The sequence below is a fragment of the Pelagibacterium halotolerans genome, from assembly GCF_044811015.1.
Lineage (GTDB): Bacteria > Pseudomonadota > Alphaproteobacteria > Rhizobiales > Devosiaceae > Pelagibacterium > Pelagibacterium halotolerans_A.
The window spans coordinates 56,253-166,945 of sequence record NZ_CP085243.1; the positions used below are offsets into that span (position 1 = coordinate 56,253).

The 110,693-nt window shown below is 60.9% G+C and carries 116 protein-coding genes, 4 tRNA genes, 3 pseudogenes and 1 CRISPR repeat array (2 of these 124 cut by a window edge); of the genes and pseudogenes, 58 read left to right on the forward strand and 65 right to left on the reverse strand.

Annotation, left to right across the window (positions count from 1 at the left end):
• Positions 1-290 carry the start of a peptide transporter gene (locus tag LG281_RS00275; protein ID WP_404403261.1) on the reverse strand. It extends 1,054 nt beyond the left edge of the window, so the window shows 290 of its 1,344 coding nt (coding positions 1-290); it begins with the start codon at positions 288-290; its stop codon lies off the left edge, out of view.
• A 433-nt stretch (positions 291-723) separates the two neighbouring features.
• Here LG281_RS00275 and ttcA point away from each other — a divergent pair, with 433 nt between their 5' ends.
• Both ttcA and LG281_RS00285 read left to right on the forward strand, forming a co-directional pair.
• Positions 724-1,581 (forward strand): tRNA 2-thiocytidine(32) synthetase TtcA, encoded by an 858-nt coding sequence (gene ttcA / locus LG281_RS00280; RefSeq protein ID WP_404403262.1) that lies wholly within the window; start codon positions 724-726, stop codon positions 1,579-1,581.
• Positions 1,578-2,396: an inositol monophosphatase family protein gene (locus tag LG281_RS00285; protein ID WP_404403263.1), complete on the forward strand. Its 819-nt coding sequence runs from the start codon at positions 1,578-1,580 to the stop codon at positions 2,394-2,396. The genes ttcA and LG281_RS00285 overlap by 4 nt, the downstream gene beginning before the upstream one ends.
• A gap of 8 nt (positions 2,397-2,404) precedes the next feature.
• On the opposite strand, the gene LG281_RS00290 is transcribed toward LG281_RS00285, so the two are convergent.
• Positions 2,405-2,731 (reverse strand): rhodanese-like domain-containing protein, encoded by a 327-nt coding sequence (locus tag LG281_RS00290; protein WP_404403264.1) that lies wholly within the window; start codon positions 2,729-2,731, stop codon positions 2,405-2,407.
• Positions 2,732-2,832: 101 nt separating this feature from the next.
• On the opposite strand from LG281_RS00290, the gene LG281_RS00295 reads away from it, so the two are divergent.
• Positions 2,833-3,276: a MarR family winged helix-turn-helix transcriptional regulator gene (locus tag LG281_RS00295; RefSeq protein WP_404403265.1), complete on the forward strand. Its 444-nt coding sequence runs from the start codon at positions 2,833-2,835 to the stop codon at positions 3,274-3,276.
• Positions 3,277-3,289: 13 nt separating this feature from the next.
• On the opposite strand, the gene LG281_RS00300 is transcribed toward LG281_RS00295, so the two are convergent.
• The 13 genes from LG281_RS00300 to purC form a co-directional block, all read right to left on the reverse strand.
• Positions 3,290-4,528: a multidrug effflux MFS transporter gene (locus tag LG281_RS00300; protein WP_404403266.1), complete on the reverse strand. Its 1,239-nt coding sequence runs from the start codon at positions 4,526-4,528 to the stop codon at positions 3,290-3,292.
• A gap of 109 nt (positions 4,529-4,637) precedes the next feature.
• Positions 4,638-5,876, reverse strand: coding sequence for an MFS transporter (locus LG281_RS00305; RefSeq protein ID WP_404403267.1), 1,239 nt, complete (start codon positions 5,874-5,876; stop codon positions 4,638-4,640).
• An 82-nt stretch (positions 5,877-5,958) separates the two neighbouring features.
• Positions 5,959-6,993, reverse strand: coding sequence for an alpha/beta hydrolase (locus LG281_RS00310; protein ID WP_404403268.1), 1,035 nt, complete (start codon positions 6,991-6,993; stop codon positions 5,959-5,961).
• 110 nt (positions 6,994-7,103) lie between these two features.
• A complete protein-coding gene (gene grxD / locus LG281_RS00315) occupies positions 7,104-7,439 on the reverse strand; it encodes a Grx4 family monothiol glutaredoxin (protein WP_404403269.1) in 336 nt (111 codons plus the stop codon).
• 91 nt (positions 7,440-7,530) lie between these two features.
• Complete coding sequence (locus tag LG281_RS00320; protein ID WP_404403270.1) at positions 7,531-8,160, reverse strand: HAD-IA family hydrolase; 630 nt, start codon at positions 8,158-8,160, stop codon at positions 7,531-7,533.
• Complete coding sequence (locus LG281_RS00325; protein WP_404403271.1) at positions 8,160-8,471, reverse strand: DUF6665 family protein; 312 nt, start codon at positions 8,469-8,471, stop codon at positions 8,160-8,162. Before LG281_RS00325 ends, LG281_RS00320 begins: the two co-directional genes overlap by 1 nt.
• A 22-nt stretch (positions 8,472-8,493) precedes the next feature.
• A complete protein-coding gene (locus tag LG281_RS00330) occupies positions 8,494-8,727 on the reverse strand; it encodes a BolA family protein (RefSeq protein WP_404403272.1) in 234 nt (77 codons plus the stop codon).
• Positions 8,728-8,944: 217 nt separating this feature from the next.
• Positions 8,945-11,155 (reverse strand): phosphoribosylformylglycinamidine synthase subunit PurL, encoded by a 2,211-nt coding sequence (purL, locus tag LG281_RS00335; RefSeq protein ID WP_404403273.1) that lies wholly within the window; start codon positions 11,153-11,155, stop codon positions 8,945-8,947.
• Between the two features lie 15 nt (positions 11,156-11,170).
• On the reverse strand, positions 11,171-11,869 hold the full coding sequence (locus tag LG281_RS00340) for a DUF3800 domain-containing protein (RefSeq protein ID WP_404403274.1): 699 nt from the start codon (positions 11,867-11,869) through the stop codon (positions 11,171-11,173).
• 106 nt (positions 11,870-11,975) lie between these two features.
• Positions 11,976-12,635, reverse strand: coding sequence for a phosphoribosylformylglycinamidine synthase subunit PurQ (purQ, locus tag LG281_RS00345; RefSeq protein ID WP_404403275.1), 660 nt, complete (start codon positions 12,633-12,635; stop codon positions 11,976-11,978).
• Positions 12,636-12,759: 124 nt separating this feature from the next.
• Positions 12,760-13,845 (reverse strand): acyltransferase family protein, encoded by a 1,086-nt coding sequence (locus LG281_RS00350; RefSeq protein WP_404403276.1) that lies wholly within the window; start codon positions 13,843-13,845, stop codon positions 12,760-12,762.
• A gap of 345 nt (positions 13,846-14,190) precedes the next feature.
• A complete protein-coding gene (purS, locus tag LG281_RS00355; RefSeq protein WP_404403277.1) occupies positions 14,191-14,433 on the reverse strand; it encodes a phosphoribosylformylglycinamidine synthase subunit PurS in 243 nt (80 codons plus the stop codon).
• Positions 14,434-14,464: 31 nt separating this feature from the next.
• Complete coding sequence (purC, locus tag LG281_RS00360; RefSeq protein WP_404403278.1) at positions 14,465-15,229, reverse strand: phosphoribosylaminoimidazolesuccinocarboxamide synthase; 765 nt, start codon at positions 15,227-15,229, stop codon at positions 14,465-14,467.
• A 287-nt stretch (positions 15,230-15,516) separates the two neighbouring features.
• Between purC and LG281_RS00365 the strand changes: the two genes are divergently transcribed.
• A complete protein-coding gene (locus tag LG281_RS00365; RefSeq protein WP_404403279.1) occupies positions 15,517-15,843 on the forward strand; it encodes a DUF1476 domain-containing protein in 327 nt (108 codons plus the stop codon).
• Between the two features lie 258 nt (positions 15,844-16,101).
• Here the strand turns inward: LG281_RS00365 and LG281_RS00370 are convergent, their stop codons facing one another.
• Positions 16,102-16,653, reverse strand: a complete 552-nt coding sequence (locus tag LG281_RS00370) for an RBBP9/YdeN family alpha/beta hydrolase (RefSeq protein WP_404403280.1) — start codon at positions 16,651-16,653, stop codon at positions 16,102-16,104.
• Positions 16,654-16,667: 14 nt separating this feature from the next.
• Between LG281_RS00370 and LG281_RS00375 the strand changes: the two genes are divergently transcribed.
• On the forward strand, positions 16,668-16,961 hold the full coding sequence (locus LG281_RS00375; protein ID WP_404403281.1) for an excalibur calcium-binding domain-containing protein: 294 nt from the start codon (positions 16,668-16,670) through the stop codon (positions 16,959-16,961).
• A gap of 15 nt (positions 16,962-16,976) precedes the next feature.
• Here LG281_RS00375 and LG281_RS00380 read toward each other — a convergent pair whose 3' ends face one another.
• The 3 genes from LG281_RS00380 to rpe all read right to left on the reverse strand — a co-directional run bounded on the left by LG281_RS00380 (position 16,977) and on the right by rpe (position 19,469).
• Positions 16,977-17,195 carry a helix-hairpin-helix domain-containing protein gene (locus tag LG281_RS00380; RefSeq protein ID WP_404403282.1) on the reverse strand — a complete coding sequence of 73 codons (219 nt, stop codon included), beginning with the start codon at positions 17,193-17,195 and terminating at the stop codon, positions 16,977-16,979.
• A 106-nt stretch (positions 17,196-17,301) separates the two neighbouring features.
• Entirely contained in the window at positions 17,302-18,606 is a 1,305-nt protein-coding gene (gene purB, locus LG281_RS00385; RefSeq protein WP_404403283.1) for an adenylosuccinate lyase, read from the reverse strand.
• Between the two features lie 182 nt (positions 18,607-18,788).
• Positions 18,789-19,469, reverse strand: a complete 681-nt coding sequence (gene rpe / locus LG281_RS00390) for a ribulose-phosphate 3-epimerase (RefSeq protein WP_404403284.1) — start codon at positions 19,467-19,469, stop codon at positions 18,789-18,791.
• A gap of 188 nt (positions 19,470-19,657) precedes the next feature.
• Here rpe and LG281_RS00395 point away from each other — a divergent pair, with 188 nt between their 5' ends.
• Positions 19,658-20,395 carry a cytochrome c biogenesis CcdA family protein gene (locus LG281_RS00395; RefSeq protein ID WP_404403285.1) on the forward strand — a complete coding sequence of 246 codons (738 nt, stop codon included), beginning with the start codon at positions 19,658-19,660 and terminating at the stop codon, positions 20,393-20,395.
• Between the two features lie 72 nt (positions 20,396-20,467).
• Here the strand turns inward: LG281_RS00395 and soxR are convergent.
• Positions 20,468-20,923: pseudogene (gene soxR / locus LG281_RS00400) on the reverse strand (redox-sensitive transcriptional activator SoxR); the annotation flags it as partial.
• A 256-nt stretch (positions 20,924-21,179) separates the two neighbouring features.
• On the opposite strand from soxR, the gene LG281_RS00405 reads away from it, so the two are divergent.
• A complete protein-coding gene (locus tag LG281_RS00405) occupies positions 21,180-21,644 on the forward strand; it encodes a hypothetical protein (RefSeq protein WP_404403286.1) in 465 nt (154 codons plus the stop codon).
• A 143-nt stretch (positions 21,645-21,787) separates the two neighbouring features.
• Here LG281_RS00405 and LG281_RS00410 read toward each other — a convergent pair whose 3' ends face one another.
• From LG281_RS00410 to sfsA, 5 genes are all read right to left on the reverse strand, one after another.
• Positions 21,788-22,231: a GFA family protein gene (locus LG281_RS00410; RefSeq protein WP_404403287.1), complete on the reverse strand. Its 444-nt coding sequence runs from the start codon at positions 22,229-22,231 to the stop codon at positions 21,788-21,790.
• 37 nt (positions 22,232-22,268) lie between these two features.
• Positions 22,269-22,877 (reverse strand): MerR family transcriptional regulator, encoded by a 609-nt coding sequence (locus LG281_RS00415; protein ID WP_404403288.1) that lies wholly within the window; start codon positions 22,875-22,877, stop codon positions 22,269-22,271.
• Positions 22,878-22,894: 17 nt separating this feature from the next.
• Positions 22,895-23,605, reverse strand: coding sequence for a DNA repair protein RadC (gene radC, locus LG281_RS00420; protein WP_404403289.1), 711 nt, complete (start codon positions 23,603-23,605; stop codon positions 22,895-22,897).
• Positions 23,602-24,435 carry a type I methionyl aminopeptidase gene (gene map, locus LG281_RS00425; RefSeq protein WP_404403290.1) on the reverse strand — a complete coding sequence of 278 codons (834 nt, stop codon included), beginning with the start codon at positions 24,433-24,435 and terminating at the stop codon, positions 23,602-23,604. The genes radC and map overlap by 4 nt, the downstream gene beginning before the upstream one ends.
• Before the next feature lie 292 nt (positions 24,436-24,727).
• Positions 24,728-25,438, reverse strand: coding sequence for a DNA/RNA nuclease SfsA (gene sfsA, locus LG281_RS00430; protein ID WP_404403291.1), 711 nt, complete (start codon positions 25,436-25,438; stop codon positions 24,728-24,730).
• 172 nt (positions 25,439-25,610) lie between these two features.
• On the opposite strand from sfsA, the gene LG281_RS00435 reads away from it, so the two are divergent.
• Positions 25,611-26,384 (forward strand): competence/damage-inducible protein A, encoded by a 774-nt coding sequence (locus tag LG281_RS00435; protein WP_404403292.1) that lies wholly within the window; start codon positions 25,611-25,613, stop codon positions 26,382-26,384.
• Positions 26,381-26,878 carry a xanthine phosphoribosyltransferase gene (gene gpt, locus LG281_RS00440; RefSeq protein ID WP_404403293.1) on the forward strand — a complete coding sequence of 166 codons (498 nt, stop codon included), beginning with the start codon at positions 26,381-26,383 and terminating at the stop codon, positions 26,876-26,878. The genes LG281_RS00435 and gpt overlap by 4 nt, the downstream gene beginning before the upstream one ends.
• A gap of 6 nt (positions 26,879-26,884) precedes the next feature.
• On the opposite strand, the gene LG281_RS00445 is transcribed toward gpt, so the two are convergent.
• The 3 genes from LG281_RS00445 to LG281_RS00455 form a co-directional block, all read right to left on the reverse strand.
• Positions 26,885-27,679, reverse strand: a complete 795-nt coding sequence (locus tag LG281_RS00445; protein WP_404403295.1) for an AAA family ATPase — start codon at positions 27,677-27,679, stop codon at positions 26,885-26,887.
• Positions 27,679-28,092 (reverse strand): hemin receptor, encoded by a 414-nt coding sequence (locus tag LG281_RS00450; RefSeq protein WP_404403297.1) that lies wholly within the window; start codon positions 28,090-28,092, stop codon positions 27,679-27,681. Before LG281_RS00450 ends, LG281_RS00445 begins: the two co-directional genes overlap by 1 nt.
• 808 nt (positions 28,093-28,900) lie before the next feature.
• Positions 28,901-28,987: transfer RNA gene (locus LG281_RS00455), tRNA-Leu, on the reverse strand.
• Positions 28,988-29,081: 94 nt separating this feature from the next.
• Between LG281_RS00455 and LG281_RS00460 the strand changes: the two genes are divergently transcribed.
• A complete protein-coding gene (locus LG281_RS00460) occupies positions 29,082-30,062 on the forward strand; it encodes an NAD(P)-dependent alcohol dehydrogenase (protein ID WP_404403299.1) in 981 nt (326 codons plus the stop codon).
• Between the two features lie 5 nt (positions 30,063-30,067).
• Positions 30,068-31,039, forward strand: a complete 972-nt coding sequence (locus LG281_RS00465) for an NAD(P)-dependent alcohol dehydrogenase (RefSeq protein ID WP_404403301.1) — start codon at positions 30,068-30,070, stop codon at positions 31,037-31,039.
• Between the two features lie 40 nt (positions 31,040-31,079).
• On the opposite strand, the gene LG281_RS00470 is transcribed toward LG281_RS00465, so the two are convergent.
• Both LG281_RS00470 and LG281_RS00475 read right to left on the reverse strand, forming a co-directional pair.
• Positions 31,080-31,352 (reverse strand): EF-hand domain-containing protein, encoded by a 273-nt coding sequence (locus LG281_RS00470; RefSeq protein WP_404403303.1) that lies wholly within the window; start codon positions 31,350-31,352, stop codon positions 31,080-31,082.
• Between the two features lie 238 nt (positions 31,353-31,590).
• Entirely contained in the window at positions 31,591-31,908 is a 318-nt protein-coding gene (locus LG281_RS00475; protein ID WP_404403305.1) for a hypothetical protein, read from the reverse strand.
• Between the two features lie 210 nt (positions 31,909-32,118).
• Here LG281_RS00475 and LG281_RS00480 point away from each other — a divergent pair, with 210 nt between their 5' ends.
• The 5 genes from LG281_RS00480 to LG281_RS00500 all read left to right on the forward strand — a co-directional run bounded on the left by LG281_RS00480 (position 32,119) and on the right by LG281_RS00500 (position 35,183).
• Positions 32,119-32,889, forward strand: a complete 771-nt coding sequence (locus tag LG281_RS00480) for a MerR family transcriptional regulator (RefSeq protein ID WP_404403307.1) — start codon at positions 32,119-32,121, stop codon at positions 32,887-32,889.
• A 75-nt stretch (positions 32,890-32,964) separates the two neighbouring features.
• Entirely contained in the window at positions 32,965-33,267 is a 303-nt protein-coding gene (locus LG281_RS00485) for a hypothetical protein (protein ID WP_404403309.1), read from the forward strand.
• Between the two features lie 2 nt (positions 33,268-33,269).
• Positions 33,270-33,956, forward strand: a complete 687-nt coding sequence (locus LG281_RS00490; protein ID WP_404403311.1) for a helix-turn-helix transcriptional regulator — start codon at positions 33,270-33,272, stop codon at positions 33,954-33,956.
• Positions 33,937-34,191, forward strand: a complete 255-nt coding sequence (locus LG281_RS00495) for a TfoX/Sxy family protein (protein WP_404403313.1) — start codon at positions 33,937-33,939, stop codon at positions 34,189-34,191. The genes LG281_RS00490 and LG281_RS00495 overlap by 20 nt, the downstream gene beginning before the upstream one ends.
• 119 nt (positions 34,192-34,310) lie before the next feature.
• Complete coding sequence (locus LG281_RS00500) at positions 34,311-35,183, forward strand: TraB/GumN family protein (RefSeq protein ID WP_404403315.1); 873 nt, start codon at positions 34,311-34,313, stop codon at positions 35,181-35,183.
• On the opposite strand, the gene LG281_RS00505 is transcribed toward LG281_RS00500, so the two are convergent.
• Entirely contained in the window at positions 35,180-35,707 is a 528-nt protein-coding gene (locus LG281_RS00505) for a gluconokinase (protein WP_404403316.1), read from the reverse strand. The two genes, LG281_RS00500 and LG281_RS00505, sit on opposite strands and share 4 nt — an antisense overlap.
• A 230-nt stretch (positions 35,708-35,937) precedes the next feature.
• Here LG281_RS00505 and gndA point away from each other — a divergent pair, with 230 nt between their 5' ends.
• Together gndA and LG281_RS00515 are read left to right on the forward strand one after the other, a co-directional pair.
• Positions 35,938-37,350: an NADP-dependent phosphogluconate dehydrogenase gene (gndA, locus tag LG281_RS00510; RefSeq protein ID WP_404403318.1), complete on the forward strand. Its 1,413-nt coding sequence runs from the start codon at positions 35,938-35,940 to the stop codon at positions 37,348-37,350.
• A 102-nt stretch (positions 37,351-37,452) separates the two neighbouring features.
• A protein-coding gene (locus LG281_RS00515) for an IS5 family transposase (protein ID WP_404403320.1) occupies positions 37,453-38,213 on the forward strand; the annotation gives its coding sequence in 2 pieces (ribosomal slippage) (positions 37,453-37,779 and positions 37,782-38,213; 759 coding nt in all).
• Positions 38,214-38,346: 133 nt separating this feature from the next.
• Here the strand turns inward: LG281_RS00515 and LG281_RS00520 are convergent.
• The 3 genes from LG281_RS00520 to LG281_RS00530 form a co-directional block, all read right to left on the reverse strand.
• Positions 38,347-39,735: a TCR/Tet family MFS transporter gene (locus LG281_RS00520; RefSeq protein ID WP_404403322.1), complete on the reverse strand. Its 1,389-nt coding sequence runs from the start codon at positions 39,733-39,735 to the stop codon at positions 38,347-38,349.
• A gap of 126 nt (positions 39,736-39,861) precedes the next feature.
• The gene (locus LG281_RS00525) at positions 39,862-41,055 is read right to left on the reverse strand and encodes an FAD-dependent monooxygenase (protein WP_404403324.1); all 1,194 of its coding nucleotides are present in this window, start codon (positions 41,053-41,055) and stop codon (positions 39,862-39,864) included.
• A gap of 14 nt (positions 41,056-41,069) precedes the next feature.
• The gene (locus LG281_RS00530; protein ID WP_404403326.1) at positions 41,070-41,315 is read right to left on the reverse strand and encodes a zinc-finger domain-containing protein; all 246 of its coding nucleotides are present in this window, start codon (positions 41,313-41,315) and stop codon (positions 41,070-41,072) included.
• 141 nt (positions 41,316-41,456) lie between these two features.
• On the opposite strand from LG281_RS00530, the gene LG281_RS00535 reads away from it, so the two are divergent.
• From LG281_RS00535 to LG281_RS00545, 3 genes are all read left to right on the forward strand, one after another.
• Positions 41,457-42,218: an alpha/beta fold hydrolase gene (locus LG281_RS00535; protein WP_404403328.1), complete on the forward strand. Its 762-nt coding sequence runs from the start codon at positions 41,457-41,459 to the stop codon at positions 42,216-42,218.
• A 97-nt stretch (positions 42,219-42,315) separates the two neighbouring features.
• Positions 42,316-43,140, forward strand: coding sequence for a serine O-acetyltransferase (gene cysE, locus LG281_RS00540; protein WP_404403330.1), 825 nt, complete (start codon positions 42,316-42,318; stop codon positions 43,138-43,140).
• Positions 43,141-43,296: 156 nt separating this feature from the next.
• The gene (locus LG281_RS00545; protein ID WP_404403332.1) at positions 43,297-43,515 is read left to right on the forward strand and encodes a DUF3126 family protein; all 219 of its coding nucleotides are present in this window, start codon (positions 43,297-43,299) and stop codon (positions 43,513-43,515) included.
• Positions 43,516-43,628: 113 nt separating this feature from the next.
• On the opposite strand, the gene LG281_RS00550 is transcribed toward LG281_RS00545, so the two are convergent.
• Positions 43,629-44,237 carry a helix-turn-helix domain-containing protein gene (locus LG281_RS00550; RefSeq protein WP_404403334.1) on the reverse strand — a complete coding sequence of 203 codons (609 nt, stop codon included), beginning with the start codon at positions 44,235-44,237 and terminating at the stop codon, positions 43,629-43,631.
• A 203-nt stretch (positions 44,238-44,440) separates the two neighbouring features.
• Between LG281_RS00550 and LG281_RS00555 the strand changes: the two genes are divergently transcribed.
• The 3 genes from LG281_RS00555 to LG281_RS00565 all read left to right on the forward strand — a co-directional run bounded on the left by LG281_RS00555 (position 44,441) and on the right by LG281_RS00565 (position 45,839).
• The gene (locus LG281_RS00555; RefSeq protein ID WP_404403336.1) at positions 44,441-44,938 is read left to right on the forward strand and encodes a fasciclin domain-containing protein; all 498 of its coding nucleotides are present in this window, start codon (positions 44,441-44,443) and stop codon (positions 44,936-44,938) included.
• A gap of 41 nt (positions 44,939-44,979) precedes the next feature.
• Positions 44,980-45,207: a DUF378 domain-containing protein gene (locus tag LG281_RS00560; protein WP_404403338.1), complete on the forward strand. Its 228-nt coding sequence runs from the start codon at positions 44,980-44,982 to the stop codon at positions 45,205-45,207.
• Between the two features lie 158 nt (positions 45,208-45,365).
• Positions 45,366-45,839, forward strand: coding sequence for a TspO/MBR family protein (locus tag LG281_RS00565; RefSeq protein WP_404403340.1), 474 nt, complete (start codon positions 45,366-45,368; stop codon positions 45,837-45,839).
• Between the two features lie 105 nt (positions 45,840-45,944).
• Here LG281_RS00565 and LG281_RS00570 read toward each other — a convergent pair whose 3' ends face one another.
• Positions 45,945-46,613 (reverse strand): hypothetical protein, encoded by a 669-nt coding sequence (locus LG281_RS00570; RefSeq protein WP_404403342.1) that lies wholly within the window; start codon positions 46,611-46,613, stop codon positions 45,945-45,947.
• A gap of 131 nt (positions 46,614-46,744) precedes the next feature.
• Between LG281_RS00570 and LG281_RS00575 the strand changes: the two genes are divergently transcribed.
• Positions 46,745-47,068, forward strand: coding sequence for a DUF6949 family protein (locus tag LG281_RS00575; protein WP_404403344.1), 324 nt, complete (start codon positions 46,745-46,747; stop codon positions 47,066-47,068).
• Between the two features lie 90 nt (positions 47,069-47,158).
• On the opposite strand, the gene LG281_RS00580 is transcribed toward LG281_RS00575, so the two are convergent.
• The gene (locus LG281_RS00580) at positions 47,159-47,791 is read right to left on the reverse strand and encodes a transglutaminase-like cysteine peptidase (protein ID WP_404403346.1); all 633 of its coding nucleotides are present in this window, start codon (positions 47,789-47,791) and stop codon (positions 47,159-47,161) included.
• Between the two features lie 221 nt (positions 47,792-48,012).
• Between LG281_RS00580 and LG281_RS00585 the strand changes: the two genes are divergently transcribed.
• The gene (locus LG281_RS00585; protein WP_404403348.1) at positions 48,013-49,038 is read left to right on the forward strand and encodes an endonuclease/exonuclease/phosphatase family protein; all 1,026 of its coding nucleotides are present in this window, start codon (positions 48,013-48,015) and stop codon (positions 49,036-49,038) included.
• Here LG281_RS00585 and LG281_RS00590 read toward each other — a convergent pair.
• The 9 genes and pseudogenes from LG281_RS00590 to LG281_RS00630 form a co-directional block, all read right to left on the reverse strand.
• Complete coding sequence (locus LG281_RS00590; RefSeq protein ID WP_404403350.1) at positions 49,035-49,760, reverse strand: amino acid ABC transporter ATP-binding protein; 726 nt, start codon at positions 49,758-49,760, stop codon at positions 49,035-49,037. The genes LG281_RS00585 and LG281_RS00590 overlap by 4 nt on opposite strands.
• Positions 49,738-50,397 carry an amino acid ABC transporter permease gene (locus LG281_RS00595; RefSeq protein WP_404403352.1) on the reverse strand — a complete coding sequence of 220 codons (660 nt, stop codon included), beginning with the start codon at positions 50,395-50,397 and terminating at the stop codon, positions 49,738-49,740. Before LG281_RS00595 ends, LG281_RS00590 begins: the two co-directional genes overlap by 23 nt.
• Positions 50,394-51,068: an amino acid ABC transporter permease gene (locus tag LG281_RS00600; RefSeq protein ID WP_404403354.1), complete on the reverse strand. Its 675-nt coding sequence runs from the start codon at positions 51,066-51,068 to the stop codon at positions 50,394-50,396. Before LG281_RS00600 ends, LG281_RS00595 begins: the two co-directional genes overlap by 4 nt.
• Before the next feature lie 66 nt (positions 51,069-51,134).
• The gene (locus tag LG281_RS00605) at positions 51,135-51,920 is read right to left on the reverse strand and encodes a transporter substrate-binding domain-containing protein (protein WP_404403356.1); all 786 of its coding nucleotides are present in this window, start codon (positions 51,918-51,920) and stop codon (positions 51,135-51,137) included.
• Between the two features lie 479 nt (positions 51,921-52,399).
• Positions 52,400-52,747: pseudogene (locus LG281_RS00610) on the reverse strand (cell wall hydrolase); the annotation flags it as partial.
• Between the two features lie 247 nt (positions 52,748-52,994).
• Complete coding sequence (locus LG281_RS00615; RefSeq protein ID WP_404403358.1) at positions 52,995-53,423, reverse strand: DUF1801 domain-containing protein; 429 nt, start codon at positions 53,421-53,423, stop codon at positions 52,995-52,997.
• The gene (locus LG281_RS00620) at positions 53,420-54,280 is read right to left on the reverse strand and encodes a GyrI-like domain-containing protein (RefSeq protein ID WP_404403360.1); all 861 of its coding nucleotides are present in this window, start codon (positions 54,278-54,280) and stop codon (positions 53,420-53,422) included. Before LG281_RS00620 ends, LG281_RS00615 begins: the two co-directional genes overlap by 4 nt.
• Positions 54,281-54,395: 115 nt before the next feature.
• Positions 54,396-55,028, reverse strand: coding sequence for a PilZ domain-containing protein (locus LG281_RS00625; protein ID WP_404403362.1), 633 nt, complete (start codon positions 55,026-55,028; stop codon positions 54,396-54,398).
• 224 nt (positions 55,029-55,252) lie between these two features.
• Positions 55,253-55,924 (reverse strand): PAS domain-containing protein, encoded by a 672-nt coding sequence (locus LG281_RS00630; RefSeq protein WP_404403364.1) that lies wholly within the window; start codon positions 55,922-55,924, stop codon positions 55,253-55,255.
• 188 nt (positions 55,925-56,112) lie between these two features.
• Here LG281_RS00630 and LG281_RS00635 point away from each other — a divergent pair, with 188 nt between their 5' ends.
• A complete protein-coding gene (locus tag LG281_RS00635; RefSeq protein WP_404403366.1) occupies positions 56,113-56,868 on the forward strand; it encodes a rhomboid family intramembrane serine protease in 756 nt (251 codons plus the stop codon).
• On the opposite strand, the gene hisI is transcribed toward LG281_RS00635, so the two are convergent.
• Together hisI and folE are read right to left on the reverse strand one after the other, a co-directional pair.
• On the reverse strand, positions 56,865-57,311 hold the full coding sequence (gene hisI, locus LG281_RS00640) for a phosphoribosyl-AMP cyclohydrolase (protein ID WP_404403368.1): 447 nt from the start codon (positions 57,309-57,311) through the stop codon (positions 56,865-56,867). The two genes, LG281_RS00635 and hisI, sit on opposite strands and share 4 nt — an antisense overlap.
• Before the next feature lie 13 nt (positions 57,312-57,324).
• A complete protein-coding gene (folE, locus tag LG281_RS00645) occupies positions 57,325-57,951 on the reverse strand; it encodes a GTP cyclohydrolase I FolE (protein ID WP_404403370.1) in 627 nt (208 codons plus the stop codon).
• A gap of 207 nt (positions 57,952-58,158) precedes the next feature.
• On the opposite strand from folE, the gene LG281_RS00650 reads away from it, so the two are divergent.
• The 3 genes from LG281_RS00650 (at position 58,159) to thrS (ending at position 60,961) form a co-directional block, all read left to right on the forward strand.
• Positions 58,159-58,587, forward strand: a complete 429-nt coding sequence (locus LG281_RS00650) for an iron-sulfur cluster assembly scaffold protein (protein ID WP_404403372.1) — start codon at positions 58,159-58,161, stop codon at positions 58,585-58,587.
• Complete coding sequence (yidD, locus tag LG281_RS00655; protein WP_404403374.1) at positions 58,584-58,886, forward strand: membrane protein insertion efficiency factor YidD; 303 nt, start codon at positions 58,584-58,586, stop codon at positions 58,884-58,886. Before LG281_RS00650 ends, yidD begins: the two co-directional genes overlap by 4 nt.
• Positions 58,887-58,981: 95 nt before the next feature.
• Positions 58,982-60,961, forward strand: a complete 1,980-nt coding sequence (gene thrS / locus LG281_RS00660) for a threonine--tRNA ligase (protein WP_404403376.1) — start codon at positions 58,982-58,984, stop codon at positions 60,959-60,961.
• 68 nt (positions 60,962-61,029) lie between these two features.
• On the opposite strand, the gene LG281_RS00665 is transcribed toward thrS, so the two are convergent.
• The 3 genes from LG281_RS00665 to LG281_RS00675 all read right to left on the reverse strand — a co-directional run bounded on the left by LG281_RS00665 (position 61,030) and on the right by LG281_RS00675 (position 63,101).
• Entirely contained in the window at positions 61,030-61,446 is a 417-nt protein-coding gene (locus LG281_RS00665) for a type II toxin-antitoxin system VapC family toxin (protein ID WP_404403378.1), read from the reverse strand.
• A complete protein-coding gene (locus LG281_RS00670; RefSeq protein WP_404403380.1) occupies positions 61,443-61,676 on the reverse strand; it encodes a FitA-like ribbon-helix-helix domain-containing protein in 234 nt (77 codons plus the stop codon). Before LG281_RS00670 ends, LG281_RS00665 begins: the two co-directional genes overlap by 4 nt.
• Positions 61,677-62,114: 438 nt before the next feature.
• Positions 62,115-63,101, reverse strand: a complete 987-nt coding sequence (locus tag LG281_RS00675) for a hypothetical protein (protein ID WP_404403382.1) — start codon at positions 63,099-63,101, stop codon at positions 62,115-62,117.
• A 118-nt stretch (positions 63,102-63,219) separates the two neighbouring features.
• Between LG281_RS00675 and LG281_RS00680 the strand changes: the two genes are divergently transcribed.
• From LG281_RS00680 to LG281_RS00690, 3 genes are all read left to right on the forward strand, one after another.
• Positions 63,220-63,798: a nitroreductase gene (locus tag LG281_RS00680; RefSeq protein WP_404403384.1), complete on the forward strand. Its 579-nt coding sequence runs from the start codon at positions 63,220-63,222 to the stop codon at positions 63,796-63,798.
• A gap of 61 nt (positions 63,799-63,859) precedes the next feature.
• The gene (locus LG281_RS00685; protein WP_404403386.1) at positions 63,860-64,681 is read left to right on the forward strand and encodes a transglycosylase SLT domain-containing protein; all 822 of its coding nucleotides are present in this window, start codon (positions 63,860-63,862) and stop codon (positions 64,679-64,681) included.
• 85 nt (positions 64,682-64,766) lie between these two features.
• Positions 64,767-65,969, forward strand: a complete 1,203-nt coding sequence (locus LG281_RS00690) for a DUF2336 domain-containing protein (protein WP_404403388.1) — start codon at positions 64,767-64,769, stop codon at positions 65,967-65,969.
• A gap of 58 nt (positions 65,970-66,027) precedes the next feature.
• On the opposite strand, the gene LG281_RS00695 is transcribed toward LG281_RS00690, so the two are convergent.
• Entirely contained in the window at positions 66,028-66,804 is a 777-nt protein-coding gene (locus LG281_RS00695; protein ID WP_404403390.1) for an NAD kinase, read from the reverse strand.
• 164 nt (positions 66,805-66,968) lie between these two features.
• On the opposite strand from LG281_RS00695, the gene LG281_RS00700 reads away from it, so the two are divergent.
• From LG281_RS00700 to LG281_RS00710, 3 genes are all read left to right on the forward strand, one after another.
• The gene (locus tag LG281_RS00700; RefSeq protein WP_404403392.1) at positions 66,969-67,115 is read left to right on the forward strand and encodes a hypothetical protein; all 147 of its coding nucleotides are present in this window, start codon (positions 66,969-66,971) and stop codon (positions 67,113-67,115) included.
• Between the two features lie 13 nt (positions 67,116-67,128).
• Entirely contained in the window at positions 67,129-67,530 is a 402-nt protein-coding gene (locus LG281_RS00705; RefSeq protein ID WP_404403394.1) for a TetR/AcrR family transcriptional regulator, read from the forward strand.
• Positions 67,521-67,596: transfer RNA gene (locus LG281_RS00710), tRNA-Thr, on the forward strand. The genes LG281_RS00705 and LG281_RS00710 overlap by 10 nt, the downstream gene beginning before the upstream one ends.
• A 27-nt stretch (positions 67,597-67,623) precedes the next feature.
• Here LG281_RS00710 and LG281_RS00715 read toward each other — a convergent pair.
• The gene (locus tag LG281_RS00715; protein ID WP_404403396.1) at positions 67,624-68,874 is read right to left on the reverse strand and encodes an ROK family protein; all 1,251 of its coding nucleotides are present in this window, start codon (positions 68,872-68,874) and stop codon (positions 67,624-67,626) included.
• Positions 68,875-69,105: 231 nt separating this feature from the next.
• Here LG281_RS00715 and xylF point away from each other — a divergent pair, with 231 nt between their 5' ends.
• The 6 genes from xylF to LG281_RS00745 all read left to right on the forward strand — a co-directional run bounded on the left by xylF (position 69,106) and on the right by LG281_RS00745 (position 74,583).
• Positions 69,106-70,149, forward strand: coding sequence for a D-xylose ABC transporter substrate-binding protein (xylF, locus tag LG281_RS00720; protein ID WP_404403398.1), 1,044 nt, complete (start codon positions 69,106-69,108; stop codon positions 70,147-70,149).
• A 107-nt stretch (positions 70,150-70,256) separates the two neighbouring features.
• Complete coding sequence (locus LG281_RS00725; protein WP_404403400.1) at positions 70,257-71,573, forward strand: sugar ABC transporter permease; 1,317 nt, start codon at positions 70,257-70,259, stop codon at positions 71,571-71,573.
• Positions 71,574-71,586: 13 nt separating this feature from the next.
• A complete protein-coding gene (locus LG281_RS00730; protein ID WP_404403402.1) occupies positions 71,587-72,393 on the forward strand; it encodes an ATP-binding cassette domain-containing protein in 807 nt (268 codons plus the stop codon).
• Between the two features lie 125 nt (positions 72,394-72,518).
• Entirely contained in the window at positions 72,519-73,118 is a 600-nt protein-coding gene (locus LG281_RS00735; RefSeq protein ID WP_404403404.1) for an AAA family ATPase, read from the forward strand.
• Complete coding sequence (locus LG281_RS00740) at positions 73,108-73,602, forward strand: YaiI/YqxD family protein (protein WP_404403406.1); 495 nt, start codon at positions 73,108-73,110, stop codon at positions 73,600-73,602. Before LG281_RS00735 ends, LG281_RS00740 begins: the two co-directional genes overlap by 11 nt.
• Positions 73,603-73,701: 99 nt before the next feature.
• A complete protein-coding gene (locus LG281_RS00745) occupies positions 73,702-74,583 on the forward strand; it encodes a polysaccharide deacetylase family protein (RefSeq protein ID WP_404403408.1) in 882 nt (293 codons plus the stop codon).
• Here the strand turns inward: LG281_RS00745 and rlmB are convergent.
• Entirely contained in the window at positions 74,578-75,336 is a 759-nt protein-coding gene (rlmB, locus tag LG281_RS00750; RefSeq protein ID WP_404403410.1) for a 23S rRNA (guanosine(2251)-2'-O)-methyltransferase RlmB, read from the reverse strand. The genes LG281_RS00745 and rlmB overlap by 6 nt on opposite strands.
• A 237-nt stretch (positions 75,337-75,573) precedes the next feature.
• On the opposite strand from rlmB, the gene LG281_RS00755 reads away from it, so the two are divergent.
• From LG281_RS00755 to LG281_RS00765, 3 genes are all read left to right on the forward strand, one after another.
• Positions 75,574-75,658 (forward strand) — tRNA-Tyr (locus tag LG281_RS00755).
• A gap of 66 nt (positions 75,659-75,724) precedes the next feature.
• Positions 75,725-75,798, forward strand: a tRNA-Gly gene (locus tag LG281_RS00760).
• Between the two features lie 136 nt (positions 75,799-75,934).
• Positions 75,935-77,293, forward strand: coding sequence for a tyrosine-type recombinase/integrase (locus tag LG281_RS00765; protein ID WP_404403412.1), 1,359 nt, complete (start codon positions 75,935-75,937; stop codon positions 77,291-77,293).
• On the opposite strand, the gene LG281_RS00770 is transcribed toward LG281_RS00765, so the two are convergent.
• Positions 77,286-77,705: a hypothetical protein gene (locus LG281_RS00770; RefSeq protein ID WP_404403414.1), complete on the reverse strand. Its 420-nt coding sequence runs from the start codon at positions 77,703-77,705 to the stop codon at positions 77,286-77,288. The genes LG281_RS00765 and LG281_RS00770 overlap by 8 nt on opposite strands.
• Before the next feature lie 201 nt (positions 77,706-77,906).
• Positions 77,907-78,857: a MobV family relaxase gene (mobV, locus tag LG281_RS00775; RefSeq protein WP_404403415.1), complete on the reverse strand. Its 951-nt coding sequence runs from the start codon at positions 78,855-78,857 to the stop codon at positions 77,907-77,909.
• A gap of 418 nt (positions 78,858-79,275) precedes the next feature.
• Here mobV and cas9 point away from each other — a divergent pair, with 418 nt between their 5' ends.
• Genes cas9 through cas2 form a run of 3 tightly spaced genes read left to right on the forward strand, consistent with a single transcriptional unit; the run spans position 79,276 to position 83,868 of the window.
• Positions 79,276-82,533 (forward strand): type II CRISPR RNA-guided endonuclease Cas9, encoded by a 3,258-nt coding sequence (gene cas9 / locus LG281_RS00780; RefSeq protein WP_404403417.1) that lies wholly within the window; start codon positions 79,276-79,278, stop codon positions 82,531-82,533.
• Positions 82,534-82,588: 55 nt separating this feature from the next.
• Positions 82,589-83,509 (forward strand): type II CRISPR-associated endonuclease Cas1, encoded by a 921-nt coding sequence (gene cas1, locus LG281_RS00785; protein ID WP_404403419.1) that lies wholly within the window; start codon positions 82,589-82,591, stop codon positions 83,507-83,509.
• Entirely contained in the window at positions 83,509-83,868 is a 360-nt protein-coding gene (gene cas2, locus LG281_RS00790; protein ID WP_404403421.1) for a CRISPR-associated endonuclease Cas2, read from the forward strand. Before cas1 ends, cas2 begins: the two co-directional genes overlap by 1 nt.
• A gap of 72 nt (positions 83,869-83,940) precedes the next feature.
• A CRISPR array of direct repeats spans positions 83,941-85,098; the repeat unit is 36 nt; unit sequence AGCTTAGCAGTTCAGAAAACGCGGTCCAGCGGCAAC.
• Between the two features lie 32 nt (positions 85,099-85,130).
• On the opposite strand, the gene LG281_RS00795 is transcribed toward cas2, so the two are convergent.
• The 4 genes from LG281_RS00795 to LG281_RS00810 all read right to left on the reverse strand — a co-directional run bounded on the left by LG281_RS00795 (position 85,131) and on the right by LG281_RS00810 (position 89,322).
• Entirely contained in the window at positions 85,131-85,982 is an 852-nt protein-coding gene (locus tag LG281_RS00795) for a hypothetical protein (protein WP_404403423.1), read from the reverse strand.
• 121 nt (positions 85,983-86,103) lie between these two features.
• On the reverse strand, positions 86,104-88,029 hold the full coding sequence (locus tag LG281_RS00800; RefSeq protein ID WP_404403425.1) for an AAA family ATPase: 1,926 nt from the start codon (positions 88,027-88,029) through the stop codon (positions 86,104-86,106).
• 86 nt (positions 88,030-88,115) lie between these two features.
• Positions 88,116-88,433: a hypothetical protein gene (locus LG281_RS00805; RefSeq protein ID WP_404401347.1), complete on the reverse strand. Its 318-nt coding sequence runs from the start codon at positions 88,431-88,433 to the stop codon at positions 88,116-88,118.
• A gap of 10 nt (positions 88,434-88,443) precedes the next feature.
• Positions 88,444-89,322: a hypothetical protein gene (locus LG281_RS00810; protein WP_404403427.1), complete on the reverse strand. Its 879-nt coding sequence runs from the start codon at positions 89,320-89,322 to the stop codon at positions 88,444-88,446.
• 626 nt (positions 89,323-89,948) lie between these two features.
• Here LG281_RS00810 and LG281_RS00815 point away from each other — a divergent pair.
• Both LG281_RS00815 and LG281_RS00820 read left to right on the forward strand, forming a co-directional pair.
• Positions 89,949-90,173, forward strand: coding sequence for an AbrB/MazE/SpoVT family DNA-binding domain-containing protein (locus LG281_RS00815; RefSeq protein WP_404403429.1), 225 nt, complete (start codon positions 89,949-89,951; stop codon positions 90,171-90,173).
• A gap of 29 nt (positions 90,174-90,202) precedes the next feature.
• A complete protein-coding gene (locus tag LG281_RS00820; protein ID WP_404403431.1) occupies positions 90,203-90,559 on the forward strand; it encodes a type II toxin-antitoxin system death-on-curing family toxin in 357 nt (118 codons plus the stop codon).
• A 252-nt stretch (positions 90,560-90,811) separates the two neighbouring features.
• Here LG281_RS00820 and LG281_RS00825 read toward each other — a convergent pair whose 3' ends face one another.
• From LG281_RS00825 to LG281_RS00845, 5 genes are all read right to left on the reverse strand, one after another.
• On the reverse strand, positions 90,812-92,317 hold the full coding sequence (locus tag LG281_RS00825) for a hypothetical protein (RefSeq protein ID WP_404403433.1): 1,506 nt from the start codon (positions 92,315-92,317) through the stop codon (positions 90,812-90,814).
• 6 nt (positions 92,318-92,323) lie between these two features.
• On the reverse strand, positions 92,324-93,100 hold the full coding sequence (locus LG281_RS00830; protein ID WP_404403435.1) for a hypothetical protein: 777 nt from the start codon (positions 93,098-93,100) through the stop codon (positions 92,324-92,326).
• Positions 93,090-94,793, reverse strand: a complete 1,704-nt coding sequence (locus tag LG281_RS00835) for an Hsp70 family protein (RefSeq protein WP_404403437.1) — start codon at positions 94,791-94,793, stop codon at positions 93,090-93,092. Before LG281_RS00835 ends, LG281_RS00830 begins: the two co-directional genes overlap by 11 nt.
• A 103-nt stretch (positions 94,794-94,896) precedes the next feature.
• Positions 94,897-95,196, reverse strand: coding sequence for a hypothetical protein (locus LG281_RS00840; protein WP_404403439.1), 300 nt, complete (start codon positions 95,194-95,196; stop codon positions 94,897-94,899).
• Between the two features lie 490 nt (positions 95,197-95,686).
• A complete protein-coding gene (locus LG281_RS00845) occupies positions 95,687-95,941 on the reverse strand; it encodes a helix-turn-helix domain-containing protein (RefSeq protein ID WP_404403441.1) in 255 nt (84 codons plus the stop codon).
• A gap of 1,641 nt (positions 95,942-97,582) precedes the next feature.
• On the opposite strand from LG281_RS00845, the gene LG281_RS00850 reads away from it, so the two are divergent.
• The 8 genes and pseudogenes from LG281_RS00850 to LG281_RS00885 all read left to right on the forward strand — a co-directional run.
• Complete coding sequence (locus tag LG281_RS00850; RefSeq protein ID WP_404403443.1) at positions 97,583-98,107, forward strand: hypothetical protein; 525 nt, start codon at positions 97,583-97,585, stop codon at positions 98,105-98,107.
• Positions 98,108-98,122: 15 nt separating this feature from the next.
• A complete protein-coding gene (locus tag LG281_RS00855; protein WP_404403445.1) occupies positions 98,123-98,494 on the forward strand; it encodes a hypothetical protein in 372 nt (123 codons plus the stop codon).
• 43 nt (positions 98,495-98,537) lie between these two features.
• Positions 98,538-99,292 (forward strand): IS5 family transposase gene (locus LG281_RS00860; protein ID WP_404400528.1). Its coding sequence is split into 2 segments (ribosomal slippage): positions 98,538-98,871 and positions 98,871-99,292, totalling 756 coding nucleotides; the frame shifts between segments, so codons are not numbered across the junction.
• Between the two features lie 447 nt (positions 99,293-99,739).
• Positions 99,740-105,019 carry a polymorphic toxin-type HINT domain-containing protein gene (locus LG281_RS00865; protein WP_404403447.1) on the forward strand — a complete coding sequence of 1,760 codons (5,280 nt, stop codon included), beginning with the start codon at positions 99,740-99,742 and terminating at the stop codon, positions 105,017-105,019.
• Positions 105,020-105,034: 15 nt separating this feature from the next.
• Positions 105,035-106,808: pseudogene (locus LG281_RS00870) on the forward strand (type I secretion system permease/ATPase).
• A gap of 29 nt (positions 106,809-106,837) precedes the next feature.
• Positions 106,838-108,109 (forward strand): HlyD family type I secretion periplasmic adaptor subunit, encoded by a 1,272-nt coding sequence (locus LG281_RS00875; protein WP_404406572.1) that lies wholly within the window; start codon positions 106,838-106,840, stop codon positions 108,107-108,109.
• 494 nt (positions 108,110-108,603) lie between these two features.
• A complete protein-coding gene (locus tag LG281_RS00880; RefSeq protein WP_404403449.1) occupies positions 108,604-108,855 on the forward strand; it encodes a hypothetical protein in 252 nt (83 codons plus the stop codon).
• A 28-nt stretch (positions 108,856-108,883) separates the two neighbouring features.
• On the forward strand, positions 108,884-110,693 hold the 5' portion of the coding sequence (locus LG281_RS00885; RefSeq protein ID WP_404403451.1) for a hypothetical protein. Its footprint extends 1,094 nt past the window's final position; 1,810 of the gene's 2,904 nt are visible here — the first part of the coding sequence; its start codon is at positions 108,884-108,886; the stop codon falls past the right edge of the window.

Here is a 110,693-nt window from a genome sequence, read left to right on the forward strand (position 1 = left end):
CAGACGCGTTCGGCGTTGAAGAAGGTGCCTTCGGGCAGGCATAAAAGTTCGGCGACGATGCCATCTTCCTGAACCTCACCGGGGGGTGCTACATCCGGTGCAGTCTGGCCTTGAGGCAGGTCCTCGGTCGGCGAAACGGCCTCGCAGGTCGGGAGAATCACAAACCGGTCGATGCTTAAATACGTCTGTAGCGTGCTGCCGACTGTCATCCATATGACGGTCGCCAGCATCAGCCACGCGAGCGCGGAGCCGAAAAACAACCGGGGTGCGGGAAAGAAGGATCGAAACACTTCTGCGTCCTCTTTATGGTCAATTGGTGGACGGCGCCGAACCGGCGCATCGTCCGTTGAAATAGCTAAGAGTTCGGGAGAAATTAAAGCAAGCGTTTCATTTTCCCGTAAACGGGAATGTGACGCCGACGTGAGAGCGATTTCATTGCTTTAGACGCAAATTTCCGTGCGGAGATTTAATCGCCAACAAGGCGGCTGCCATAGGGTGCGGCGCGTGCCGTACCGCGCGCCGCAACGGGGGCGCGGTGGCATTAGGCAGAGGTTCTCTCTGGCTTCAAATGCGTCACCCAATGGATGGCTGCGTTCTCCATAGCGCCCCCGGAGGGCGCATCCATCCTGCGGGGCTTTCCTCCCACGCCGATAGCCTATATCAAGCCTCGGGGCGTCGATGCCCGGAGCTTTTTGTGTTGCAGGCGCTTAGGGAGTGCGGACCATGAGCAGTGCCGAACCTCTGATTCTCGATCACGACGATACGGGCGGGCACAGCCTCTATCGCAATGCGCCGGGCGGGGTGGAATTCAACAAGCTTCGGAAGCGGTTGATCCGACTTACGCGCGAAGCACTCGAGGCCTACGGCATGGTTCGGCCGGGTGAGAAGTGGCTCGTCGCGCTCTCGGGCGGCAAGGACAGTTACGGGTTGCTGGCGATCCTGATGGACCTCAAATGGCGCGGGCTCCTGCCCGTCGAGATTCTGGCGTGCAATCTCGATCAGGGGCAGCCGGGGTTCCCCAAGCATATTCTGCCCGAGTTCCTTGACCGGCACGGCATTCCGCACCGGATCGAATATCAGGACACCTATTCGATCGTCACCGACAAGCTGTCCGAGGGAAGCACGTATTGCTCGCTATGTTCGCGGTTGCGGCGGGGGCATCTTTACCGGATTGCGCGGGAGGAGGGGTGCTCGGCGCTGGTTCTCGGGCATCACCGCGAGGACATTCTTGAGACCTTTTTCATGAACCTCTTTCACGGCGGCAAGCTTGCGGCAATGCCGCCCAAACTCTTGAACGACGAGGGCGACCTTGAAGTCCTCCGGCCATTGGCGTTCTGTGCCGAGGCCGACCTGGCGCGGTTCGCCGAAGCGTTGGCGTTTCCGATCATCCCTTGCGACCTGTGCGGCAGCCAGGACGGGCTTCAGCGCAATGCGATGAAGGCGATGCTCGACGATTTCGAGCGCAAGATGCCGGGGCGTAAGGACGTTATGATCCGGGCGCTCGGCAACATAAACCCCAGTCACATGCTCGATACGCGGCTGTTTGATTTTGCCGGACTGGCCGCGGAGGTTGCGCAATGAGTATCGACGTTGCGGCGCTCGCCAATATCCTGCGCGATGCGGCGAAGGCCGAGATCCTGCCCCGCTTTCGCAAGCTCGATGCTGGCGAGGTGACCGAAAAAACCGATGCGGTCGATCTCGTGACGGTGGCCGACGCGGCAGCGGAGCGGTTCATCGGCAAGGCGGTGGGCGTGCTTGCGCCGGGGGCGGCATTTGTCGGCGAAGAGTCGGTGGCTGCGGACCCGTCCCTGCTTTTAGAGGTCGGCAAGGCCGATCTGGCCATTGTCGTCGATCCTATCGACGGGACGGCGAACTATGCTGCGGGGTTACCTCTGTTCGGCGTGATGGCGTCGGTGGTTTCGAAAGGCGAAACCGTTGCCGGGATCATCTACGATCCGATGGGGGACGACTGGCTTATCGCCGAAAAGGGTGCAGGGGCGCATTTGGTTCGTCCCACGGGCGAGGCGATCCCGATTTCCGTGAGCGCGCCGGTGGCGCTTGGCGATATGGTGGGGCATGCATCGCTGGGGCTTACACCGATGGATGCCCGTAAGCGGTTCTTCGCGAACCTCGCCAAGCCGCGTATCGTCGCCAACTACCGTTGCGCGGCGCATGACTATCGGACCTTTGCGACCGGGCACTGTCACTTTCTGATGTTCAACAAACTCATGCCCTGGGATCATCTGGCGGGTGCACTGATTGTGCAGGAGGCCGGCGGGTATCTGGCGAAATTCGATGGTTCGCCCTACGCGCCGTCGGATACGGCGGGCGGGCTGATTGTGACGCCCGACGCAGAGAGCTGGAATGTTCTGCGCCAGGCGGTTTTCACGGTTTAAGCGCTGCCTCAGCGTTCGAGCTTCAAGCCTGCTTCGGACCAGTCCTTTTTGCCGCCGGTGTAGACGGCGATGTTGGAATAGCCCAGACCGGCAAGCTCACCGGCAGCTTCGTGCGAGTTCGCGCAAGTATCGGACGCGCAATAGATCACGACCGGGGCATCCTTGCGGGCCACGTGCGATTGCGCCGTTGCTGCGACTTCCGCCGGCGGCATCATGATGGCGCCTGGCAGGTGCCCGTGATCGAAATATTTCTTGTCCAGCGCTTCGAACACGATTGGCGGTTCCTTGCTCAGCATGGCCTGAGCGAGGTCCGAACGCGACACTTCTTTGGTCATTATGGTCTCCTTTCGTTGCAATTACGATAATTGCATATGCATATATATAGCGATGGACATTGATTGCAAGTGCAATTAAATGTGATTGCGAGAGGTGAACCATGACGGACAATGAACGCCAGCATCTGGCCTGGAGCCAGTGGTTGAATACCCATGCGATGGCGCTGCGGGCAATTGAGGGGCAGCTCAAGGCTGCGGGGCAGCCGCCATTAGCCTGGTACGACCTGTTGCTCGAGCTTGAGCGGGTGGGGGGCGAAATGCGGATCGGCGATCTTGCGGAGCGCTTGGTCGTCGAGCGCTATAACATGACACGGTTGCTCGACCGGATGGCGGGTGAGGGGCTCATCGAGCGCCGGGCGGATCCGGTCGACCGCAGAGCGGCGCTTGCGGTTATCACGCCGGCGGGCAAAGCCACACGCGCCAAAATGTGGCCGCACTATCGGGCAGCCATCGATTCGGTGTTTTCAGACGCATTGACGCCCGCAGATGCGGCGGCTCTGACGGCCGCCCTGCGTAAGGTAAAGGCGCGTTTGAAGCAGGACTAGCCGCTTCAAACGTCTATGTGGTGGTCTTGTAAGCCTCGCCCACTCCGAAGAGCCGGCCCTTTTCCGCAATGAGCACGAGGACAAGGGTCGAGAGGCCGAGGACGAAATAGCCAGTTGCGACGGGCACAAGCGTGCCGTCGAAGTTCTGGCCGATATAGGTGCCTAAAAGGGCGCCGCCGGCGGTCTGGATGAAGCCGAAAACCGACGAGGCCGTGCCCGCGACATTCCCCAACGGCTCCATGGCGAGCGCGTTCATGTTGGGCGCCGTCCAGCCGAACATGAACATCGCGGCGGAGACGAGGGTGAAAAACAGCCATAGCGGCACGTCGATCGTTATCGCCAGGACAAGCCACAACAGGCTGAAGGTGATGAAGCAGAGCAGAGCGCCATGCGCCAGCCGGCGCATGCCGATTTTACGCACCATGATCGAATTGGTGTAGGACGAAACCGACATTATGCCCGCCCCGGCGGCGAAGTAGATCGGGAACATTGCGCCGGTTTCGTAGATTCCGACATAGATCTGCTGAGAGGTCGAAATGAAGCCGAAGAGCGCGCCGAAGATGAAGGCCCCCGCGAGACCGTAGCTCATAGCCGGGATGTTGGAAAAGACGATACGGAAACCCTCGACGACGATTCCAAGGCGTAGTTCGCGGCGGTTCTCGGGCATGAGGGTTTCTGGCAGGCGCACGAAGACCCAGACGAAGACGATTACGGCGAGGCCGGCCATGAAGAGGAATATCCATTGCCAGTGACCGGCGGTTAGAAGTAGCTGGCCGACCGAAGGTGCGACGACTGGCACGATCATGAAGACCATGAAGACAAGCGACATGACCTCCGCCATCGCGCGTCCGCCGAACCTGTCGCGCACAGTGGAGACCGCGATCACCCGCGTGCTCGCAGCGCCCAGGCCCTGCACAAAGCGCAGTGCGAGCAACGTAGCGAAATTGGGTGCTACTACCGCAAGGGCGGCGGCAGCGATGTAGATCAGCATGCCGACCAGAAGCGGCGGGCGGCGTCCGAAGCGGTCCGAGAGCGGACCGAAGAGGAGTTGAGCGGCCCCGAAGCCGAGCATGTAGGTCCCAAGGACGAGCTGTGCCTCGTTTTCACTGGCGACGTTGAGCGCCTCGGCCATGTTGGGCAGGGCGGGCAGCATGACGTCGATGGCGAGCGCGTTGAGCGCCATCAGCGATGCGATCAGCGCAATGAATTCGGGGCGGGAAACCTCCCGCTTGGCTACGGCTGAAGTGGTCATTGGATGTCTCAAACGGTTTTGGCCGGGTTGGTATCCCGGCCATTGAGCGTAAACTTTGAACCCGCATTCGGTCGATGGCAACCCAAAAACCGTGCTCAGAGCATAGAATCTATTCGGCTGCCACCGGTGCAGGCGCAAGGAAAAGCGGGGCCGGTTTTTCCTTGATCGGCAGGTGCACGAGCGCGGAGCCTAGACCGATCATGATGCCGAGATACCAGACGAGGTCATAATTGCCGGTGGTATCGAACACCACGCCGCCGAGCCAGACACCGAGGAACGAACCGATCTGGTGCGAGAGGAAGGCGACGCCGTACAGCATGCCCATATAGCGCGGACCGAAGAACAGGCTCACAAGCCCGGCGGTGGGCGGGACGGTGGCGAGCCAGAGAATGCCGAGCGTAGCCGCGTAGATATAGGTTGAGGCTTCGGTGATCGGTAGGAACAGGAAGGCCATGGTGCCGACAGCGCGGAGGAAATAGATGGCCGACAAGAGGTAGTGCTTGGGCATACGGTCGCCCAGCCAACCGGCCAGGAGCGAGCCTGCGACGTTGAAGAGCCCGATCAGCGCCAGCGCCCAGGAGCCGACCGCCGGGGAAAGCCCGCATTGGAGGAGGAAGGTCGGGAAGTGGACGGTGATAAAGGCCAGGTGGAAGCCGCAGACGAAGAAGCCGATGACCAGGAGACGATAGGAGCCGTGGCCGAGCGCTTTGGCGAGGGCCTGCATGAAGGGCAAATCGGCGCTGCCCGGTGCGCTTTCGGTGCGGCCGCGCAGGGTGATCGAAAGGGGCACGACGAGGAGCAGGATCGCACCGAGATAGACGAGCGCCATCTGCCAGCCGAACTGACTGATGAAGGCCTGGCCGAGCGGTGCGAAGACGAATTGGCCCATAGAGGATGCGGCCGTGGCGACACCGAAGACTGTTGAACGCTTTTCCGGCGGCACGGCGCGGCCGAAGGCGGCCATGACGATGCCGAACGAGGTCGCCGCAATGCCGACACCCATGATGACGCCGGCGGAGAGGGTGAACATTTCGACGCCTGGGCTATAGGCGGCCATAACCGCGCCTGCGGCGTAGATCAGTCCACCGATCGCCAGCGTGCGCCCGGTGCCATACCGGTCGGCAAAGCCGCCGGCGAAAGGCTGTGCTATACCCCAGATGAGGTTCTGGACAGCAAACGCCATGGAAAAACCGGTGCTCGACCAGCCCAGATCGGCGGTCATGGGGGCCTGGAACAGGCCGGACGAGGAGCGCACGCCAAAGGTGATCATCGCGATGACACAACCGGCCACGATGAGGATCGGCAGGGGAATGCGCAGTGGAGGCCGGGTGACAGACAGGGTGGTCATCGGGGCAGGTCTCATTTTTATCGTCGGGTGACGATAAAGGGCTTGGGGCGGGGCACCAAACGAAAATGACGAATGGCAGCTATCAGCTTGGCTGATGTGAGCCCGAAGCGTGGGTGGATTGCTCCGGTGTTTCCGCAAAGACGGCGCCCAGAAACGCCAGAATACGGCTTAGCGCGGCCTCGCCGTCCGGGATGTCGAGGTTGAACTGGTACTCGTGAGGCAACGAAGGTGAATGGTTCTTTGGGTAGAACAGCGAATCGACCTCGATACCGACCGATTCGAGCTTCCGGGCGAAGGCTACGGATTGGGGTTCGAGCGGATCGCCATTGCCGGCGGTGATAAAGGTGGGCGGGAAGGCCGGCGTGACGTAGTCGATGACCGAAGCTTCGCGGACGACGCCGTCGCTCATGAAATCCTTCTTCCCCGAATAAGCCCAGAGGACCGAGTGGACGAACCAGGCGAAGGCGCCTTTCTGGTCGGCCATGTCGAGGTCGTAGGCGCCGCAGAAGAGCAGGAGGCCGGCGATCTGGTTCGCGTCAATGGCCGGGGCGATACCAATTTCTTCGGCATAGTCCGGCGCAGTGGCGAGATTGGCGATCTGTGCCGTGATCTGGGCACCTGCCGAATCGCCGGCGAGGACGATGCGGTTGGGGTCGATGTTGTAGTCTTCGGCGTTGGCGATGAGGTGCGCGAGGGCGGCGGTGACCTGTTTGACGGGCGTAGGATAGGTTGCTTCGGGCGCGATGGTGTAGTCGAGGCTCACCGCCGTGTAGCCGTGGCTGGCGAGGATGCGGACATAGTTGTCAACGCCCTCCTTGCTGCCTGCTACCCAACCGCCACCATGCGTCCAGACTATGGTGGGCAGCGGGCCGTCCGTGCCTTGAGGATAAAAGAGATCGAAAATCTCGTTAGGGCCGTCGCCATAAGCGAGGTTAAGGCGCTCGGTGATGTTGGACGGGAGATGCTTTTCGAGCTTTCCCATCGCCATCTTGTCGCCCATCGTGAACATCTGCCGGATGATCAGGGCCGAAGGCCAGGGACTGAGCTGGAAGGCGAGATAGACGACAACCGCGATACCAGCGACGCCGCCGAGGGCAGAAAGAAGAAACATTTTCATCACGACCGGTTCCCCAAACTTGAGCAGAGCCTAGTGGGGAAAACGGCGCAACGGCAATAAAAAAGGCGCAGCCGAAACTCCGCCTTCTTCGCATTCATCTGTCGGCCTGATCAGGCGGTCTGCTTGACCGGGACGCCGGCGTTCTGGAAGTGCGTCTGCAATTCACCAGCCTGGAACATTTCGCGGATGATGTCACACCCGCCGACGAACTCGCCCTTTACGTAGAGCTGGGGAATGGTCGGCCAGTTCGAATAGTCCTTGATGCCCTGGCGCAGCTCGTCGCTTTCGAGCACGTTGGCCGAATCGTATTCGACGCCGAGATAGTTGAGAATCTGCACCACCTGGCCGGAGAACCCGCATTGGGGGAAATCTGGGGTGCCCTTCATGAACAGGAAGACGTCGTTGGACTTGACCTTCTCGTCGATGAAGTTGTTGATATCACTCATGAAATTCTAACCTTTCTCACCCGGAGAGGAGACGGGGTTCATCGGTGTTTCCCGATAGATAGGGGATTGGGACCCCGATGTCGAGGGGAGGCTAACTCAAACGCTCGGTGATGAACGGATGGCCAATGCAGTCTTTATGGGTTTCGTAGAGAACCGCTTCCCAGCCATACGCATTGGCGGCTTCTATGACCTTGGGACTATCGTCGAAAAACAGCGGTGGCGTGTCTTGCGGGCCGATACGCTCCATTACGCGGTCGAAGAATGCTGCGTCCGGTTTCGAAACGCCCATGCGGGACGCGTAGAACATGTCCTTGAAGAGATCCCCGTAGCCGAGTTCCTGCCAGATGTAGAAGGCGCGCAAGTGATCCTGGTTGGTGGCCATGTAGAGGTCCACGCCCGGTTGGCGCGCGAGTTTCTTGACCGTTTCGAACATGGCCACGTCGATATTGCTGTCGTGCCGCAGCCAATAGTCTACCAGCGTCAGCGACGAGCCCTTATAGCCAAGGCGCGGCAGAACGTCGTCCAGCGCTGCAACAAGGGACAGCTTTCCGGGGAGCACTTCGTTGATAAAGGTGCCGTAAATGAACTCGGTTTTGAAATCCTCAGGGCGAATGCCGAGGTCTTCTAGGAGGTTTTCATCCCAGCGTTGCTGCAGCTCCGGCTTGGCGTGATAGCCATGAACGAGCACGCCGTCGACGTCGAAAAAGACCGCCCGCGCCATTACCGCCGCACCACGCCCAACCCGTTGAGCACTTCGCGGGTGATGTTGAACGCCGCGATGACGTCCTGATGACGCTTGAACCCGACGAGTTCGCGCTGGACGAAATAGGCCCACACCGCTTCGCGGGCGTCCGCAAGGAGCGTGGGGCGGTCGCCGTCCTCGGCGTGAAGCGCGGCCATGGTCTTTTCGACACGCGCTTCGGCGGCGTTGAGCGAGGAGGCGCGCTCGGCGAGGATTTCGTGTTCGAGAACCGCCTGACCGCCTTCGGGGTTGACGGCTTTGATGAGGTCGAGGGAGTCCCTTAGGGTCATTGGCGGTCCTCCTCTTAGGGCTTTAGTCCGGCGCGCTCGTTTGGAGCGCCAGGGCGTGCAGCTTGCCGCCCATGTCGCCCTTCAAGGCTGCATAGACGAGCTGGTGCTGCTGCACCCGGGATTTGCCACGGAAGGCTTCGGATACGACCGTTGCGGCGTAGTGATCGCCGTCGCCGGCCAGATCGCGGATGTCAACCTTGGCATCGGGCAGCGCCTTTTTGATGAGGCCCTCGATTTCGGCTGCATCCATTGGCATGTAAGGCTCCTAAACTTGATCAAACACATCGCTGCGCTCGGCAGACTGTAGGTGGTTGCGCACGCTCCTCTCAATCGTCATCGCCGGGCTTGACCCGGCGACCTCGCCGCCTATTTTCCCCACCAGATTCGTGGAGGCCCCGCAAGGTCCGCGGGCCAAGCCCGCGGATGACGGATGGAGGGGAGGGTGCATTCCGCACAATCCCTTTGCACCGCCTCTAGTTAATTGTAGCGCCCATAAAGGCGGGGAACCAGCCCTCGTAGGCGGCCACAAGGTCTGCCACCGATATGGCGCGTGCGGCGCCGAGCTTCAAGGAATCCCCGCCCGTCGTGCCGATCCGGATGGCCGAGACGGGAGCCGGGGCGATCACCTTTTCGGCATCTTCGGGCTTGACCGTGACGAGGTAGCGGTTCTGGTCTTCGCCGAAGAACGCGGCGACGGGATTGCCCGCGGGTGCGTCGATCGTCGCGCCGATATTTCCGGCAATCGCCATCTCGGCGAGGCCGAGGCCGAGGCCGCCGTCCGAGAGGTCGTGGACGGCGGTGGCCAGCCCATCGTGGATCAGCGAGAGGACGAATTGGCCGGCGGCTTTTTCGGCATCGAGATCGACATGCGGTGCGGTGCCTTCGCGGCGGCCGTGCAGGTCGCGCAGATAGGCGGACTGGCCCAAATGGGAACCCCAGCCTTCGGGGGCGCCGACGAGGAGGATGACGTCGCCTTCTTCGGCGAAACCCTTGCGGGCCATCTTGGAGCTGTCGGGGATCAACCCCACCCCGGCGATGGTGGGCGTTGGAAGGATGCCGCGGCCATTGGTTTCGTTGTAAAGCGAGACATTGCCCGAAACGATGGGGAATTCGAGCACGGTACAGGCTTCGCCGATGCCTTTGATGGCATGAACGATCTGGCCCATGATTTCGGGGCGCTCGGGATTGCCGAAATTAAGGTTGTCGGTGGCCGCGAGCGGCTCGGCGCCGGTGGCGATGAGGTTGCGCCAGCATTCGGCCACCGCCTGCTTACCGCCTTCATAAGGGTCGGCTTCGCAATAGCGCGGGTTGACGTCCGAGGAGAAGGCGAGGGCTTTTTCCGGGTGCCCGTCTACGCGCACAACACCGGCATCACCGCCCGGCGTCTGCAGCGAATTGCCGCCGATGAGCGTATCGTATTGCTCATAGACCCAGCGGCGCGAAGAGTGGTTGGCGGAGTTCAGAAGGCCGAGGACAGCGTCCGCGACGTCCATCTGCGGGACGGCGTCCGGTGCGATGGGCGCAGGCAGAGTGGGAGCGACCCAGGGGCGGTCGTATTCGGGGGCCTCGTCGCCCAATTCCTTGATGGGAAGGTTGGCGACTTCCGTGCCCTGCCAGAGCACGCGGAAGCGGAGGTCATCGGTGGTCTTGCCGACGGTGGCGAAGTCGAGTTCCCACTTTTCGAAGACGGCGCGGGCTTCGGCTTCCTTTTCGGGGTGGAGGACCATGAGCATGCGCTCTTGGGATTCCGAGAGCATCATCTCGTAGGCGGTCATGTTCTCTTCGCGGACGGGCACCGCGTCGAGGTCGAGCTCCACGCCGAGGTCGCCCTTGGCGCCCATTTCAACCGCCGAGCAGGTGAGGCCCGCCGCGCCCATGTCCTGGATGGCGATCACCGCGCCAGTGGCCATCAACTCGAGGCACGCTTCCAAGAGCCGCTTTTCGGTGAACGGATCGCCGACCTGGACGGTGGGGCGCTTTTCCTCGATGTCGTCGCCGAATTCGGCAGAGGCCATTGTCGCGCCGCCGACGCCGTCGCGGCCGGTCTTGGCGCCGAGATAGACGACGGGCAGGCCAACGCCCTTGGCTTCCGAGAGGAAAATCTTGTCGGCGTCCGCGAGCCCTGCCGCGAAGGCGTTAACGAGGATGTTGCCGTTGTAGCGCGCGTCGAACTGAACCTCGCCGCCGACCGTCGGCACGCCGAAGGAATTGCCATAGCCGCCGACACCGGCGACGACGCCGGAGACGAGGTGTTTGGTCTTTTCGTGATCGGGTTCACCGAAGCGGAGCGCGTTCATCGCGGCGATGGGGCGCGCACCCATGGTGAAGACATCGCGCAATATGCCCCCGACGCCAGTTGCGGCGCCCTGATAGGGCTCGATATAGCTGGGGTGGTTGTGGCTCTCCATCTTGAAGACGACCGCCTGGCCGTCGCCGATATCGACCACACCGGCGTTCTCGCCCGGCCCCTGGAGCACGCGCGGGCCCTTGGTGGGCAGGGTCTTGAGCCACTTTTTCGAGCTTTTATACGAGCAGTGCTCGTTCCACATGGCCGAGAAGATGCCCAATTCGGTGAAGCTCGGCTCTCGGCCGATCAGGTCGAGGATCTTTTGGTATTCGTCGGGCTTAAGGCCGTGATCGGCGACGAGTTGGGGCGTGATCTGGGGTTCGTTGGGGATGGTCATGGAGCGAGCCAAGGTTTAACGACGGCGCCAATGCACGAGGCCGTGAACCTGCGTGCCTTCCGCATCGAATCTGGAGGATAGAAGGTTATAGTTTTCGCTATCGGATTTTTCGAAGTGACGAAAGATCGAATAGGACATGAGGTCTGCGAGTTGGATAAGCCGGGATGCGCGGGAATCTACGAACATTGGAACCTCAGCGACATTTCTTAGCGTACCCCAACGGTGTCCTGTCGAGGAAAAATCGCGCGCTAATCCCTGGAAACGCCGCTCATAGCCGGTTTTGTCCATGATGAGCAAGCCGCGCTGCGTATCACCTTCCCGGTGCAGGCGCGTAAGGTATCGGTCGAAACGGTTGCACAATTGCTCGAACGCGAATTCGACCGGGTCGTCGCCTTCGACCGAGCCTTTTTCCATCACGACTGAGAAAATCTTGTTTTTCGGGTGCGTGCGTTTGAACGCAGAGATCGCATCGGAAATCGCAAGGTTTCTGTCCGCTCGCGGAAATCTCTTCCAGCCCCGATTACCCTGAACCATCGGATTGCCATGCAATTCAATGCTGTGAGGGTCAGCTGCATCGAACCTTTCGGCAATGGCGTCCAGTTCTTTGGAGAGCCAATATGTTTGTCGCTCGAAGATGGCGAAGCCCCCAAGGACGAAATGCGTCAGGTTGGGGTCGTCGATATCACCTGAGTCATCCACGTAGAGAAGGTACATTGGTTTCCAAAAATAAGGCTAGCCAAGGAGCTCATATGAACTCACGGCCCGCATGGGCGGACCTCTCGGCTAGCTCTAGCGAATATAGTTCACCATGCGGCTGCGTTCAATCCAAAAGCCCGGCGAAGATGCCGCGGCCGTCTTCGCCGCCATGGGCGGGCTCGATGAGGTTTTCCGGATGAGGCATCATGCCCAGGACGTTGCCGCGGGCGTTGACGATGCCGGCGATGTCGTTGAGCGAGCCGTTGGGATTGGTGTCTTCGGCGTAGCGGAAGACGACCTGGCCGTTATCCTCAAGCGTTTGGAGCGTTTGGGCGTCGGCGAAATAGTTGCCGTCGTGGTGCGCGATGGGACAGCGGAAGACTTGGCCGGCTGCGTATTCGCGCGAGAAGGGCGTGTTGGCGTTGGCAACCTGGAGCTTGACTTCCTTGCACACGAATTTGAGCGACGCGTTGCGCATGAGGACGCCGGGGAGAAGGCCTGCCTCAGTGAGAATCTGGAAGCCGTTGCAGACGCCGAGGACGTGGACGCCCTTTTCGACGCGCTCGCGGATGACGTTCATTATGGGCGAACGGGCCGCGATGGCGCCGGCGCGGAGATAGTCGCCATAGGAAAAGCCGCCGGGGATGACAATCAGGTCGACGTCGGGGAGTTCGGCATCTTTGTGCCAGACCACGGCGGGCGGGGTGCCGCCGATTTTTTCGAGCGCCGCGATCATGTCGCGGTCGCGGTTCAAGCCGGGAAAGACGACGACGGCGGACTTCATCGCGCGGGCCCTTCATGTACAGGATGATGGCGGATGCGGGCCTTTTCGGGATTTTGCGCGCAAAAGGCAAGGGGGTTGTTGGGCTTTCGCACCAACAACCCCCTTTATTGCCGACAAATCGGTGTTATTGAGCCGGAGTCTGCGCGGGGCGCAGGCCCCAGCGGCTGCCGGGTGCGCCCGGAATGTGCGCCCAGGCGGGACGCTCGAAGAGGAATTTTCCGAAGCCGGTCTTGCCGATGATCCAGTAGAGGACGAGGGGGCTTGTAACGGCGACGATCAGGACGGCCAAGCTTGCAATGCCGGTGTCAATGTTCGGCATCACCTTGAGCAGGAGCGTCCGGAAAACGCCCATGGGGATGACGAAGCTCAGGTAAATGACGATTGAATTTGCGCCGATCCAGCGCAACCAGGCGAAGCCCGGCGCTTTGGCGAGCAGCACGGCGGTGGTGCAGACTGCGAGTGCGCCGGCGACTGCGAGGACGAAGGTGGCGCCCGGGATGCCGGCGACGCCGAGCGTCACAAAGCCCGGGGCGACCACATGGCCGGGTGCGAAGACGAGGGCGGCGTTGGCGACAGCCCAGAGGGCCAGGCTTCCGAGGGCCAGAACGGGGCGTTTGCCGATCTCTTCCGCCAGTCGCATGATCCAGGGGGCGCCGGCATAGCCGAGGTAGAAGTAGACGAAGTAGTGCGCGGTGTAGTTGAGGATTGCCAGCGGGGTTTCGACCGGGGCGATCGAGAGCGCGGCTGCGGCGATCACAGTGGCCCAGTGGGGAATCTTCAGTTGCCATAAGACCTTGGCGATCAGGCCGAAGACCGCCAGCGCGTAGATGAACCAGAGGACGGAGTAGGGGTCATAAACCGCGGTGCCCAGGGTGGCGAGGGTGCCTGCCGGGTCACGGTCGACCAGCAAGTGCTTGAAAAGGATAATGATTACGGCCCAGAGCGCGTAGAAATAGAGGTAATGCACGATGCGCCGGTCGGCGAAATGGCGCCAGGGACGGGCAATGACCGCGCCCAGGAAAAGCCCGGAAATCAGGAAGAATTCGGGCATGCGGAAAGGCGTCGCGAAGGCGAGGATGTAGTGCATGAAACCGGTCTGGCCGGTGTCGTTGCCCACGCCATAGGTCGAGTGCATCATCACCACGAGGATGATCGAGAGGCCCTTGGCGAGGTCTACCCAATTGAGGCGGGGCTTTTGTGCGGCTGTCATTTTCGCGTCCCTTACGCGTTCAATTTGCGGCAAAGCGTGCGCGCGGTTTTAACATTGCATGACACAATTGGGCGGTTTGTACGCGGTTATGGTGAACAGGAACCGTTAACCGGCCAGGGAAAAGCAAAAAGCCGGAAGCGTCACTTCCGGCTTTTACGTGGGGTATTAAGTGCCCCTAAAATTCCACTCGTGCCCGTCAGGCCGGCACGGTCCCATAAGCGGCGACCATGATCCCCAAGGCTGCGAAGAACAGAAGGGACAGGGTGGCGGTTTTCAGCATTTAGTCACAACTCCTTGGCCGCGCCGAACAGAGTTGGCGCGGGCATTTAGTTTAAGTTTTAGAGGTTAACCGATAATCTCTATGTCGAAATTTTCGATGACAGTGTTGGCGAGCAGCTTTTCGCACATGCGGCGGATTTCCGTCTCGGCGGAAACCGCGTCCGCGGCGTCGAGTTCGAGGTCGAAGACCTTACCCTGGCGGACGGACTGGACGCCCTCGAAGCCCTGCCCTACGAGCGAGCCTTCAATGGCCTGACCCTGAGGGTCGAGCACGCCGTTCTTCAAGGTGACGATGACACGGGCTTTCATGGTTCCGGTTTCTTCCCTTGATTGCGGTTTGTTATTGGACCAGCCGGGGGCCGGTCGTGAGCGCGTTATCGGCCTCGACGAGAATACCCAGGCGCTGGGCGACCTCGCGGTAGGCGTCGACGAGCCCGCCGAGATCCTCGCGGAAGCGATCCTTGTCGAGCTTGTTCCGGGTTTTGACGTCCCAAAGCCGGCAATTGTCGGGCGAAATCTCGTCAGCGAGCACGATGCGCATCAGATCGCCCTCATAAAGGCGGCCGCACTCGATCTTGAAGTCGACGAGCTGGATACCGACGCCCATGAACAGGCCGGTGAGGAAATCGTTGACGCGCACGGCAAGCGCCATGATGTCGTCGAGCTCCTGCGGGGTGGCCCAGCCGAAGGCGGTGATATGCTCTTCGGAAACCATGGGATCGTTGAGCGCGTCGTCCTTATAGCAGAATTCGATGATCGAGCGGGGGAGCTGGGTACCGGGCTCGAGCCCGAGGCGCTTGCACAGCGAACCCGCCGCGACGTTACGGACGATGATCTCGAGCGGGATGATCTCGACTTCACGGATCAACTGCTCGCGCATGTTAACGCGGCGGACGAAGTGGGTGGGGATGCCGAGCTGGTTGAGCTTGGTGAAAATGAACTCGGAAATCCGGTTGTTGAGGACGCCCTTGCCGTCGATGATTTCGTGCTTGGCGCCGTTACCGGCGGTGGCATCGTCCTTGAAATGCTGAATCAGGGTTCCGGGTTCGGGGCCCTCATAAAGGACCTTGGCCTTGCCTTCATAAATCTTGCGACGACGGTTCATTTCACCTGTCCGTTGATGATCCGGTTATGGATCGGGGCGATTTTCGGAATTGCGCGCACTCATGCGCCTTTTTGCCCCCAAAAAGCAAGCCCCATGATAACGGGGACGATGTTTTCGGCGGCATTCATAACGCGATTCCACCCGCTATTGCGCAAAAACGCGACCATTCGGTCAGCACGGTTAATCGGTGCGGCATTACCGGCGTTGATTTGCGCGAGAGAACCGCATATTGCACACTCATAGTCCAACGACCGCACATAGGCGGTTCGACATCGGGAGCAATTGTCATGTCCACCTTTGAAGAACGCGAAAGAGGCGAGGAAGCCAAGTTCGCCCATGACGCCAATCTGCGGTTCAAGGCCGAGGCACGCCGCAACAAGCATCTCGCATATTGGGCGTGCACACATATGGGCATCGAGGACGCCGATGCGCGCGCGAACTATGTCGCCGAGATCATCGCCGTGGATATGACCGAGGCCGGTCCCGAGGACGTGGTGCGCAAGGTTCTGGCCGACTTCGAGGCTAAAGGGGTCGATATTTCCGACGCCGAGATTCGCACCAAGGTGGCCGAATTCGACATGCAGGCGAAAAAGGAAATTCTTTCCGAGGCGTAGTCGGGGCGAAGATTAAGTGTATTGCCCTCGCATCGGCCGGTGCGGGGGCTTTTTTGTGGGTTGGAGTACGCGTGTGCGGGGTCGGTATTTCTCCATTCCGTCATCACCCGGTTTATCCGGGTGGTCAGAGCAGCGGTTGCGCTAATCGCGGCGTCGATAGAGTCTCCCGCGCGCCGGACGGCGCGCTGCTGGATCATCCGGATAAACCGGGTGATGACGGGAGGGGGGCTGGTGATTCAGTCAGACAGAGAAACCCCCCTATATCCGGCTCATCAGCCGCGTGAACATCAACAGGCCCTCGGGCCAGGGGCCGTGGCCGGAGTCGGTGTTGATATGTCCGATGTCGCCTGCCACGTGAAAGTCCGAGCCCCAGCAGCTTGCGAATTCTGCCGCGCGTTCGACGGTGCAGTACGGATCATTGCTCGAGGCAACGAGCATTGAGGGGAAGCGGAGTGGATCGCGGGGGAGGTTTTTGAACGGGGCGGCCGCCTTGGGGACGTTGGGGTGCTCATCGACGTCGGGCGGGGCGACGAGGAAGGCGGCCTTCACTTTGGTGTCGGCGAGGCGCTGGCTGGCCGCGACGATGGCGGGGACGCCGAGGGAATGGCCGACAAGCACTACCGGGCGCGTGGCCATCATGATGTCTTTATGGAGCGTATCCACCCAGCCTTCGAGCGTTGGGGTGTCCCATTCGTCCTGCTCGACGAAACGCGCCGTGCGGATTTTTTCCACCCAGCGGCGCTGCCAGTGGCCGGGGCCCGAATGGCCGAGGCCGGGGACGATGAGGATGTCGACGTCTGCGGTTTTCATGGTACGATCAATTCATGCGAAGGGCGTTGGGATTTCTGCTTTTGTATTGCGCGACAAGCTGGGCGGCAATCGCGGTTGGCCAGGAATGGCGCTGTGACCGGAAACCGGCCTGCACGCAGATAAGAAGTTGCGCGGAAGCGGACTTTTACTTCCGCCAGTGTGGGCATGCGCAGCGAGACGGTGACAACGACGGAATTCCTTGCGAAGCGCTTTGCGGCGACGCCATGGAGTTGTACCTCTTGCGCAGAGGTCAGCCTTCTGCTTTGTCAACGGTCAATCCCGATATCGCAGGGCAATTCGCTTCATAAAGGGAGGCGGATGGTTCAGGACTCTTTGTAGTCGAGGCCGCTGGCCGCCAGTGCATCGCCGAGAATGGCGACTGCCTTGGGCCCCACACCATGGATTGCCAATAGTTCCTTTTTCGAGTGCGCAGCGACCTGCTCCAGGCTGGTGATGCCGTTGTGGGAGAGTTCACGGGCGGCGGTTTTGCCGATTTCGTTCGGGAGATCGCCGACCGGGCGTATGTCGGGTGTCGGAGGCATAGCGTCACCGTCTGTTATACTGCTGGAAACGCAAGGTTAGGATGGGCGTGGGCTCCGGGCAATCGAACGGCGGTTTACCCGTCGGAACCCACGCGCGGGGTGGGGGCTATGTCCCAAACACCCGTTTGAAAATCGTATCCACATGCTTCAAATGATACGCATCGTCAAAGCTCGCTTCGATCTGTTCGTCGCTGAGTTTTGCCGAGACTTCCGGATCGGCCTTGAGGAAATCCGGGAACTTGCCTTCGCCGCGCCAGACTTTCATGGCGTTGCGCTGGACGGCTGCGTAGCTTTCCTCGCGGCTCATGCCCGCTTGGGTAAGGGCGAGCAGGAAGCGCTGGGAATTGTGGAGACCGCCGAGCTTGTCCATGTTGGCTTTCATGTTCTCGGGGTAGACGACGAGATTTTCGATAACGTTGGTCAGGCGTGCCAGCGCGAAATCGAGGGTGACGGTGGCGTCCGGGCCGATCATGCGCTCGACCGAGGAATGTGAGATGTCGCGCTCGTGCCAGAGCGCGACGTTTTCGAGTGCGGGGGTCACCATGCCCCGCACGATGCGGGCGAGGCCGGTGAGGTTTTCGGTCAAAACCGGATTGCGCTTGTGTGGCATGGCCGAGGAGCCCTTCTGGCCCTTGGAGAAGAACTCTTCGGCTTCGAGGACTTCGGTCCGCTGGAGGTGGCGGATTTCGGTGGCCAGCCGCTCGACGGACGAGGCGATGACGCCGAGAGTGGCGAAATACATCGCGTGCCGGTCGCGCGGGATGACCTGGGTCGAGACGGGCTCGATCTCTAGGCCCATCTGCTCGGCGACGTATTCTTCCACGGACGGATCGATATTGGCGAAAGTGCCGACGGCGCCGGAGATAGCGCAGGTCGCGATCTCCTTGCGGGCAGCTAGCAGCCGCTCGCGGCAGCGGGCGAATTCGGCATAGGCCTGTGCGAGCTTGACACCGAAGGTGGTCGGCTCGGCATGGATGCCGTGGCTGCGGCCGATGGTGATGGTATCCTTGTGCTCAAAGGCTCGTTTTTTGAGCGCGGCGAGGAGCGCATCAAGGTCCGCGAGGAGCAGGTCCGAGGCGCGGGCGAGCTGGACCGAAAGGGTGGTGTCGAGCACGTCGGACGAGGTCATGCCCTGGTGGACGAAGCGGGCTTCGGGGCCGACGATTTCGGAAAGGTGCGTGAGGAATGCGATGACGTCGTGCTTCACCTCACGCTCGATCTCGTCGATCCGCTCGACATTGAAGGTCGCGTCCCTGCCTTTGGCCCAGACCGTTTCGGCGGCGTCGGCGGGGATGACGCCGAGCTTGGCCTGCGCGGTGGCGGCGTGGGCCTCGATCTCGAACCAGATCCGGAACTTGGTTTCGGGCGACCAGATGTCGACCATTTCTTTGCGGGAATAGCGCGGGATCATGGGGTTAGCGGACCTCGTTAAGAGTGTGATTCATGGACTTAGGGTGTGTTGAGAATTAGACCATGGCGGCCTGCAAATGGCAGTTTTCTGCGCTTCCGGTGCTCACGTACATGAAGTACGCTCCGCTCCGGTTCTCGAAAACCCCCATTTTCGGCTCACCCTGATCCAATTCTCAACCCACCCTAGCGCAGCGCCTTCATTGCGGCTTCGCGGATGGCGGCGATGCGGGGAGCGTAGGTGGCGGGATCGTTGCCTTTATAGACCGACGAGCCGGCGACGAAAGCGGTGACGCCGGCGGCGGCGAGGGCGCCAGCGTTGGAGGGATCGACGCCGCCATCGACTTCGATCTCGATATCGCGGCTGCCGATCAGGTCGCGGGCCTGCGCGGCTTTGGTGATCGCTTCGGGGATGAAGGCTTGGCCGCCGAAGCCGGGGTTGACGCTCATGATGAGGACGATGTCGATGCGGTCGAGGACGTGCTGGATGGCCGAGACGGGGGTCGCGGGGTTGAGTGCGACGCCGGCCTTTTTGCCGTGGGCCTTGATGGCCTGAAGCGTGCGGTCGAGGTGCGGGCCGGCTTCGGCGTGGACCGTGATCAGGTCGGCGCCGGCTTTGGCGAAGGCTTCGATATAGGGATCGGCGGGGGCGATCATCAGGTGGACGTCGAGGAGCTTTTGCGTCACCGGGCGGATGGCTTCGACGATCAACGGGCCGATGGTGATGTTGGGGACGAAATGCCCGTCCATCACATCGACATGGATCCAGTCGCAGCCGCCGGTGTCGGCGGCGCGGACCTCGTCGCCGAGGCGCGCGAAGTCGGCGGAGAGGATGGAGGGTGCAATCTTGATGGATGTGTCCGTCATTGGGTGCCCCGGATCGGTTTCGAGGGTGTCTTATTATGATGGCGGCGCGAATCCCAGCCCCAAATCGCCTTTGGCTCTCGTTCCTTGGTCGATATTCCCCGCCGGTCACATCCCTGCGATGCGCCGATTGCGCGCATTGCGCGGAGGGGCAAACCGGGTAAAACGGAGCGAACGCATTCGGAGATCCTATGTTCGGTTTTGAACTGCCCGTCATTTTCGGCGCCGGAATCCTGAGCTTTCTCAGCCCGTGCGTGCTGCCGCTGGTGCCGCCTTATCTCAGCTATATGAGCGGGGCGACGTTCGAGCGGATGCAGACCGACGGGACCGTGGGCGGGGCGCTTTACGGGCGGACGGTGGTCACCGCGCTTGCCTTTATTATAGGGTTTTCGCTGGTCTTCATCGCGTTCGGGGCGACGGCGACGGTGTTCGGGCAGATTTTGCGGCGGGCGCTGCCGGTTTTGATGCCGCTGGCGGGAATCGTCATCATCGTGATGGGGCTGCATTTCCTCGGCGTCTTCCGGATTTCGGCGCTTTACCGGCAGTTCCGGATGGAAGGGCCGAAAATCGCGAGCGGACCGCTAGGCGGATTTTTGCTCGGGCTGGCTTTCGCCATCGGGTGGACGCCCTGCATCGGGCCGGTGCTCGCGGCGATCCTCACCGTGGCGGCAAGCCGGGAGACGGCTTGGGAAGGCGCGGCGCTTCTTGGGGTCTATTCGGCGGGGCTCGGCGTGCCGTTCCTGCTCGCGGCGCTCGCGATCGGGCCGTTCCTGTCGTTCTTCGAAGGGTTCCGCAAGCATCTGGGGACGGTCGAGAAGGTGATGGGGGCGTTCCTCGTTGTCGTGGGGCTCCTATTCCTCACCGGGAACTTCACCCGGATTTCATTCTGGTTCCTCGAGACCTTCCCGGCGCTCAGCCAATTCGGCTGATTGCTCACCGGCGATGGCGCGGTCTATTGCGGCCATGATCGTATCGATCTGACCTTTCAGCGTTTCGGGATTGAGGTATTGCGGGCCCGGCCCCCGGACGGCAAGCGCGTCGCCGGCGTTGCGCAGGGGGCAGATTTCGGTCGAAAGGCAGCCGCAGCCGATGCAGCCGGACAGCATTTCGCGCAAGAGCAGCAGCCTCGCGATTCGGTCGTCGAGCTCAGCGCGCCAATGGGAGGTCATGCGCTCCCAATCGGCGCTTGTTGGCGCACGATCCACTGGGAGGACCGAGAGCGCATCGCCGATCAGATCAAGCGAGAGGCCCAGCGCCTGGGCAGCCTTGATGACACTCACCCGGCGGAGCATGGCCCGTGGATAGCGCCGCTGGTTGCCGGGGGTGCGGAAGCTGGCGATCAATCCCTTGCGTTCGTAAAAGTGCAGGGCGGATACCGCGACGCCGGCGCGCTCGGCGAGTTCGCCGACGGTGAGCGGCGCGGGAGGCGCCGGAGATACCGCACGTGCCTTTGGCATTGTTCTCAAACCCTCAATTCAAACCTTGACCTAAACTTAGGTTGAGATTGTACGGTCCGAGTCGTGGCTGCGCAAGACGCGTGTCCCGCTCATCCGAAGTGGCAGGCGGCAGCCCGTGCTTTGGACGAAGATAACGGGGGCACGCAGGCAGAAACCGCGTGAATTTGAAAGGCGCGACTGCCCATGGGACGAAGCCGAATTTTTTGGCTTGGCCCTTTGTTTCCATGTGCACCGGGCGAATGGACAGGAGAGAGATGTGTTTGAGCTTTTTCAGTATCTGCATGTTGTTTCGGCCGTGATCTGGGCCGGTTCGGCGCTAGCGGGGACGTTGATCTGGCTACCGGCGCTGGTGGTGCTCGAGCCGGAGACGATTGCCAAATATTGGGGTGCGTTGGGCAAGCGCGCCCGTACAGTCGTGATGTGGTCGGCGATTGCGACCATCCTTACAGGGCTCGCCCGGGCGTATCTGAGCGGGCGCTTCCGGTCGGTTGAAGACCTGTGGACGCCCTACGGGCTGACCGTCACCGCATCGTTCGCGGTGTTTTTCGGCATGCGCGCCTATGGGCGGAATAGCGGCAAGCCGGTGATGGCGGCGCTGCGGGCGGGCGCGGATCCGCGTCCGGCGATGCGCAAGGCATTGCCGATGGATACGGTGGTGCATGTCGGGGGGATATTGGTTTTGCTGGGGTTCATGACCGCGATGGGCGTGGGGAGGGTGTAGGGGGCGGGCGGTGGATTGGGAACGGCGGGGATGGAGTGGGAAGCTGCCATTAGCGTCCCCCAACGGGAACGGCCGCTATGCGGACAAAGTGACCTTTCGATCAATTGGCTTCTGGTTGCATTGGTTAAGTGAAGCATATTGCACTAAACCTCTTTTGGCCCGAAGTGATCAGGCTTGATCGCTCCACCTTTTCGGGTGGTTGCATAACGGGCCAGAGTGTCATGAACCTCAAACCAAGATAGTTTTTCGCTCTCAAAAACATGACATGTGGGTTCGAGAATATTTGGATCGTCCAAACTTGCCAGGTAAAGATGGATTTCCCCTGGCATTTTTTCGCTTTCATAGCTGAGAGGGCTACCACAATCAGAACAAAACTTGCGCAAGACTCCCTTCGAAGAGGAATACTTGCATGGTACACCTTTCACGAATTTGAAATTCTCATTTGGAACCGAAACCCAAGTCGTCATTGGGGACGAGGTGGAGCGGCGGCAAGTTTCGCAATGGCAGTTCAAAACCCAATTCACGTCGCCAGAAAATTCAAACTCAATTTTTCGGCAGAGGCATCTCCCGGTAATCGTATCATTCATAACACTTTTCCTTTAATAATTTTCTGCAGGTGGTCGGCTAAATGCTGTACTTTGTAAGTTTTTCGTCCAACATGTTTAAACAATCGTCCAGATGCTTTCGCTTCGCGAGCAGCCTTGTACGATGTGCCTCAAGCAAAGATTTCCGCTTCGCCTCTGACATGACACTTGGAGAACAGAGTGCGAGGAAAGTCCGCATTTCTTCCGTCGGCATTCCGGTCTCTCGAAGGACAGCCAGAACCTGAAAGCACTTAAGATCTTTGGCACTGAACCGGCGTTGCCCGTCTAAGCCGCGGGCAATCGGATCGCATAATTGGGATTTTTCATAGTATCTTATCGTCGATTCGCTGAGACCTGTATTCTTGACAATTTCTGAGATCTTCATGCCAATATGCCCTCCTGAAGCGTAGATACGTACTTCAAGCCACTTCAGGTCAAGTGAAATTTCAAAGCCGAAGTGGTTTGAAAGATTGACACCGGGTCCCATTTTTTCCACCGCACAACCCAACACCGAATAGGTATCAGAGATAGCTACTGCTTGGGTTCGGTAGATGAATAGACGAACGACACTATGGGCTCGACGCAGACATTCATGGTGAGGAGCCTGAACGGCCGCGACGGCGTCGGAACCAGCCTGTCGCTCGCTCACAAGGCAGCGCCCCACCCCTAAAACAGCTTCATCCCCCGCAACGATGCGTGGCCGGACCGCCCGATAATGATGTGGTCGTGCAGCGAGATGCCTAGCGGTTGAGCGATTTCGGCGATCTGGCGGGTCATCTGGATGTCCGCCGAGGAGGGGGCCGGATCGCCCGAGGGGTGGTTGTGCACGAGGACGAGCGCGGTGGCGGAGAGTTCGAGCGAGCGCTTGATGACTTCGCGGGGGTAGACCGGGGTGTGGTCGACCGTACCCGTCTGTTGCACCTCGTCGGCGATCAGGCGGTTTTTCTTGTCGAGGAACAGGATGCGGAACTGCTCCTTGGCTTCGTACGCCATCTGGGCCTTGCAATAGTCGATCACCTCGCTCCAGGAGGAGAGGATCGGCTTGTTCTTAATCGCATCGCGTCCGATGCGCTGGGCCGCGGCGAGGATGACCTTTAAATCCGTGATGGCGGTGGGGCCGAGGCCATCGATCTCTTCGAGCAGGTGCGGCGGGGCGCCGAGGGCTTCGGAAAACGAGCCGAACTTGTCCAGCATCGCCTTCGCGATGGGTTTGGTGTCACGGCGCGGCAGAAGGCGAAACAGGAGGAGTTCGAGCAGTTCGTAGTCCTGCAGGCCCGCGCCGCCGACCGTCGCGAAGCGCTCGCGCAGGCGGTCGCGGTGGCCGTGATAATGCGGCTGGGATGGTGCGCTTTCTTCTAGGCCGTCGTTTTTGGTCATGAGGTGCGGGCAGCCAGAGGGTTGAAGAGACCGCGTGGGGAGGCGGTGAAAATTTCGGCGCCGGTCTCGGTGATGCCCAGGGAGTGCTCGCACTGGGCCGAGAGCGTGCGGTCGCGGGTGACGGCAGTCCAGCCGTCGTTGAGGATTTTGACTTGCGGACGGCCCAGATTGATCATCGGCTCGATGGTGAAGATCATGCCGGGCTTCAGTTCGACCCCGGTGCCGGGATTGCCGAAATGCAGGATGTTGGGCTCGTCGTGAAAGAGCCGCCCGAGCCCATGGCCGACGAAATCGCGCACGACGGAGGTGCGTTCGGCCTCCGCATGGCGCTGGATGGCGGCGCCGATATCGCCGGTGGTGTTGCCGGGCCTGGCGGCGGCGATGCCGCGCTCGAGGCATTCATAGGTGACTTTAATGAGGCGTTCGGCTTTGCGCGAGATGGCGCCGACCGGGTACATGCGGCTCGAATCGCCGTGCCAGCCGTCGACGATGAGAGTGACGTCGATGTTGACAATGTCACCTTCGCGTAAGCTGCGATCCGACGGCATGCCATGACAGACGACGTGGTTGATCGACGTGCAAATCGAATAGCGGTAGCCGCGATAGTTGAGCGTTGCCGGGATCGCACCGTTGTCGCGTGCGAATTCGAGAACAAATGCGTCAAGCTTCGAGGTGGGCACGCCGGGCTCGACCATGGGGACCAGAAGGTCCAGAACCTCGGCGGTCAGCGCCCCCGCCTTGCGCATGCCGGCAAAGCCTTCCTCGCCGTGCAGCGGGATGACACCGGGCATGCGTTTTCTCTTTGCGGTGGCATCGACATAGGTGGTCATCGAGAAACTCCGGGTACGTTGGGCCTGTCAATACCTATGGATAGGGGTTTGACGGGTCATGGTCCGCGCACCTTTCGTGGAAAATGCCGCACCGTGGCCCGATGTCCGCAAGCGGGATTTTTCACGACAAGGGGCCGGACTATGTCTCGCCCGGAGGGGGGTGCATAAATTGTCCACTGCCGGCGCGGTTCCCCTTGCGAAGGGGTGTTCCTTCGCTGCGGGAAACCACTTGGCATTGAACGATTTATGCAAAATCAAACCCCTATCCATAGGTATTGACAGGCCTTCAACGTTAGCTTTCCCGACCGGCGAAGGGAAGAGGTGCGGCGAGCGTAATCGTGTGTCGGGTGATCACAGTTGTGTAGCACAGGGCCTCGACGCCGGCCGCGCGCGCTGCGTCGAAGGCAGCGGAATAGGCGGGGTCGAGATCGTGGGCGAGATCGAATGCGGTGCAATCGGTGCGCTGAACGAGGTAGAGCATTACCGCGCGGTGGCCTTCAGCGACCATTTTGGCCAGATCGGCGAGGTGGCGGGCGCCGCGGGCGGTCACGGCGTCGGGGAATTCGGCCAACCCGGGCGTGCGGACCAAGTGCACGTTCTTGACCTCGAGGTAGCAGTCAGGGAGGCCGTCTCCGGTTAAAAGGAAATCGACGCGGCTTTTTTCGGCGTATTTAACCTCTGGCCGGACGGATTCGTAATGCGCGAGCGGGGCGACGGCCTTGTTCCCGAGCGCTTCGGCGACGATGCGGTTGGGGTGTGCGGTGTTGATGCCGACGGGGCCGGTGGGAAGATCGACGAGTTCGAGAGAGTAGGCGAGCTTGCGCTTGGGGTCGTCGGATTTCGAGAGCCAGACGGGCAGGCCGGGCATATTGAGCCCGATCATGCCACCGGGATTGGCGCAGTGGGCTGTTACGATCTCGCCGGATTCGAGCTTAATATCGGCAAGGAAGCGCTTGTAGCGCTTTAGAAGCGTGCCGGGGACGAGGGGGCTTGAAAAGTGCATATCCGGTGAGTGTCGCTTGATTTTTCGAGGCAGGCCGGGCATCCATGGCGTCCTCTTAAAGCGGCTTCGTTCTGGCTTCGCCAGATCGGGCAGCTTAAATCTGTTTGTCGCGTTTTCGAATCGAAAGAGTGGGAGCCACTTTTTCTGAAAACGCTCCGGAATGGTCAACCCGATGAGCGAAAAGACAGTCACGGCAGCGCTTCTGGTGATCGGCGACGAAATTCTTTCGGGCCGCACCAAGGACGTCAACATCAACACAACGGCGGTATTCTGCACCGATCTGGGGATCGAACTCGCCGAGGTGCGGGTGGTGCCGGATGTGATCGAGACGATCGCCGAGGCGATCAATGCGCTGCGGGCTCGGTATACCTACGTGTTCACGACCGGTGGGATCGGGCCGACGCATGACGATATTACCGCAGATGCTGTCGCGCATGCGTTCGATGTCGACTTGTCCGTCAACGACGAGGCGCGGGCGATGCTCGAGGCGCGGTGGAAGGAAACCGGAACGGAGGTAACCGCTGCGCGGCTGCGGATGGCACGTATCCCCGAGGGCGCGGATTTGATCGTCAACGCGGTGTCGGCGGCGCCGGGATTTCGGATTGGCAATGTGCATGTGATGGCCGGGGTGCCGGTCATTATGAAGGCGATGCTCGAAGCCATCGCGCCGACGCTCAAGGGCGGGCGCAAGGTGGAGAGCCGGTCGGTGCCCGCGGGCGTCGGTGAGGGCGCGCTGGGCGATCCGCTGGGGAAGATCCAGGAGCGCTATCCGGAGGTGAAGATCGGATCCTATCCGCAGATGGGGCAGACCCCGATCATGACCTATCTGGTGCTCAGAAGCCACGATATTGCGCGGCTCGACGAGGCGACTGCGGAGGTGCAGGCGCTGGTCGACCGCATTCACGCTGAAAAGAACATTATCCTGTCAGAGGAAAGAACAGCATGAACCCACCGCCCAACAAGTCGTTCCCGGTTTCCTGGGACCAGTTTCACCGCGATTCCCGCGCGCTCGCGTGGCGGCTGACGAGCGAGGGGCCGTTCCATGCCATCGTCGCGATCACGCGCGGCGGGCTGGTGCCTGCGGCGATCATCGCGCGCGAGCTCAATATCCGGGTGATCGAGTGCGTTTCGGTCAAATCCTACGATCACCAGAACCAGGGCAATATCGAGGTTCTGAAGGCGATAAATACCGATCTTCTGGCGGCTGACGCGCAGGAAAAGAAAATTCTGATCATCGACGATCTCGTGGATACCGGCGCGACGGCGCGGGCGGTGCGCGAGATGATCCCGCACGCACATTTCGCAACCGTCTATGCCAAGCCCAAGGGGCGGGAGATGGTGGATACGTTCATCACCGAGGTGAGCCAGGATACGTGGATTTTCTTCCCGTGGGATCTGGACTTCACCTATGCCGCGCCGATTGCGGGCGGGACGGATTGAGGCGCGTTATTCGTCCTCGGCAATAAAGCGCGCTGGATTGGCCAGGAACGCCTTCATGAATGCGACGTTGGGGACGTCTTCGTAGCGGACGTGCGCGATGTCGCTTTCGCCGATGTGATAGATGGTTGCACCGGGCAAGGCGAGCAGGAGGGGCGAATGGGTCGCGATGATGAATTGGCCGCCCGCCGCGACGCTGTCGCGAATGATGCCCAGGAGCGCGAGTTGCCGGGCGGGCGATAGTGGGGATTCGGGCTCGTCGAGGAAATACAGCCCACCACCATGCAGGCGTCGACCGAGAATCTTGACGAAGGTTTCGCCGTGCGAACGGCCATCGGGGTCGCTCTCGCGGATGCTGCGGGCCATGCCTTCGAGCATGCCGATTGTCACCCGGCTGGGGCGCTCGGACGCGCGGGCCAGGGCCGCTTCCGCTTCGAGGTCTTCGATTTCGGCCAGTTCCGCCTTGACGTGCCCGTAGACGTCCTCGGCGCGGAGAAACATTTTGATTTTCGCGCGGCGTTTGCGCGCGAAATAAAACGCCTGGGCGAAAATTTTCGCGTGCTGCAAGAGCGGATCGCGCACGACAGCGCCGACCGACCCAACGGCATAAGCCTGCATACCGCAGGCCAGCCCTTCGAGGAGGGTCGACTTTCCCGAGCCGTTATCGCCGACGAGGAAGGTGACGGGGGTGGGGAAGGCGAGTTCTTCGAGGCGCCGGAGGGAAGGGATGGACCAGGGGAAAGACCCGGATGCCTTGCTATCTTCTCGCCGGCGGATGCTGTCGAGGTAGAGAGACGGTCCCATCAGGCTTCGTCTTTTCCCATTCTTTTTCTTACGTTTTTTTCGATGAAAAATTCTATGTCGTCTGTGCTATAGCCAAGGAGGTGGCCTTCCATTCTCACGAGGTCCGCTTCGGAAAATGTCGCTCTGAAAGCTTTATCGTAAATTTGTTCATCAACAAGCATAATTAATTTTGCTCTCCATTCCTCTTTAGGAAGACAATAACATCGCAATTCGTACGGTCGATCCGGAATTCTTCTAGAGTATTTAATTATTTTTCCATTTGAAACATATTTTTCAAAATCTTTATCCCCAACAGCATCGGATGACATGCCGTCTTTGGCATGAAAAACTGCGAGTGCTTTCTTGTCCTCTAGCATGAGTTCTAACTCGCAGAAATTGTGGGGCCCTATAGATCCTTTTTTATTTTCTATCATTTTCCTTCTATCTATGTCTGTTTTTAATCTTTATTTTTGTAAATATAAATCAATGCGATAGAATTTTCTTCTGCCGAATTGATGGTTTGGCGTCTAGTTTTCTAGTATTATATTTAATTATTTCTTCTATCTCGGCCTAGCTATTTTTCTTGTAGAAGTCGTAGCATGTATCTTTTGAGACGACGCCTCCATGTGGTGCGCCGCAAGTTTTGCAAATATATATTGGTGCCTGCGCGGTATATGAGGGCGCTTGGATACTCAGCGTCGCAACAAGAACAAAGGTAATTGCTATCAGGATTCGCGTCAATTTTTTGACTGTCTAATACAGGGAGCAGGCGTGCTCCTTGCCGCCAACCTGTGCGGACTTTGCGTCCTGATTGGCAAATAAGCGTTTCAGCTCGCTCATCAACACTGCATGAGAGACGTCTTCTATTTTAACGCTATAGAGCTGCTTTTCGCAGTTGAAGCACACTTTGTTCCCGTACGCGTCTCCGTTCGGCGCCTAGCATGCGCTGCAATTGAGTGTCGGCGATTGTATTGCGAAAGCGGGCGTTTGGATCGTCAGCGCCATGGCAAGTGCAAACATAGCTGCGATCAGGGCGCGCATCGATTTCCGTCTCCATTTGTCTACCCAAGCCGATCGGTGGCCGTGCTCAATGCAGCCGATCTATGAGGACGGGGAGGCTTATTGGCAAATAAGCCGCTCAAGGCCTGTTGGCCTGTTTTGACCGTTACTGGCGTTAGGTCAGCGGATATCCGCGGGAGGGACGCAGATGCCCCTCTTTTCGTTTTGCCCGGGAGAAAAGGCTGGTGCGGACGACGGGACTCGAACCCGTAAGCCCTTACGGGCGACAGATTTTAAGTCTGTTGTGTATACCAGTTCCACCACGTCCGCATGCCGGACCGTTATTGTCACATGACACACGGTGTGACAATTGGGAGGTTACGTTTATCGTCCGTTTGGTCGGGCAAGGTGAGGGGATGCGCTGATGAAGGCTGTTGTGTGCGAGCGGTACGGGCCACCCGAGGTGCTCAAATTCACCGATGTGCCCAAGCCCGAGCCGAAGGCCGACGAAATCCTCGTCAAGATCCGCGCGGCGACGGTGACGCTGGGGGATTGCGAGGTGCGGGCGTTCAAGGTTGCCGGATGGGTGTGGCTGCCGCTGCGGATCGCGTTAGGGATCACAAGGCCCCGCCAACCGATCCTCGGGACGGAAATGGCTGGCGATGTGGTCGCGGTCGGGGCCGACGTGCGCAACTTTTCAGTGGGCGACAGGGTTTTCGGCAGTACCAGTTTTGCCATGGGTACCTACGCGCAGTTCAAGGCAGTCTCCAAGGCGGCGCCGATCACGAAAATCCCCGATGGCGTGGATTATGTGACAGTGGCCGGCATTCCGACCGGCGGACTCAACGGGCTGCATTTCGTGCGCAAGTGCGAGGTGAAGCCGGGGGAGACGGTGCTGGTTAACGGCGCGGGCGGGAGTATTGGCAGCTTTGCGGTGCAGCTTGCCAAGCAGCGCGGGGCGGAGGTGACGGCAGTCGACCGTGGCGACAAGCTCGAGATGCTCAAAGAGCTCGGCGCGGATCATGTCATCGACTATCAGGCTGAGGATTTTACAGCGTCGGGCAGGCGGTACGACGTCATCATCGATGTTGTGGGCAAAATCCGGTTCGACGCGACATTCAGGACGCTCAATGAGGGTGGGCGGTTGTTTCTGGGCAACCCTTATGTGCCGCACATGATCAAAGGCCTCATGGCCAGGCGGCATCCGACCAAGAAGGTACTTTTCGCGCTGGCCGGGGAACCCATCGACGATCTCGATTATCTCAAGAACCTGATCGCGTCCGGCACGATCACCATGCCCATAGACCGCCATTTCCCGCTCTCGGAGATCGTTGCGGCACATCGTTATGTCGAGGCGGGGCACAAGAAGGGGATTGTCGTCATCGATATCCCGCAGGAGGACTGACGGGCATGCGCGCTGTCACGTATCGGCGCTATGGCGGGCCGGACCGTTTGATGGTCTCCGAGATCGCCAAGCCGGTGCCGAAGGATGACGAAGTGCTGGTCCGGGTGCGCGCTTGTGCCTTGAACTCATGGGATTGGGATCAGCTCGTTGGCAATGCGCTGGGGCGCATCGGCGGTTTGTTCCGGCCCAGACATACGATCCTGGGTGCCGATATTGCCGGTGTCGTCGAGGCCGTTGGGGCGAGTGTCACGCGGTTTGTGCCAGGCGACGCGGTGATGGGCGATCTTTCCGAAACCGGCTGGGGTGGGCTGGCCGAATATACATGCGCACGTGAAGGCTTTCTGACGCGCAAACCCGAGGGGCTGAGCTTTGAGGCGGCTGCGGCGATTCCGCAGGCGGGGTCCCTGGCGCTGCAGGGGCTTTGGGGCAAGCCGGAAGCCGGTGCCGGCAAGCGTGTGCTCGTTGTTGGCGCGGGCGGTGGTATGGGGTCGTTCGCCGTGCAACTCGCCAAGCTCCAGGGGGCCGAGGTGACCGGCGTCGATAGTGGGGGAAAAGCCGAGTTCATGCTCTCGCTGGGGGCCGATCACGTCATCGACTATCGGCGCGAAGACTTTGGCCGGGCGCGCGCGCGGTACGATTTCATCCTCGACGCCGTGGCGCAGCGTTCGATCTTTGCCTATGCGCGCGTGCTCAATCCAGGCGGCGGATTTTCGATGGTTGGTGGCACGATACCCGCGCTGTTGCAGGGGGCATTCCTGGGGCCGATCATTTCGAGGCGCAGCGGGAAGACGCTCGGCATTCTGATGTGGCGACCGCGTGCGGAGGATTTCGCGGCGCTTGCGGAGATGGCGGCGCGTGGGGAGATTGCGCCAGCGGTGGAGCAGGTTTATGCGCTCGAGGAAACCGCCGAAGCGTTCGGCCATCTGGGCGCTGGACAGGCAAAAGGCAAGCTCGTTATCCGGATCTGCGCGACATGAAAGCCGCCCCGCATACGCGCGGGACGGCCGTGCGTAACCCTTACTGGGTCGATGTCATTGCGTCGCTCCCGTCGGTGGACGGGGGCGTCATCAGCGTGGCGAATTCCTCCTCGGACAGCCCGCCGCTGCCGTCCGCGTCGAGGATCGTGAAGTCATCCTCCACGATGTTGGGCAAGGCCGCCTGAAGCTCTTCGAAGGCGATTTCGCCGTTCATATCCGCGTCGAGCGAGGCAAAATCGATGCCCTGGGCGACGGCGCTGCCGGCGAATGCGAGGCCGAGCAGGGTGGTTGCAGAAAGAAGGGTGGCCTTCATGGGAGTGGCTCCATGTTTTCCGTTTTCAAGTCGGCACATGATCGTGCCGGCGGCCCGCTGATCGCGAAACCGTGAGCGGACCGTGATCGGGTGAGATGGCGTGGAAGGGACGGCCAAGGGGCGAGGAGAAGGAGATTTAAGGGAAATTACGTGGCAGCGGGGGCGATTCGGGCTGCATAATGACGTCTACAAAGCCGCAGCGCTCCCCCGGGTGGGGGCAGCGCAGGACACCTCGCTGTCAGGCGGCAGAGGCTGTCGACGAGGCTTCAGTCTTTGTGCCGCGGGTGAACATTTCGAGTTCGCACATGGGCTGCTGGAGCATGTCGCACAAAAGGCTCAGTCCCCGTGTCCACAATGCGAGCTGGACGGGGTCTTCGGGCGCCGCTCCGGCGCGGGCGTGGGTGACGATGGCCACGGCCTCAGGCACCGGCAGTGCCATGACGTTGAAATAGAGCGTGAGTGCATCGACATGCGGGTTGGCGGCGGTCTCGACCTCCTGCTCGTTGAACGCCCAGGTCAAAAGCATCGACAATTCGCTCCGGCTCAACGCCCTCATTGCACTTTCCTCCTCTGCAACAATCCAACCCTAAGGAGGCGTCCCGGAACGTCGGGTAAATACGGATACGTTCGCCCAAACAATCCGGATTCAACCCCAACACATTGTTTGCGGAGCGCATAAAATTTTATCTATCGGCCACGCTTGACCCTCACGCAGCGTAAGGGACTATTCCAGTGTCCTTGCGGATGCGCGGACAAGGAGATGGCGATGTATACGGTCAAGCAGGTGGCGCAGATGGCGGGCGTATCGATCCGCACGCTGCACCACTATGACGCGATCGGCCTGCTCCGGCCCGCGCATGTCGGCACGAACGGTTATCGCTACTACGGGCGGGAAGAGCTCCTGCGGCTGCAGCAGATCCTGATTCATCGCGAACTCGGGATACCCCTGGCCGAGATCGGCGCCATTCTCGACGATCCGGGATTCGACCGGCTCGATGCGCTTGCCAACCAGCGGGCGCGCATCGCCGAACAGGCGGACCGTTATGCCGAAATGCTCAGGACGATCGACCGCACGATCGCCGAACTCAAAGGAGATCGCGCCATGAAAGATGCAGAGCTATATTCCGGGATTGTCGATCCCAAAAAGCAGGCCGAATACGAAGACTGGCTCATCGAACGCTACGGTCCGGAAATGGCCAGGCAGATCGAGGAGTCCAAGGTCCGGATTGCGACGTGGCCGGAAGGCGAGATGGCTGCCGCCATGGAGGACCTCAAGCCCATAGAACAGGGGCTTGCCCGCGCCATGAGGGATGGTGTGCTGCCCGAAGACACGGCGAATGACACGTTATTGGACCGGCACCGCGCCTGGGTTGCCGGGATGTGGAACAAGCCGTGCCCGCCCGATGCCTATGCCGGACTTGCGGACATGTATCTGTCCCATCCGGATTTCATTGCCCGGTACGAGACAATCGCCCAGGGCTTTGCCGATTATCTCGCCCAGGCGATGAAGGCCTATGCCAAGCGGATCGACGTATAAACACTCCTGACAGAATGCTGTCAGTTGGGTAGGGTTAGAACGCTCCTCGTCAACAGCAATGAGGAGCGTTCTTTCATGAATGTGGAAGTTCTTGAAGTGGTCACTTTCACGCTTAAGCCTGGCGCCGACGAGGCCAAGTTTCTCGCCGACAACAACGCTATCGAGCGTTTCTGTAAAGCGCAGCCCGGCTTTGTTTCGCGTACGCTTTCGCGCGACGAAAACAACGCATGGGTCGACGTCGTGAAGTGGACCGACATGGCTTGTGCGGAAGCTGCCGCAGCGGCCCTATCCACCGCCGAAGGTGTCGGCCCCTGGCTCGAAGCGCTCGACATGGATTCTGTTGTCATGCGGCACCTGTCCGTAAAGGCGCAACTCTAGCCATGCGCCGGGCCGACCGCCTTTTCGAGCTCTTGCAGCTTTTAAGAGGCGGTCGGCTGCGCACGGCTGAGCAGTTGGCCAGGGCGTTGGAGGTTTCACCGCGCACGGTATACCGGGATATCGCGGATTTGCAGGCGCAGGGCGTCCCGATCGATGGCGAGCGGGGCGTCGGTTATCTGCTGCGTGATGAATATTTCCTGCCGCCTCTGGCGCTGACGCCGCTCGAATTCGAGGCCCTCGATCTGGGCGTACGGATGGTGCGGGCCAATGCGGATGCGGCGCTCGCAGGGGCGGCGGACGAGCTTCTGGTCAAGATTGGCGCCGTGGTCAAAGGGGCTATGGCGCGAGGCGGTACGAGCGTATTTGCGACCGCGAACAGCCGGCAAGCGCGCGACGTTCTGGCCCGGCTGCGGGATGCCGTTGCGGGCCGGTGCAGGCTTAATATTGCCTACGAGGACGCGGCCGGGGCCAGGACACGCCGGGTCGTTCGGCCGTTGGGGCTCGAATTCTGGGGGCATGTCTGGACGCTGACGGCGTGGTGCGAGTTGCGTGAGGATTTCCGGGTCTTCCGGTGCGACCGGATCACCGAGGCGGCGGAGGGTGCGCCGTTCCGCGAGGAGAAGGGAAAGACGCTTGCGGATTTCGTGGCACAGATGGAGGCAATAAAGCATGGCGCAGGCGCTCTCTGAACTGCGCAATCTCGGCCCGGTCACCCAGGCGATGCTGATCGAGGCGGGTATTGCCGATGCCGACGCGCTGCGGGCGGTGGGTGCCGCGGTTGCCTATCGGCGGCTCAAATTCGTTTTTGGCAGGCGCGTTTCGCTCAACGCGCTCTATGCGATGGATGCAGCGCTTGCAGGCTGCGATTGGCGGAACGTTCCGGCTGAACGCAAGGCGGCATTGCGAGCCGAGGCCGGCTGTTGATTGGCGCGGTTCAATCCGTCTTCACCGTCATGGACCCATCACGCTTGCGTGCCACCTACGGGGTACCCCTTTCGTGATGCGGCGGATTGCTCCAGTATCGGGGCAACAGGAGTGCGGTAATGTCGAATAAATTCCCAATTCTGACGCGCATCGTGGCGTCGGCCACTTTATTGGCGGCAGGTCCTGTCGCCGCGGCCCCGCCGATCTGGATGGTCGAGGATGCCGATTCGACCGTTTACATGATGGGCACGATTCATCTGATGCGTGAGGATGGCGCGTGGCGCACCAAGGCCTTTGAGGAGGCGTTTGCGCAGGCGGACGAAGTGTGGCTCGAAATTCTCGGCGCCGGTAATGCCGCGGAATTGGGCCCGTTGGTCTTGCGGCACGGAATGTCGCCGGACGAACCGCTATCCGAGATCCTCCCGGATGAGGATCTCGCGCTGCTCGAAGCCGCGCTCGAGCCTTACGGCATTCCGCTCGAAAGCATGGATGGCATGCGGCCTTGGTTCGCGGCGATACAATTGGCAACCTTGCCGCTCCTGGAGGCGGGTTTCGATCCCGCGATGAGCCTCGACCTCATGATCGAGGGCGAGGCGCAGGAGGCGGGCAAGCGGTTGCAGGCGTTCGAGACGGCCGAGGAGCAGATATCCATGCTCGCCGGGTTGAGCGAAGACGAGCAGATCGAGATGCTACGTCAGACCCTGATCGAATTCGAAGCCGCCGGAGATACGCTCGTCACCCAGGTCGAAGCGTGGATCGATGGGGACCTTGCGGCGCTCGAAGAGGCGATTGCTGAGGCCTATGCGGTCGCACCTGAATTCCACGAAGCGCTTTTCATCGAGCGCAATATCGCTTTTGTCGATGACATCGAAGAGATTCTTACAGGCAAGGGGACGACGCTGATCGCGGTGGGCCTGGGGCATTTCGTCGGAGAAGGGTCGATCCCGGACGTGCTCGAGGAGCGGGGATTTACCGTCGAAGTGCTGGACTAGCCGATCGCGGCGGCGATTTCCTTGACGATATCGGCAACATCCATTGTCACATCTATCGTCAGCGCGCATTCGTCTTTTTCGAAAGGTTCAAGCGTTGCGAACTGGCTCTCAAGCAGGGCGGCGGGCATGAAATGGCCGGGGCGGTTGGCTTGGCGCCGTGCGATCACTGTTTTGTCTCCGGCGAGCAGCACGAAGCAGATGGGCTCCCCCGATGTCTGGCGCAGGACCTCGCGATAGGCGTGTTTGAGCGCGGAACAGGCGCAGACGACGCGGCCATTCCGGTCGGCGGCGTCGACCATGGCGCGGGAGACGATTTCGAGCCAGGGCCAGCGGTCGGCGTCGGCGAGCGGCTCACCGCCGCGCATCTTCTGGACGTTGGCCTTGGGATGAAGATGATCGGCGTCGATAAACGGAACGGCTATGCGCCTGGCAAGCGCTTCGCCTACAGTCGATTTGCCCGCACCCGAAACGCCCATCACGACGATCAGACGGACGGCCTTGGAGGCCGAATCGGTTGCGAGCATGGCGCCGTCCTCCTACATGGATGTATTCGATTACATGAGGCGCTTGTCTGCCATGGTGGCGGCAGGCGCGCAATGGTCCGGGCGTGCTTTCTGCATTGGTGATGATTCTGGGTTCAAGCCACTTTTCGCTTTATCGCGCCAGGACTTTATGGTGCCATGCGTCAGCTTCGGTTGGGCGCGACCGGCACGCTTGGGACAATCAATCGCTGTATTTCTCGGAGACATAAACGATGGCAGAAGCTGACATCGGCCTGATCGGGCTGGGTGTGATGGGCGAAAATCTCGCGCTCAATATCGCCGACAACGGCTACAAGGTGGCCGTTTACAACCGGACGGCCTCAAAGGTCGATGAGTTCCTCGCCAATGCCGGGGATCTTGCGTCCAACGTGATGGGCGATGGCGATCTCGCCAAATTCGTCTCCATGCTCAAGGCGCCGCGTTCGGTGATCATTATGGTGAAAGCCGGAGATCCGGTCGATCAGGTGATCGCGGAGCTGCTGCCGCTGCTTGAGAAGGGCGACGTGATCATCGACGCCGGCAACGCCAATTATCACGATACGGTCCGGCGCTTCGGCGAGCTCGACGGAACCGGTATCGGCTATCTCGGGATTGGCGTTTCGGGCGGCGAGGAAGGCGCGCGGCACGGGCCTTCGATCATGGTCGGCGGTTCGCCAAAGGAATGGCAGAACGCTGAAGAGGTCCTCAAGGCCATCTCCGCGAAGTTCAATGGTGAGCCGTGTTGCGATTATCTCGGCACCGGAGGGGCGGGGCATTTCGTCAAGACGATCCACAACGGTATCGAATATGCCGATATGCAGATGATCGCCGAGGTTTATGGCGTGATGCGCGACGGGCTCGGAATGAGTCCGGCTGAATGCGCACAAGTGTTCCGCGAGTGGAACAACGGTCCGCTCGACAGTTATCTTATTGAGATCACTGGCTATGTGCTCGATGCGATCGACGAGAAGACCGGCAAGCCGCTGGTCGAAGTGATCGTCGATCAGGCGGGGCAGAAGGGCACGGGCCGGTGGTCGGCCATCGAGGCTCTGAGCCTCGGCGTGTCAGCGACGACGATTGAGGGGGCGGTTGCCGCGCGGTCGATTTCGGCGATGCGCGAAGAGCGGATCGCGGGCGAGAAGCTTTATGGCGCGGCCCCCCATGGCAAGGCCAAAATTGACCTTAAGACGCTCGAAAAGGCGCTTCTGGCGGGCAAGATTGCGGCCTATGCACAGGGTTTTGCCGTTATGGCCAAGGCGTCGGAGGAACACGGGTGGAACCTGCCGCTCGACCGAATCGCCAAAATCTGGCGCGCGGGCTGCATCATCCGTTCGCGCTTCCTCGATCAGATGTCGCAAGCCTTCTCGCACGGAAGCGCGGAAAACCTGCTCACTCAGCCGGTTTTCGTCGAGATGATGAAGGATAGCCATGGAGCGCTGCGCGAAGTTGTCGCCGGTTGCGCGATGTCCGAATTGCCGGCGCCGTGCCTGGGCTCGGCGCTCGCCTATTTCGATGCCTACCGGCAGGGACGTGGGACGACGAACTTGACGCAGGGCCAGCGCGACTTCTTTGGCGCACATGGGTTTAAGCGGTTCGATGCCGAGGGCGATTTCCACCACGAGTGGCCGAGCCTTTTGGGCAAGTAGACGCCGATACCAAAACGCCATGGCGCTAGGGTTCGTACTCAATTGGGGATTCCGTTGAGAGGATAGTCGTGCTTCAAGACTTCCGGATATTCGGAGGTTTTGATGAAGAGGCAGCTGTTCTGGTTGAGCCAAGAGGAGTGGGATCGGATTGAGCCCTATTTGCCGCAGGGACGGCGAGGTGCGCGCCGGGTCGACGACCGGCGGGTGATTTCCGGGATCATTCACATGCTCAAGACCGGGGCGCGCTGGCGCGATTGCCCACCGGAATACGGCCCCTACACCACGATCTACAACCGCTTCAACCGCTGGAGCAAACAGGGTGTGTGGGAGGATGTCTTCTATGCCCTGAGTGGCTCCAGCGGCGTGATCTCGACCACGGCCGTCGATTCCACTCACGTCAAGGCACACCGGTCGGCAGCCGGGGCAAAAGGGGGGACTTCGAGCACGCCATCGGCCGATCGCGCGGCGGACGGACGACCAAAGTTCATGCCCTGAGCGACGCTTCGGGCCGGCCCATCGCCTTCACTTTGACAGCCGGCCAAGCCCATGACCTGGTTGGGGTAGCCCCGCTTCTGGCGCGCGTTCCCACGCCCCGTCAGCTCATAGCCGACCGCGCCTATGACGCTAAAAAGCTCAGAGACTGGCTGGCCGAACGCGGCTGCCAAGCCGTCATCCCGCCAAATCCGACCCGCAAGCATCCACATGCATGGGACCGGACCGCCTACAAAAGCCGAAACCTCATCGAGCGCATGTTCTGCCGCCTCAAGGACTTCCGCCGCATCGCAACTCGCTACGACAAACGCGCCGACACCTTCCTGTCCGCCGTCTACATCGCCGCCACTATCATCTGGTGGCTCAATTGAGTCCCGACCCTAGAGCCCGATTTTGATGGAATCAAAATCGGGCTCTAAGTCTTTGTTTTATCGCGTTTCCGAACCGGAAAAGTCTGTCAACTTTTCCTGGAAACGCTCCAAAGCGCCATGGCTCCACGCGGAATCACCCGCGGCCGCTTGCCGACTGTTCGGTTTCCGGATCGGCGTCGGCCGGGCTCCCTTCGCCATTCTGCTCGTCGTCGGGCAAGTCCTCCGTGCCCGGACGGTTGACCGCCTGACCGCTGGGCGGGGTCATCGAGGGCTTGTCGCGGGCGGCGTCGAAGGGCCTGTGGGAGAGGTCGAAGCGAAGCGCAGCGTAGATGAAGAGCCCCGCCGCGAGGAGCACCAGCATGCCGGCGGCAAAGAACGGAGCGCCGGGGAAAAGGACCGGTGCAGCGGGCGAGGTGAAGAAGGAAAAAAGCTGTGTGGCGGCGACCGGCGCGATGATGGCGGTCAAGGAATTGGTTGCGTTGACCGCGCCCTGGAGCTCGCCTTGCTGATTGGATTTCACATTATTGGCCAAAAGCCCGGTGAGCGATGGAATTGCCGCGCCAGAAAAGGCGCCGATGACCAGATAGGTCCAAAGCCCCAGCTCGGTGTGAATGAGCGAGACGCCGATGAAGGCGGTCGTCGCGAGGAAAAAGCCGATAAGCACGGTGGCGGTGACGCCTAGATGCTTGATCGACGGGCCGACCAGCACGGCCTGGCTGAACGCGAACAATACGCCGAAAATCCCCAGCGAACGGCCAACCTGCGACGAGGTCCAGTCGAACTGGTGAATGGTGAAGAAGTTCCAGACGTTGGGGTAGCTTTGGGCAGCCAGCGCGAAGAGAAACAGCGAGCCTAGGAGCACCATCACGATCGGCGTCTTTTTAAAGGCAAGGATGGCGCCCATGGGATTGGCGCGGCGCCAGTCGAAGCGGCGGCGGCGGAATTTCGATAGCGATTCGGGTAGGACGAAGAAACCGAAGATCGCATTGGCCAGGGCCAGGCACGCGGCGACGAAGAATGGCGCGCGGGTGCCGAATTCACCCAACTCGCCGCCGACCACCGGGCCGATGATGAAGCCCAGCCCAAAGGCGGCGCCGATGAGGCCGAAGCGTTCGGAGCGTTTTTCGTGGGGCGTGATGTCGGCGACATAAGCGGTCGCGGTGCCCATCGCGGCGCCGCAAATGCCCGATAGCGTGCGGCCGAAAAAGAGCCAGATGAGGGTCGGTGCCCAGGCCATCACCATGTAGTCGGCGGCCAGTCCGACCAGCGAGAGCAACAGGATAGGCCGCCGCCCCCAGCGGTCCGACAGATTACCCAGTATGGGCGAAAAGAAGAACTGCATGGAGGCATAAACAAAAACCAGAAAGCCACCGGTGACCGCAGCGTTGGTGACGGTCTCGCCGGTGACTTCGACGATAAGGTCAGGCAAGACCGGAAGGATGATGCCCAGTCCGACGATGTCGAGGAACACGGTCAGAAGGATAAAGACGAGTGTCAGCCGCGACTGGGGATTAACACGCATGGGGGCTCATTGAGCTGATAAGGGCTGGCATCAACTGCCATATAGGGAGCGAGGATGGCAAGAACAAAGGGTTAGCAGGTGATCCGGATGACCGGCGGAGGGCACAGTGAGTGTGAGAAATGCAAGCTAGGATGCTGGCTCGGAGCGCGTGCGATAGCCGTATAGCCAGTCGAGCCTGCGGAAATGTCCCATCGGCCCCTGTGCGCGGATGACTGCGTTTCGGGCAAGTGTCGCGGGCCAGCGCATGTGGAAGATGCGGCCATTGGCCTCCGAGAGCGCCTGAACTTTGTCCACCCGTTCATGGCGCAGGGCTGTAAAGCGTGTGAAGGCGTGCTCGGCGCTGGGCGATGATGCCAGCAGCGGTGCCAGAACGGCCGCGTCCTCGATTCCCATAGCAGCGCCCTGGGCCTGAAACGGTAGCATGGCGTGGGCAGCGTCGCCGATGATGCCGACCGGGCCTTTGTGCCAGAGCGGCGTTTTGACGGTGGAAAGCACCCATGGCGTCCAGGTTTCGCCTGCGCGTTCGAGAATCGCTGCGAGTCGTTTGTCGGATCCCGGCTTGAGCCCCGGCGTCCGGCGCAGCATCGCTGCGTCGAGATCGCGCTCGCGGGCGTCCGTGAAGAGCGCAAGGTTGACTGCATCGCGGTGGGGCAGGGGGTAGATGACGAGGTGATGGCGCGCACCCATCAGGACGCTTGTGCGGTTGAGATCGACGACGTCCGAGAGTGCGGAAAAGGCGACGAGCGTGCGCCACGCGAGCTTGCCCGAATAGGCCGGAGTGGGGCCTCCAAGACTCTTCGTCCGGGTTTCCGATCTAACGCCATCGGCGCCAACGAAGGCGAATCCCGCGCCCTTGCGGTCGATGCGGCCTGCTTCAGTGAAGCGGACTTCGACACCCTTGTCCTTCGCAGCGACCGAAAAATCCTCAACGCCGAAGACGATCTCGATATTGGCGAATCGCCGTGTTGCAGCGGCAAGGACTTCGACGAGATCGGCGCGATGCATGACGGCGTAGGGGGCGCCGTAGCGGGTTCTGGCAGCCTCGCCAAGCGTCAGCGTCTGCAGCGGCGCCTCGTGGCCGTCGGGATAGATATCGATGCCTTCGGGTTCGAAGCTCTTTTCAGCGATCGCGTCCGAAAGGGCCAACGCGTCGAGGGCGTGGCGGGCGTTGGGGCTAATCTGGAGACCGGCGCCGAATTCGCTGATTTCGGCATTACGCTCGATGACGACGACGTGCGTGCCGAATTTGGCAAGCGCAAGCGCCAGCGTTAAGCCGGCAATGCCGGCACCGGCGATATAAACTGTGCGTTGGGTGCCCATCCGAGGGCGACTCGCTACGCGTCTTCGAGGTGGAAGATCGCGGATTCGGGGTTGGCAGATCCCGCAGGAAGCTTGGGATCGTAGACATAGAGCGTCGAGCAATAGGGGCAGACGACTTCGTTGTCGGCACCCATGTCGAGGAAGACATGCGGATGGTCGAAAGGCGGCTTGGCGCCGACGCACTGGAATTCCTTGGCGCCGATGTCGATGCGGGCGAGCCCTTCGGTGTTGTGGAAGTGCGGAATTGCGTGCTGTGCCATTTTGCGTTCGATCCTCGGGGAAAAGTCGGGCGGACCATACCCAAGAGGGTGGGCGATGAGAAGGGGGCATATTGGCTCAGCGTTGGCCACTTAAACCGATACTGCTAAGAGGTGCGAAAACGAGAGTCGCGAGAATCCCTTATGCCCGTCTTTGAATCCGAAGGTTTCGATATCGCTTATGAAGTGTACGGCGAGGGGCCGCCGATCGTTGCGGTGCATGGGTTCGGGTCGAACGGGCAGGTCAACTGGGTTGCGACGGGTTGGGTCGAGACGCTGAACCAGGCGGGCTATCAGGTCATCGCCATCGACAATCGTGGGCATGGGAAGTCCGAAAAGATTTATGATCCTTCTGTCTATGGCGCGCAGGATATGGCGCGGGACGTTGCCAATCTCATCGATCATTTGGGGCATGAAAAGGTTGCGCTCATCGGGTATTCGATGGGTGCGCGGATTTCAGCCTTCGTCTGCTTGCAGAGCCCTGAAAAAGTCGCCTGCGCGATTTTCGGCGGGCTGGGAGCGAACATGGTGCGGCCGATGCTCGATAGCGACGAGATCATCGCCGCGCTCGAAGCGCCTGCACTATCGCAGGTGACTCATCCGACCGGGCGGCAGTTCCGCATCTTTGCCGAGCATACAAAAAGCGACCTCAAGGCGCTTGCTGCCTGCATGGCAGGCTCGCGCACGCGGATCGCGGAGGAGGACTTAAAAAAGATCTCCGTGCCGGTGCTTGTGGCTGTGGGGAGTGAGGACGAAACCGGCGGCAACCCTCAGGTTCTTGCCGATCTGATCGAAAAGGGCGAGGCGCTCGTTATCGAGCGGCGGGACCACATGCGGGCGACTGGAGACCCGCAATTCAAGCGCGGGGCGGTGGATTTCCTCTCGCGGGTCTATCCTGTAGGATAAGGCAAATGTGAACCAATCTGGCCGCAAAGGTTTTGTTTGGGCGACACAATTGTCATATAGAGAGCTTTCTTTGGAAAACCCTCGCGAGGAGGAGCCCATGAGCACGAGCGCAAAATCGCAACAGGCATTGGCCGCAGTCGATCCGGTATGGGAGGCGGTTCGGACCGGTGCCGAGGCGATCTGCGACAATGAACCCTCGCTCACGCAGCTCGTGGTTTCCGCGGTTCTCAATCAGGATAATTTTGAGGCGGCGCTTGCCCACAGGCTCGCGGCGCGGCTTGACAGCAATGATATGCCGGCGGACCTCATTCGTCAGGGGTTCGCAGAAACGCTCGAAGATCATCCGGAAATCGGACAGGGCGCGCGTGCCGACCTCGCTGCGACGCTCGAGCGCGACCCGGCCTGCCACCGGGCCATCGAGCCGTTCCTGTTCTTCAAGGGCTACCAAGCCATCCAGACGCACCGGTTCGCCCATGCCATGTGGCAGGATGGGCGGAAGGACTTCGCCTATTTTCTCCAGAGCCGCGCGAGTGTGGTCTTCCAGGCTGACATCAACCCGGCGGTCCCGATTGGGCGTGGCATTATGCTCGACCACGGCACCGGCCTCGTCATCGGCGAGACCGCGGTGGTGGGCGATAATGTCTCGATCCTGCAGAACGTGACGCTGGGGGGGACGGGTAAAGCCGAAGAGGACCGGCACCCGAAAATCGGCAACGGCGTTCTGATTGGGGCCGGCGCCAAGGTTCTTGGCAATATCCGCATCGGCGATTGCTCGCGGATCGGCGCGGGGTCGGTGGTTTTGAAGGAAGTGCCGCCGCGCAAGACGGTGGCGGGCGTTCCGGCCAAGGTCATCGGTGAAGCCGGGTGCGCGCAGCCAGCGCTGGTCATGGACCAGATGATCACCGTTCCGGCCAAGGACTGACTACCTAATCTCCAGGTGTGGGGAAATTTTCTCCCCGGCATTGAAACGGTGCCGTGCGGCGGGTAAGTCTCGCGGCACTTATCGGGATTTGTTGCGTTATCGGTACGAACGGGGCGATAGTGCCTCCGTCACCGGCGCGCCCAGCGGAGAAAATTTGTGAAGCACGAAGAAATTATCCTCCTGCAGAAATACCTGCAGAAGAAGTTTGGCAATCGATCCATCGATGTGCGCCCACGCGCCAAACAGGACGATTCGGTCGAACTTTATCTGGGCGACGAGTTCATCGGCCTGATCTATGTCGATGAGGACGAGGGTGAGAAATCCTATATGGTGCAGATCTCGATCCTCGATATCGACCTGGACGAAGTCAGCTAGCGCGCCGTCCGCTTTCGTTGCACCCTTGGTCAGGGAGACGCTCGTTCTCCCTGTTGTTGTCGTCCAGGCGCTCTATCAGGGCCTGGTCTGATATCGGTTCCGCGTTTCGTGGCTCAGGGCGCTTCCTGGGCCGCTTCCCCTGATGTGACCACCACAAGGGCCGATGCGCCCTTGCTGCCGTGTCCACAATAGCTGTGTGGCACGCTGGAATCGAAGTAGACCGCATCACCCTCGCCAAGCGTCACGGTCTCCTCTGCCATCTCGAGCACCAACTGTCCGCGCGTGACGTAGAGCACTTCGGCGCCAGGATGCGTGTGTGGGGCGGACGCGGGGGCGCCGGCTGGGAAGTCGGCATGATACGCTTCCATCTGCCGGTTCGGGGCTGAGAAATCCAGACTTTCGAAGATATAGGCGGGCGATTCCACGCCAGGGCGTTCGGGCAGGCGAATGCGGTCCTTCTGGCGCACGATGGCAAGCGTCGGGCGTTCCGCCGGTTCGGCGAAGAAGTGCTCGAGCCCGACGCCGAAAACCAGCGCTATACGTAGAAGTGTGGGCAAGGTTGGGAAGACCTGCCCGCGCTCGATCTTGGAAAGCATGGCCGGGGACAGCCCTGTGTGCTCCCCAAGCCGGACCAGCCCCAGCTTTTTTCTCAGCCTGAGTGCCCGGATCTTTGCGCCGATTCCATACTCCGCAAGCCCCTTGTTCAGCGTATCCGAGAGCATAGTCGCTACCTCGTTTTCAGCTCATTCAATTTTTGCATTCTGATTTTATTATTATGAAAAATCAATGACTTATCACAGTAATGTTACTGTTGGTAAAATTAGTTTTACTATAATGAAAATTCATCCGCAATCATTGTGAATGCGGCGGTAGACCAGGAGCCGGCCGGGAGGCCGTCCTCAATCCCATGCAAGGAAAAACGGTTATGAACACACTGAGAAGTCTGGCGGCCACCGGTGCCGTCGTTGCGGGCCTCTTCGCCGGTACAGCCGGCGCGCAGGCCTCCGATATGGATATCGTCGATACTGCCGTTGCGGCGGGGCAGTTTGAAACGCTGGCTGCGGCGCTCACTGCCGCGGGTTTGGTCGAAGCGCTGAAGGGGCCTGGACCGTTCACCGTGTTCGCGCCCACCGATGCGGCCTTCGGTAAACTGCCCGAGGGCACGCTCGACACATTGTTGATGCCGGAGAACAGGGATCAGCTGACGGCGATCCTCACCTATCACGTTGTGCCGGGCAAGGTCACGGCAGCTGATGTGGTGAGCCTGAACGCGGCGGAAACCCTCAACGGACAGTCCATTCGGATTTCGGTTGACGGCGACACCGTCATGATCGACGGCGCCTCGGTCGAAATGGCCGATGTCGAGGCAACCAACGGCGTCATTCACGTCATCGATACTGTCCTGATCCCGCCGAGCGAATAACGCTGTAGGGCGGACTTGACCTCGAACCAAGGTAAACTGTCATGAAATATCTCAATCTCGTCACCCTGGCCCTCGTTATCGTCGGCGGCCTCAACTGGGGGCTGGTGGGCTTATTCGGCTTTGATCTTGTTGCCGCGATTTTCGGCGCCGGATCGGTCCTCGCGCGAGCAGCGTATATTCTCGTTGGCGCGTCCGCGGCTTGGCAGGTCATGCCCCTTATGGCAGCCTTCAGGAGCAGTGACGCGTCGACCGCTTTGGGCGGTCGCTGACACGCTTTTCTGGATACGCTTGCCGGATCCTTGAAAGTGCGACGAGGAAAAGCCTGGCGGCGCCGGAAGGGACGCTCTGGAACGCCGCGGGCACGACTACTATGAAATTGAGCTGCTCGCGCCGGTCGGCGCGGGCAGCATGCTTCTGGAGACCCAATATGGATATCGCGTCCATTCTGGTCCTGTTCGCGTTTCTTGGCGCTTGCTTTCTCGCCGCCGCCACAGGCGCACTCTTTACACCCGGAGTCTGGTACGAGGCGCTGGCAAAGCCGGACTGGCGCCCGCCTAACTGGCTTTTCGGCCCGGTTTGGACCGCGCTATATATCGCTATCGGGGTTTCGGGCTGGCTCGTTTGGCGCGAGGCGGGTTTCGCCGGCGCCTCTGTGGCGCTTCTCGTTTACGCGGTGCAGCTCGTCCTCAACGCCTCCTGGACCGTGATTTTCTTTGGTCTGCACCGGCCCGACCTCGCATTCTTTGAGATCCTTGCGCTCTGGCTGGCGATTGTGCTTTCGATCGTGCTGTTCTGGCCCATCAACGTGCTCGCCGCGCTTCTGCTGGTGCCTTACGCTCTGTGGGTCGGCTTTGCCGCGGTGCTCAATTACGCCATTTGGCGGCTCAACCCGGCGGGATGATGGCAAATGCCAGAGGCTGTGCCGCGCTCAAAGGCGCTATTGTTATTTGAGCGGGTGAACACATCTTTCGGGCGGCATTCCTTATGCCGGCACGCGCCTTGGCCGTTATTGCCGCAGCGTATTGAGCCAAGCTTCGATCACGGCGTCGAACTGCCGCCAATTCTCCAGTGCGGCCGGGTCGAAGCTGATGATCGCGGTGTTGCGGTCGGATAGTTGCAGGGTGCGCAGGCAGGTGCCGGTGGTCGCCGCTGGGTCGACCGGCGTCATACACTTGGCGACGAACGGACGCGGGCTCAGTGGGTCGTACCAGACCGTTTCTCCCGAAAACCCGGCGCCGCCCTCGAGCGGCTTGCCCACGAGGCCGGGCACGCCCTGGGTCTGTGTGGCGCCGAACTGGTGCACATAGACCGTGTCGAGCAAAGCGGCGCTTGTGCGCACGCGACCACGGGGCTGGATGACCACCACCACATCGCTCAGCGCGCCGTCAGGACCGAGCGGCAGGGCCAGCGTCATGTCGATGCGGTCGGCGAAGCCGTCTGTGTGCTGGGCCGCGTTGGGCATCAGCGCGGCGGGTACGACGTAAGGCTGGGCGCCAACGGTTTTGATGTGCGTGGAGGTCGGAACGTCCATCGCTTTTTCACGCAGGGCATCGTCGATCCAGCGTGTCGCGCCATAGGCGACTGCGAGTCCCACAATCAGCACGACAAGTGTCGTCATCGCGAGCGGGTAGAAAAGCCCGCCGCTGGCGTTCGTGCGCGTCTCGTTCAGCGCCATGGAAGAAGCCGCATTGTTCAAATTAACCATTTTTGCCACGCCGGCATGACAGCGAGTTTGGGGCGACATATGCTTAATAAAGCATTAACATCTGCGGCGATTGTGCTGCTGACGGGGAAACGAGGGGCGTTATGTCAGAACTGGTGCTTGCGCTTTACATCATTGGCATCGGGCTTTCCGTTGCGGGCATGAGCACGCACCTCTACCAAGGGCTTGCGCGACAGCCGGCAGGGTTCCGCCTGGAGGGCGGATCGATCGCCGGGGGGATCTTCAACCTGTTCGTGGGCTTTATATGCGGTCCTTACATCATCCTGCGCATGGGATGGCGGCCCTCCGGGAGCGGGCAGGTTTCCACGGTCAACGTGCTGCTGGCCTCATTCATCGCTTTCGGCTGGAGCTTTTTCACCGGGCTCATGGTGCTCGGGAGCTATGTCGCCATGCTCAGGGCGGGTTAACCCGCATAAAAAAGGGACCGGCCCTTGCTCGTGACCGGTCCCAGGTGATCGCCACGGGGAGGGCGATCTGAGGCTTCTGCCGTATCTTTTCTAGTGACCTGCAGTCACGGTGACGTCGTCGAAGCGGTCGTCGAGGATGTTGACCCACTGGCCGGCATGGGCCTGGCTCTGGCGCTTGAGGTAGGTGTAGGGCGTATCGGTCCAGATCTTGATCAGCGCGTCCTGGTTGTCGAGGATCAGGTCGCCGCGGTCGGTGCGAACCATGAGGACAGCGTGACCTTCGCTGTTGGGCTGGCGAACAACCGTGATCAGGAGCGTCGAAGGGTTCCAGCCGCTCTCGATCAGGGCGGCACGCTTGGCGAGGACGAAGTCCTCGCAATCGCCATAGCCGTTCGAGGGGTAGGTCCAGAATTCGGACGTGCCGTAAAGGTCGTCGTCGCTGGTGGGGGTGACCGACAGGTTGAAGCGGTTGTTGACCTCTTGAAGTTCGGTCCACAGGGCTTCGGTCAGCGTGACGTTCTCGACGGGGTTGGCGAAAGGCTGGCACTCGGCAGCGCGGCGGGCGCAGAATTCGGCATGGCCGACGGGGATCGTGGTCACGTCGGTTGGCTTGGCGAAGGCCGGGTGTAACGGGCCCTGATCGGCCGAAACAGGCATGACCGCCCCAAAGATCGTCAGCGCAGCGATAAGGCTTGTAACCAGAACGTTTTTCGTTTTCATCATCGTAATCTCCCCGATGGAGACCACGATAGGCGGGGCGAATTTCGTCGATCCGAAAACTGCAATGCAGTTTTGAATCGAGTTTTATCGTCTGGATTTACAAGCTGTTAGTCATAAGGCCGGAAGCGATGATTCCGGTAGCGTCGGAACGGCACGGTCTCGCAATATGCCTGTCACCTCCAGCCTGCTACTCTGTCTGTGAGCAGCCAGAGAGAGGGCACGGCATGCGGCTGATGAACTGGAATATCGAGCACATGAATTCCTGGTGGGAAGGGGGCAATGCCAACCCGCCGGTGATGCGCGACACGTTTGTGGGGAACGCGTTTTCGCCAGCGATAACGGATGTTCCCGCCCTGGCGACGCGGGCGGGCGAAGTCGTCAAGGCGGTCGACCCGGATGTCATTGCGATCCAAGAAGGTCCCGGCATTCCCGAAATGCGGCATTTTCTGACCGGTTTCGTGGGCGGTACGTGGGAGGTTCTGCGTGGTGCCGGCGGCGCACAGGCATTACTCGTGGCCGTGCGCCAGGGGAGGGGCGTGACCGATTTTACCCCCAGTGCAACGTCGGTCGGCGACATCGACATCGCGGGGCCATTTACCGCTGACGTGGACGCTGATCTGCAGCTCGACGAAGTCGATTTCGCGCGCATACCGCAGGTGGTCGGCTTCAAGGCGCATGGGCAGCCTTTTGTTCTGATCAACAACCACCTCAAGTCGAAATTCGTCAATCAGGGTGAGGCTTTGTTCAATGCTGGCGGCGAGGACCGGCTTTTGTTCTTCGCAGAAGCGCTCAAGGCGCGGCGGCGCATCAGTGGCGAAGCATATCGGCTGCGCGCTTTTATGGACGCGATGCTGGCAAACGATCCTGCGGCCAACATCGTCGTTTGCGGCGACCTCAATGACGGGCCGGGCAGCGATTTCTTCGAGGCGAACTTTTTGACCCATTCGGTGGTGGATCGGGTGTTCGGCTCGATCTTTCATGTCGAACGGCAGCTCACGCACGTGCTTTTGCACGGAGATTCCACCGATTACACGGCGAAGTTCTTCGACTTCATCGACAAGCGGCTCAACGAACTGGTGATCGACCATATCGGGCTCAGCCGCGGCATCACGGGCCGGTTTTCCTGGCAGGGGCGCGTGCCGGTGGCGGAATACGAGGCGCAGGTGGTCGATGACCTCAGCCTCAACGAACGCGACCGCGCGCCGTCCGATCACCGGCCGGTCGTGGTGGAGCTGACGCCGCTCGATTAAAGCATGCCCAGGAACTGCTTGAGTTCGGGCGTTTGTGGGTTCGAAAAGACCGTATCGGGCGCGCCGATCTCATGCACACGGCCTTCGTGCATGAAGACCACGCGGTCGCAGACATCGCGGGCGAAGCGCATTTCGTGGGTGACCATCAAAAGCGTCATGCCTTCGGAGGCCAGCTCCTTGACCACGGCGAGCACCTCGTTGACCAGTTCGGGGTCGAGCGCCGAGGTGATTTCGTCGCACAGGAGGCCCAGCGGCTCCATCGCCAGCGCACGGGCGATGGCGACGCGCTGCTGCTGGCCACCCGAGAGTTCGTCGGGATAGGCGTCGAACTTGTGCGCGAGGCCAACGCGGTCGAGCATCTTGCGGGCCATCGTCTCAGCCTCGGGTTTGGCGGTCTTCTTGACCACCATTTGCGAAAGCATGACGTTCCGGCCGGCGGTCAGATGCGGGAAGAGATTGAAGGACTGGAAGATCATGCCGATCTTCAGCCGCAGCGCCTTGAGCGCGGCTTCGCCGGAGAGCAGTTGCGCGCCGGCGACCGAGATCGAACCTTCGTCGATCGTCTCCAGCCCGTTTACGCAGCGCAGCAGCGTCGATTTCCCCGAGCCGGACTTACCGATGATGGCGATCACCTCGCCCTTATCGACGTCGAGATTGATGCCCTTCAGGACCTCGTTGTCCCCGAAGCGCTTCTTCACTTCAGTGATTGTGATGAGCGACATTGAGCTTCCTTTCGAGGACCTGGCTGGTTTTCGAGAGCGGCCAGCACAGGGCAAAATAGATGAGCGCGACGAGGCCATAGACCGTGAAGGGCTGGAAGGTTGCGTTGGTCACGGCGGTTCCGGCCTTGGTGAGTTCGACAAAGCCGATGATCGATGTCAGCGCCGTGCCCTTCACGACCTGAACCGAGAAGCCGACGGTGGGCGGGATGGCGATGCGAAGGGCTTGGGGCAGGATGACGTAGCGCAATTGCTGGATGCGTCCCATACCGAGGCTGGCTGACGCTTCCCACTGGCCTTTGGCAATCGCCTCGACGCAGCCGCGCCAGATTTCGGCGAGGAAGGACGCCGTCCAGAGGATGAGCGCAAGGCCGGCCGCGAGCCAGGCGGGTACGGTCATGCCCATGAGCGCGAGGCCGAAAAAGGCGAGGAAGAGCTGCATCAGGAGCGGGGTGCCCTGGAAGAGCTCGATATAGGCGCGTGCCGCCGTCGCGACGGCCCTGTTGGCGCTGATGCGCATGAACATGACGATGAGCCCGACAATGCCGCCGCCGATGAAGGAGACGAGCGAAAGCAGGATCGTCCAGCGGGTCGCGAGCAGGAGGTTGCGCAAGATGTCCCAGAGGGTGAACTCGATCATCGTACGGCCTTTCGTTTGGGAAAGAGCGTCCAGCCGACTCCGGCAAGCACCTGCCGGAGCAGGATCGAGAGCACGAGATAGATCAGCGTCGAAACGATATACGTTTCGAAGGCGCGGAAATTGCGCGACTGGATGAAATTGGCCGCGTAGCTCAGATCTTGCGCCGCAATCTGCGAGACGACTGCCGAGCCGAGCATGACGATGACGATCTGCGAGGAGAGCGCGGGCCAGATGCGCTGGAGCGCGGGGATCAGCACGACATGGTAGAAGGTCTCGAACGGCGTCATGGCGAGGCTGGCTCCGGCCTCGAACTGGCCGCGCGGGGTCGCCTGGATGCCGGCGCGGATGATTTCGCAGCTATAGGCGCCCAGATTGACGATCATCGCGAGGGTCGCGGCTTCCAGTTCGCCCATCTGCACGCCCAGGGAGGGCAAGCCGAAAAAGATGAAGAAGAGCTGGATCATGAACGGCGTGTTGCGGATCAGCTCGACATACGCGACGACGACGGGACGCGCCCATTGGGGGCCGAGCGCTCGTGTCCAGGCGCAGATCGTGCCTAAAAGGCACCCGAGGACAGCGCCAACGGCGATGAGATAGATCGTGACACCGATGCCATCGATGAGCACAGGCAAGTATTGCGGCAGCCAGCCGAAATTCAGTTGATAGCCCATGATAGGAAAATGCCCCCGGACGTGGTGAAAGGGCGCCGGCGGTAAAGCGCCGGCGCCGGTTCGGGGTTAGAGGTCGGCAGGCAGGGGCTGCTCGAGCCATTCCATCGAGATCGTTTCAAGCGCACCGTCGGTCTTGGCCTCGGCGATGATCGCGTTGACCGCAGCCATCAGTTCGGGCTCGCCTTTGTTCATCCCGATATAGCAGGGCGAGTTCTTGACGAGGAATTTGAGCTCGGGGCGGATCGGTGGGTTGCGTTCGAGGATGGCGGCGGCGACCACGTTGCCGGTGGCGATCAGGTCGACCTGGCCGGAGAGGAACGAGGAAATCGTGCCGTTATTGTCCTCGTAGCGCTGGATGGTGACGTCGTTGCCGACCAGTTCGGTCAGTTCGAGGTCTTCGACCGAGCCACGGGTGACGCCAAGCGTGTAGCCGCCCAGATCCTCGATTGCCGCAACGGTGATCGTGTCGGGGCCGAACACGCCGTTGAAGAACGGTGCGTAAGCATCGGAGAAGTCGATTACCGCTTCGCGCTCGGCGTTCTTGCCGAGGCTCGATATGACCAGATCGACCATGCCGGTCTGGAGGTACGGAATGCGGTTGGCGCTGGTGACCGGCACCAGCTCGAGTTCGACGCCGAGCTTGTCGGCGATCAGGTTGGCCATGTCGATGTCGTAGCCGACCGGCTGCAGGTCGGTGCCGACGCTGCCGAAGGGCGGAAAGTCTTGCGGCACCGCGATCTTGATCGTGCCGCGCGCCTCGATGTCAGCCAGGGCATCGGCCTGGGCCGGGGCAGTGAAGCCGATGGTTGCGGCAACAAGCGTTGCGAGGGTGATGAATGAGCGTCTGTGCATATGCGGAAGTCCCTGTTTGCGCCTTATGATGGGCTTTGAACAGCAACTTCCGTGCCAGGGCGGTCAGGGCCCGGTTCCTAAGGAAAATACCAAATTGTATACTATGATTTCGGCAGATTGTGTCCAACAATTGAACGAAGTACATGCCGGTTGCATAAAAAATAAGCGTTGCCGCAATTCTCGGTCCGACCGAATTCATTCACGCGGGTGTCGGTAGCACACCGGTCGGGTCACAAGCACGATTTCCCTTCTCCCCTTGAGGGAGAAGGTGGCCGCGAAGCGGTCGGATGAGGGGTGCCTGCGGCACCTCGAACCGCACAAAAGCCGCGCTTTGCCGCAACGCGCACCCCTCATCCGACCCTCGCTTCCGCGAGGCCCACCTTTTCCCTCAAGGGGAGAAGGGAAGCCGTGCGAACGGAAAAGCCATGCCTCAAACAACAGGTGCGCCAACTTGTCAAAATCTCTGTGCAGCACCACTAGCGTCGCTCGTAGAACGCGTTCCCGCCCGCAACCAGCACGTAGTACATGTTTCTATAGGGGAAGCTCAGGCCCGCCGTGTGGAAGTATTTGGCGCTGCGCACGCCGGGATGGCGTTCTCCCCGCAAGACCCGTTGGGCTACGGCAGCGGCGAGTTGGACGCTGCGCGGCTCGGTCATCGGGCGGGCAAGCACGCCCGAGGCAAACTGGTTTTTCTGGGCGACGACCGCGCAGACGTCGTTCGGGAATTGCGGGGATGCGACCCGGTTCATGACCACTGTGCCGACCGCCAGCATGCCTTCGGCGCTGGAGCGGTTGGATTCGAAATACATTACGCGCGTCATGCATTCATGCGCAGATTTTGTCTGGAACCAGCCTCCGAGAGTGAGGCAGCCGGAAAGCGGCAGGACGAGAGCCAGCGTGGTGGCGGCCAACAGAACGTTTTTGAGAAGACGCATCGCACAACCGTTCCGATGAGCAGAAACGCACGGAAGCAGCCGGAAAGCCGGACGCCCCAGTTAGTGAAACTTGCCATAATGGGGTTAACACCACGTTCACCCTCTGCGCGGGGGGAGACGGCTGGCGGTCCCGTCCTCGCTATGGGCGCACCGTCAGTTTCGTGCGCCGGTGATAGATCAGAGCCGCGCGCAGGCAGAACCGGAGCGGCTTGCGGGGCAGAGCGCCCGTGGTGGGCACAAGCAGCGCGCGGTTGCCTTCGAATGCGAAATCGTCGGAAAAATGGCTTCGGAAGGTGGCGACAAGCGTCGTCTTGCAATTGAACAGCACGGCGCATGCTTCCGGCACCGATCTGGTTGTGCCCAATCTGATCGTGCTTCCGCTCCTGCTCGCCTCGGTCAGGTAAGCCGGTTCACCCCATTTGAGCGTTTCAGTCAGCACTCCCACGCCGTCGGTTTCCGCAGCGACGGCGAAGATCAGCGCGCGAATCTCCAACAAGCGCGTGCGCACCGGTTGTGGGTAGCGTGAAAGCGCTTCGGCGACGGGGGCTGGGATCGGCGGGCTCGTCATGACGCGCTCTTCAGGGGCAGATGGATATCCGTACGCAGCGCGTTCTGCGGTACCTCGCGCGGGTCGTTGAGATAGGCTTCAAAGATCGGAGCGTCATCGGGTTCGTAGCCGGATGCAGGCAACCAGGCGCCCAGGAACCAGCGATAGGCTGCACGCATGTTGGCATAGGGCCCGGTATAGCTCAGCCTCGCATAGAGCCCGCCACGGAGTGTGGTTTCGACAAGCGGTGCCTCGATTGCGACGGCATCCGCCACCGGCAGGCAAGCTCGGGACCACAAATCCTGCTCGGGTCCGAGGTCGGGATCGTCGAAAAATACTCCGATCATGGCGGGCTGGGCCGGCAGAGCGTTGCGGGTGGCAAGTTCGGCAAAAAGCCGGCCCATTGCGTGGTCGATTTCCATATAAGAGCCGGTGTGATCGATCCCGGCGCAGCGCCGTTCGGGCACATTTTCCACGGCAACCGGAAAGCCGTTGGCATCGCCAGCGGCGTTAGCAGCCCTGAAGACGGCGTGCGTGCCTTTCTCGCGGTAGGCGGCAGGACTTGTGCCGAAGCTGTCCTTGAAGGCTCGGCGGAAGGTGTCGGTCGAACTGTAGCCGGCCCGCGCGGCGATGGCCTCGATGTCGAGATCGGAGTTGGCCAGCCGGTCGGCGGCGCGCTGGAGCCTCAGCCTGCGGATTGTTGCAGCGATCGTTTCCCCGCGCATGGCCGAATAGATCCGGCTCCAGTGATAGGGGGAAAGGCAGGCAATGTCTGCCAGCATGTCGAAGGAAAGGTCGTCTTCGAGATGCGCATAGACGTAATCGAGGACCCTGTTGAGCCGTTCGTTATAGCTTTCCCGCGTCTGTCCTTTGTGCATGGGAAACCTCTATCGTGCTTGGAACGCTAACGATCCTCGCACGATATGGACAGGCAAATCCTGCGGAAGTGGCCCACGCTTGTCGAAAGGCGATGCTTGCCAGCCTGTCGGCGGGCTAGTTCATCCGCAAGTTCTGCTGCACCACCGTCAGCATTTCCTGGACCGATGCGAATTCGACGGCGATGCCGTCGTGATAGTGCCGCACCACGCGGGCGCGCATGCGGCCCAGTGTGACCGGTGTGCCGAGTGCGGGGCGGACGTCGAGTTCGACCGCCGCGCCTGAAAGCGAGATATCGGTGATTTTGCAGTTATAGCGCCGGCCGTCCTCGAGGAGGATCGAGGAGTGGCGGATGTCGGGGACGATGCGCTCGTGGCGGCGGTCCTCGGGGAGATTGAGCACGTCCTTGTTGGTCAGCCAGGTCAATTGCGCGGCCATCTTGTCGCGCTTGCGGGCGGATGCGATCAGGTTGAGGCGGAAACCGCCGTCCACGACCTCGCGAATGACGCCTTCGATACGTCCGACATGATCGAGATAGATAACGATCCGCTCGCCGGCGCCACCGGCAACCGGCGCGACGACAAGCGCATCGCCGGGGGACATTTCAATGACCTGGCAGGGGAATTCACGACGGTCGGCGAGCATGTAGCGACCCAGGACGGAAACCGCAACACTCTGGAAACGGCCCGGATCTTCGTCGCCGCTGCCTTGCGCCCTGTAGATGTCGTGGGCTGTATTTCCGTCGAGCATGAGCCGCGTCCCGCTGCAATCATTCCAGAGCATGTCCAGAAAAAGTGGTTACCACTCTTTCGGTCTGGACACGCAACAAAACAAAGACTTGAGGGTGCCGGCCGAACACAATTCAGCGCGACACGCTCTGTGAAACAGCGCCACCATACGGCGGTTTGCGTTAATGCTTGGTAAGGAGTCTAGTCAAGTTTTGGCGCGCATTTCGCTTTTGCAACGATCCGGCCCTAATTCTTGCCGCCGTCGATTACCGCCAGATGCGCGTAGCGGCGGGCGGAAAGTCCCGCGATGGTGGCCTGAAGCGGCGCGTGCGCGGCTTCGGTCTCGGTCCGGGCGTGGCGCACCGTAGCGGCCATTTCGCCGAAAGCGGCGCCCGAATAGGGCGTGCTTGCGCGCGTATCGCGGTCGTCGGGCCAAATGAGGCGCAGCGCGGTGACGCGCTGGCTGGTGATGGGGTGAATACCGAGCCAATAGGGGGTATCGAGCGCTGTCAGACCGCCCAGGACGCGGGCAGTGGTCACGCCGTTGTGGCGCAGCGGGAAGAGCGCAAGCTCGAAGCTGATCGTTTCGCCGCGGTCGGATTGTCCCTCGAACGTGACGAGCGCCACGGCGTGGTCCTCGGTCACTGCGCGCATGAGCGTATCGATGGCATCGCGATCCTTGATGCCCCAGAGCGCGGAGAAGGGGCGGGCCTTGAGTTCACGGCAATAGCTGGCGCACAGATGTGAGCCGGCGAGACGGAAATCGAACTCGACTCCGTCGGAGGATTCGAGAATGAAGGTGTAGGCCAATGCGTCACGGATGCGGGTCGGATCGATATCGCGGCGTTCGGGCGCGCTGCGGGCGCCCCGGATCTCGTTCCAGTAGCTGTATAGCGTCCGTGTGCTGGCTTGCTGCATTTGACCAAATTCCTTTGCGGCAGGGCTCGGCGCCGCTTGCGACTGCCCGTTAAATCGACTAGCCACAGGGTCTCAAATCTGGCGCCGGAAATCGCCCTTAATCAATCATTAAGGTTAATTTCCACGCTGGCAATGTGGATATCGTGACGAGGCGCCTGTAAACAGCGCCGGCAAAAGGGATTTTTCCGATGGACGAGGGGGAAACAGAAGGGGCGGGGCCTGCCCGTCAGCCGGTGTTTCTCGTGCCGGGGGTCATTACCGCGCTTGTCGGGTTGATGTGGGCGATCCACCTCGGCGCGAGCTTGGTTCTTGATTCCGAAGGTCTCGCTAACCTGCGGATTTGGTTCGGTTTTATCCCGTTCCGGTTCACCGCGGCCGATCTGTTGCCAGGCGGCGCGTGGCCGCTTTTGTGGACCGGGTTCACGCACGCCTTCCTGCATGTCGATTTCATGCATCTTCTGATCAATTCCGCGTGGCTTGCCGTATTCGGAACCCCGGTTGCGCGGCGCTATGGAAATGGCGCGACGCTGGCTGTTTTTCTCCTTGGTGCATTGGCCGGAGCGCTGCTTAACGCCCTTCATCAGCTCCTCGACGTTAACCAATTCGTGGTGCTGATCGGAGCTTCGGGCGGGGTCTCCGCGCTCACCGGTGCGGCGCTGCGATTCATTTTTCAGCCGGTGATTGTGAAGCGCGATCCGGAGACGGGCGAACCGGTGGTTCTTGGGCGGCGCACGGCGACGTTCGCCGAACTGTTCCAGAATATCCGCAGCCGGGTGTTCATTATTTTCTGGCTGGGCGGAAACCTCGTCGTCGGCTTCGCGCCGCTCATAATGGGAGTCGACGTGCCGATCGCGTGGGATGCGCATATTGGCGGGTTCGTCGCGGGCCTATTGCTGCCGACGGTGTTCGACCGCCAGTTGCGGATGCGGGCCGAGAGGCGCTAGCCCCTATAAACGTCCTCGGGATCGAACAGCTTGGGCGTACCGGCATCAGCCAGCTTCGCGTCGCCGCCGTCGCGTTCGACGGTGCGGAAGAAGCACGATTTGCGGCCGGTATGGCAGGCGGCGCCGTGGCCGGTCTGGTTGACGACCAGGATGATCGCATCCTGATCGCAATCGGTGCGCATTTCGACGACTTGCTGGAGTTCGCCCGAGGTTGCGCCCTTTTTCCAGAGTTCTCCGCGCGAGCGCGACCAGTAGTGCGCGTGGCCGGTTTCCAGCGTTGCGGCGATCGCCTCGGCGTTCATATGGGCGACCATCAGCACATCTCGCGATTCGGCGTCCACGGTGACCGCCGTAACAAGACCTGCCGCGTCGAAGCGGGGGGCGAAGACGGAACCGGATTCGAGCTCCGCCTTGGTCAGCGTTTTAGGATCGGCAAACTGCATAGGAGGTTCGCCGCTACCGGCGTGCGACCATGGCGAAGAAGCGGTCCTGCTCCTGCCGGTCCTCGGCAAAAACGCCGGTAAACCGATGAGTGATGGTCGAGGAGCCGTGCTTTTTAACCCCGCGCATGGACATGCACATGTGCTCGGATTCGAGCATCACGGCAGCGCCACGCGGGTTGATGGCCTCGTTGATCGCGTCGATGATCTGGATGGTGAGGTGTTCCTGGGTCTGCAGGCGCCGCGCGAAGACGTCCGTGACGCGCGCGAGCTTGGAGAGACCCACAACCCCGTCATGGGGCAGGTAGGCGATATGCGCCTTGCCCACGAAGGGCACCATGTGGTGCTCGCAGTGCGAATAAAACGGGATGTCGCGGACGAGCACGATATCGTCATAGCCGCCTACGTCCGAGAAAGTCGTATCGAGAATCGCAGCGGCATCCTGCTCGTAGCCCGAGAAGAATTCGCCATAGGCCTCGACCACGCGGCGGGGGGTGTCGATCAATCCTTCGCGTAGCGGATTGTCGCCGGCCCACGCAATGAGGGTGCGCACGGCGGCCTCGGCCTCCTCGCGGGAAGGGCGGGGGACGACGGTTTCCGCGTCATTGGCGGAAACGATCTTGGGCTTGGCAGTCATGTCCATATTCTGGCGCATCCCTCTCGTACCGGCAGGCCGTTCATCGGCCATGTGCCGTGGGGTATCGGGCGGACTTTGGGTCTGGACCCTAATTACTTTTGCAGGTCCGGGCGACGCCCCTTATATAGGGCGGGAGTGGCCTCCGACAAGAAAACACATTGGCCGTAAACAGCGAACGAAGACATATTGTGCCCTAGAAGGGACGCATGGACAATGGACTTTTCCGACCTCTACAGCGCACGAATTCTTGAGATCGCCGGGAACGCCAGGCCGATGCCGCGTCTCGCCGCTCCGCAGGGAAGCGCGCGCAAGGTCTCGCGCGTTTGCGGCTCGGTGGTCGAAGTCGATCTTGCGCTCGAAAACGGCGCGGTTTCGGCCTACGGGGCGGATGTCAACGCCTGCGCACTCGGTCAGACCAGCGCGGCCATTGTCGCATCTCATATCCTGGGCTCGACACCGGACGAGTTGCGTGCCCTGCGCGAGCGGATGACCGCAATGCTCAAGACCGGCGGCGCGCCGCCCGAGGGAAAATGGGACGACCTCAAATATCTTGAACCGGTGCGCGGTTATCCCGCCCGGCACGCCTCGACGCTTCTGGTTTTCGAGGCGGTGGCCGAGGCGCTCGAGAAGGCCGGCGCATGATGACCCGGTTTTGGGCCGTCGTCGATTTCCCGTTCAAATGGGCGGCCTATCTTCTCATTCAGGCTTACCGCTATACGCTTTCGGCTCTGGTGGGCCGCGATTGCCGGCATTTGCCGACATGCTCGGAATTCACCCGCGATGCAATTTTGCGGCACGGCTTCTGGCCCGGCGGCTGGATGGGCGCGGCGCGCATCTGGCGGTGCCGGCCCGGCGGTACGCATGGTTACGATCCGGTGCCTGAGGCACTGCCGGGAAAAGCGCGGTGGTATTTGCCGTGGAGCTACGGACGCTGGCGGTAAAGGGGCTGGAAATCTTGCCCGTTCGTGCTAATCAACCCGCCTTGCGCGATCTGCGCAGCAACCCGCTCATTTCCGAGCAAACAGGAGATATGACGATGATTAAGGTGACGTTCCCCGACGGTGCAGTGCGTGAATACGCCAAAGGCACCACCGGGACCACCGTCGTCGAGGGTATCTCCAAGTCGCTGGCCAAGAAGACGGTCGCAATGCGCTGGAACGGTGTGCTCTCGGACCTGTCCGACCCGCTCGACCATGACGGCGCGCTCCAGTTTGTGCTGCGTGACGACGAGGCTGCGCTGGAACTGATCCGGCACGATGCCGCGCACGTTCTCGCCGAAGCTGTGCAGGAGCTCTGGCCCGGCACGCAAGTGACCATCGGCCCGGTTATCGAGAACGGGTTCTATTACGACTTCCACCGTGAAAGCCCGTTCACGGAAGACGAACTCCGCCAGATCGAAAAGAAGATGGAGGAGATTGTCGACCGGGGTGCGGCGTTCACCAAGGAGGTTTGGGACCGCGAGGACGCCAAGAAGGTCTTTGCCTCCAGGGGCGAGCACTTCAAGGTCGAGCTGATCGACGCCATCCCCGACGGAGAGGACGTCAAGATCTACAAGCAGGGCCAGTGGTTCGACCTCTGCCGCGGGCCGCATATGCGCTCGACCAAGGATGTCGGCAAGGCGTTCAAGCTCACCAAGGTGGCCGGCGCCTATTGGCGCGGGGATTCGAACAATCCCGTGCTCTCGCGCATCTATGGCACGGCATGGGCGACCAAGGAGCAACTCGATCAGTACCTCCACATGATCGAGGAGGCCGAAAAGCGCGATCACCGCAAGATCGGGCGCGAAATGGACCTCTTCCACTTCCAGGAAGAGGCCATGGGTTCCGTCTTCTGGCATCCGAAGGGCTTCCGCATGTGGCGCGAGCTCGAAGCCTATATCCGGCGTCAGCTCGATGCCGACGGCTATCAGGAAGTCAAGACGCCACAACTGCTGGACAACAAGCTCTGGGAGAAGTCGGGGCACTGGGGCAAGTTCCGCGAGAACATGTTCGTCGTGCCTGACGAAATCCCTTCGACGGACGACGACGAACCGGTCATCACCGGCGAAGCCAACCTGATGGCGCTCAAGCCAATGAACTGTCCGGCGCATGTCCAGATCTTCAAGCAAGGGATCAAGTCTTACCGCGATCTTCCTCTACGCATGGCGGAATTTGGCTGTTGTCATCGGAACGAGGCGCATGGTGCGCTGCACGGTCTGATGCGGGTGCGCCAGATGACGCAGGACGATGCCCACATCTTCTGCCGGGACGACCAGGTCACCGATGAAACCCGGAAGTTTCTCGCCTTGTTCTCTCGGGTCTATGCCGATATGGGCATGACGCAGATCGCCTATAAGCTCGCCACACGCCCCGATCAGCGGGCGGGGGACGATGTGACATGGGACCGTGCAGAAAAGGCTTTGGCCGATGCGCTCACGGCAGCGGGCCTTTCGTTCGATCTCGCCGAAGGCGAGGGGGCATTCTACGGGCCCAAGCTCGAATTCCATCTCACCGACGCGATCGGGCGGACGTGGCAGGCCGGGACCTTCCAGCTCGATTATGTGCTGCCCGAGCGGCTCGATGCGAGCTATGTCGGTGAGGATGGGGCTCGTCACCGTCCGGTCATGCTGCACCGCGCGGTATTCGGCACGTTCGAGCGGTTCCTCGGTCTTCTGATCGAGCACTACGCGGGCAAGGTGCCGCATTGGCTTGCGCCGACGCAGGTGGTGGTTGCGACCATCGTTTCGGATGCGGACGATTATGCGCGTGATCTGGTGCACCAACTCGAAGCGCGTGGCATCCGGGCGGAGCTCGATACCCGCAACGAATCGATCAGCTACAAGGTGCGCGAGCACTCGGTGGGCCGGGTGCCGTACATCTATGTGGTGGGGCGTCGCGAAGCCGAAGAAAAGACGGTGGCCATCCGCCAGCTTGGCAGCCAGGGCCAGACCGTCAAACCGCTGCACGAGGCTATCGAGACACTTGCCGACGAAGTGACCCCACCGGATGTGAAGCGCAAAGCCGCGGCTGCGGCCTGACGAATGGACCCGGTGATAAAATAAAGACCTGAGGGTGTCGCGCTGAATGCAATGTAGCGCGACACCCTCTATTGCCACGGATCGATGACATCGATTTCCGCTGCCATGAATGGGGCGGTGTCGCGCGTTGCGACGGCGTATTGGCGGTCGGCGGCGATGGCTGCGATTTGCCCATCGGCAAGGCCGATTGCCTTACCCTGAGCTTCTGCCCGTGCGGTAATCCGGGCGGACATTTCGGCTGCTGCGCGGTCAAATGGCAGGATGCGCGTGTCGAACAGCTTGCCCATCGTGAAGTCAAGAATCTGCCATAGCGCAGCTTTACGCTTGCCGTCCGGCAGGCGCTCAATTCTGTAACGCAGTTCGGCAACGCTTGTGGTGGTGATGAACAGCGATTGCGCGGTTTGCGCGTTGAGCCAGTCCCTGACGCTCGGATGCGGCTCAGCCCGCATGGCTTCCGAAATCACATTGGTGTCAAGAATAATCATTCAAACGTCGCCGGACGCAAGGTGTCGGGCTTGCGCTCGACCTTTGGAAAATCCTCACCCGTGCGCCGGGCAAACGCCGCAACAGCATCGCCCAGCTTCATGGAAGGCCTGGTGGCGTCTGCGATCATTTCCCGGACAACCGCTTCCGCGCTCGTTCCGCGCTCCGCGGCAAGAATCTTGAGGCGGCGGTGGACGTCGTCGGGGATGTTTCTGACGATCATGTTCGCCATAAGGGGCACTCCATATGATATCGAAATAAGTATATGATATCTATGCTATCATTCAAGGCTTCTGATATCGGCGTGCTTTGGCGCCTGTGACATAAAAGTAATCCCCGCCCTCAAAACCTCGCTTATTATGCTTCTCACGGACCCGCTTGATGGGCGCAGGCGCAACGCACGTTTGGGCGGGACCGGTCCGGGTCCGATGGGAGTCGTCCCAGCGGAGGTCCGAACGTCACCAGAGCCAGTCGCGGCAGCACCGCGGCATACCGGGGAAACCCGGAGGGGATTGGCCCTAGCCTGTTGCGGACGCCAAGCCAAAAATCCCGGGCGTATGCGGCGAGGCTCGCCTCGCATTTATATAATCAGTATGAGGCGCGTCTCGCCGCATACCGCTCACGCTGGAAAAAACCGGAACCGGGAGGTTGTCGGGTGTTTTGCCGCGCCTCAATAAACGGAAGTAAGAATTTCCACCTCGCGGGGGCCACCGGGGGTAACTTCGAATTCGCGGTTGTAGACGTTGTCGCCGAGCTTGGCGAAAGCCAGGTAGTCGCCTTCAGCCAGAACGGTTGCCGGAAACGCGCCGATGTCGGTGAAGATCGTATCGCCGTCTTGCGATTTGATCGTCCATTCGACGTCAGCAATCGCCTCGCCACCCTCTTCGGAGACAAGCTTGAGCGAGACCTGGGCGGCGTGATGATAGAGTGTCGCTTCGGTGATCTGGCCAGGTTCGACACGGATTTCCGTGCGGATAACGGCGTTCACCCCGCCGAAATGCGATTCGATGGTATAGATGCCGGCATTGAGGCGGACGAGCTCCCCCGGCGCGACGTTTTGCGCAACCTCGACGCGTCCGTTGGGGCCGGTCGAATAGATGTCGAAGCGCAAAAGCGCGTCGGGGATATCGACATCTCCGGAAATCATGGCGTCGAGCTGGAGTCCGCCGACCTCGAAGGTCATCGTGTGATTGTTGGGGCCGGGCTCGACGAACAGGGTGTCACTCGCCTGCGCGCGGCCATAGGCAAGGTGCAGCACGTATTCGCCAGGGGGCAGGGTGAAGCTTGCCGTTGCCTCCTCGGATTTAGCCACCATCGCCAACTCGCCGCTCGCATCGACACGGCTGTCGAAAACGCGCCAGACGAGACCATCGGGGATCAGCGGGCCGTCGTCCGATATCCGTGCCGAAAGCGTCACCGGCTGGGGTTCGGTGATATTCGCAATCGCTTGCGAGAACGGGCCGGTTTCCTCGGTCCCGAGTTCGGAAAGCGGCGGCTGGTAGGCGTCGGGGCCGCCTTCTCCGGTCAAAGGCTCGCCGCCGAACTCGGGTGGGCGCGGCGGCGGGACCGGCGCGGCCGTATCCCCGTCCGATTGCGCTATCGCCGGGCCGGCGAAGAGGGCTGCAAGGACCGGGACAATAAGCAGGGTAGGCCGCATCGGCAGGTCGAGCTCGCTTTCATTTCGGGGCGCGTCGGGCGCGATTCCTAATCTTGGATTGCGGAAAAGCTGTGTCATAAGGGGACGAATTGAGCAAGCAGCAAAGGATTCTAGATCAATGAGCGTTAATGCGGCCCTGCGCGAATATCTTTTGTCCCGCCGAACGGTAACGGCGCCGTTTCTGGCCGAGCCGGGGCCGAATGCGGACGAGCTTACAGAGATGCTCACCATTGCGAGCCGGATACCCGACCATGGCAAACTCGCGCCATGGCGGTTCATCGTGTTCGAGGGTGAGGCACGGCGGAAAGTTGGTGAAAAGCTCGCGCAAATCGCACGCAAGAACAATCCGGAGATTTCCGAGGGGCAACTTGAACTCGAACGTGGCCAATTTCTGCCTGCACCATTGACCGTCGGTGTTGTCAGCACGGCCGCGCCGCATGTCAAAATTCCTCAATTCGAGCAATTGCTGGCTGCGGGCAATGCCTGCTTCAACCTCTGCCATGCCGCCAATGCGCTCGGTTTCGGCGCACATTGGGTGACGCGCTGGTTCGCCTATGACGCCGAGGCGTCGGCAATGCTTGGCGCGAGGGAAGGTGAGCGCTTTGTCGGCTTCGTCCATATCGGGACGCCGCAGGCGCGGCTCGAAGAGCGCGACCGGCCCGATGTCGCCGCAATCACCTCGATATGGGAAGGTTAACCGCGAATTAACCCTGGTAGGATTTCATTAACTATAGATTTTGCACCGACTCGTTTGGGCCATGCCGTCATCCGTTGCCTCTATCCCGCCGCAGCTCGCCTACGCCATCGACAGGGCGGGGCAGCGTAATGGTGTGGATTTCGATTATCTGGTGCAGACCGCGATCCGCGAGAGCAGCCTCAATCCGAACGCAGAGGCTTCAACTTCATCGGCGACCGGGCTTTTCCAGTTTATCGAGAGCACCTGGCTCGAGGTGATGAAATATGAGGGGCCGCGGCTGGGTTATGCGGACCTTGCCGGTCATATCGAGGGCAAGGAAGGGGAGCTGTTCGTGCGTGACCCGGATATCCGCCGGCAGATCCTCGACCTGCGTCGCAACCCTGAGGTCGCCGCGGACATGGCTGCGGCATTCACCCGGCGGAACGGCGAATATCTGCAGCAGACATTCGGTCGGATGCCAAGCCCCGGGGAACTCTATATTGCCCATTTTCTCGGCGCACGGGGCGCCGAGCGGTTCTTCGAGGCCGGGCTTACGCAGCCCGATGCCATCGCGGCGGAGCTTTTCCCGCGTCCGGCTGCGGCGAACCGGGCGATCTTTTACGATAACGGCCGGCCACGCACGGTACGGGAGGTCTATCAGGCGCTTGTTGCGCGGCATAATGGGACCAACCTGCCCAGTGCGCAGTTCGCGGCTCAGCAATTGGCCAGTGTCGAGCCAATACCCTCGCGGTTCGAACGCGTGGGACCTGTGATGCCCGAGGGTGTTTCGTTCACCTCGCTGTTCAGCACGCAGGTCGACGGCGCCACCGGATCGCCGCTCAACACAGATACCCCCGACAGGGCCGGCCGGCCGCTCTTTTCGGGGCTCTATTCGGAAGAGTAATCTCCGTCCTCCCGTTCGCGTTTATAGTGAACCAATCCTTAAATCTTGAGGGTTAGTACTGATCCTATCAGTACCGGGGATGAGTATGGTCGCCTATCAGCGTTATGTTCAGTTGAGTCAGTCTTCCGACAGCGAGGAGCGGGGGCAGGCTGCGCATATTGCGGCCATGGCCTATCTGGGGCATCGTGGACCTGCCGACGAGCAGGCGGCGCTCTATGCGGCGTTGATGAATTTCCTCGACGACAGTTCAGTCAAGGTGCGGGCTGCTCTGGCCTACGGGCTTTTGCATTCCGAACATGCGCCGCGTCCGATCATGCTGGCGCTGGCGCAGGACGCGCCGGTGATTTCCCGCGCCGTCGTTCAATTCTCGCCGGTTCTCCTCGATGCCGATCTCATCGGTATCGTCCGCTCGGGCGATCCCGATATGCTCGCGGTGATGACGTTGCGCCCGGCCTTGAGCACCCGGGTGGCCCTCGCGCTGCTGCGGATCGATGACCCCGACCTGTGCATCCGCGTTCTGGCGCGAGAGGACATCGCCTTGCCCGAGGACGATCTGATGGTTCTCTCCGAGCGTTGGGGGGATGATGCGCCGACGCGGGGTGCGCTTTTGAAGCGTAAGGATTTACCCGGTCTCGCCCGGCATTATCTCGTGGGGCGCGTACGCGATGCCCTGATGGGGACCCGAATCGTCAAGGGTGCCATTCAGCCGCGCCGGCTCGAGCGATTGATGCGGGACGCCTGCGACACCGCGACGACCGCCATCGGCGAGCGAGAGGCCGGGCGGGGCAGGGTGCACTACACCAAGACGCTGATCGAGGCCGATCAGGTCAACGCGCGGCTGATGCTGCACGCGTTGGTTCACGGCCAAGTGCTGTTTTTCGCCGATTGCCTCGCTGAGCTTGCCGAGACGCCGCGTGCCAAGGTCTTCACGCTTCTCGACGGCGGCAGCCGCGCAGCGCTCAATGCGCTTTTTGCCCGCTGCGGGTTTTCAGCGCCGGTGCGAAACCTTTTGGCGCGCATGGTCTCGCATGCCCGGACGGCGGATCTCGCCGACGATCTGGCGGCGCGTCATTTCATCGTGTCGCTGTTGATCGAAGAACTGATCACCGAGCACGAGGGCGATATTCCGCATACGCTCCACGAGGCTTTTACTTATCTCAACGAGCAGAACATTGCACTCGCCCGTTCCGCCGCGCGTGGCGTGATGCCGGCTTTTGCGGCCGAAGTGCCCGACGCAGTGATGGTGCCGGACGACCAGCCGAACCGCCTCGCCCTGCCGGCCGCCTAGAGCATGTTTTGTCGCGTTTTCGAACCGGAAAAGTCTGTCAACTTTTCCTGAAAACGCTCTAATAGCGGAACTGCTCGACCAGTATCCGCTCGTCGAGGCTGTGGCCGGGGTCGAAAAGGAGCGCCACGGAATGCCGGCGGTCTTCGTAGACGTGGACGTCGCGGACATCTGCAAATTCCACATTGTCGGCCACCGCGCTCACCGGGCGCTTCTCGGCTTCGAGGGTGCGGAAGCGGATATTGGCGCGATTGGACAGAATCGCGCCGCGCCAACGCCGGGGGCGGAAGGGCGAGATGGGCGTCAGCGCGAGCAGGGGCGCCGTGATGGGCAGTATGGGGCCGTGGGCGGAGAGGTTGTAGGCCGTCGATCCCGCGGGGGTCGCGACGATGATGCCGTCACAGGTCAATTCGTCGAGCCGCACTTCGCCGTCGATCTTGATCTCGATCTTGGCGGCTTGGTAGGTCGAGCGGAACAGAGAGACTTCGTTGAGCGCGAGTGCAGTGGCCGTAGTTCCATCGGCCCTTGTGACCTCCATCTTGAGCGGGTGGATGGTGGTCGGCAGGGCTGCGCGCAGGCGAACATCGAGCGCGTCGGTCCTGAACTCGTTCATCAGGAAGCCAACTGAGCCGAAATTCATGCCGTAAACCGGGATACCCTTGTCCATCACGCGGTGGAGCGTTTCGAGCATCAGCCCGTCGCCGCCGAGTGCGACGATGATGCTCGCATCGCTGAGCGGTGCGTCGCCATGGCGTTCGGCGAGCGCATTGCGCGCTTCCTGGGCCTCGGGAGTGTTGGACGCAACGAAGGCGACCTTGCCATCGGTATAAAGTGCCAAGGCTTTTGCGCCTCCCGCCCAGCTATTCGTCGTCAAAGCCCGTTTAGCACGTGCGGCGCGGGCGCGCCAACGTGGAGTTTTCCAAACGGTACCGTACGCGTCGCCAAACCCGTGTGGCCGGCCGAAAGATATATGATATCTTCTAGGGATGAGCGCGTACGTCGATGGTGGCGGCGGTTGAGGGTGGTGCGGACTATTGGGCGAAGCTCGCCACCCAGACTGCCGGGCGCAATATGCCCGATATCGTCCAGACGGATTGCCGTTATCTCGATGAGTATGTCAGCCGTGGCGCGCAGGCCGCGACGCGCTGACCGAGCAAGAACCGTGTCCAAAAACGCCGCCGTATCTTTAATCCCCGCCGATCCGCCGCATTTTACCGGTGGGCGGGTGATGGATGTGGATCAGCTCAAGCGGCGGCCCCGGCGCGATGCCGAGAGGACCACTAACGATATTCTTCTGGCGGCGATGCACGAATTTTCCGAATATAGCGATACCGTTGCGCGCATCGACCGGATCGCACACAGGGCCAACGCGAACAAGGCGTTGATCTATTCGTATTTCGGCAACAAAGAGGGGCTTTACGAGCAGGCGCTGCGCGAAGCGTATGTGCAGATACGCTCGGGCGGGCGCGAACTCGATCTCGAAGCGTTGCCGCCGCCGAGTAGCCGGCATACCCCTTGCAAGCGTGCGGGCCCGGTGGTAGCTAGCGCTGTGCTGCCGGTATAGCTCAGTTGGTAGAGCATCTGATTTGTAATCAGAGGGTCGCGGGTTCAAGTCCTGCTGCCGGCACCAAAAATCCACTTTTATGCTGGCGAATTATTACGAGCGGCACTCCTCGGCGTCCGCGCGCGCGGTGGTTGCCGTCATCGGTGCGAAGTGATCGCGGTCGAGGGCGGTTAGAGCCTTCATCATCAGCCCCCGGTAAATCGGTTCGCCGGCATCGGCGGTCAGGATGATTTGCGGTACGCCATTGATTCTGCCCGTGAGCGAGGCCAGCGTTGCCTCCTCGAAGGCGGGGCGCATGAGGTCGAATGCCGCTGTGCCCGGACCTAGCAGGACGATGTGGGAAATCTCGACAACCGACATGAGTCTGTTGATCCCGAAGCCCAGTGCACTGCCTGCGTTGTTGAAAGCGTAGATGGCGCTCCGGTCGCCGGCGCGGGCTCTGGCGATGATCTGCTGGTAATCGCTGGGCGGCACGGCGCTGGCCGGCGTGGTATGCTCGGGTACCGAATAGGCGGAGCGCAACACCCCGTAGTCGGCAGCGTAGGCCTCGATGCAGCCGCGTGCGCCGCACCGGCACAATGCACCGTCGGGCATATGGTTCATGTGGCCGAATTCGGTGCCGATATCGGCGGGCAGGGGGCCCTCGCTGGGAAACGAGAGCCCCATCCCGATCGTCGCACCGATGAAGATGGTTGCGTATGTCGCGTGCACCAGTGCGGGATGCAGCCAGCGCGTGCCGTCCGCCATCAGATGGCCACGCTTGTAAAGATGAGCGGGGACCCCGTAGGATTCAGTGATGGGACCGAGCAGGTCGACGCCAGCAAGGGCCGGGATCGGTGACCATTTGAGTCCGCGCCGCATCGGGTCGAGCATCCCCTGAACGGAAATTGCAACGATACCGAGCCTCTCCATCGCAATCCCATTGCGCCGGCCCATGGCCGCTATTTTCTCAAGCAGATAGGCATCCGGTTGCTGGAGATGGAACTGGTCGGGCACGAGCGGTGTTTCGAGGCGATCGACGAGTACACCGCCATAATCAAGCATCGAGAGACGGCATCGATTGACGTCGAGCTCGATCAGGATGGCGTAGGCGGCACCGCGGTTGTGCCCAAGGCCGATGGCCGGGCGGCCGCGTCCCTTGGATTCCTGTTGGGCGTCTTCGATTTCGCTCAATATGCCCTGCGCGACGAGGTCGGAGCCGATGGCCGAGAGGGACGCGTTGGACAGTCCGGTCAAGGTGGCGATATGGCTACGGGACATCGGCCCCTCGCGCCGGATGACATCAAGCACCCGCTCACGATTGGTCCGCCGGATCATTTCGGTGTCCGCAACGCCTCGCGCCACGGGCGCTCCTCCCATCTTTTCTGCCGGCCCTCGGCAGTCAAAGCACGTATTTGTTCAAGTGTCAGAAAAATCAACGTTGACACAGTGGGAGCTACGTGCCAATTATTTTTTCGGGTATTGAAATAAATGCCCGGCGAGCGAATGGTTCCCTGGGAGCGTTCGCTCTTGGAGGCTAATTTCCAACAGTGAGCTATATGCGGGCACCATTCGCGTGCTCGCGGGAGGAGAAACATGAAAAATCTGGCTGCGGTCCTGCTCGGCACGACCGTTCTGTTCAGTGCAGGGGGGGTTGCCTTTGCGCAGGATGACATCACTGTCGGTGTGTCCTGGTCGAACTTCCAGGAAGAACGCTGGAAGACGGACGAGGCGGCTATTAAGGCCCGGCTTGAAGAGCTTGGAGCCAGCTATATCTCGGCCGACGCCCAGTCTTCGCCGGCCAAGCAGCTGACCGACATTGAGAGCCTGATCGCCCAGGGGGCGGACGCGCTGATCGTGCTCGCGCAGGATTCCGATGCAATCGGTCCGGCCGTTTCTGCTGCAGTTGCCGAGGGGATTCCGGTGGTCGGATACGACCGTCTCATTGAGAACCCTGACGTCTTCTACCTGACGTTCGACAACAAGGGCGTTGGCCGGCTTCAGGCGCAAGCGATCTACGAGGTCCAGCCGACTGGCAACTACGTCTTCATCAAGGGTTCCGCCGCCGATCCGAACGCGGATTTCCTTTTTGAAGGTCAGATGGAGGTGCTCCAGTCCGCAATCGAATCCGGCGACATCGTCAATGTTGGCGAGGCCTATACCGATGGCTGGCTTCCCTCCAATGCTCAGGCGAATATGGAGCAGTTCCTGACCGCCAACAACAACGAGGTCGATGCTGTCGTGGCGTCGAATGACGGTACTGCGGGCGGCGTTGTCGCCGCTTTGGCCGCGCAGGGGCTCGATGGTTCGGTGCCGGTTTCCGGCCAGGATGGCGATCACGCTGCGCTCAACCGTATCGCACTCGGAACGCAGACGGTTTCGGTCTGGAAGGACGCACGCGATCTCGGCTCGACGGCTGCATCGATTGCTGTTGAATTGGCAAAGGGTGCCGAGCTTTCCGACATTGCCGGCTCGGAAACCTTCTCGGATGGTCCGAACGGCGTTGAGATGACGTCGCTTCTGCTTGATCCCGTTCCGATCACGCAGGACAACCTCGACGTCGTCATTGACGCGGGCTGGGTCAGCAAGGACGTGGTATGCCAAGGCGTTGAAGCTGGCACCGTTGCGGCCTGCGATTAATCCGTTACCATTGAAAAAATAGGGGATGCCGCGGCTGTGACCGCGGCATCTGCCTTATGTCCGCCGGCGTATCCGGCTGACATCAACTCCTCGGGGGAGGTTTCAGAATGGCCGAGAACGACGCCATTTCCGCTACGCGCAACACCGTCGGGGTGTCCGGCGGCAATCCAATTGCACGCTTTGTGCAGGCAACCGAGCTCGATACGCGTCTCCTGGGCATGGTGGGCGCGCTCGTTCTGATCTGGGTCGGCTTTCACGTCTTGTCCGGCGGGCTGTTCATTACGCCACGCAATCTCTGGAACCTTTCGGTACAGACGGCCTCGATTGCGGTTATGGCGACCGGCATGGTGCTGGTGATCGTTACGCGCAATATCGACTTGTCGGTCGGGTCCATGCTCGGCTTCGTTGGCATGATCATGGGTGTCACCCAGGTGGAAATTCTACCGGACATTCTGGGTCTCGGTCATCCCTTGACATGGGTGATCACGCTCGCCGTCGGTATCGCCCTCGGCGTGTTGATCGGCGGCGTTCAAGGTACGATCATCGCCTACTTGCGAGTGCCCGCTTTCATCGTGACACTTGGCGGCATGCTGATCTGGCGCGGTGCGGCGTGGTGGGTGACGTCGGGCCGTACCGTGGCGCCCCTCGATCGGACGTTCCAGCTTATAGGGGGCGGCCCCAGCGGCGCCGTCGGCGCATTTGCGAGCTGGGCCATCGCGGCGGTCGCGTGCGTTGGGATCATCGTCTACCTCTATTATGCGCGCAGACAACGGCACCGCTTCAACTTCCCACTGCGGCCCGTCTGGGCGGAGATTACGCTTGCGGTGCTCGGGTGCGGCTTGGCAATTGCCACCGTAGCAGTCTTCAACGCCTATCCCTGGCCGGTCAGAATTGCCGAGCGCTATGCTGAAGCGAACAATCTTCCGGTTCCCGACGGCGGGCTGTTCATCTCCCACGGTATCGCGATACCGGTTCTGATCGCGGTGGGGATCGGGATCGTCATGACCTTCGTGTCCACCAGAACCCGGTTCGGCCGATACGTTTTCGCAATGGGCGGCAACCCGGAAGCGGCGGAACTCGCGGGCATCAACACTAGGTGGGTGACGGTCAAAATCTTCATGATCATGGGGGCGCTTGTTGCCATATCCGCGTCGATCGCGACTGCGCGCCTCAACGCATCCACCAATGCATTGGGGCAACTCGACGAGCTCTACGTGATTGCCGCGGCAGTGATCGGCGGCACGTCGCTGGGTGGCGGCGTTGGAACGATCGTTGGAGCCATGCTGGGCGCGCTCGTCATGCAGTCGCTGCAGTCGGGCATGGTGTTGATGGGGCTCGACAGCCCGCTACAGGCGATTGTCGTGGGGCTCGTGCTCGTCTTTGCCGTTTGGCTCGACACCCTCTATCGCAACCGGGCGCAGTAAAGGTTTGCCGAATATGACACAAGCAGCAGCAGTAGCAGAAACGGCGGCGGAAACCCCGCTCGTCGAACTTCGCGACATCTCGATTGCGTTCGGTGGTATCCATGCGGTGGAGCAGGCCTCGATCGACCTTTACCCTGGTGAGGTCGTGGGGCTCCTGGGACACAACGGTGCCGGCAAGTCGACGCTCATCAAGATCCTCTCGGGCGCCTATAAGCGCGATTCCGGAACGATTTTGATCGACGGCGAAGAAGCGACCATCAACAACCCGCGTGACGCCAAGGCCTACGGCATCGAGACGATCTATCAGACCCTCGCGGTCGCCGATAACGTCGATGCCGCGGCCAATCTGTTCCTCGGGCGCGAGCTGACAACCTCCATCGGCACACTCGACGACGTCGCGATGGAAGCCAAGGCGCGCGAAGTGATGGGGCGGCTCAACCCCAATTTCCGGCGCTTCAAGGAGCCCGTAAAGGCGCTCTCGGGCGGGCAAAGGCAATCGGTTGCCATTGCGCGGGCGATCCTGTTCAATGCCCGTATCCTCATCATGGACGAGCCGACGGCAGCGCTTGGGCCTCAGGAAACCAAGCAGGTGGGTGATCTCATCACGCAGCTCAAATCCGAGGGCATCGGTATCTTCCTTATCAGCCACGACATTCACGACGTGTTCGATCTCGCCGACCGCGTGTGCGTCATGAAGAACGGCCAGGTTGTCGGCACGGCAAAGACGAGCGACGTCACCAAGGATGAAGTGCTCGGCATGATCATCCTGGGCAAGTGCCCGCCGGGTGCCGTACCCGGGCCTGGAGCGATGCGGGAGTAGCACCGCGGGCGTCTCGCGATTGGTGAGGATTGCGGCGCAAGCCGCAAGGCGGGCGCGCACGGCACAAGCTGCGCGCGTCCAGCATTTGGTCCGCCATTTCCTTCCCATTCGTGAGGTTTATCGCCATGCAAAAGGCCAATGCCACACCGCCAAAAGGCGGTGTTCCGGGCGCGTATGCGGCGTCCGACATGCTCTTCGTCATCACAGGCGGTCCCGGCGCCGGCAAGACGACGCTGCTCGACGCGGCGGCCAATATGGGGATTGCCACAGTTCCCGAGACCGGCCGTGCCGTCACGCAATTGCAGGTGGAGATCGGCGGGCGGGCCGTCCATTGGGACGACCGGGCCACTTATGCCGAACTCATGCTCGACCGGGATATCCAGAACCACCAGAAGTATGCGGGCAGGGGCGCAACAACGCTGTTCGACCGCGGTGTTCCCGATCTGATCGGATATGCGCGCCTTTGTGAACTGGAAACGACTGACCATATCTTCAAGGCAGCGAGGCTGTTCCGCTACAATGCGAATGTTTTTGCGGCACCACCCTGGCGGGAGATTTACATCAATGATGCCGAGCGCAAGCAGAACTGGGCCGAGGCTGTGAAAACCTATGAGGTCATTGCGCGCGCCTATGAAGATTTGGGATATAGACTGATCGAGTTGCCCCGAGCGCCGGTTGCAGACCGGCTGGCGTTCATATGCGAGGTCATGACCGTTGAGCGATAGCAAAGCGCCACAAATTCTCGTCGATGCCGATGCCTGTCCTGTGAAGGCAGAGATCGCGCGTGTCGCCGAGCGGCATCAGCTTTCGGTGGTTTATGTCGCCAATTTCGGACTGCGGCCTTCGCGTGATCCGATGGTCACCAACGTCATGGTGCCCCAAGGGGCGGATGCGGCGGACGACTGGATCGTCGACCATGTTCGGGACAATGACGTGGTCGTCACCGCCGATATCCCGCTCGCGAGCCGTGTGCTGGAAAAGGGCGCGCATGTTCTGGGGCCGACCGGAGAGCCGTTCACCGATCATTCAATCGGCGTCGCGCTGGCCATGCGCGAACTCAAGCAGCACCTGCGCGAGGTGGGCGAGCATAATGGGCACAATCCCGCCTTCACCCAGAAGGACCGCGCGAACTTCCTGCAGAAATTCGATGAGACGGTTTTCCGGGCCAAGCGGCTGGTCAACCGCGCGAGCGCCAGCCGATCCAGGTAACGGATCGTTAAGTATAAATTCGGACCGGCAAAACACGTTGTTAACCATAATCGTCAACATTGAGCAGATCTTTTATTTGGTTTGTTCGATGAGGGTGATGTGCGCAAGCTCTGGGTTGTTCTTCTCGTTCCGGCGCTTGCCGCGGGGTGCGCCAAGGCCCCTCCGACCGGGCCGCAATTGACCGCCTATGCCCAGAATGCCGATCCATTGATCACCTCCGCCATTACGGTAGACCTTGTTGAGGAGGTCGCGGACGTGCCGCAGTCCATGCCGCCACATATCCCGTCAGGTCCGCTCGCTGGCCGGGTTTTGAGCGTGGCCAGCAATGCCGAGCTCGAGTTGGAGCCTGGGGAGGTCGTTTTGACATTCGACGACGGCCCACGGCCGGGAAAGACCGAGGTCATTCTCGATACACTCGATGCGTTCGGGGTGCGCGCGACTTTTCTCATGCTTGGTGAAGCGGTGGAGCGGCATCCCGATCTGGTTCGGGCCGTTGCGCAGCGTGGGCATACCATCGGTACGCATACGTTCAGCCATACGGATCTCGCGACGTTGAGCCTGAGCGCCGCGATGGGCGAAATGCAGTCCGGCTACGACGCCGTTGCTGCCGCGCTGGATGATATCGGCCAAATGCCGTCACGATTTTTCCGGTTTCCTTATCTTTCCCAGACCGGGCTCATACGGGCCAGCGCCATCGAGAGCGATTTCATCGTTTTAGACGTGGATGTCGATTCCAAGGACTACTACAAGGATACCTCGGACGACGTCCTCGAACGCACTCTGTCGCGGCTCGATGTGCAGGGGCAGGGGATTGTTCTGTTCCACGATATTCATGCACGCACGGTCGCGATGCTCCCGGCGTTTCTCAATGCGCTCAGCGCGCGTGGGTATTCGGTGGTGACGCTGCGCTCGGCGCCTTCGAGCGTCTTCGACAACGAACTTGTTACAGCCGGACTGCCGGGCGATATTGAACCGCTATAGCCGCCCGGCCGTTGCGGCGAACAGGGCGATTGCGGCTGCGTTGGAGACGTTGAGCGACTTGATTGGACCCGGCATATCGAGCCGGACCATTTCATCGCAGAGTGAACGGGTTTTTTGACGAAGCCCCTTGCCTTCGGCTCCCAGCACGATGGCAAGTTTCTGTCCGGCAGGCCGTGACTTCAAAAGGCCTTCGGCTTCCGAATCGAAACCGAGGCATAAGAGGCCCTTTTCCTTCAGGGTTTCGAGCGTTTCGCCGAGGTTGCGCACTTCGACGAGCGGGATGAGGTCCAGCGCGCCGGAGGCGGATTTCGCGAGCACGCCGGTTTCGCGGGGCGCGTAGCGAGCGGTGGTGATCACAGCGTCAGCGCCGAAAGCGCAAGCGGTCCTGAGGATCGCGCCGACATTGTGGGGGTCCGTGACCTGGTCGAGCGCGATCACGAGATCGAGCTTTTCAACATCCGTAAGCCGGAGACGATCCACCGGGTCGACCTCGAGCGCGACACCCTGATGCACGGCATCGGTGCCAAGCAGCGCATCGAGTTCGCGCGGCGTTTTCTCCTCGATCGGAAGACTGGGTATCGGGCCGTTCTCGCGCAGGCGGTTTAGCGCGTTGGGCGTTGCCAGGAGTGTACGCTTTTTTCGACGTGCGTTGTCGAGGGCCGCGCGCACGGTGTGCAGGCCGTAGAGGTAGACGGGGCCGGAATCGAGATCTGCCGTTGGACGCTTTTTGGGCGGAAACTTGTTTTTGCTCATCGCTCTTTTTGCTGGTCGCGCTTTTGAACGTAAAAGTGGTCCTCACTTTTACTGGAAGCCCTTCAACCGGTAGCGGTTTCATCCGATTGCGGCAAGCGTGAACCGCTTTTGAGAAAAGCGTCAAAATTCCTTGCCGATAGCAGTTGACACAAACGATCCGGGCCAGCATAAACCGGGCCGTGATGCGCGCCGGGAACGGAGCGGATCATCACATCGCTTCGCCGATTTGACGATTGGGGAGGGGTGGGAGAGTGGTTAAATCCATCAGACTGTAAATCTGACGCCTTAGGCTACGCTGGTTCGAATCCAGCCCCCTCCACCACCAATCGTCCTTGCCGTCCGGGCCGATCCGGGGCAATGTCTCAAACGAACGGCGATTCACCCTCGGGCGGGTGTAGCTCAATGGTAGAGCAGAAGCCTTCCAAGCTTAAGACGAGGGTTCGATTCCCTTCACCCGCTCCATTTTCTTCTCCGTATACTCAGCTCTAGGCACCTGATAATACTCGTATAAATGCTGTTCATGGCCTTGCGGCCGCGCATGCTGCACCCTAAGTTGTGCAACAAGATGTGCAATTTTTGTGATATTTGAGGCTTGGGCATGCCCCGTAAACGGCATCATGACCGCTTTCTGCAAAGGCGGGGCGACCGCTGGCAATATGTCCGTCGCGTGCCGGGATCGGTGGCTGACCTGGATAGCCGCTCACCGCTGATCCGCAAGTCCCTCAAGACGCATGATCTGGCTGTCGCCCGTGTGATGCGGAACGCGCTGGAGCGTGCCGATGATGAGTTGTGGGCGTCGCTTTTGCTCGAAGAGAACCTCGATGCCGCTCAGGCCCGCTATCGCAGGGCGGTGAAGCGGGCTGAGGCGCTCGGCTTTCGCTACCGCACCGTGCACGACCTCGCCGCGAACGGGAGCTGGGACGAGATTTCCGAACGCATGGAGGCGATCTCGCAACCCGGAGTCGGGAAAGCCGAAGCCGATGCCGTTCTGGGCGTTGTGGAGGAGCCCGCGGTTCTCCTGAGCAAGGCGCTCGAGGTGTGCACGACGACGGTCTGGGCCAAGGACCTCAAGACGAAGAGCGCGCAGCAGCTACGCAAGTGGAAGGCAATTCCCAGCCGGGCGGTAGCGCGGTTCAAATCGGTGGTGGGCGACAAGCCCATCGCCGAGATCACCCGTGAGGATGCCCAGACGTTCTACAAATATTGGCTCGAGCGGATTGCCCCGCCGGAGCAGGGGAAGGCGCCGACCCATACGCCCAATTCCGGCAATCGCGAGATCGGGGAGTTGCGCAAGATCTATCGCGACTACTTTGCCTGGATGAACCAGCCTGACCGCCTTAATCCCTTCGCCGGGTTGCATTTCTCCGATACTGGATCGAAGAAACGTCCCTCATTCGAGACCAGATGGATCACGGAAAAACTGTTGAAGGTCGATGCGCTGGCGGGAATGAACGCCGAAGCGCGGGGCATCATGCTCGCTGTGGCCGAGACAGGAGCGCGGCCCTCGGAAATCTGCAATCTGTTGCCCGAGCACATCCTTGTCGATGCCGAAGTCCCGCACATCGTGATCGATATGCGGGACGATCCCGAGATGCCGAGAGAGTTGAAGACAGCGCACTCGCGCAGGGAGATTCCGCTGGTGGGGATGGCGCTCGACGTTTTCAAGCACTTTCCGAAAGGATTTCCCCGCTATTTCGAGCGAGAGGAAGCGGCCAGCGCGGCGATCAATAAGTTCCTGCGCGAGAACGGCTTGCTGCCGACGGAAAAGCACACCTTCTACAGTCTGCGTCACAGTTTTGAAGACCGGCTCAAGGAGGCCAACATCGATCTGGAGATGCGCCAGATCCTGATGGGGCACCGGCGCAGCCGCACCGAATATGGGATGGGCGGTTCGCTTGCGTGGCGGCGCACACTTATGGAACGCGTTGCCCTCGCTTATGACAAGGGCATTATTTGACGAAGGCAAGCGACTTGCCGCTGTTCTGGCAGCTCTGCACAATCCTGCTGTTGCGGCAGACGATCATCAGGAAGCGCTTGTCAGCGGCATCGAGGGCGGCGTTGTCGGGTGCGGCGAGTTGCCAGAGCTGCGCCAGTGTCAATGCGGCGGGGTGTTCGGGGGCGACCAAGCGGAGTCTCCGCGGAAGGGGAGAGGTGAACTGGACCGCCGGCAGGCGAGCGTTGCGCTCCAGCATCCGCTTGCGCATGGCGAGGGCTTCCCGCGCTTGCAGGCTCTCCTTTTCCAGACGTTCGATCAGCGGCTGATAGACCATCCAGTTTTCATCCGCCTGGGCCATCAGCTCGGCGAGCCTGTCGAGATAGGCTTCGCAGCGGTCCACGGTCCGGGGCTTTGGGGAACGGCGTTTTGTCACGGCGTTGAGGAAGATATCCGATAGGATTTCGCGTTTGAAAAATGGTCGTTCAGATTGTCGAAAAGCACAAACGTATTCTTGTAGAAGAAATCGGCGAGGAGGCGTGGAGCGGGCCAATTGTTCGCACAGCGTTTGGTTTGCTTGCGTGGTTTGTGTGGGGTCTACAGTTGGAATGGATATCCAACCCCCAGAGTGCCGTCGCTATCCGCGATCCGTCGGTTGCACTTGCTGCAGATTTTCGACGGTTTCGTCCACCCAGCTCAGGGTTTTATAGGCAGCCACATTGGTCAGGTAATCGTCTTCGATCTCGGCGAGTTCGGCGGCCTTGGCGCGAACGCCGGCCAGCATTTTTAGGGTCGTCCGAAAGTGTTTCTGCGCTTCGTCAAGGAGCAGTTGCCGCTTCCGCGCCTCTGCCTGCAGACGATGTGCCGCGGCTGTTAGATCGCTGCGCTGCGCCTCGTTCTGTGCCCGGATTGCGCGGGCGTGCTTGAGTTCTTGCTGCAGTGCGATTTCCCGCTGCTTTTGACGCTCAGCATACTCCTGATGCGTGAGGTGTTCGCGCTGGGTTTGGGCCTTTGGTCGGCCTCTTTTAAGTCCCCAGTTCGACATCGCGTCGGCGAACCAGTCCTGGAGTTCGGCAAGTCGCGTTTGGGCTTCGTACTTGTCATCGCCTGCAAAAACCTGTCGATACGACACCGTGAGCACGCATGTATACTTGGTCTTTTTGGCGTAGACGGGAACTACAACAACGTCCATGTGCGGTGAACTCTCATCCAGATCCAGCCGCGCCAGTGCGATCTGGTCGGGGTAGCGCTCCTGAAACGCGCGTAGAACGTCTTCGGCCCAAGCATGTGCCTTTTTGATGTCGAGCCCGCCGCCGTCATCGGCAAAGAATTCGGGAGTTGCCGAGACCAGGAAATGTGCCGCGAGAGTGGCGCCCTTTCTCCGCCGTGCCCCCAGCCGCGCTACGGTGGCGTCTATGGCGGCATTCCAATCGGGCGGTGCATCGACCGGATCGGGCGTCCAATGCCGGTTCAAATGCGTCCTGTTGCGGTCATAGTGAGTCCCTCGATCCGCGCGTTTGCCATGCATCGTCATGCAGACCGCGTCCGCGCGTGATTTGATCTTTTGGACTCTCAGGATGGCGAACACGACCCATCTCCCCGTCAACTGAACCTGGGCGGAGTTTCGGGGATATTCATGCAAGGAACAAACATGACTGAAGGGCGAGCGCAAGAATCGGGAACCCATTTCCCGATTTTTGCATATGCGGATGTATCATATTGTCGTGTGCCAGACCGATATGTGCGATCGCCTGGCCGATGCGCTGGAAAACAAAAAAGCGCGCCCCGGAGGACGCGCCTTATTTGGTGCTGTCTTAGCTTGTTAACAGCCAGACCGCGTTTTCTGAACTGCTAGGCAGTGGCAGATTATTTGCACCCACCCACAGGAAACGCAAGAGAAAATTCGTTTACCTTGGTTGTTGGCGCATCCAAACTGTTGTTTGACAACCATGCGAAGTTAAAGTGAAGATCAGCGTCTCGTAACGACGAGTATGACTGGGGGCGTTGTGGAGAATTTTGGACTCGCATTCGATCTCGGCACGAATTCCGTCGGCTGGGCCGCTTTTCATCTCAACAGCGATATGGAACCCAACCGGCTCATCGACGCCGGTGTCCGCATCTTTTCCGATGGCCGGGAACCGAAATCCGGCAATTCGCTTGCCGAAGGGCGCCGCGTGGCGCGTGGTATGGCGCGGCGCAGGGAACGCTACAAGCGGCGCCGGCGTGCCGTGATCCGGACGCTTGCGGAATATGGGCTCATGCCGGATACACCCGAAGCACGCAAGACCCTGGTTGCCGAGACCAATGACAGGACGACGGGTGGCATCCCCTCGGATGTCTATGCGCTCCGGGCGCGGGCGCTGGATGAAAAGCTGCCGCTCCACCTTGTGGGGCGGGCGTTGTTTCACCTCAACCAGAGGCGCGGGTTTAAATCCAATCGCAAGACCGACAGACGCGACAACGAGCAGGGCAAGATCGCCACAGGTATTGCCGAGCTGCAAAAGGCGATGGACGCCGACGGTGCGCGGACGCTTGGAGAATATCTGTTCAAGCGCCGTGGTGGCGATCCGCGAGACCGGAAATGGGTACGTGTTCGCTCGCAGATCGCGCGCAACGAGAAAGACAAGGACGTCGACGCCTACGGCTTTTATCCCCAGCGCGCCATGCTCGAGGAAGAGTTCAAGCGCATCTGGGAAGCGCAGGCCGCATACTATCCTGACGTCTTCACCGAAGAGCGGCAGGCGCATCTGTTCCGTGTCATCTTCCACCAGCGCCCGCTGAAGCCGCCGAAGGTCGGCAAGTGCAGCTTCAACCCGGCCGAAGAGCGGATTGCAAAAGCGCATCCGTTGTTCCAGCGGTTTCGGCTTTATAAGGAAGTGAACGAACTCGAGATCGTTCTGCCCGATCTATCCAAGCGCAAACTTACGCTCGAAGAGCGCGACGCTCTGGTCAATCAGCTCAGATCGACGCGCGAGGCGACGTTTGCGACGCTGCGCAAGACGCTGAAACTGCCGCACGGCACGAAGTTCAACAAGGAAACCGAGAACCGATCCAAGATGAAGGGCGACGAAGTCGCCGCCGAGCTTTCCCACAAGTCACGGTTCGGGCAGGGATGGTTCGACAAGACCTTGGACGAACAGTGGGAGATTATCGGCAAGCTGCGCACCGAAGACGATCCATTGGCGCTCAATGCCTGGCTTGAGGAACGGTTCGGGTTCGATCCCGCGCGACGGGATGCGGTGGCCGGGGCTCGGCTACCCGACGGATACGGCCGGCTGGGGCCTACGGCGATGGAGACCATGCTCGACGCGCTTCAGACCGAAGTCATCTCTGAAGCCAAGGCCGCCGAGACCGTGGGATATGACCATGCATTGGCAAGAACCGGCGATGGACTCGATGATCTTCCCAAATATCAGGAGGTGCTCGAGCGCCGTATCCCGCCCGGAAGCGGCGAAGCCGACGACCCCTATGACATCCGCATGGGGCGGATTACCAATCCGACCGTGCACATCGCGCTCAACCAACTGCGGCGCGTCGTGAATGCGTTGATCCGCAAATATGGCAAGCCCGAGCGTATCGCTATTGAACTGGCACGCGACCTCAAGCTCAGCGAGAGGGAAAAGGGCCGCGTCAATGCGGAAATTCGGAAGAATACGCGCGAAGCGGAGCGGCGTTCGCACGAGCTGCGCGAAGACTTTCGTGTTGAAGACAACGGGTATAACCGCGCAATCCTCCGGTTCTGGGAGGAACTCGGTGGCGACGTGGCAAACAGGGTTTGCGTCTATTGCGGTGAAGGCATCGGCGCGGCGCGGTTGTTTTCGGGCGACGTCGATATCGATCACATCCTGCCCTGGTCGCAGACGCTCGATGACAGCCGGGCCAACCGAATTCTGTGTCACAGGCATTGCAACCGCATCAAGGGCAACCGCGCGCCTGCCGACGTGCCCGAATGGGCCGACCGCTACGATGCGATCGTCGAGCGTGCCAACAAGCTGCCGCCCAACAAGCGCTGGCGGTTTGCGCGTGATGCAATGGAGCGGTTCGCGGGTGACCGCGACTTCCTTGCCCGGCAGTTGACTGACACGCAATACCTTTCACGCATGGCCCAAGAGTACCTCGCGGCGCTCTATCCCGATGAGGAACCGGATCAGTGGGGCGTTTTCAAGCGCCGGAACCATGTGCGCATCGTGCCGGGGCGTTTGACCGAAATGCTGCGCCGGACGTGGGGGCTCAACTCCGTTTTGCCCGGTCACAACGCCAAGAATCGCAACGACCATCGGCACCACGCCATCGATGCCATCGTTGTGGGCGTGACCAATAGCGGGATGCTCAACCGGATTTCCCGCGAGGCAGCGCGCGGGGCAGACGTTGGGGCTGAGGATGCGTTGCGGCGCTTCGAGCCGCCTTGGGAGAATTTCCGGGAGGACGTCAAAGCCGTCGTCGAGCGGATCGTGGTGAGCCACAAGCCCGATCACGGCAGGTTGCCGACACGGGACAACCCAGGCAGCACCGCCGGGCAATTGCACAACGACACGGCCTACGGCTTTACCGGCGAAGAACGGAACGGCGTTCCCGTTGTCGTGCGGCGCAAGCCGTTCCTCTCGCTCGAACCCAAGGACATCGCCAGCATCCGCGACGATCAGCTTCGGCGCCACCTCGAAACCGAAACATACGGCTTGTCGGGTAAGGCATTCTCCGATGCGCTGCGGCGCATTCAGGAGAACGATCGGCGCTACAAAGGTATCCGGCGCGCGCGCGTGACCGAGGTTGTAAGCGTCATTCCGATCAAGGACAAAAATGGCAAACCCTATAAAGGATATGCCGCGGGCGGCAATTTCCGCTGCGATATCTGGGAGTTGCCGGATGGAAAATGGGATGCGGAAGTGGTTTCCGTGTTCGATGCGCACCGGTCGGACTACCGCTCGCCCATGACCGAACTCTTTCACAACCCGCGCAAGGTGATGAGCCTCCGGCAGGGCGATATGGTCGCTTATACCCACCCGGAGAACGGTGGCCGGATCATCGCACGGGTGCGCAAGTTCGATCAGCGCAACAAGCAGATCTATCTCGATGCGCACAACGAGGCCGGGGAACTCGACAAACGCCACAAGGACGAGGACGATCCGTTCCGGAATTTCTCCAAGACGCCGAATGCGCTGCGTGCCATCGAAGTCCGGCAGGTTCGCGTCGACGAAATCGGACGCGTGCTCGACCCGGGTCCCCAGGACAGAGAGAGCAGGAACGCAAGAAAGTCTAATTATTAAGGTAAACGGAGAACTAAACTTGGGGTAAGTCTGTGAATAGACCTATCCTTTGTTTATGAACCGGATTGTCGACATTGAGAGCGAGAATTTGTTTCTCTCCGTGCATCGGGGATTTCTTCTGGTGCAAGAGGAAGGCGTGGAGCGTGGACGTATCGCGCTTGACGATATCGGCGGACTTATCACCCATGCTCACGGGTTGATCTGGTCCAACACTGTTTTTACCCGTTTGGCCGAGCGCGGCATTCCCGTCGTGCTGTGCGGTACCAACCATGCTCCCGTTTCCATCGTGTGGCCGCTTGAAGGGCACCATCTCCAGGGCGCACGCATGCGAGCACAGGTTGCTGCGGGCCGGCCTTTGCAAAAGCAGCTTTGGCGGCAACTTGTCTCGGCGAAGATCAGGATGCAAGGTCAGGTACTTGCGCGAAACGGACAGGAAGCCGGGGCGTTTGCAATGCTTGCGCGCAAGGTGCGCTCCGGCGATCCGGATAATGTGGAGGCGCAGGCTGCCCGCCGGTATTGGCGGTTGCTCTTCGGCCCTGAGTTCTCCCGCGATCGTCAGGCTGGCGGCGTGAACGGGCTGCTCAACTATGGTTACACGGTCCTGCGCGCGATCGCGTCACGCGCCATATGTGGGGCGGGGCTGCACCCGACGCTCGGGATATTCCATGCCAATCGTGCAAACGCTTTTGCTCTGGCGGATGACCTGATGGAGCCGTATCGGCCCTTGGTCGATCACGTCGTCAAAGCGCTTGTTGCCGAAGGTATCAAAGAAGTTACGTCCGAAAGCAAGCGCCGGTTGGCTGCGCTTTCCACGGTGGATTTGGTTCAGAGCGAACAGGTCTCTCCGCTCGGCGTCCAGATGCAGCGCCTCGTGCATACCCTCGCGACCAGCTATGAGGGCGGCGTCGCGGAACTGGAGTTGCCGGGCAGGCTTGCGGAGGCGTCGCGGGAGCCCGGAGAGTTGGAGCAGGCGTGATGTCCCGCAACGGTGAGAATGCTGGTCTGAAACATTTAAGCGGGTATCGATTCATGTGGATGCTGGTGACGTTCGATCTGCCTGTGGAAACCAAGGCACAGCGCGCCGCGGCCACAAAATTCCGCAATGTCTTGCTTGATCTTGGCTTTGAAATGAGTCAATTTTCCAATTACTTAAGGTTTTGCAACGGCAAGGAGCAGTTCGATGCCTACGTCCGCAAAATCGAGCGGCAGTTGCCCGAATTCGGCGACGTCTTCATTTTTCAGTTCACGGACCGGCAATATGAAAACATCGTTCGATTTTCGAATCAGGGGCGCCGGGAACGACAGAAAAATCCCGAACAAATCGCGCTGTTTTAGCCTTTGGAGTCAGTTCCGCACGCGCAATGCCGCCGATTTCTCTTTTGATTTCAGAGAGATCGGCGAGCATCGAGCTTAGCAGTTCAGAAAACGCGGTCCAGCGGCAACTGGAGGTCTATGCCGGCCCCGGTCCCGATCAGCTTAGCAGTTCAGAAAACGCGGTCCAGCGGCAACGTTATAACACCGTCGAACTTCCCGCCCTCGAGCTTAGCAGTTCAGAAAACGCGGTCCAGCGGCAACCGGCTCGAGCCGATCTCGTTGCACTTGTCGAGCTTAGCAGTTCAGAAAACGCGGTCCAGCGGCAACAAAACCATCCGTTCGTTGAGTTTGCGGCTGAGCTTAGCAGTTCAGAAAACGCGGTCCAGCGGCAACGCGCGGTTCAACGCGGACATTGAGCGCATAAGCTTAGCAGTTCAGAAAACGCGGTCCAGCGGCAACACGCTCGTTGCTTTTAACTTCGTGGGGTTTAGCTTAGCAGTTCAGAAAACGCGGTCCAGCGGCAACACCGGACAGCAATTCCATGGCGCGTTCGGTAGCTTAGCAGTTCAGAAAACGCGGTCCAGCGGCAACTGTCCGAAGCCGCACTTGATAGCGAAGGGAAGCTTAGCAGTTCAGAAAACGCGGTCCAGCGGCAACGAAGGGGACCGGGATCACCTGACGTGGTGGAGCTTAGCAGTTCAGAAAACGCGGTCCAGCGGCAACACCTTTTCGCGGTCAAAGCCCATCTCGACCAGCTTAGCAGTTCAGAAAACGCGGTCCAGCGGCAACAGATCGACGGCGTGTCGCACTATATCCCCGAGCTTAGCAGTTCAGAAAACGCGGTCCAGCGGCAACGGGATGATGGTGCAGGATCGTGGACGAAACAGCTTAGCAGTTCAGAAAACGCGGTCCAGCGGCAACCGATAAGAAGTTCGGCCACAAAATGAGATTAGCTTAGCAGTTCAGAAAACGCGGTCCAGCGGCAACTCAGACCATGCTTTATAGGCGGCTCGACTTAGCTTAGCAGTTCAGAAAACGCGGTCCAGCGGCAACCCGCCGCACTCGCGGCATGTCCCGGTTTTCAGCTTAGCAGTTCAGAAAACGCGGTCCAGCGGCAACCGCTCCGGCAACTTCCTGACACGGTGAGCTAGCTTAGCAGTTCAGAAAACGCGGTCCAGCGGCAACCCAGGAGCGAAGCCATGTCTGATGTAGCGGAGCTTAGCAGTTCAGAAAACGCGGTCCAGCGGCAATCCCGCAGCATGCCCAGTGCCGTTCGCCCCGAACTACAACCCGTCATTCCGATCGTCGTCCGGCGTTTTGTTGGTGCTGCTGCGGCGCGTGCGCGTTTTGCCGGTCCTGCGCTGCACGGTGTCGATGAGGGTCCGGACATGGCTGGCGAGGGTGTTGGAGAGGCGGGTGTTGCCCGGGCCGTGGGCCTGGGTGGCGTTTCCGCGCCACAGGAGCGCGGTCGCCAGCGAGGCGCCGGTGGCGTCGCGGAGGGAATAGAGCCCGTCATATTCGCCGCGGGTGCGGTATCCGGGGACGTGGTCGTAGTGCCCGTCCGCGAGGCAATTGTGCATGGCGGCGCCCTCGGCGCGGATGGCGGCGACGGTGTCGAGGCGGTGCCAGGTGAGGGGGCCGATGGTGAGGATAGCGGTGGTACCGTCGGAGCCGGCCAGGACGGGGTGGCGGCGCTGGACGCGTTCGTGCCAGCGGCGCGCGTGGTCCACCGCCTGGGGCCAGGGGATCCGGTCGAGTTTGCGCAGGAGACGCGGGTCGTCCTCGGGGAGGGCGGCGAGCCAGCGGTGGATGGCGCGCGAGGCACGCTCGTCGGCGAACCACACGGCCTCATGGAGAGGCAGATTGCGCCGCCGCGCCATCGCGACGGCGTTGCGGCACGCGGCAATTTGCGGGGCGTAGAGCGCGTCCCAGATCTCCTCGGTGCCGGCGGGCGGCGCGATGTCCTCGGCGATCGCCCGCGCGATCCGGCCGGGGTCGGTGATGCGGATAGAGGTGAAGAGGGCATAGGCGCCGATGGCACGCCGGGCCCACCAGGTGCGTGTGCGCGGATCGGTGAGCCCGGCGCCGTCGGCGGCGATGGCGCGGAACAGAAAAGCGCGGTTGATGTAGATCATCTTTTTTTGGACTCGGCTTGGCTGCGCCGGTGCCGTTCCCCGGGGTGGTCAGGGTGCGGCATGGCGGGGGATCGACAGGGGTGGAGCGGACAGGAACCGCAAGCGGTCCCTTCCGCGTGTGTCAGTGGCGGGTCGGAGCGGTCCGGTCCGGCGGGGTGGACACGGTCACGCCGCGGCGTTCGGCCGCGGCGATGATCTCGACGATGGCCTGCCGATGGAGCACCTTGCGCTCCGCGAGCTGCGCCGCCAGCGCCGCGATGACATGACGATCCGCGATCACCATGGCCCGGACCGCGTCCATGAGCCGCCCAAGCTGCGCTTCGACCCAGGCGTAGAGGGGAAGCCCGCCGTCGTGCGGCAGCATGGCGACCGCTTGCGGCGTGACCGCAAGCTGATCGTAGAGCCCCCATCGGGTCCGCGCCTTGACCAGAAGCTCGGTCGCCGTGGCCAGGTCGCTGGCCGCGCCGGCGGTCGGGCCGTCGCCGAGCAGGGCGTCGGTGGCGCGGCCGGCAAGCGCGATTTTGACCATGGTCTCGACGGTCTCGACCGCCAGGCCGCCTTCGGGCAGTTCGGTCTGGGTGGTGCCGGCGCTCATGCCCTCGGCGATCACCGAGACCGCGGTCACGGGCGTTCCCAGCCGATGCGCGACGACGGCGTGGCCGGCCTCGTGCAGGGCGACGGTCCTGAGGCTGGGGGTGTCCTGGGCCGGGTCCGGCGCCAGCGCGGCGGCGAGATCGCCGGCCGCGAGGGCGCGCCCGGCCTTGCGGGCCCGGGCCTCTGCCGAGCGCACCGCGGCCTCGATCGCGGCGGGCGATTTGCCGATGGCCAACGCCGCGATGGCAGTGATCGCGTCCCCGGAGAGGCGGGCGCCGAGATAATAGCGCAGCACCGCACTTGCGTCTTCGGCGGTCGCGGGTGGCAGGACGGAGATACGGGTTTCCAGCCGGCCGGGGCGGACGAGGGCGGCGTCGAGCAGAGAAAAATGGTTGCATGCGCCCAGCAGCAGGATGGGTTTGCCCGAACGCCTGACGCGGTCGATCTGCATCAGCACGCCGTCGACCACGGGGATCCACCATTCGCGGGCCCGCTGGGACAGGGTGGCGCGGTCGGGCAGCGACTGCAGCTCGTCGATGAAGCCGATGGCGCGGTCCTCGGCCAGGAGGCCGTCGAAGAACTGCACGCAGGCCTGGGTGACATCGCCGAGATGGCCCTCGCGGCTGGCAAGCCAGTCGGCCATGGAGGTGCGGACAAGACGCCAGCCTGTGGTTCTGGCGAGCGAGGAGGCGAGCAGGGTTTTCCCGGTCCCCGGCGGGCCTTCGAGGACGGCGAAGCGCAGGGCGGAGGCGGCAATCGTACCGGCATCGCAGCGGGCGATCTCGGCGGCAAGATCGTCGGCCCATGCCCGCACCGGGCCGGTCAGGGGCAGGGTATCGAGGGGCGGGATATCTGCGAGGTCCACTGGAACGGCCTGCCGGTTCTCCTGCAGGCGGCGGATGCGCATTACGCAATCTGGGCCCGACGATTTTTTGCGGATGGCGGCCATGACCTCAGGCAGGCCGAGACCCACGAGATGGGTCTGCGCCAGCCCGCGCGCGCGATCCCCGGTGACCGCGGCGATGGTGTCGCGCACCAGCTTGACGTCCAGTTCCTCAATGGTGATGCGATGATCGGCCGCCGCGCGAAAACTTTCCCCCACCAGCGCGTCCGGATCGGCGGAAATGGCGATGGCCGGACTGCCCTTTGCAAGACCATCGAGCAAAATGGCGCTCTTGTCCCGGATCTTGCGGGTGGAGCCGCTTTCGGGTGCAAAGCTCTCGGCCATCACATGCCGAAAGTCCTGTTCGAGCGCCTGCTCGAGGATTGCGCACCACGAAGGGGCGGGGACCTGGATGAGTACGGCAATGGCCGGGGCGGCGGGATCGGACAGCTGTGCCATCACATCCTTGCCGAGCGCGGTCTTGACGATGAGCTTGGGCAGCACGGCGGCGGCATGCGGACGCTCGGGGGCGGCGTCTGTATCGGCGGGGGGAACCAGAAGTTCGGACATAGAGAATCTCCTCGCTGCCCGGTGCAGGAGCAGCGCTTGAACTGGCAAAAAGGAAAATGAGCCGGGTGCCGGGGCACCCGGGGGCTTCAGCGCAGGGGCAGACGGGCCGGCGGGCTCGAGGCGGCCTCGAGGTCGTCGCACACCAGGCGGTCGAGCCAGGCGAGCACCATGGCGCAGGCGGGCTCGCCGGCATCGGCGTGGCGGCGCAACCCATCGCGGACGGGCGCCGGAACGCCCTCGCGGCGGACGCGGCCCATGACCCCGAAGCGGATCGCGAGCGCGATCAGCGGCGCGGGGTCGGCAAGAAGTGCATCCTCGGGATACTGGGCGGGATTGTCGGCCTGCGCGGGGCGGGAAACCCCGGCATGGATGGCAAAAGGCGTCGTGCTGATGTCCATTGTCATCGCCTCCCGCCTATGCCCGCGCCGCGCGCTGCGCGGTCTTGCGCGCGAACCGGATCGCCACCGGTGCATCCATCGGGACCGCGTCGGGCGGCGTGCGTTTCGCCTCAGCCTCCGCTTCAAATGCGTCCGGCCCGCACGGCTTCCGTTCGTCCTGTCCGCCGGGCCTGTGACCGGCCTCGACCAGACCGGCGAAGGCGGCCTGCACGTGCGCGGAAAAGCGGTGCCGCAGATACGCCATGCCCTGCGCGGCGCCCGCGCAGCCGAGCAGGCCGTCGATCTCGCCAAGGCCGATGACGAGATCGCGGGTGTCGGAGCCGTCGCAATCGACGAGCGCGACATTGACCGCCCGGACCAGCACTTGCCGGCGGTCGGCGTGGAGCACATCGCGCAGGACCAGGCCGGCGGCAACGAGCTTGTCCTCGACCCGGCCCAGCAGCGCCTTGCCGTAGCTCAGGGTCGTGCGCTTGAGTTCGAGCACATAGGCGGTTCCGGAGTCGTGCACCGCGATGATGTCGGGCTTGTAGTGCTCGGGCGCATAGGCGCGCGGATCGATGCGGATGGCGGAGAGGCGGTCGCGGTTGTTGCTGCGCGCGGCGGCAAGCGCCGCTTCGACCAGCGGCAGGCGGAAGTCCGCCGGCATCAGCGTGAAGGCGCCGTCGGCTGCGAGCACGGCGCGCAGGCCCGCTTCGAGCAGCGCGCCTTCGACCGTGACCGCGGCGCGGGCGAACCCGGCGAGCGCGCCGAAGCGCCCGAAGGTGGGGTCGATCCGGGCGGGATCCACCGTGATCCCGGCAACGGCCTTGCGGGCGAGGGTATCGAGCGTGCCGCCGAGACCGGCAAAGCGCTCGGGCAGGGACGGACATGAAGACATAGTCAAAACGTTGGACATGCGGAATGCCTTTCAAAAAAAGCGGCATGCCAGGGAAGGGGGCAACGATCCGGAACGGACGTGACCGATCCGATCCTGCGGCGCCGGAGCGCCACGGCGGGAGAAAGACCGCAAGTCTGCGGGCCGTCACCGCCGGTGGGACCGGACGGCACGGCGGACTCGTCCCGTGTGACCGTTCGCTTTCCCTGGCGAAACCTGAAGGAAAAAGACGGTCAGAAGCGGCGCGATGCCACCGGAACGGCGCGTGCAAAACCGCCGCCCGTCACGGCGTGACGGTTGGGGATAGGCAGGGCGCATGTCGTAAAGGGGGATTCCCGCAAGGCGCGGGGCTTGGTAAGGCTGTTCATAGCCGTAGTCCTCTCATCCAGGAGTACGGTCAGGTCCTCGTCGGTGTTCCACCACCTTCGGGGACCGCCCCAAAAACATCTCGGGACGGCTTTGACCGGCCCGCGGGTGATTCCGCGGCGCCGACTGGAGGTAGGGCCGGACCCCGCCGCCGGCAAGGGCGGGGATAGCGCAAACGCTGCAAATGGTTAATGGGGTGCTGTGGCGGGAGGCGGGCACTCTTGCGCCAGGCGCCAGTGCCGACTATGTTATAACGCACGTTAGAACGCACGGGGCAAATCATGGTCGCTCTCAAAATCCGCAAGGTGGGCAACTCCCTCGGGGCCACGATCCCGCAGGACGTGGCGGCGCGTCTCAATATCAAGGAGGGTGACAGTTTGTTTCTGACCGAGGCGCCCGGCGGTTACCTCATCACCCCTTACGATCCGCAGTTCGAACGCCAGATGGATGCCGCACGTGCGATCATGAAGCGCCGGCGCAACGTTCTGCGCGAGCTTGCGAAGTAGTGCGTCCAGTCTGGCTCCTGAAGCCCGTCATGCTGGCCGTTCATGCCGAGCAACTCGCCGAACATGGCGGCTTGGCAGGCATTCGCGACGAAGCCAGGCGCGATGCGGCGCTCGACAGGCCGCGGAACCTCCTGTCCTGTGGCGAGCCGGACATCTTCGATCTTGCCGCGGCCTATGCCTTCGGGTTCGCCAAAGGACATGCTTTCGTCGACGGCAACAAGCGGATGTCGTTTGTGGCGGCCGAAGTGTTCCTGATGCTCAATGGGTATGCGTTGCGGGCAAGCGATGCTGACTGCGTGGTGACGTGGCTGGGCTTGGCTGACGGCTCGCTTTCCGAAGCGCGGCTTGCCGACTGGATGCGCGTAAATACCGAATCCGTCTCGTGAGTGGCTGAAAGCATCGCTATCCTTGGAGACTCTTCTTCAACTGCCTGGAAATCTCACCGCACTTCGCCGAATTTTGCATGTTCCAGGCTACTTTACGCGGGCTGCCCGACGCCACCAGCGGTACCTATGTCGATGCGATCGATCCGAAGTGCAATGGAATATCAAGGAACTGAATTCCACCCGTCATCGCGTATGTAACAATGTGCCGGCAGGATCTGCAGCAAAAAGAGCTGGACTTCGAGGCAATTGCGTTCAGTCGAGCAATCCGAACGCTTTGAGATCGTCGTACAGCGCGGCATAGACCCGATCCGCGTGAACGTCGCGGCGACTGTAGAACTTGCGCAAATGCGGCTGTCGCCCCAAAGCCGCAGCAATCGCTTTCCGGTCGGCGCTGTCCGGAATGTCTCCATCCAGTAGAGGGGCGATCCAGGGTGACGCCTCGATATTGCCCATGACGGTCACGTAGTCACCGACGACATTCCTGACCAGTCGATCCCGTTCGGCGCTTTGTGGAAGGGGGGCGCTGTCATCGTCCTGCAATGTGCGCAGGAATAGCCCAAGCATGAACCTCTCGGCAGGGTCCGAAAACACATACCGGCTCGGCGCATCCGTACTCTCGGTGCCGTATATGCCGCCACTTTGATCCATCCATTCTCCCAACTCGAGCAGATCGATGTCCGTCAAGGGCAGCATCGCGCAGATGCGGGGGCCAGCATCCTGCTCTCTGCATTGGCGGGTTATGTAGTTCTCGGGCGATCCGTCCAAATCCTGCGGCCAGCCGATCGCAATTTGGAGGGGGAGGGGGCCATATGCGGCATTGCTCAGATCCTCCTCCGTCAACGCCGTTGACCTATTACGAAGCGGATGAAAAGGCATAGCGCCCAAAGACCAGTGAAAAAACCCATTCATGGAGCAGTCGGCGAGCGGAATGCCGCTATAGCCGGAACACGAGATTCTGCCTTGAGATCGGTAGCCGGGCGCGATGCGCGCGGCGATTTGGCCGTACTGCTCCTCAATCACCAGGATGGGGCGGACCAAAAGTGCGGATTGCGTGGAGAACCGCTCTGTCTCATTGCCACTCTTCCACTGCACCTCATGCATACGTCGAATGGATGTGGTCAAGGAAAGACGGCAGTGATTTTGCGCATTTGGTATTCGGAAGCAGTACAACTCCTGCTGCAACCGCTCAGGTCGCTCCAAGTCGTCAATGGTGCTACCGAGCGCCGATAAAATACGGCTGTAATAGAAATGAGCCTCAGGGTCGTGCGGGCTGAAGCCATCGCTATTTGTCGCGTAAAACAAATCGATGAGCGCAGCGACATCCAGGACCGTGTGATCCACCGAGTCATAGGCAAGATGGAAGCGTGGAAGCGGATACGTGTTTTCCTCCGCGTCCTCGCCTTCGATTGAGGAGACACTGGCCGGGTCAGGCTCCCGTGATAAGAATCCTTGAAAAATCAAATCATACTTGTTCACCTGGGCCTGGACGTCGGCGCGCCAGATGCGCGGCGTCGGACCGAATGACCCGAAGTGCCAGATGGCATAGGACACCGTCATCCCGAGCATAACCAGCGATGGCAGTACATGCGAGCGCCTGTAGCCCCAGAGCGGGCCGTGCAGCCACGCTCTGGCCTTCCAGAACGGGGGCATCTTGCCGCGGCGGACATAGGCATCGTCAAGCAGTTGCACCGGTTTACGCAATACCCAGGTGAGCAGTCCGATGACAATAAAACTAAGAAACGTCAGGCCAAAGATCATAGGGCTTCAATACACAAATGTCCCGGCCAGCCCCTGGGCGAGCAGCAGGATGATCGTGAGGAAATGCCATCGCAATATCAACGGCAGAGGCTTGGCTACCGTACCGCGTCGCGGGGCAGGTGATCGTTTCGCTCCCAACAGCATGGCAACCCGGTTGAGCAGGTCGTGCCTGCCCGGAAACCGTTTGAGAAAACCCACCCCATCGCGTTGCCACTCGAAATGCCCGGCGATGAGCCGCAGCCACATCCGGTCCGGAATGCGCTGCTCGGCGGCGGTCTTGTCCAGCGCGGTCACGATAGCACGCTCGAGAATAGCCGATGCTCCCGGGGTTTCGGTAATCTCGGGATCGATCAGGCCCGCTTCCCATGTCGCCAAGTCTAAATCCCCCGCTTCGAGGCAATCAAGCAAGCGCAGAAGCGTTTCGCGTTCACCAACCTCGATGGATTGCACTGGCATGGGCATTGGGGCGCGGCGTGCCGGAGCGTCACCGCCCGGCGCATGTGCGGAGCCTGCATCCGTGTCGGGCACGGGAGGGGCTGGTTCGGGCGCGACGATCGGGGGGACGGGGGACGGTATCTGACGGCTCCCGTGTCCGCCGGGCGCTCGCGCCTCGCCTGCTTGTCGCAGTGCGGCCTGATAGGCGGATCGAAGCGCCTGAAATGCAGAAACATCGCGTTCGGAATCGATCTGTTTGAGCCGTTGCGCATAAGCGCGCCGCACGACGCGCGGATCGCTCGCGGGTTCGTCGATCCCCAGGGCCGACCACGGCCAGTCAACGGACAAGAATTGCCTCCAGACGGTTCAACTGCGCGGCAATGTCGGCCCGTTCGCTCGCGATGAATTTGCGATCCTGGCTCTCAAGCGCGAGTTCGAAACGCAAGAGCAGGTCGCGCACATACACGCGATCGTCGCCCAGGACCATCTCGTGGAGGCTGCCGATAGCCGCCACCAGGGCGACATTCTCGGCCTCCTCGCGCGGATTGATCTTGAGCGCCTCCATTTCGCGCAAGCGCTTGGCCTTTTCGGCGGGCGAAAGGGCTTGCGCCAGATTGTCGATGACGCTGGAGACCTTCATGCCCGAGGACAGTGATGTCACATCGACCGCGAGCAGGCCGCTGACATCGTAGGTGAGACGCACCTCGATGCTTTGGCTTCCGGCCGGCCCCGGCGGGACGGGGATTTCAACGCTGCCCAAATGGACGTTTTCCGATGCTCTGGCCGATTCTCCTTGAAGCACCTGGGCGACTATTTGCCGTTGGTTGGCTTGAAGCGTTGAAAAATGTGCGCTTCGGCTGGCCGGGAGAGGCGTATTGCGTTCGATGATCGGCGCGAACAGATCGTTGACCATGTGGCCCGGCCGTTGCATTGCGGAGGTTTCAATGCCCAGCGTGAACGGGCAGACATCCGTCATAACCAGATCGTCGAGATCTTCGCTGCGCGAGGCGAGGGCCGCCTGCACGGCGGCGCCTTGCGCGATCGCGAGATCGGGGTCGAGCACCTGCTCGGGAAGACGCCGGAAAACGCGCGAAGCCAGAGACCGTACGACGGGCATACGTGTCGCGCCGCCGACCAGTATGACGCGCTCTATGTCCCCGACCTCAAGGCCCGAATCGTAGAGCACCCGCTCGATTGGGCGGCGCATACGGTTGATGAGGTCGCTGGTGATGAATTCGAATGTGGTGCGGTCGAATTCGAATGTGTGATCCTTGCCGCCGACCTGCACGGTGATGGTGGTCGCCGTCTGGCTCGAGAGTGCCTGTTTCACGCGCTCGGCCGCTGCCAGAAAGCGTTCGCGCTGATCGGTCTTTGCTTTCACCCAATCAATGCCGAGCTCCTTGGCGAAATGCTCCCCGATACGCCCGGTGAAGTCCTCGCCGCCTAATTGCGCGTCGCCCGCGCTTGCGCGCACCTCCATGACGCCGTCGAACATCTCGAGAATGGTGACATCGAACGTGCCGCCGCCAAGATCGAGGACGACGAAGCGGCTTTCGCCCGCGCGGTCGAGCACGCCGGCAGCCAGCGCCGCTGCGGTCGGTTCGTTGATAAGGCGGATGACATTGAGGCCCGCGATCTCGGCGGCATCCTTGGTTGCCTGGCGCTGAACGGCGTTGAAATAGGCCGGCACTGAAATAACGGCATCGGAAACCGGTCTGCCCAGTGCAGCTTCTGCATCCGACTTGAGCGCCGCCAGAACGATGGCCGAAAGCTGTGTTGCCCCGTAGGTTTTCTTGCCGAGGCGAACCAGCTTGTTCGTGCCCATTATGCGCTTGAACCGGGCCGCTGTGAGGTCGGCGTGGCTTATGAGCCTTGCGCGAGCGGCCTCGCCAACCAGCACGGTCTTGCGATCGTCGGCCAATCCGACCACCGAGGGTGTGCTCGATTTGCCCTGCACACTGGGCAAAATACGCGGTTGGCCAGATTCATATATCGCTACGACCGAATTGGTCGTGCCGAGATCAATTCCTAAATAGCTCATAAGTTAAACTTTAGTAAATGAGTGAATGACTATTATAATTTCTGCTTGCAGTATAGGTTTTTGACCGTGAAATCATCCCTTTAGTAGGTTTGTCCTTCGTTGTCTATTGGGGTGGGTGCGAAATACCGAATCGCTGAGGCAATTTTCTAAACAGGTCGGAATCGTTGGTCGAGGCCAGCTTTGCGCGTGAAACGGAAGACAGCTTGCGGCCAGCATCGCTCACACTGGCCGAGCGGCCGCAGGTGCGGACCACTTCCGCCAGTTGCACTCGGTCGAACCGGTCGATTTCGTGCCCACGGGGATCGAAAATATCTTCCAGCAGACGAATGCAGGCATCGGCTCCCTGACATGTCCGGCGCAGGCAGCGGCCATCTTCTGGGATATCGCGCAATCCCTGCAGCAACCGCGCAACTCAATCGCCCATGGCGCTCCGTCGGGACCGCGACCTGGCTAATTGCTGGACGATGGAGGTGCCGACGCCTGACGTCCCGGTTCTCGATGTGTAACTCTACCACGAGCCTATCGGCACGCTGACCCATTTGAAGGGCGCTCGGAGGTTCTTTGCCTTTAACCAAGAATACGTCGAGAACCCGGATCAACCGCCCCTCAGCCTGTCGTTCTGGGACGACCTGGGCCGCCTCGTCACCGCCGGAACTCTTCCGATTTTAAGGGAATCAAAATCGGGCTCTAAGTCTTTGTTTTATCGCGTTTCCGGTTCGGAAACGGATGGGATTGACCGGGCCGAGGAAACAGCGGTTTCTGCGCGCGCCATGCGAAGCTTCACTTGACACAACTCGATGCGGAGCATCCCCACCCGTGGTCCCGTGGTCCCGTGGTCCCGTGGTCCCGTGGTCCCGTGGTCCCGTGGACCCGTGGACCCGTGGACCCGTAGGTCAAGCGGAGGAATCCGCCCCCTGATCCTTCAAAAGTGTCCACGCCGGGACGCCGAGGGCCTTGGCCAATCGCGAGATGTTGTCGATCGAGACGTTCCGCACCCCGCGCTCGATATCGCTCACATAGGTCCGGTTGAGCCCGGATTCGAAGGCGAGCGTTTCCTGGCTCATGGAGTTCTGCGCCCGCAACAGCCGGATGTTGCGGGCCAGGATGTCTCTCAATGCGTCGGGATGATTGCGCTTCACGCGGCGCATTGAGCCGCATGGCTCTGTGGACGGCCAAGAGATATCCTGCGGACGGAATTGCTGTTGCGATAGCGTCCGATTGGGGTCGATGCGCCGCTTACGACATAACGTACCGACCCTAAACCGCGATGCCCGGCCACGCCTTTTCGGAAGGCAACACTTGCGTCTTTGGCTCTCAGCCGCGATTATCCGAAATGCGTAACATGCTGGCCGAAAAGCGCAAAATTCGACAGGCGGCGGTTTACACAAGTTTGATTGCGCCTTCACCATGATTCCAAAGGGCTGATTCAGTGAAATCGGCGGAGGCACCGGGGTGGTTTCTCTGGCGTCGGGAGTTCGGTTTGGGGGATAGGCATGATCATGACACTGAAGGCTGTTCTCCGAGAGTGTCGATATGCCTGGATTGCCCTAGGTTTTGCGACTGCGTCGATTACGCTGGAGCCTGGACATGTGGCGTCCGCCGATACCGAGATGGCGTAGCAATGCCTGATACAAAGACATTTTGGGTGAGTTCTTTGATGGCAAGGGTTGGAAAGTGGCGCGCTTGGATTTCTATACCCCTTGTTGTTTTTCTGCTGGGGTGCTCGACTCCAGTTCTAGAGCGCGAGGTACGGAGCAACATATCTCGGATATTTGATATCGGGGATGTTATATTTTTTCACGCCACAGACACGTGTTACTTTGGAGAGTACTCTGTCTATGCCAAGTCGACCGTTGAGCCGATGCGCCCTCTAATATCAGCGGAAGAGGTGCGTACAATTGCATTCGGCGATCTCGTGCATTTCGACGAAAAGTCATTTTCCGAAGTTGTGAGATTGATAGGCGCCCCTCTAAACGAGGTGTTACTGGAAGTTCTATCCGACGCTCGAAGTTGCATGACAACGAATCTCCACGACCATGATTTTGCTCCAACATATAGGAATGGAGAATATATAGTAAGTTGGCGCGATTTATACATGGATGTGCTCAATGATACCGCGTTCAGTGTTTCTATTGGGCGTACACTGCGTGGTTCGTTATACGTGATAACGCATAGTGCTGACAAACTTTACATTTTCGGGCGCAATTTTTGAAATATGGAGTGAAAATATGGGGGCGATTATAAATATAACTGACCCGTTTACGGGCCCGCGCAGAGCTCGCCCGGATCGCAAGGCTCTGCGGACGGCCAAGAGATATCCAGAGGGCGGAATTGCTGGTGCGATAGCGTCCGATTGGGAACGATATGCCACTCATGACATAACGTACGAATCCTGAACCGCGATGCCCGGCCACGCCTTTCCGGAAGGCAACACCTGCGTTTTTGGCGCACGGACGCAACTATCCGAAATGCGTAACATGCTGGCCGAAAAGCGCAAAATTCGACAGGCGGCGGTTTACGCAAGTTTGATTGTGCCTTAACCATGATTCCAAAGGGCTGATTCAGTGAAATCGGCCGGAGGCACCGGGGTGGTTTCTCTGGCGTCGGGCGTTCGTTTTTTGGGGGGGCAAGCATGACACGCAAGGCTATTCTCCGAGAGCGTCGATACGCGTGGATTGCCCTAGGCTTTGCTACCGCTTCGATGGTGCTGGGGCTTGGGTATCCGATATTCACAAATACCTCGGCGGAACATCTAAGCGAACAGTCCCATAGCTAAAGGATGGATTCCTTTGAAATTGCTTAGGCAGAGTAGGCATGCAGGACAGAGGGGGCGCGGGCTAGCCGGCTGGGGACACTTAGTGCGTTCATTAGCGTTGTTGGTTGCTGCAATCATTCTGATTATCGTTGGTGCAAACACGCTTGCCAGATCACGTTCTTTGCTCTCAGGAGGCGAACAGTATAACACTTCATCAATAAGTGATGGTGAGGTAACCGATATAGCTATGATTTATGTCGATGAAGGGGCATCCGTGATCTGTAATGTGCTTCTGGAAGTAATTCAAGAAATTGACGATGGTGAGAAGAGTGCGGCGGTGTTGTCTGAAATTGCCAATAAAATGAACGGATATTTAGAGAACTATCATGCCGACATCGCGAATTGCGCGGAAGTTTTGGGTTCTGACATTGCGACGATAGAGAACGGAAAGTATCTGGTCTCCGTGCTCGACCATGGTGGGTTTCAGATAGGGTTTTCTTATGACACCGAAATTAACTATATTAAAAGTGCGTACGTAAAAGTTAAGAAACATCTGTAAGCGGGAGGGGTATTGTTGTCTGAGAAGATTTACGTTAGTTATTCTGTTGCAGTCGGGATTCCGTATACTGGGCGCGAGGTTGCCCATCATGTTGTTCTTAATTATATTGATGATGAAGGAAGTCATCATGTTGTCGAGGCCGGGCCGGAAATAAAATATAATCATACGTTTCCAAAGTTTCTTGCGTTATTGGGAACTGAAGGTATAAATGCCCATATTGATAACCAAGATTCTAAATTTGGGCAAATAGAAGTCTACATCCGTGAGGCGGGTCCGAATGACTTGGATAATCCTGTCGAAGATATCGCGCAGGGTGCGGACCTGAGCAGTCAATGGGAGGCAATAGTCAACTATGCGTACCAAGTTTCTAGGCTCAGGACCTATTAATTTCGTTTGAGATGTGATTCACGGCTTCCAACAGGAGGCCTTGATGGGTGATTTGTTTTTGCTGAGCGAGCGCCAGATGGCGCGGATATCTCCGTTCTTTCCGCTGTCGCATGGGGTGCCGCGGGTCGATGACCGACGGGTTGTGAGCGGCATCGTCTATGTGATCCGCAACGGTTTGCAGTGGAAGGATGCGCCGGCCGGCTACGGGCCGCACAAGACGCTCTACAACCGTTTCATCCGCTGGAGCCGGATGGGTGTCTTCGACCGCATCTTCGCCGGGCTCGCCGGCAAAGGGCCAAAACCCGAGCGCATCATGATCGACGCGACGCATCTCAAGGCTCACCGCACCGCGGCGAGCCTGCTCAAAAAGGGGCTGTTCCCCGTCGCATCGGGCGAACAAAGGGCGGACTGAACTCGAAGCTCCACACCGTTTGCGACGGTGAAGGTCGGCCGATCATCCTGCTCCTGTCGGAAGGCCAGATGAGCGATCACACGGGCGCCCGCCTCGTGCTCGACGCCTTGCCGCCGGCCTCCCATCTGATCGCCGATCGCGGCTACGACAGCGCCTGGTTCCGCCAGGAACTTCAAGCACGAGGCATCGAGCCCTGTATTCCCTCGAGCCGCAACCGCAAGGTCCCGTATGACTACAACAAGGCGCTCTACCGTCAGCGCCACAAGGTCGAGAACCTTTTCGCAAAGCTCAAGGACTGGAGGCGCATCGCAACCCGCTACGACCGATGCGCCCACACCTTCTTCTCGGCCATCTGCATCGCAGCAGCCGTCATCTTCTGGCTCTGATCAATGAGTCCTGAGCCTAGAGCGGGGTATGAATACCGTCCCCTGAGCCAGAATAGCAATAGTTTTGGAGCAGCCGCACTTGCAGCGGCCGGGTTGTCGGCGCCAACAGGACAGGCAGTGGCGATCGACGGATCCTTGCTGGGTTTGTGGCTACCTGGAAACGGAAATGGGTTAAATAACCCTATATCATCAGACGATGAGCCACGCGAAGATTGGGGTATTCATGATGAAAATTATGACATTGATGATACTTTAGCACACGCTGGTGTCGATGCGCTTCCCGATTTCGATGAAATTTATGTCAATGAAACAAGTTATGCATTTTCATCGCCTGTCTTTGACAATACATCTTACGTTGATCAAATAGACGATTTTTACTACTCCGTTGACGAGGAAGTTGTTCCGACGATCGAGGAAGTTATTGACGGTGGCTATTCCGCTGACGAATTGAGTCCGACGCCGTCCGATTCGGGTAGCGGGTCTGGTAGTAGTGGAGGTGACGACGATGATGACGATGCATCGTCGGGTGGCGGCGGCACCGAGGGCGGCACGGGAAGCGGCGATGGCGGAAGTACGGGAGGTGGCTCAAGTGGCGGTGATACGGGCGGGAGCACCGGCGGTGATTCCGGTGGAGACAGTGGCGGTGGAGATAGCGGAAGCGGAACCGGCGGTGTCACCGAAGACGGGGGGACTTGGGGCGATGGACCCGGAGCAGGGTGCTTCGTTGCAGGAACTGCTATCCTTATGGGGGGCGGATCGAGGAAACCGATCGAAGCGGTAGTTTTGGGCGATGTCGTGATGGCGTTCGACGGGGTGGGGGAGCTAGAACCGTCGACCGTCATTGATGTTTTTGTTCATCACGGTCACGAGGTGTTGGATATTGATGGCGTCAAAACGACAAGAGAGCATCCGTTTCTTGGGGCCGATGGTGAATTCAAAGCGGCAGGTTTGCTAAAGCCTGGCGATGTGATTATTCGGGAAGATGGCGCGCATCATATGATCGCCGCGATTTCGGCGGTGCCAGGGCGCCATACTGTCTACAATTTTACGGTGGAGCGCCTGCATACCTACGTGGCCGGTGGGTTCCGGGTTCACAATGCCAAGGTGGATCCGATCATCTTCGATCTGGACGGCGACGGGTTTGCATTCACCGGGACGGACAGCCCCAATGCAGTGATGTTCGACATTGTCGGCGACGGCTTCATGCATGCCGTGAGTTGGATGGAAGCCGGAGACGGTGTGCTCGCCTACGACGCCAATCTCGACGGCGTGGTCAATGACGGCACCGAGATTTCCTTCACGCAGTATGTTGATGGTGCACAGACCGACCTGGAGGGCCTGGTTGCGTTCGACAGCAATGGTGATGGCATGCTGACGAGCGCCGACGCCGAATGGAGCAAGTTCGGCGTCTGGCAAGACATCAATCAGGACGGCGTGACGGATGACGGAGAATTCCTCAGCCTTGACGATATGGGCATTACGTCCATCGTGCTCTCCAGCGATGGCGTTGAGCGGGATCTGGGGAATGGGGCCATGAGCCATGGCACTGGAACCTTTACGAATGCTGATGGCCAAGCTGGCTCTTTTGCCGACGCAAGCTTGGAGATTTCTGCGTCCAGCGTACGGCTGGCCGATGGCGGGGCCACGATTCGTGCGGAAAACGTGCCAGATGCCTACCTTGTCATCGATACTACCGGCGTAACAGTCTCGTTTTCACATGGCACCAAAGCCACTGGTGCGGATGCGGCGGACGCTTTCAGTGGTGCCGGTGCTTCAGAAAGCATGTATTTCTACGGTTTCGGCGGCGACGACGTTTTGACCGGCGGCTCGGCCAACGACCTTCTCGAAGGCGGCGATGGCAACGACACCATCTCGGGCAATGCCGGGCACGACCTGATCGTCGGCGGCGCGGGCGCGGATACGCTCGACGGCGGCGCCGGCGTTGATACGGTGTCTTACAAGGACTCCGCCGCCGGTGTTTCGGTCGATCTGGCAACCAACACCGTTTCCGGCGGCTCGGCCGAGGGCGACCAGATCTCCGGGTTTGAGAACGCTGTCGGGTCGGAGTTCGCCGATACGCTGGCGGGCGACGGTGGGGCCAATGCCCTGCAGGGCCTCGACGGCGACGACGAACTGCGCGGCGAAGGCGGAGACGATATCCTGTCGGGCGGCCAGGGCAACGACACGCTGCTCGGCGGCGGTGGCAACGACACCTATGTCATCGCCTTCGGCGACGCGGGCGCGGTCATCTACGACTACGATATCGAGACCACCGTCACCGAAGAGCGGTACCTCGCCGGCTATGACGGCGCGACCGCCGTCTACGGCACGCGCACCACGACGACACGCGCGCTTGTCGATGGCGGCAGCGATGACGTGATCCGCTTCGCCGGCACCGTCACCGCCGACGAGGTCAGCGCGCGGGCTCGCGGCGACGATCTCATCGTTACGCTGCACGACGATTTCGACGGCGACGGCACCGAAACGGCCAACGCCGTGGCGGTCGCGCAGAACGGCCTCCTGGCTAACCATCGCATCGAACGGCTGACCTTCGCCGACGGCACGAGCATCGCGCTCGCCGCGGCGCTCCTGGGCACGGAGGCGGCAGAGGCCATGGCCGGAACCGTCGGCGACGACACCATCCTTTCGGGCGCGGGGGACGACACCATCACCGGTGGCGACGGCAATGACGATATCCTTGCCGGTACGGGCAATGACATCATTGATGGCGGAGTGGGCAACGACCGCATCTGGGCCGGGTTCGGCGACGATACGCTCGATGGTGGCGCCGGTGACGATCTGCTCTCGGGCGGCGGCGGCAACGATTGGTTCGTCGGCGGCGCGGGCGCGGATACGCTCGACGGCGGCGATGGCGTCGATACGGTGGACTATTCGGCATCCGCGGCGGCCATCACGGTCGATCTCGCCGCCGGCACCGGCGCGGGCGGCGACGCCGGGGGCGATACGCTGAGCGATGTCGAGAATGTCATCGGGACCGCGTTTGACGACACCCTCACCGGGTCGGATGCCGCCAACACGCTCGATGGCGGCGCCGGCAACGACGTTCTCAACGGCGGCGCGGGTGACGACGTGCTCATCGGCGGTTCGGGCGCGGATACGCTCGACGGCGGCGCGGGCGTCGACATGGCGTCCTATGAGACCGCTGCATCGGGCGTGCGTGTCCATACCGGCGACATGGCGAGCAATACCGGTGATGCCGCTGGCGATACCTATACCGGTATCGAGGGCGTGCGCGGCTCTGCCCATGACGACGAACTGATCATGGTCGAGGACAACGCCATTCTCGATGGCGGTGCCGGAGACGATCTGCTCACCGCGAAGGGCGTCGACGTCGAGATCCACGGCGGCGACGGCAATGACAGCCTCTGGGCCGATTGTGGTGACGACCTGCTCGACGGCGGCGCGGGCGACGATTCCGTGTTCGGGTACGAGGGCAACGATACGCTGCTGCTGGGCGCCGGGAACGATTACGCCAAGGCAGGCGACGGCAACGACGTGATCGATGGTGGCGCCGGGATCGATGAGATCGACGCCGGTGCCGGGGATGACGTGCTGATCGGCGGTGCGGGGGCGGATACGCTCGACGGCGGCTGGGGCTTCGACATCGCCTCCTACGAAACCGCGGCAGCCGGTGTGTTGATCGACACGCGCGATCTCTCGCTGAGCACGGGCGACGCCGAGGGCGACTGCTACGTGGACATCGAAGCGTTGCGCGGCTCGGCCCATGCCGACACCTTCATCGCCCATCTCGACTGGGCCGTGCTCTTCGGCGGCGCGGGGGACGATGCGCTCACACTCCTGGGGTGGGGCGGCGACCTTCATGGCGATGAGGGCAACGACACGCTCACGGCAGCTGGCGGCGACAATTTGCTCGACGGCGGCGCGGGAGCGGACACCATGGCCGGTGGCGACGGCGACGATACCTACCGGGTCGACGACGCCGGCGATGTCATCGTCGAAGCAGCGGGCGCGGGCGACGATCTCGTCGAAGCCACAGTGTCCTATACGCTCGCGGACAATGTCGAGCGCCTGACGTTGACCGGCACCGACGCGATCGATGGAACCGGCAATGCGCTTGATAACGTTCTGATCGGCAACAGCGCGGCCAATGTGCTCGACGGTGGCGCCGGCGCCGACCAGATGTCGGGCGGCGCGGGCGACGATACCTATGTCGTCGATGATGCCGGTGACGTCGTCTGCGAGAACGCGGACGAAGGCGTCGATACCGTGGTATCCAGCCTCGACTACGCGCTCGGGGCCAATGTCGAGAACCTGACCCTGGCCGGTGGAGCGCTGAACGGCACCGGGAACGATCTGGACAATTTGATCGTCGGCAACGCATGCGAAAACGCGCTTTCCGGCGGTGTCGGCGCGGATCGTCTGGAAGGCGGAGCTGGCGACGATATTCTCGCGGGTGGAGCCGGAAACGACACTTATAATTATTACCGTGGCGACGGCGACGATATCATCATCGATGGCGCATCCGACGGCAACGGCGATGTGCTCAAGGTTCACGGCGTAAATGGAATCACCCAGACCTGTTTTCACGCCCAGGGCCATGACCTGTTGATCGAAATCTATGAGACATCGTCTGGCGCGGGCGACGGAGGTTCGATCCTGATCAAGGACTACCTCAATATGGCTGGCGACTACGGCGTGGAGACGATCATCGATGGTGATAACAACGTCTGGACAAAGAGTGACGTTTTCCAGCAGTTGTACGGCAACAGCCAGGGCGGATTGGACATGTGGGGCACGTGGGACGACGACACGTTCGTCGGCACCGCCCAAGCCGATTCCTACCATGGCGGCGATGGCAATGACCTCCTTATTGGCGGCGGCGGCAACGATGATCTCATCGCCGAGGGTGGCTGTGACGTGGTTGAAGGCGGCGACGGCGATGACTGGCTGGTCGGCGGCGATGGCGACGACTGGCTGACCGGTGGTGCCGGTGACGACACCTTCGTTTACAACCGAGGAGACGGTCATGATGTCATCGTCGATGGGGCCAGCGATGGTGATGCTGATACCCTCCGTGTGGAAGGTGTAAACGGCTACACCCAAACGGTCATAACCGCATCGGGCAAAGACCTTCTGATCCAGATTGATCCGTCCACCCCTGGTGGGAGCGATGGTGGGTCGGTTCTGGTCAAGGATTTTCTGAATATGTCTGGAGACTACGGTGTCGAGACATTGGTTGATGGCGACGGCAATGCCTGGAGCAAAGCCGACATCTTCCAGCTTCTCTATGGGAACAGTGAAGGCGGCCTGACCATCTGGGGTACGTGGGAACACGAGGTCTTCGTTGGAACAGCACAGAATGATGTGTTCCATAGCGGCGACGGCGACGACGTGTTGGTCGGCAACGGGGGCAACGACACGCTCGTCGGCGATGATGGCGATGACACCATCGACGGTGGCGCGGGCGATGACTGGCTGGTCGGTGGCAATGGCAACGACACCTTCGTTTTTGCGCCGGGCTCGGGCGAAGACGGGATCGGCGACTTCGAAGCCCATGGCGGAAGCGCTGATGGCGACGTCATCGAGCTACACGGCCAGAGCGTCTCGACTTTCGAGGCGTTGATGGCCAACGCCGAGGAATGGGGCGGCAACAGCTGGCTCCACCTCGACGATGGCGGGCTCATCATCGTCCACGACGTCGGGCTCTCACAGCTCTCGGCCGACGACTTCCGGTTCGCCGCGTAACCGCGCGCAGACAGGATGACGTCGGGGGCGACATCGATACGAAGCGCCAAAGCGCCGCCGCAATCCGAACTTGCGGCGGCGCTCGGCGCGTGCCGCGGCGCGTTGGTGGGCGTGGGCATGATCTCGGGCGTGGTCAACATCCTGATGCTGACCGGCTCGTTCTTCATGCTGCAGGTCTATGATCGCGTGCTCGCGAGCGGCAGCCTGCCCACGCTCGTCGGTCTCGCGATCCTGGCCGGTTCGCTCTATGTCTTCCAGGGCGTGCTCGACGGCATCAGGTTGCGCTTGCTCACCCGTATCGGCGGCGCGCTGGACGAGCCGCTCAGCCCACGCGTGCATGAGATCATCCTGCAATTGCCGTTGCGCGCCAAGGCCAACGGCGACAGCCTGCAGGTGCTGCGGGATCTCGATCAGGTGCGCAGCTATATCGGCGGTATGGGGCCGACGGCGTTTTTCGATTTGCCGTGGATGCCGCTCTATCTTGCGATCTGTTTTGTCTTCCATCCGGTGATCGGCCTCGTGGCGCTGGGCGGGGCGGCGATCCTCGCGGCGCTCACCGTTCTGACTGAATTTCTCGGCCGCGCGCCGTCCAAGGATGCGTCCAAGGCCTTGGCCGCGCGCAACACGGTCGCCGAGACCGGACGGCGCAACGCCGAGGTGATCCGGGCGATGGGGCTTTCGGCTCGCCTCGACATGCGGTTCCAGAAGGCCAATGGCGACTATCTGGCGGCGCAGCGGCGCGCGAGCGATGTCACCGGCGGCATGGGGGCGGCCTCGCGCGTGATGCGCATGGTGCTGCAGTCCACCATTCTGGCGGCGGGCGCGTGGCTCGCCATCCTGCAGGAGGTGTCGCCCGGCGTCATGATCGCGGCCTCGATCATGATGTCGCGCGCGCTGGCGCCGGTGGAACTGGCGATCGCGCACTCGAAGGCGTTCGCGTCGGCCCGCCAGAGTTGGGCGCGGCTCAAGACGCTGCTGGCGGAGTTTCCCGCTGCTGCCCCGCCGATGAGCCTGCCGGAGCCCAAGGCGTCGCTTGCCGTCGAAAGCGTCAGCGTGGTGCCGCCGGGAAGCAAGGCGATGGCGGTGCGGGAGGTAACCTTCTCGCTCAAGGCGGGGCAGGCGTTGGGAATCATCGGGCCCAGCGCGTCGGGCAAATCCTCCCTGGCCCGGGCCATTGTCGGTGTGTGGCCGTCCGCGCGTGGCAAGGTGCGCCTGGATGGCGCGGCCTTGGACCAGTGGGATGCGTTGGCGTTGGGTCCGCATATCGGCTATCTGCCGCAGGCCGTCGAGTTGTTCTCAGGCACCATCGCGGACAATATCGCCCGCCTTGAGGATGCACCCGACGCCAAGGCCGTCATCGCGGCGGCAAAAGCGGCCGACATCCACGAGATGATCCTGCGCCTCCCCGAGGGGTACGAGACCCAGATCGGCGATGGCGGCTCGGCGCTCTCGGCGGGGCAGCGCCAACGGCTGGGGCTCGCGCGTGCGCTCTATCGCGATCCGTTCCTGGTGGTGCTCGACGAACCCAACTCCAATCTCGACAGCCAGGGCGAAGCGGCGCTGTCGCGCGCTATTGCCGCGGTGCGCGAACGCGAGGGGATCGCCATCGTCATCGCCCATCGCCCATCGCCCAAGCGCGATCCAAAGCGTCGACCAGGTGCTGATGCTGCAGGACGGTGCCGTGAGGGCGTTCGGGCCACGGGACGAGGTGCTCAAGTCCGTCCTCCAGCAACCGCAACCCAACAGTTCTTCGCCCGCTGCCCGTCCCAAGATCGTGGCGGAAACCTGATGGCGGAAACCTCTCCCGTTCGCCGTTCAATGCGCCGTCACTTATTGGTCGGTTTGGCGGTTGTGGCCGTCCTCGTGCTCGGCGTCGGCGGCTGGGCGGCAACAGCGCCGCTTTCGGGCGCCGTGGTGGCGCCGGGCACGATTGTCGTCGATACTGACGTCAAACCGGTGCAGCACGTGGCGGGTGGGATCGTTGCCGAGATTGCCGTCGAGAACGGCGATCATGTCGAAGCCGGCGATGTTCTGGTCCGGCTCGACGACACGGAAACCCGATCGAACCTTGCGATCGTCACCAAAAGGCTCGATGAGTTGGCCGTGCGGCACGCGCGCCTGATCGCAGAGCAGACCGGTGCCGGGACCGTGTCGCTGCCCGAGGGCTTCACAGAGGCAGGCGAGGCCGACATCGCACCGCTCCTCGCCATCGAGCGGAGTCTCTTTGATGCGCGCAGGGCAATCCGGGACGGCGAAGCGAACCTGCTCGAACAGCGCATTGCCCAGTACGAACTGGAGATTGAAGGTCTCCAATTGCAGGTCGACAGCAAGCTCCAGGACGTAGCGCTTGTCGAAACCGAACTCGAGGGCCTGCGCAATCTCTACGCCAACAATCTCGTATCGCTCTCGCGCGTCAATGCGCTCGAGCGCGAACTGGTCGGGCTCAACGAGCAGCACGGCGTGCTGCTCGCGCAGATCGCTGGCATCGAGGGACAGATCGCCGAAGCGCGGCTGCAAATCCTGCAGATCACCAGCACGCTGCAAGGCGAGGTGGCCAACGAGATTGCCGAGGTCCAGTCGCAGATCGCCGAACTTTCCGAAGAACGCGTGGCGGCGGAAGAACAGCTACGGCGCATCGCGATCACCGCGCCGCAAACCGGCATCGTCCACGAACTCGCCATCCACGCCCCCGGGGCCGTCGTCGCGGCCGGTGAGCCGCTGATGGTCATTGTCCCGCTCAACGACGACCTCGTGGTCGACGCGCGAATCCAACCGCAAGACATCGATCAGGTGCAGGTGGGGCAGACGGCGAAACTGCGGCTCTCCGCGCTCAACCAACGCACGACGCCCGAAATCGGTGGGCTAGTCGTCCGCGTCGGGGCAGATCTTTCGGCCGACGCGCAGACGGGTATGAGCTTCTATGCCGTGCGGATCGCGATCCCTTCCGATGAGATCGCCCGCCTCGACGGTGTATCGCTCCTGCCGGGCATGCCGGCCGAGGCGTTCATCGAAACCGGCGAACGCACAGCGCTGACTTACCTCACCAAACCGCTGACCGACCAAATCGCCCGGGCGTTCCGGGAGGAGTGAGGTGCTGACGCCGCTAATTTATTGGGTGCGGCTCGTTCTCGCGATCTGCATCCCGCCGCATTGTCCGAAATGCGTAACATGTTGGCCGAAAAGCGCGAAATTCGACAAACGATACTTACGCAAGTTTGATTGAGCCTTAACCATATCTCTCAAGTGGTGCTTTAGTGAGATCGGCAGAGGCACCGGGACCGGTTTTCTGGCGTTGGACGTTCGGTTTGATGCAAGCATGACATTAAAGGCTGTTCTCCTGGATTGCTCTGAGCTTTGCAACCCGCTGCGATTGTCGTGGGTATCCGATAGTCAGAAATGGCTCGTCGGATCATCTGGGCGAACAGTCCATAGGCGAGGATGGATTCCGTTGAAGGTGCTTATGCAGAGCAGACATAGGCACCGCCGCTTGCCGTAACTATGGTGTTGTACAGTTTCATGTCCATATTACAAATAAAATGGGGGCTACCATTTCACTGCTTGTTCGGATTCTGATCGGGTTAAATATGGCGGCGTTTCTTCTCACGAGCGCGGCCTTGTTCTACTTCAGTAGAAAAATCGCTAACGAGGCGGATGGTTTTCGCAAGGGGTTTGCGTGGTCCGTCGGGACGTTCATGATGGCGACAGTGATCGACGTCAATCATCCTCTCTGCCCAAGATGGGCGGCTGTCAGATACTGGCGGATAAAGATTGTCGCCTATTCCGCGCTCGCGGTCGAGCTGGCGTTGTTTGCGGTGATAAAATATAATTTTCTATAGAAAAATCAAAAGCTAAAGGTGAATCTGAATGGGTGATCCCGTTTACTGCGATGGAAATAGAAAGCCGACGCAGGGAGAGCTTGAGGAACTTGTTGCGCCGCTTATTGATGGCGTTGCAGAAGAAATATTTCAGGATGGCGCCGGGTCATCTCGTGCATTGAATTTTTCAATTCGGAATATTGGTGGCGCTGAAACGATACAGCTTGCGTTCAACATTTCTTTTGACGGTGATGATTGGTGGGTGAACGGCGCAAAATTCGTCTTTGACCACGCAGGAGGGCAAGGCATGGCGGACGTGATAGCCTGGGCGGCCACCTTAGTTGCGAGCGCAGTACTTGGCGCGGCGACTGCACCCGCCTGGCTGGGGGTTGTGATTAACGTCGGGGCCGCTGTCGCAGGTGCGCTTGTTTGGGATGCGATAGACGACGCAGTTGGCATCAGTGAAGCCGTTGAAGCGTTCTTTGGGCAACAGGATGTAGATGTTCAGATATCCAGGGACGGCACCATCATTGCCGGCGCGCTATACGACAATCTGTCCGAAGCGAACTACGAGGCGGCACTGAAGGGTTTGGTGGACTATGCTTCTGCGGTTCCAGGCGACACGATCGAGATCGTCAGCGGCGCCACGGGGGGCACAACCTATCGTGTTCTGGAGGGCAATCTGATGCTCCGCATGGCGCAAGCGATGGGTACAACCGAAAGTGAATTTAAGAGCTGGGTGCCCGATCCAGCCAAGCCCGACGTGACAAATGGCTCCCAGATTATCGACCATCAGGCCAAAGATGTTCTGATAGCGATGGAAGACAGCACACTTCGCCTGAAGATTTTTGACTATGACGGCAACCTGGAAGACATAAACGTTGCCTTCAAGCAACTCGGGATTGGTGGTGCCCCGTCCGAGGCCAATGCGAATGGCCTGGAGATTATCATCGGCACGAGTGACGGAATTGAGCAGCTTTCAAGCAGCAGTGGAAACGGCGCATGTATCATCGGCGGTGTCGGCAGTGACGACATTATAGGTACCGGCGCCGATGATCGCCTTTTTGGCGACGACGTCTATGGCAAGGACCAGAACGGCGGCTTCGACTGGATCTATGCAGGTGCTGGAAACGACTATGTCAGTGGAGGGTGGGGAGACGACACGATTCTCGGTCAGGATGGGGACGACAAGCTGATCGGCGGCACCGGTGCAGACACAATCGACGGTGGGGATGGTGACGACATAATCTATGGCGACACGCAAATTGGCTCGCCAAACTCCGAAGGGGCCGGGTTCTTGATGGGTGGTACGGGTGCCGACAAGATCAATGGTGGAGTGGAAGACGACCTCATCATTGGCGGCAGCCTTAAGGATGGTACTGATCATCGTATGATCGACAAGGCGTCCTTTCTTGACAATCTTGATCTTGCGCAAAATCATAGCGAATGGGACGATGGCTCTCGCGACGAACTTAGGGGCGGGGCCGGTCATGATGTTTATCTTTCCTCGAGTTCGTCCCGGTTTGCCTATACATGGTCAAAGGAGGCACTATCGTCCGTCGATTTCGTCTACGATAGTGACAATGACTTTACAGCCCACTTCCAGATTACGAGGAATGATACGCTTTGCGATACCCTTACCATCACCGCTGAGGACCTCGCCGAGGCACCGATTGTCGACGGTTGTTACGAACTTGGAACTGTCAATGTCATAACCTTTGGTGGCGAGCGGTCAGATGTTTCGGTTCGAGGTGAACTGGTGACATCGCAGGACTATGGCAAAATGCTCCTGATGACAGCCACGCACGGGGCTTATGATGTGTTTGTCATAGGCGCGTTCTCCGCCCTCAATCTAGACC

What these genes read in the sequence shown, in the direction of transcription:
- ttcA (WP_404403262.1), top strand. Translation starts at nt 724, where the DNA reads ATGAGCAGTGCCGAACCTCTGATTCTCGATCACGACGATACGGGCGGG.
- LG281_RS00285 (WP_404403263.1), top strand. Translation starts at nt 1,578, where the DNA reads ATGAGTATCGACGTTGCGGCGCTCGCCAATATCCTGCGCGATGCGGCG.
- LG281_RS00290 (WP_404403264.1), bottom strand. Translation starts at nt 2,731, where the DNA reads ATGACCAAAGAAGTGTCGCGTTCGGACCTCGCTCAGGCCATGCTGAGC.
- LG281_RS00295 (WP_404403265.1), top strand. Translation starts at nt 2,833, where the DNA reads ATGACGGACAATGAACGCCAGCATCTGGCCTGGAGCCAGTGGTTGAAT.
- LG281_RS00300 (WP_404403266.1), bottom strand. Translation starts at nt 4,528, where the DNA reads ATGACCACTTCAGCCGTAGCCAAGCGGGAGGTTTCCCGCCCCGAATTC.
- LG281_RS00305 (WP_404403267.1), bottom strand. Translation starts at nt 5,876, where the DNA reads ATGACCACCCTGTCTGTCACCCGGCCTCCACTGCGCATTCCCCTGCCG.
- LG281_RS00310 (WP_404403268.1), bottom strand. Translation starts at nt 6,993, where the DNA reads ATGAAAATGTTTCTTCTTTCTGCCCTCGGCGGCGTCGCTGGTATCGCG.
- grxD (WP_404403269.1), bottom strand. Translation starts at nt 7,439, where the DNA reads ATGAGTGATATCAACAACTTCATCGACGAGAAGGTCAAGTCCAACGAC.
- LG281_RS00320 (WP_404403270.1), bottom strand. Translation starts at nt 8,160, where the DNA reads ATGGCGCGGGCGGTCTTTTTCGACGTCGACGGCGTGCTCGTTCATGGC.
- LG281_RS00325 (WP_404403271.1), bottom strand. Translation starts at nt 8,471, where the DNA reads ATGACCCTAAGGGACTCCCTCGACCTCATCAAAGCCGTCAACCCCGAA.
- LG281_RS00330 (WP_404403272.1), bottom strand. Translation starts at nt 8,727, where the DNA reads ATGCCAATGGATGCAGCCGAAATCGAGGGCCTCATCAAAAAGGCGCTG.
- purL (WP_404403273.1), bottom strand. Translation starts at nt 11,155, where the DNA reads ATGACCATCCCCAACGAACCCCAGATCACGCCCCAACTCGTCGCCGAT.
- LG281_RS00340 (WP_404403274.1), bottom strand. Translation starts at nt 11,869, where the DNA reads ATGTACCTTCTCTACGTGGATGACTCAGGTGATATCGACGACCCCAAC.
- purQ (WP_404403275.1), bottom strand. Translation starts at nt 12,635, where the DNA reads ATGAAGTCCGCCGTCGTCGTCTTTCCCGGCTTGAACCGCGACCGCGAC.
- LG281_RS00350 (WP_404403276.1), bottom strand. Translation starts at nt 13,845, where the DNA reads ATGACAGCCGCACAAAAGCCCCGCCTCAATTGGGTAGACCTCGCCAAG.
- purS (WP_404403277.1), bottom strand. Translation starts at nt 14,433, where the DNA reads ATGAAAGCCCGTGTCATCGTCACCTTGAAGAACGGCGTGCTCGACCCT.
- purC (WP_404403278.1), bottom strand. Translation starts at nt 15,229, where the DNA reads ATGAACCGTCGTCGCAAGATTTATGAAGGCAAGGCCAAGGTCCTTTAT.
- LG281_RS00365 (WP_404403279.1), top strand. Translation starts at nt 15,517, where the DNA reads ATGTCCACCTTTGAAGAACGCGAAAGAGGCGAGGAAGCCAAGTTCGCC.
- LG281_RS00370 (WP_404403280.1), bottom strand. Translation starts at nt 16,653, where the DNA reads ATGAAAACCGCAGACGTCGACATCCTCATCGTCCCCGGCCTCGGCCAT.
- LG281_RS00375 (WP_404403281.1), top strand. Translation starts at nt 16,668, where the DNA reads ATGCGAAGGGCGTTGGGATTTCTGCTTTTGTATTGCGCGACAAGCTGG.
- LG281_RS00380 (WP_404403282.1), bottom strand. Translation starts at nt 17,195, where the DNA reads ATGCCTCCGACACCCGACATACGCCCGGTCGGCGATCTCCCGAACGAA.
- purB (WP_404403283.1), bottom strand. Translation starts at nt 18,606, where the DNA reads ATGATCCCGCGCTATTCCCGCAAAGAAATGGTCGACATCTGGTCGCCC.
- rpe (WP_404403284.1), bottom strand. Translation starts at nt 19,469, where the DNA reads ATGACGGACACATCCATCAAGATTGCACCCTCCATCCTCTCCGCCGAC.
- LG281_RS00395 (WP_404403285.1), top strand. Translation starts at nt 19,658, where the DNA reads ATGTTCGGTTTTGAACTGCCCGTCATTTTCGGCGCCGGAATCCTGAGC.
- LG281_RS00410 (WP_404403287.1), bottom strand. Translation starts at nt 22,231, where the DNA reads ATGAATGATACGATTACCGGGAGATGCCTCTGCCGAAAAATTGAGTTT.
- radC (WP_404403289.1), bottom strand. Translation starts at nt 23,605, where the DNA reads ATGACCAAAAACGACGGCCTAGAAGAAAGCGCACCATCCCAGCCGCAT.
- map (WP_404403290.1), bottom strand. Translation starts at nt 24,435, where the DNA reads ATGACCACCTATGTCGATGCCACCGCAAAGAGAAAACGCATGCCCGGT.
- sfsA (WP_404403291.1), bottom strand. Translation starts at nt 25,438, where the DNA reads ATGCACTTTTCAAGCCCCCTCGTCCCCGGCACGCTTCTAAAGCGCTAC.
- LG281_RS00435 (WP_404403292.1), top strand. Translation starts at nt 25,611, where the DNA reads ATGAGCGAAAAGACAGTCACGGCAGCGCTTCTGGTGATCGGCGACGAA.
- gpt (WP_404403293.1), top strand. Translation starts at nt 26,381, where the DNA reads ATGAACCCACCGCCCAACAAGTCGTTCCCGGTTTCCTGGGACCAGTTT.
- LG281_RS00445 (WP_404403295.1), bottom strand. Translation starts at nt 27,679, where the DNA reads ATGGGACCGTCTCTCTACCTCGACAGCATCCGCCGGCGAGAAGATAGC.
- LG281_RS00450 (WP_404403297.1), bottom strand. Translation starts at nt 28,092, where the DNA reads ATGATAGAAAATAAAAAAGGATCTATAGGGCCCCACAATTTCTGCGAG.
- LG281_RS00460 (WP_404403299.1), top strand. Translation starts at nt 29,082, where the DNA reads ATGAAGGCTGTTGTGTGCGAGCGGTACGGGCCACCCGAGGTGCTCAAA.
- LG281_RS00465 (WP_404403301.1), top strand. Translation starts at nt 30,068, where the DNA reads ATGCGCGCTGTCACGTATCGGCGCTATGGCGGGCCGGACCGTTTGATG.
- LG281_RS00470 (WP_404403303.1), bottom strand. Translation starts at nt 31,352, where the DNA reads ATGAAGGCCACCCTTCTTTCTGCAACCACCCTGCTCGGCCTCGCATTC.
- LG281_RS00475 (WP_404403305.1), bottom strand. Translation starts at nt 31,908, where the DNA reads ATGAGGGCGTTGAGCCGGAGCGAATTGTCGATGCTTTTGACCTGGGCG.
- LG281_RS00480 (WP_404403307.1), top strand. Translation starts at nt 32,119, where the DNA reads ATGTATACGGTCAAGCAGGTGGCGCAGATGGCGGGCGTATCGATCCGC.
- LG281_RS00485 (WP_404403309.1), top strand. Translation starts at nt 32,965, where the DNA reads ATGAATGTGGAAGTTCTTGAAGTGGTCACTTTCACGCTTAAGCCTGGC.
- LG281_RS00490 (WP_404403311.1), top strand. Translation starts at nt 33,270, where the DNA reads ATGCGCCGGGCCGACCGCCTTTTCGAGCTCTTGCAGCTTTTAAGAGGC.
- LG281_RS00495 (WP_404403313.1), top strand. Translation starts at nt 33,937, where the DNA reads ATGGCGCAGGCGCTCTCTGAACTGCGCAATCTCGGCCCGGTCACCCAG.
- LG281_RS00500 (WP_404403315.1), top strand. Translation starts at nt 34,311, where the DNA reads ATGTCGAATAAATTCCCAATTCTGACGCGCATCGTGGCGTCGGCCACT.
- LG281_RS00505 (WP_404403316.1), bottom strand. Translation starts at nt 35,707, where the DNA reads ATGCTCGCAACCGATTCGGCCTCCAAGGCCGTCCGTCTGATCGTCGTG.
- gndA (WP_404403318.1), top strand. Translation starts at nt 35,938, where the DNA reads ATGGCAGAAGCTGACATCGGCCTGATCGGGCTGGGTGTGATGGGCGAA.
- LG281_RS00520 (WP_404403322.1), bottom strand. Translation starts at nt 39,735, where the DNA reads ATGCGTGTTAATCCCCAGTCGCGGCTGACACTCGTCTTTATCCTTCTG.
- LG281_RS00525 (WP_404403324.1), bottom strand. Translation starts at nt 41,055, where the DNA reads ATGGGCACCCAACGCACAGTTTATATCGCCGGTGCCGGCATTGCCGGC.
- LG281_RS00530 (WP_404403326.1), bottom strand. Translation starts at nt 41,315, where the DNA reads ATGGCACAGCACGCAATTCCGCACTTCCACAACACCGAAGGGCTCGCC.
- LG281_RS00535 (WP_404403328.1), top strand. Translation starts at nt 41,457, where the DNA reads ATGCCCGTCTTTGAATCCGAAGGTTTCGATATCGCTTATGAAGTGTAC.
- cysE (WP_404403330.1), top strand. Translation starts at nt 42,316, where the DNA reads ATGAGCACGAGCGCAAAATCGCAACAGGCATTGGCCGCAGTCGATCCG.
- LG281_RS00550 (WP_404403334.1), bottom strand. Translation starts at nt 44,237, where the DNA reads ATGCTCTCGGATACGCTGAACAAGGGGCTTGCGGAGTATGGAATCGGC.
- LG281_RS00555 (WP_404403336.1), top strand. Translation starts at nt 44,441, where the DNA reads ATGAACACACTGAGAAGTCTGGCGGCCACCGGTGCCGTCGTTGCGGGC.
- LG281_RS00560 (WP_404403338.1), top strand. Translation starts at nt 44,980, where the DNA reads ATGAAATATCTCAATCTCGTCACCCTGGCCCTCGTTATCGTCGGCGGC.
- LG281_RS00565 (WP_404403340.1), top strand. Translation starts at nt 45,366, where the DNA reads ATGGATATCGCGTCCATTCTGGTCCTGTTCGCGTTTCTTGGCGCTTGC.
- LG281_RS00570 (WP_404403342.1), bottom strand. Translation starts at nt 46,613, where the DNA reads ATGGCGCTGAACGAGACGCGCACGAACGCCAGCGGCGGGCTTTTCTAC.
- LG281_RS00575 (WP_404403344.1), top strand. Translation starts at nt 46,745, where the DNA reads ATGTCAGAACTGGTGCTTGCGCTTTACATCATTGGCATCGGGCTTTCC.
- LG281_RS00580 (WP_404403346.1), bottom strand. Translation starts at nt 47,791, where the DNA reads ATGATGAAAACGAAAAACGTTCTGGTTACAAGCCTTATCGCTGCGCTG.
- LG281_RS00585 (WP_404403348.1), top strand. Translation starts at nt 48,013, where the DNA reads ATGCGGCTGATGAACTGGAATATCGAGCACATGAATTCCTGGTGGGAA.
- LG281_RS00590 (WP_404403350.1), bottom strand. Translation starts at nt 49,760, where the DNA reads ATGTCGCTCATCACAATCACTGAAGTGAAGAAGCGCTTCGGGGACAAC.
- LG281_RS00595 (WP_404403352.1), bottom strand. Translation starts at nt 50,397, where the DNA reads ATGATCGAGTTCACCCTCTGGGACATCTTGCGCAACCTCCTGCTCGCG.
- LG281_RS00600 (WP_404403354.1), bottom strand. Translation starts at nt 51,068, where the DNA reads ATGGGCTATCAACTGAATTTCGGCTGGCTGCCGCAATACTTGCCTGTG.
- LG281_RS00605 (WP_404403356.1), bottom strand. Translation starts at nt 51,920, where the DNA reads ATGCACAGACGCTCATTCATCACCCTCGCAACGCTTGTTGCCGCAACC.
- LG281_RS00615 (WP_404403358.1), bottom strand. Translation starts at nt 53,423, where the DNA reads ATGACGAGCCCGCCGATCCCAGCCCCCGTCGCCGAAGCGCTTTCACGC.
- LG281_RS00620 (WP_404403360.1), bottom strand. Translation starts at nt 54,280, where the DNA reads ATGCACAAAGGACAGACGCGGGAAAGCTATAACGAACGGCTCAACAGG.
- LG281_RS00625 (WP_404403362.1), bottom strand. Translation starts at nt 55,028, where the DNA reads ATGCTCGACGGAAATACAGCCCACGACATCTACAGGGCGCAAGGCAGC.
- LG281_RS00630 (WP_404403364.1), bottom strand. Translation starts at nt 55,924, where the DNA reads ATGCAGCAAGCCAGCACACGGACGCTATACAGCTACTGGAACGAGATC.
- LG281_RS00635 (WP_404403366.1), top strand. Translation starts at nt 56,113, where the DNA reads ATGGACGAGGGGGAAACAGAAGGGGCGGGGCCTGCCCGTCAGCCGGTG.
- hisI (WP_404403368.1), bottom strand. Translation starts at nt 57,311, where the DNA reads ATGCAGTTTGCCGATCCTAAAACGCTGACCAAGGCGGAGCTCGAATCC.
- folE (WP_404403370.1), bottom strand. Translation starts at nt 57,951, where the DNA reads ATGGACATGACTGCCAAGCCCAAGATCGTTTCCGCCAATGACGCGGAA.
- LG281_RS00650 (WP_404403372.1), top strand. Translation starts at nt 58,159, where the DNA reads ATGGACTTTTCCGACCTCTACAGCGCACGAATTCTTGAGATCGCCGGG.
- yidD (WP_404403374.1), top strand. Translation starts at nt 58,584, where the DNA reads ATGATGACCCGGTTTTGGGCCGTCGTCGATTTCCCGTTCAAATGGGCG.
- thrS (WP_404403376.1), top strand. Translation starts at nt 58,982, where the DNA reads ATGATTAAGGTGACGTTCCCCGACGGTGCAGTGCGTGAATACGCCAAA.
- LG281_RS00665 (WP_404403378.1), bottom strand. Translation starts at nt 61,446, where the DNA reads ATGATTATTCTTGACACCAATGTGATTTCGGAAGCCATGCGGGCTGAG.
- LG281_RS00670 (WP_404403380.1), bottom strand. Translation starts at nt 61,676, where the DNA reads ATGGCGAACATGATCGTCAGAAACATCCCCGACGACGTCCACCGCCGC.
- LG281_RS00675 (WP_404403382.1), bottom strand. Translation starts at nt 63,101, where the DNA reads ATGCGGCCTACCCTGCTTATTGTCCCGGTCCTTGCAGCCCTCTTCGCC.
- LG281_RS00680 (WP_404403384.1), top strand. Translation starts at nt 63,220, where the DNA reads ATGAGCGTTAATGCGGCCCTGCGCGAATATCTTTTGTCCCGCCGAACG.
- LG281_RS00685 (WP_404403386.1), top strand. Translation starts at nt 63,860, where the DNA reads ATGCCGTCATCCGTTGCCTCTATCCCGCCGCAGCTCGCCTACGCCATC.
- LG281_RS00690 (WP_404403388.1), top strand. Translation starts at nt 64,767, where the DNA reads ATGGTCGCCTATCAGCGTTATGTTCAGTTGAGTCAGTCTTCCGACAGC.
- LG281_RS00700 (WP_404403392.1), top strand. Translation starts at nt 66,969, where the DNA reads ATGGTGGCGGCGGTTGAGGGTGGTGCGGACTATTGGGCGAAGCTCGCC.
- xylF (WP_404403398.1), top strand. Translation starts at nt 69,106, where the DNA reads ATGAAAAATCTGGCTGCGGTCCTGCTCGGCACGACCGTTCTGTTCAGT.
- LG281_RS00725 (WP_404403400.1), top strand. Translation starts at nt 70,257, where the DNA reads ATGGCCGAGAACGACGCCATTTCCGCTACGCGCAACACCGTCGGGGTG.
- LG281_RS00730 (WP_404403402.1), top strand. Translation starts at nt 71,587, where the DNA reads ATGACACAAGCAGCAGCAGTAGCAGAAACGGCGGCGGAAACCCCGCTC.
- LG281_RS00735 (WP_404403404.1), top strand. Translation starts at nt 72,519, where the DNA reads ATGCAAAAGGCCAATGCCACACCGCCAAAAGGCGGTGTTCCGGGCGCG.
- rlmB (WP_404403410.1), bottom strand. Translation starts at nt 75,336, where the DNA reads ATGAGCAAAAACAAGTTTCCGCCCAAAAAGCGTCCAACGGCAGATCTC.
- LG281_RS00765 (WP_404403412.1), top strand. Translation starts at nt 75,935, where the DNA reads ATGCCCCGTAAACGGCATCATGACCGCTTTCTGCAAAGGCGGGGCGAC.
- cas1 (WP_404403419.1), top strand. Translation starts at nt 82,589, where the DNA reads ATGAACCGGATTGTCGACATTGAGAGCGAGAATTTGTTTCTCTCCGTG.
- cas2 (WP_404403421.1), top strand. Translation starts at nt 83,509, where the DNA reads ATGTCCCGCAACGGTGAGAATGCTGGTCTGAAACATTTAAGCGGGTAT.
- LG281_RS00795 (WP_404403423.1), bottom strand. Translation starts at nt 85,982, where the DNA reads ATGATCTACATCAACCGCGCTTTTCTGTTCCGCGCCATCGCCGCCGAC.
- LG281_RS00800 (WP_404403425.1), bottom strand. Translation starts at nt 88,029, where the DNA reads ATGTCCGAACTTCTGGTTCCCCCCGCCGATACAGACGCCGCCCCCGAG.
- LG281_RS00805 (WP_404401347.1), bottom strand. Translation starts at nt 88,433, where the DNA reads ATGACAATGGACATCAGCACGACGCCTTTTGCCATCCATGCCGGGGTT.
- LG281_RS00810 (WP_404403427.1), bottom strand. Translation starts at nt 89,322, where the DNA reads ATGTCCAACGTTTTGACTATGTCTTCATGTCCGTCCCTGCCCGAGCGC.
- LG281_RS00815 (WP_404403429.1), top strand. Translation starts at nt 89,949, where the DNA reads ATGGTCGCTCTCAAAATCCGCAAGGTGGGCAACTCCCTCGGGGCCACG.
- LG281_RS00820 (WP_404403431.1), top strand. Translation starts at nt 90,203, where the DNA reads ATGCTGGCCGTTCATGCCGAGCAACTCGCCGAACATGGCGGCTTGGCA.
- LG281_RS00825 (WP_404403433.1), bottom strand. Translation starts at nt 92,317, where the DNA reads ATGATCTTTGGCCTGACGTTTCTTAGTTTTATTGTCATCGGACTGCTC.
- LG281_RS00835 (WP_404403437.1), bottom strand. Translation starts at nt 94,793, where the DNA reads ATGAGCTATTTAGGAATTGATCTCGGCACGACCAATTCGGTCGTAGCG.
- LG281_RS00845 (WP_404403441.1), bottom strand. Translation starts at nt 95,941, where the DNA reads ATGCGCCGCGTGAAGCGCAATCATCCCGACGCATTGAGAGACATCCTG.
- LG281_RS00875 (WP_404406572.1), top strand. Translation starts at nt 106,838, where the DNA reads ATGCGCCGTCACTTATTGGTCGGTTTGGCGGTTGTGGCCGTCCTCGTG.
- LG281_RS00880 (WP_404403449.1), top strand. Translation starts at nt 108,604, where the DNA reads ATGGCGGCGTTTCTTCTCACGAGCGCGGCCTTGTTCTACTTCAGTAGA.